Origin of the sequence: Stutzerimonas stutzeri (assembly GCF_051028275.1) — a bacterium.
Lineage (GTDB): Bacteria > Pseudomonadota > Gammaproteobacteria > Pseudomonadales > Pseudomonadaceae > Stutzerimonas > Stutzerimonas stutzeri_AS.
The window spans coordinates 3,240,625-3,353,635 of the sequence record NZ_CP069269.1 but is presented as its reverse complement, the minus strand read 5'-3'; the positions used below and the strand labels follow the sequence as shown (position 1 = coordinate 3,353,635).

General features: G+C 59.2%; 108 protein-coding genes, 2 tRNA genes and 1 riboswitch (2 of these 111 running past the window's edge). Of the genes, 57 read left to right on the top strand and 53 right to left on the bottom strand.

Translation table 11 applies throughout. The annotated features are described in order from the left end of the window. The 6 genes from dnaJ to JQR87_RS15540 all read left to right on the top strand — a co-directional run. Positions 1-634, top strand: partial view of a molecular chaperone DnaJ gene (gene dnaJ, locus JQR87_RS15565; protein ID WP_407295437.1) — the 3' portion only. 494 nt of this gene lie to the left of the window's left edge; 634 of the gene's 1,128 nt are visible here — the last part of the coding sequence; the start codon falls outside the window, past its left edge; its stop codon occupies positions 632-634. 75 nt (positions 635-709) lie between these two features. Next, entirely contained in the window at positions 710-1,516 is an 807-nt protein-coding gene (dapB, locus tag JQR87_RS15560; RefSeq protein ID WP_407295440.1) for a 4-hydroxy-tetrahydrodipicolinate reductase, read from the top strand. A gap of 191 nt (positions 1,517-1,707) precedes the next feature. Then, the gene (gene carA / locus JQR87_RS15555) at positions 1,708-2,844 is read left to right on the top strand and encodes a glutamine-hydrolyzing carbamoyl-phosphate synthase small subunit (protein WP_407295441.1); all 1,137 of its coding nucleotides are present in this window, start codon (positions 1,708-1,710) and stop codon (positions 2,842-2,844) included. A 30-nt stretch (positions 2,845-2,874) separates the two neighbouring features. Beyond that, positions 2,875-6,096: a carbamoyl-phosphate synthase large subunit gene (gene carB / locus JQR87_RS15550; protein WP_407295444.1), complete on the top strand. Its 3,222-nt coding sequence runs from the start codon at positions 2,875-2,877 to the stop codon at positions 6,094-6,096. After that, positions 6,093-6,569 carry a transcription elongation factor GreA gene (gene greA / locus JQR87_RS15545; protein WP_407295447.1) on the top strand — a complete coding sequence of 159 codons (477 nt, stop codon included), beginning with the start codon at positions 6,093-6,095 and terminating at the stop codon, positions 6,567-6,569. Before carB ends, greA begins: the two co-directional genes overlap by 4 nt. 10 nt (positions 6,570-6,579) lie before the next feature. Continuing rightward, positions 6,580-6,978, top strand: coding sequence for a DUF4149 domain-containing protein (locus JQR87_RS15540; RefSeq protein WP_407295450.1), 399 nt, complete (start codon positions 6,580-6,582; stop codon positions 6,976-6,978). A gap of 17 nt (positions 6,979-6,995) precedes the next feature. On the opposite strand, the gene JQR87_RS15535 is transcribed toward JQR87_RS15540, so the two are convergent. Then, on the bottom strand, positions 6,996-7,307 hold the full coding sequence (locus JQR87_RS15535) for a YhbY family RNA-binding protein (RefSeq protein ID WP_407295452.1): 312 nt from the start codon (positions 7,305-7,307) through the stop codon (positions 6,996-6,998). A gap of 82 nt (positions 7,308-7,389) precedes the next feature. Between JQR87_RS15535 and rlmE the strand changes: the two genes are divergently transcribed. From rlmE to JQR87_RS15455, 16 genes are all read left to right on the top strand, one after another. Further along, entirely contained in the window at positions 7,390-8,040 is a 651-nt protein-coding gene (gene rlmE / locus JQR87_RS15530) for a 23S rRNA (uridine(2552)-2'-O)-methyltransferase RlmE (protein WP_407295454.1), read from the top strand. A 188-nt stretch (positions 8,041-8,228) separates the two neighbouring features. Continuing rightward, a complete protein-coding gene (ftsH, locus tag JQR87_RS15525; protein ID WP_407297675.1) occupies positions 8,229-10,139 on the top strand; it encodes an ATP-dependent zinc metalloprotease FtsH in 1,911 nt (636 codons plus the stop codon). 15 nt (positions 10,140-10,154) lie between these two features. Then, positions 10,155-11,006, top strand: coding sequence for a dihydropteroate synthase (gene folP, locus JQR87_RS15520; RefSeq protein WP_407295456.1), 852 nt, complete (start codon positions 10,155-10,157; stop codon positions 11,004-11,006). Between the two features lie 8 nt (positions 11,007-11,014). Continuing rightward, a complete protein-coding gene (gene glmM / locus JQR87_RS15515; RefSeq protein ID WP_407295459.1) occupies positions 11,015-12,352 on the top strand; it encodes a phosphoglucosamine mutase in 1,338 nt (445 codons plus the stop codon). Positions 12,353-12,418: 66 nt separating this feature from the next. Next, positions 12,419-13,174, top strand: coding sequence for a triose-phosphate isomerase (tpiA, locus tag JQR87_RS15510; RefSeq protein WP_407295461.1), 756 nt, complete (start codon positions 12,419-12,421; stop codon positions 13,172-13,174). Positions 13,175-13,178: 4 nt separating this feature from the next. Beyond that, a complete protein-coding gene (gene secG, locus JQR87_RS15505) occupies positions 13,179-13,562 on the top strand; it encodes a preprotein translocase subunit SecG (RefSeq protein ID WP_407295463.1) in 384 nt (127 codons plus the stop codon). Positions 13,563-13,570: 8 nt separating this feature from the next. Beyond that, positions 13,571-13,656: transfer RNA gene (locus JQR87_RS15500), tRNA-Leu, on the top strand. 91 nt (positions 13,657-13,747) lie between these two features. Then, positions 13,748-13,824 (top strand) — tRNA-Met (locus JQR87_RS15495). Positions 13,825-13,952: 128 nt separating this feature from the next. Then, positions 13,953-14,411: a ribosome maturation factor RimP gene (gene rimP / locus JQR87_RS15490; protein ID WP_407295464.1), complete on the top strand. Its 459-nt coding sequence runs from the start codon at positions 13,953-13,955 to the stop codon at positions 14,409-14,411. Positions 14,412-14,459: 48 nt separating this feature from the next. Then, positions 14,460-15,941 (top strand): transcription termination factor NusA, encoded by a 1,482-nt coding sequence (nusA, locus tag JQR87_RS15485; RefSeq protein WP_407295467.1) that lies wholly within the window; start codon positions 14,460-14,462, stop codon positions 15,939-15,941. 27 nt (positions 15,942-15,968) lie between these two features. Then, on the top strand, positions 15,969-18,473 hold the full coding sequence (infB, locus tag JQR87_RS15480; RefSeq protein WP_407295470.1) for a translation initiation factor IF-2: 2,505 nt from the start codon (positions 15,969-15,971) through the stop codon (positions 18,471-18,473). A gap of 120 nt (positions 18,474-18,593) precedes the next feature. Beyond that, positions 18,594-18,983, top strand: coding sequence for a 30S ribosome-binding factor RbfA (rbfA, locus tag JQR87_RS15475; protein ID WP_407295472.1), 390 nt, complete (start codon positions 18,594-18,596; stop codon positions 18,981-18,983). 2 nt (positions 18,984-18,985) lie between these two features. Then, positions 18,986-19,903, top strand: a complete 918-nt coding sequence (gene truB / locus JQR87_RS15470; protein WP_407295475.1) for a tRNA pseudouridine(55) synthase TruB — start codon at positions 18,986-18,988, stop codon at positions 19,901-19,903. 118 nt (positions 19,904-20,021) lie between these two features. After that, entirely contained in the window at positions 20,022-20,291 is a 270-nt protein-coding gene (gene rpsO / locus JQR87_RS15465) for a 30S ribosomal protein S15 (protein ID WP_168423475.1), read from the top strand. A gap of 203 nt (positions 20,292-20,494) precedes the next feature. Further along, entirely contained in the window at positions 20,495-22,600 is a 2,106-nt protein-coding gene (gene pnp / locus JQR87_RS15460) for a polyribonucleotide nucleotidyltransferase (protein WP_407295477.1), read from the top strand. Between the two features lie 269 nt (positions 22,601-22,869). Then, positions 22,870-23,265, top strand: a complete 396-nt coding sequence (locus JQR87_RS15455) for a BON domain-containing protein (RefSeq protein WP_407295478.1) — start codon at positions 22,870-22,872, stop codon at positions 23,263-23,265. Positions 23,266-23,315: 50 nt separating this feature from the next. Here the strand turns inward: JQR87_RS15455 and JQR87_RS15450 are convergent, their stop codons facing one another. The 16 genes from JQR87_RS15450 to dksA all read right to left on the bottom strand — a co-directional run bounded on the left by JQR87_RS15450 (position 23,316) and on the right by dksA (position 42,579). Beyond that, complete coding sequence (locus JQR87_RS15450) at positions 23,316-23,621, bottom strand: DUF2845 domain-containing protein (protein ID WP_407295481.1); 306 nt, start codon at positions 23,619-23,621, stop codon at positions 23,316-23,318. Positions 23,622-23,636: 15 nt separating this feature from the next. Further along, positions 23,637-23,948: a DUF2845 domain-containing protein gene (locus tag JQR87_RS15445; RefSeq protein ID WP_407295484.1), complete on the bottom strand. Its 312-nt coding sequence runs from the start codon at positions 23,946-23,948 to the stop codon at positions 23,637-23,639. Beyond that, entirely contained in the window at positions 23,945-26,890 is a 2,946-nt protein-coding gene (locus JQR87_RS15440) for a DUF748 domain-containing protein (RefSeq protein ID WP_407295486.1), read from the bottom strand. The genes JQR87_RS15445 and JQR87_RS15440 overlap by 4 nt, the downstream gene beginning before the upstream one ends. A gap of 239 nt (positions 26,891-27,129) precedes the next feature. Beyond that, complete coding sequence (locus tag JQR87_RS15435) at positions 27,130-28,308, bottom strand: acetyl-CoA C-acetyltransferase (RefSeq protein ID WP_407295488.1); 1,179 nt, start codon at positions 28,306-28,308, stop codon at positions 27,130-27,132. Positions 28,309-28,401: 93 nt separating this feature from the next. Then, a complete protein-coding gene (locus JQR87_RS15430) occupies positions 28,402-29,277 on the bottom strand; it encodes an oxygenase MpaB family protein (RefSeq protein WP_407295489.1) in 876 nt (291 codons plus the stop codon). Between the two features lie 156 nt (positions 29,278-29,433). Further along, complete coding sequence (gene pgi, locus JQR87_RS15425) at positions 29,434-31,098, bottom strand: glucose-6-phosphate isomerase (protein WP_407295491.1); 1,665 nt, start codon at positions 31,096-31,098, stop codon at positions 29,434-29,436. Positions 31,099-31,431: 333 nt separating this feature from the next. After that, a complete protein-coding gene (gene panD / locus JQR87_RS15420) occupies positions 31,432-31,812 on the bottom strand; it encodes an aspartate 1-decarboxylase (protein ID WP_407295494.1) in 381 nt (126 codons plus the stop codon). A gap of 102 nt (positions 31,813-31,914) precedes the next feature. Further along, complete coding sequence (gene panC, locus JQR87_RS15415) at positions 31,915-32,778, bottom strand: pantoate--beta-alanine ligase (RefSeq protein ID WP_407295496.1); 864 nt, start codon at positions 32,776-32,778, stop codon at positions 31,915-31,917. After that, positions 32,775-33,575 carry a 3-methyl-2-oxobutanoate hydroxymethyltransferase gene (panB, locus tag JQR87_RS15410; RefSeq protein ID WP_407295498.1) on the bottom strand — a complete coding sequence of 267 codons (801 nt, stop codon included), beginning with the start codon at positions 33,573-33,575 and terminating at the stop codon, positions 32,775-32,777. The genes panC and panB overlap by 4 nt, the downstream gene beginning before the upstream one ends. Before the next feature lie 169 nt (positions 33,576-33,744). After that, a complete protein-coding gene (folK, locus tag JQR87_RS15405) occupies positions 33,745-34,239 on the bottom strand; it encodes a 2-amino-4-hydroxy-6-hydroxymethyldihydropteridine diphosphokinase (protein ID WP_407295500.1) in 495 nt (164 codons plus the stop codon). A gap of 1 nt (position 34,240) precedes the next feature. Continuing rightward, positions 34,241-35,638 carry a polynucleotide adenylyltransferase PcnB gene (locus JQR87_RS15400; protein WP_407297677.1) on the bottom strand — a complete coding sequence of 466 codons (1,398 nt, stop codon included), beginning with the start codon at positions 35,636-35,638 and terminating at the stop codon, positions 34,241-34,243. A gap of 646 nt (positions 35,639-36,284) precedes the next feature. Then, entirely contained in the window at positions 36,285-37,712 is a 1,428-nt protein-coding gene (locus JQR87_RS15395) for a sigma-54-dependent transcriptional regulator (RefSeq protein WP_407295503.1), read from the bottom strand. 208 nt (positions 37,713-37,920) lie between these two features. After that, positions 37,921-40,878, bottom strand: a complete 2,958-nt coding sequence (locus tag JQR87_RS15390; RefSeq protein ID WP_407295506.1) for a sensor histidine kinase — start codon at positions 40,876-40,878, stop codon at positions 37,921-37,923. Next, complete coding sequence (locus JQR87_RS15385; RefSeq protein ID WP_003095129.1) at positions 40,862-41,038, bottom strand: hypothetical protein; 177 nt, start codon at positions 41,036-41,038, stop codon at positions 40,862-40,864. The genes JQR87_RS15390 and JQR87_RS15385 overlap by 17 nt, the downstream gene beginning before the upstream one ends. A 120-nt stretch (positions 41,039-41,158) precedes the next feature. Then, a complete protein-coding gene (gluQRS, locus tag JQR87_RS15380) occupies positions 41,159-42,049 on the bottom strand; it encodes a tRNA glutamyl-Q(34) synthetase GluQRS (protein WP_407295509.1) in 891 nt (296 codons plus the stop codon). Positions 42,050-42,135: 86 nt separating this feature from the next. Continuing rightward, the gene (gene dksA / locus JQR87_RS15375; protein WP_407295511.1) at positions 42,136-42,579 is read right to left on the bottom strand and encodes an RNA polymerase-binding protein DksA; all 444 of its coding nucleotides are present in this window, start codon (positions 42,577-42,579) and stop codon (positions 42,136-42,138) included. Between the two features lie 193 nt (positions 42,580-42,772). Between dksA and JQR87_RS15370 the strand changes: the two genes are divergently transcribed. Both JQR87_RS15370 and sfsA read left to right on the top strand, forming a co-directional pair. Beyond that, positions 42,773-43,945 carry a pyridoxal phosphate-dependent aminotransferase gene (locus JQR87_RS15370; RefSeq protein ID WP_407295512.1) on the top strand — a complete coding sequence of 391 codons (1,173 nt, stop codon included), beginning with the start codon at positions 42,773-42,775 and terminating at the stop codon, positions 43,943-43,945. Then, positions 43,945-44,652, top strand: a complete 708-nt coding sequence (sfsA, locus tag JQR87_RS15365; RefSeq protein ID WP_407295514.1) for a DNA/RNA nuclease SfsA — start codon at positions 43,945-43,947, stop codon at positions 44,650-44,652. The genes JQR87_RS15370 and sfsA overlap by 1 nt, the downstream gene beginning before the upstream one ends. Before the next feature lie 108 nt (positions 44,653-44,760). Here the strand turns inward: sfsA and JQR87_RS15360 are convergent, their stop codons facing one another. The 4 genes from JQR87_RS15360 to JQR87_RS15345 all read right to left on the bottom strand — a co-directional run bounded on the left by JQR87_RS15360 (position 44,761) and on the right by JQR87_RS15345 (position 48,426). Beyond that, positions 44,761-46,083 (bottom strand): PQQ-dependent sugar dehydrogenase, encoded by a 1,323-nt coding sequence (locus tag JQR87_RS15360; protein WP_407295517.1) that lies wholly within the window; start codon positions 46,081-46,083, stop codon positions 44,761-44,763. Positions 46,084-46,115: 32 nt separating this feature from the next. Further along, positions 46,116-46,643 carry an MgtC/SapB family protein gene (locus JQR87_RS15355; protein WP_407295520.1) on the bottom strand — a complete coding sequence of 176 codons (528 nt, stop codon included), beginning with the start codon at positions 46,641-46,643 and terminating at the stop codon, positions 46,116-46,118. 65 nt (positions 46,644-46,708) lie between these two features. Continuing rightward, positions 46,709-47,728 (bottom strand): DUF5924 family protein, encoded by a 1,020-nt coding sequence (locus tag JQR87_RS15350; RefSeq protein WP_407295522.1) that lies wholly within the window; start codon positions 47,726-47,728, stop codon positions 46,709-46,711. A gap of 203 nt (positions 47,729-47,931) precedes the next feature. After that, positions 47,932-48,426, bottom strand: coding sequence for a DUF2726 domain-containing protein (locus JQR87_RS15345; protein WP_407297678.1), 495 nt, complete (start codon positions 48,424-48,426; stop codon positions 47,932-47,934). A 69-nt stretch (positions 48,427-48,495) separates the two neighbouring features. On the opposite strand from JQR87_RS15345, the gene JQR87_RS15340 reads away from it, so the two are divergent. Then, positions 48,496-48,645, top strand: coding sequence for a hypothetical protein (locus JQR87_RS15340; protein WP_407295523.1), 150 nt, complete (start codon positions 48,496-48,498; stop codon positions 48,643-48,645). Positions 48,646-48,908: 263 nt separating this feature from the next. Here JQR87_RS15340 and JQR87_RS15335 read toward each other — a convergent pair whose 3' ends face one another. Next, a complete protein-coding gene (locus JQR87_RS15335) occupies positions 48,909-49,496 on the bottom strand; it encodes a TIGR00730 family Rossman fold protein (RefSeq protein WP_407295525.1) in 588 nt (195 codons plus the stop codon). 813 nt (positions 49,497-50,309) lie between these two features. Between JQR87_RS15335 and JQR87_RS15330 the strand changes: the two genes are divergently transcribed. Then, positions 50,310-51,221 (top strand): SDR family oxidoreductase, encoded by a 912-nt coding sequence (locus JQR87_RS15330; protein ID WP_407295527.1) that lies wholly within the window; start codon positions 50,310-50,312, stop codon positions 51,219-51,221. A gap of 43 nt (positions 51,222-51,264) precedes the next feature. Here JQR87_RS15330 and dauA read toward each other — a convergent pair whose 3' ends face one another. Beyond that, complete coding sequence (dauA, locus tag JQR87_RS15325; RefSeq protein ID WP_407295530.1) at positions 51,265-52,998, bottom strand: C4-dicarboxylic acid transporter DauA; 1,734 nt, start codon at positions 52,996-52,998, stop codon at positions 51,265-51,267. Positions 52,999-53,191: 193 nt separating this feature from the next. Here dauA and JQR87_RS15320 point away from each other — a divergent pair, with 193 nt between their 5' ends. Together JQR87_RS15320 and mqo are read left to right on the top strand one after the other, a co-directional pair. Further along, positions 53,192-53,479, top strand: coding sequence for a PA4642 family protein (locus JQR87_RS15320; protein ID WP_407295533.1), 288 nt, complete (start codon positions 53,192-53,194; stop codon positions 53,477-53,479). Between the two features lie 325 nt (positions 53,480-53,804). Then, positions 53,805-55,295 (top strand): malate dehydrogenase (quinone), encoded by a 1,491-nt coding sequence (gene mqo, locus JQR87_RS15315; RefSeq protein ID WP_407295535.1) that lies wholly within the window; start codon positions 53,805-53,807, stop codon positions 55,293-55,295. Positions 55,296-55,349: 54 nt separating this feature from the next. On the opposite strand, the gene JQR87_RS15310 is transcribed toward mqo, so the two are convergent. Continuing rightward, complete coding sequence (locus tag JQR87_RS15310) at positions 55,350-55,559, bottom strand: hypothetical protein (RefSeq protein WP_407295538.1); 210 nt, start codon at positions 55,557-55,559, stop codon at positions 55,350-55,352. Positions 55,560-55,722: 163 nt separating this feature from the next. Here JQR87_RS15310 and JQR87_RS15305 point away from each other — a divergent pair, with 163 nt between their 5' ends. Beyond that, positions 55,723-56,307 (top strand): YajG family lipoprotein, encoded by a 585-nt coding sequence (locus JQR87_RS15305; RefSeq protein ID WP_407295541.1) that lies wholly within the window; start codon positions 55,723-55,725, stop codon positions 56,305-56,307. 175 nt (positions 56,308-56,482) lie between these two features. Here JQR87_RS15305 and JQR87_RS15300 read toward each other — a convergent pair whose 3' ends face one another. Continuing rightward, entirely contained in the window at positions 56,483-57,859 is a 1,377-nt protein-coding gene (locus tag JQR87_RS15300) for a DUF1329 domain-containing protein (RefSeq protein WP_407295544.1), read from the bottom strand. Between the two features lie 432 nt (positions 57,860-58,291). On the opposite strand from JQR87_RS15300, the gene JQR87_RS15295 reads away from it, so the two are divergent. Next, positions 58,292-58,573 (top strand): hypothetical protein, encoded by a 282-nt coding sequence (locus JQR87_RS15295; protein ID WP_407295547.1) that lies wholly within the window; start codon positions 58,292-58,294, stop codon positions 58,571-58,573. A gap of 25 nt (positions 58,574-58,598) precedes the next feature. On the opposite strand, the gene JQR87_RS15290 is transcribed toward JQR87_RS15295, so the two are convergent. Next, positions 58,599-59,765, bottom strand: a complete 1,167-nt coding sequence (locus JQR87_RS15290; protein ID WP_407295548.1) for a 1-acyl-sn-glycerol-3-phosphate acyltransferase — start codon at positions 59,763-59,765, stop codon at positions 58,599-58,601. A gap of 92 nt (positions 59,766-59,857) precedes the next feature. Here JQR87_RS15290 and JQR87_RS15285 point away from each other — a divergent pair, with 92 nt between their 5' ends. From JQR87_RS15285 to JQR87_RS15270, 4 genes are all read left to right on the top strand, one after another. After that, a complete protein-coding gene (locus JQR87_RS15285; protein ID WP_407295551.1) occupies positions 59,858-60,040 on the top strand; it encodes a CPXCG motif-containing cysteine-rich protein in 183 nt (60 codons plus the stop codon). Further along, the gene (locus tag JQR87_RS15280; RefSeq protein ID WP_407295554.1) at positions 60,040-60,300 is read left to right on the top strand and encodes a DUF2007 domain-containing protein; all 261 of its coding nucleotides are present in this window, start codon (positions 60,040-60,042) and stop codon (positions 60,298-60,300) included. The genes JQR87_RS15285 and JQR87_RS15280 overlap by 1 nt, the downstream gene beginning before the upstream one ends. Before the next feature lie 65 nt (positions 60,301-60,365). Next, positions 60,366-60,986, top strand: a complete 621-nt coding sequence (locus tag JQR87_RS15275; RefSeq protein ID WP_407295557.1) for an SOS response-associated peptidase — start codon at positions 60,366-60,368, stop codon at positions 60,984-60,986. Between the two features lie 312 nt (positions 60,987-61,298). Continuing rightward, complete coding sequence (locus JQR87_RS15270) at positions 61,299-62,114, top strand: M48 family metallopeptidase (RefSeq protein WP_407295560.1); 816 nt, start codon at positions 61,299-61,301, stop codon at positions 62,112-62,114. Between the two features lie 25 nt (positions 62,115-62,139). Here the strand turns inward: JQR87_RS15270 and JQR87_RS15265 are convergent, their stop codons facing one another. From JQR87_RS15265 to JQR87_RS15250, 4 genes are all read right to left on the bottom strand, one after another. Beyond that, positions 62,140-62,583 carry an ester cyclase gene (locus JQR87_RS15265; RefSeq protein ID WP_407295563.1) on the bottom strand — a complete coding sequence of 148 codons (444 nt, stop codon included), beginning with the start codon at positions 62,581-62,583 and terminating at the stop codon, positions 62,140-62,142. A gap of 83 nt (positions 62,584-62,666) precedes the next feature. Next, on the bottom strand, positions 62,667-63,254 hold the full coding sequence (locus tag JQR87_RS15260; RefSeq protein ID WP_407297680.1) for a TMEM165/GDT1 family protein: 588 nt from the start codon (positions 63,252-63,254) through the stop codon (positions 62,667-62,669). A 117-nt stretch (positions 63,255-63,371) separates the two neighbouring features. Next, a riboswitch (yybP-ykoY riboswitch) is annotated at positions 63,372-63,472 on the bottom strand. 34 nt (positions 63,473-63,506) lie between these two features. After that, complete coding sequence (locus JQR87_RS15255; RefSeq protein ID WP_407295565.1) at positions 63,507-64,505, bottom strand: methyltransferase; 999 nt, start codon at positions 64,503-64,505, stop codon at positions 63,507-63,509. Positions 64,506-64,562: 57 nt separating this feature from the next. Beyond that, positions 64,563-65,525: a 2-hydroxyacid dehydrogenase gene (locus JQR87_RS15250; protein ID WP_407295568.1), complete on the bottom strand. Its 963-nt coding sequence runs from the start codon at positions 65,523-65,525 to the stop codon at positions 64,563-64,565. A gap of 61 nt (positions 65,526-65,586) precedes the next feature. Between JQR87_RS15250 and JQR87_RS15245 the strand changes: the two genes are divergently transcribed. The 5 genes from JQR87_RS15245 (at position 65,587) to JQR87_RS15225 (ending at position 74,958) form a co-directional block, all read left to right on the top strand. Further along, positions 65,587-66,213 (top strand): LysE family translocator, encoded by a 627-nt coding sequence (locus tag JQR87_RS15245; protein WP_407295571.1) that lies wholly within the window; start codon positions 65,587-65,589, stop codon positions 66,211-66,213. Positions 66,214-66,361: 148 nt separating this feature from the next. Continuing rightward, positions 66,362-68,044 carry a fatty acid--CoA ligase gene (locus tag JQR87_RS15240; RefSeq protein WP_407295574.1) on the top strand — a complete coding sequence of 561 codons (1,683 nt, stop codon included), beginning with the start codon at positions 66,362-66,364 and terminating at the stop codon, positions 68,042-68,044. Between the two features lie 175 nt (positions 68,045-68,219). Then, positions 68,220-68,876: an OmpA family protein gene (locus JQR87_RS15235; protein ID WP_407295577.1), complete on the top strand. Its 657-nt coding sequence runs from the start codon at positions 68,220-68,222 to the stop codon at positions 68,874-68,876. A 151-nt stretch (positions 68,877-69,027) separates the two neighbouring features. After that, positions 69,028-72,735, top strand: coding sequence for a CHASE domain-containing protein (locus JQR87_RS15230; RefSeq protein WP_407295579.1), 3,708 nt, complete (start codon positions 69,028-69,030; stop codon positions 72,733-72,735). An 84-nt stretch (positions 72,736-72,819) separates the two neighbouring features. Then, positions 72,820-74,958, top strand: a complete 2,139-nt coding sequence (locus tag JQR87_RS15225) for a putative bifunctional diguanylate cyclase/phosphodiesterase (RefSeq protein ID WP_407295582.1) — start codon at positions 72,820-72,822, stop codon at positions 74,956-74,958. Between the two features lie 27 nt (positions 74,959-74,985). Here JQR87_RS15225 and JQR87_RS15220 read toward each other — a convergent pair whose 3' ends face one another. The 3 genes from JQR87_RS15220 to JQR87_RS15210 form a co-directional block, all read right to left on the bottom strand. After that, positions 74,986-75,894, bottom strand: a complete 909-nt coding sequence (locus tag JQR87_RS15220; protein WP_407295584.1) for an acyltransferase — start codon at positions 75,892-75,894, stop codon at positions 74,986-74,988. 136 nt (positions 75,895-76,030) lie between these two features. Beyond that, positions 76,031-78,127 (bottom strand): phosphate acetyltransferase, encoded by a 2,097-nt coding sequence (gene pta, locus JQR87_RS15215; protein ID WP_407295586.1) that lies wholly within the window; start codon positions 78,125-78,127, stop codon positions 76,031-76,033. Between the two features lie 100 nt (positions 78,128-78,227). Next, positions 78,228-79,415, bottom strand: a complete 1,188-nt coding sequence (locus tag JQR87_RS15210) for an acetate kinase (protein ID WP_407295589.1) — start codon at positions 79,413-79,415, stop codon at positions 78,228-78,230. Between the two features lie 230 nt (positions 79,416-79,645). Between JQR87_RS15210 and JQR87_RS15205 the strand changes: the two genes are divergently transcribed. The 4 genes from JQR87_RS15205 to JQR87_RS15190 all read left to right on the top strand — a co-directional run bounded on the left by JQR87_RS15205 (position 79,646) and on the right by JQR87_RS15190 (position 82,622). Next, positions 79,646-80,131 (top strand): FKBP-type peptidyl-prolyl cis-trans isomerase, encoded by a 486-nt coding sequence (locus JQR87_RS15205; protein ID WP_407295591.1) that lies wholly within the window; start codon positions 79,646-79,648, stop codon positions 80,129-80,131. A gap of 105 nt (positions 80,132-80,236) precedes the next feature. Beyond that, a complete protein-coding gene (locus JQR87_RS15200; RefSeq protein WP_407295594.1) occupies positions 80,237-80,719 on the top strand; it encodes a glutathione peroxidase in 483 nt (160 codons plus the stop codon). A 135-nt stretch (positions 80,720-80,854) separates the two neighbouring features. Continuing rightward, positions 80,855-81,451 (top strand): TetR/AcrR family transcriptional regulator, encoded by a 597-nt coding sequence (locus JQR87_RS15195; RefSeq protein ID WP_407295597.1) that lies wholly within the window; start codon positions 80,855-80,857, stop codon positions 81,449-81,451. Between the two features lie 61 nt (positions 81,452-81,512). After that, positions 81,513-82,622, top strand: coding sequence for an NADH:flavin oxidoreductase (locus tag JQR87_RS15190; protein WP_407295599.1), 1,110 nt, complete (start codon positions 81,513-81,515; stop codon positions 82,620-82,622). Between the two features lie 61 nt (positions 82,623-82,683). On the opposite strand, the gene JQR87_RS15185 is transcribed toward JQR87_RS15190, so the two are convergent. From JQR87_RS15185 to JQR87_RS15160, 6 genes are all read right to left on the bottom strand, one after another. Then, positions 82,684-83,295 (bottom strand): flavodoxin family protein, encoded by a 612-nt coding sequence (locus JQR87_RS15185; protein WP_407295600.1) that lies wholly within the window; start codon positions 83,293-83,295, stop codon positions 82,684-82,686. Between the two features lie 54 nt (positions 83,296-83,349). Next, positions 83,350-84,108 carry a sulfate transporter CysZ gene (cysZ, locus tag JQR87_RS15180; protein ID WP_407295604.1) on the bottom strand — a complete coding sequence of 253 codons (759 nt, stop codon included), beginning with the start codon at positions 84,106-84,108 and terminating at the stop codon, positions 83,350-83,352. Between the two features lie 212 nt (positions 84,109-84,320). After that, positions 84,321-84,680 (bottom strand): HopJ type III effector protein, encoded by a 360-nt coding sequence (locus JQR87_RS15175; protein WP_407295607.1) that lies wholly within the window; start codon positions 84,678-84,680, stop codon positions 84,321-84,323. Then, the gene (locus JQR87_RS15170; RefSeq protein WP_407295610.1) at positions 84,677-84,970 is read right to left on the bottom strand and encodes a DUF1244 domain-containing protein; all 294 of its coding nucleotides are present in this window, start codon (positions 84,968-84,970) and stop codon (positions 84,677-84,679) included. Before JQR87_RS15170 ends, JQR87_RS15175 begins: the two co-directional genes overlap by 4 nt. A gap of 81 nt (positions 84,971-85,051) precedes the next feature. Beyond that, entirely contained in the window at positions 85,052-85,735 is a 684-nt protein-coding gene (gene folM / locus JQR87_RS15165; protein WP_407295613.1) for a dihydromonapterin reductase, read from the bottom strand. A 177-nt stretch (positions 85,736-85,912) separates the two neighbouring features. Next, complete coding sequence (locus tag JQR87_RS15160) at positions 85,913-86,536, bottom strand: PilZ domain-containing protein (RefSeq protein ID WP_407295616.1); 624 nt, start codon at positions 86,534-86,536, stop codon at positions 85,913-85,915. Positions 86,537-86,765: 229 nt separating this feature from the next. Here JQR87_RS15160 and JQR87_RS15155 point away from each other — a divergent pair, with 229 nt between their 5' ends. After that, a complete protein-coding gene (locus JQR87_RS15155; RefSeq protein ID WP_407295619.1) occupies positions 86,766-87,218 on the top strand; it encodes a flavodoxin in 453 nt (150 codons plus the stop codon). Between the two features lie 23 nt (positions 87,219-87,241). Here the strand turns inward: JQR87_RS15155 and JQR87_RS15150 are convergent, their stop codons facing one another. Genes JQR87_RS15150 through olsB form a run of 3 tightly spaced genes read right to left on the bottom strand, consistent with a single transcriptional unit; the run spans position 87,242 to position 89,392 of the window. Continuing rightward, entirely contained in the window at positions 87,242-87,829 is a 588-nt protein-coding gene (locus tag JQR87_RS15150; RefSeq protein WP_407295622.1) for an ACP phosphodiesterase, read from the bottom strand. Between the two features lie 39 nt (positions 87,830-87,868). Then, positions 87,869-88,645 carry a lysophospholipid acyltransferase family protein gene (locus JQR87_RS15145; protein WP_407295624.1) on the bottom strand — a complete coding sequence of 259 codons (777 nt, stop codon included), beginning with the start codon at positions 88,643-88,645 and terminating at the stop codon, positions 87,869-87,871. Continuing rightward, positions 88,646-89,392 carry an L-ornithine N(alpha)-acyltransferase gene (gene olsB / locus JQR87_RS15140; protein ID WP_407295627.1) on the bottom strand — a complete coding sequence of 249 codons (747 nt, stop codon included), beginning with the start codon at positions 89,390-89,392 and terminating at the stop codon, positions 88,646-88,648. Positions 89,393-89,577: 185 nt separating this feature from the next. Between olsB and JQR87_RS15135 the strand changes: the two genes are divergently transcribed. From JQR87_RS15135 to JQR87_RS15115, 5 genes are all read left to right on the top strand, one after another. Continuing rightward, positions 89,578-90,477: an acyl-CoA dehydrogenase gene (locus JQR87_RS15135; RefSeq protein WP_407295630.1), complete on the top strand. Its 900-nt coding sequence runs from the start codon at positions 89,578-89,580 to the stop codon at positions 90,475-90,477. Between the two features lie 194 nt (positions 90,478-90,671). Beyond that, a complete protein-coding gene (locus JQR87_RS15130; RefSeq protein WP_407297682.1) occupies positions 90,672-91,832 on the top strand; it encodes a phospholipase D-like domain-containing protein in 1,161 nt (386 codons plus the stop codon). 48 nt (positions 91,833-91,880) lie between these two features. Beyond that, entirely contained in the window at positions 91,881-92,462 is a 582-nt protein-coding gene (locus tag JQR87_RS15125) for a DJ-1/PfpI family protein (protein WP_407295632.1), read from the top strand. 71 nt (positions 92,463-92,533) lie between these two features. Continuing rightward, positions 92,534-92,755: a VF530 family DNA-binding protein gene (locus JQR87_RS15120; RefSeq protein ID WP_407295635.1), complete on the top strand. Its 222-nt coding sequence runs from the start codon at positions 92,534-92,536 to the stop codon at positions 92,753-92,755. Between the two features lie 159 nt (positions 92,756-92,914). Further along, a complete protein-coding gene (locus JQR87_RS15115; protein ID WP_407295638.1) occupies positions 92,915-94,480 on the top strand; it encodes a methyl-accepting chemotaxis protein in 1,566 nt (521 codons plus the stop codon). A gap of 57 nt (positions 94,481-94,537) precedes the next feature. On the opposite strand, the gene JQR87_RS15110 is transcribed toward JQR87_RS15115, so the two are convergent. Further along, positions 94,538-96,061: a fumarate hydratase gene (locus JQR87_RS15110; protein WP_407295641.1), complete on the bottom strand. Its 1,524-nt coding sequence runs from the start codon at positions 96,059-96,061 to the stop codon at positions 94,538-94,540. A 359-nt stretch (positions 96,062-96,420) separates the two neighbouring features. On the opposite strand from JQR87_RS15110, the gene JQR87_RS15105 reads away from it, so the two are divergent. Both JQR87_RS15105 and JQR87_RS15100 read left to right on the top strand, forming a co-directional pair. Beyond that, positions 96,421-97,551, top strand: coding sequence for a GGDEF domain-containing protein (locus tag JQR87_RS15105; protein ID WP_407295643.1), 1,131 nt, complete (start codon positions 96,421-96,423; stop codon positions 97,549-97,551). Continuing rightward, entirely contained in the window at positions 97,544-98,482 is a 939-nt protein-coding gene (locus tag JQR87_RS15100) for an iron-sulfur-binding ferredoxin reductase (RefSeq protein WP_407295646.1), read from the top strand. The genes JQR87_RS15105 and JQR87_RS15100 overlap by 8 nt, the downstream gene beginning before the upstream one ends. A gap of 76 nt (positions 98,483-98,558) precedes the next feature. Here the strand turns inward: JQR87_RS15100 and pyk are convergent, their stop codons facing one another. Next, on the bottom strand, positions 98,559-100,010 hold the full coding sequence (pyk, locus tag JQR87_RS15095; RefSeq protein WP_407295647.1) for a pyruvate kinase: 1,452 nt from the start codon (positions 100,008-100,010) through the stop codon (positions 98,559-98,561). 176 nt (positions 100,011-100,186) lie between these two features. Here pyk and JQR87_RS15090 point away from each other — a divergent pair, with 176 nt between their 5' ends. From JQR87_RS15090 to JQR87_RS15080, 3 genes are read left to right on the top strand one after another with little or no spacing between them, the layout of a single operon-like run. Beyond that, a complete protein-coding gene (locus JQR87_RS15090; protein ID WP_407295650.1) occupies positions 100,187-100,564 on the top strand; it encodes a tetratricopeptide repeat protein in 378 nt (125 codons plus the stop codon). A 33-nt stretch (positions 100,565-100,597) separates the two neighbouring features. After that, positions 100,598-101,023, top strand: coding sequence for a DUF4124 domain-containing protein (locus JQR87_RS15085; protein WP_407295653.1), 426 nt, complete (start codon positions 100,598-100,600; stop codon positions 101,021-101,023). A 50-nt stretch (positions 101,024-101,073) separates the two neighbouring features. After that, on the top strand, positions 101,074-101,508 hold the full coding sequence (locus tag JQR87_RS15080) for a PilZ domain-containing protein (RefSeq protein ID WP_407295656.1): 435 nt from the start codon (positions 101,074-101,076) through the stop codon (positions 101,506-101,508). Positions 101,509-101,575: 67 nt separating this feature from the next. On the opposite strand, the gene JQR87_RS15075 is transcribed toward JQR87_RS15080, so the two are convergent. From JQR87_RS15075 to JQR87_RS15050, 6 genes are read right to left on the bottom strand one after another with little or no spacing between them, the layout of a single operon-like run. Then, on the bottom strand, positions 101,576-102,907 hold the full coding sequence (locus tag JQR87_RS15075; RefSeq protein ID WP_407295658.1) for a DUF58 domain-containing protein: 1,332 nt from the start codon (positions 102,905-102,907) through the stop codon (positions 101,576-101,578). A gap of 25 nt (positions 102,908-102,932) precedes the next feature. Then, entirely contained in the window at positions 102,933-103,943 is a 1,011-nt protein-coding gene (locus JQR87_RS15070; RefSeq protein WP_407295660.1) for an AAA family ATPase, read from the bottom strand. Then, positions 103,940-105,109, bottom strand: coding sequence for a DUF4350 domain-containing protein (locus tag JQR87_RS15065; protein ID WP_407295662.1), 1,170 nt, complete (start codon positions 105,107-105,109; stop codon positions 103,940-103,942). The genes JQR87_RS15070 and JQR87_RS15065 overlap by 4 nt, the downstream gene beginning before the upstream one ends. Continuing rightward, entirely contained in the window at positions 105,106-106,674 is a 1,569-nt protein-coding gene (locus JQR87_RS15060) for a DUF4129 domain-containing protein (RefSeq protein ID WP_407295664.1), read from the bottom strand. Before JQR87_RS15060 ends, JQR87_RS15065 begins: the two co-directional genes overlap by 4 nt. After that, positions 106,661-107,644: a stage II sporulation protein M gene (locus JQR87_RS15055; RefSeq protein WP_407295667.1), complete on the bottom strand. Its 984-nt coding sequence runs from the start codon at positions 107,642-107,644 to the stop codon at positions 106,661-106,663. Before JQR87_RS15055 ends, JQR87_RS15060 begins: the two co-directional genes overlap by 14 nt. Further along, the gene (locus JQR87_RS15050; protein ID WP_407295669.1) at positions 107,641-108,348 is read right to left on the bottom strand and encodes an RDD family protein; all 708 of its coding nucleotides are present in this window, start codon (positions 108,346-108,348) and stop codon (positions 107,641-107,643) included. Before JQR87_RS15050 ends, JQR87_RS15055 begins: the two co-directional genes overlap by 4 nt. A gap of 250 nt (positions 108,349-108,598) precedes the next feature. On the opposite strand from JQR87_RS15050, the gene sbcB reads away from it, so the two are divergent. Next, positions 108,599-110,023, top strand: a complete 1,425-nt coding sequence (gene sbcB / locus JQR87_RS15045; RefSeq protein WP_407295672.1) for an exodeoxyribonuclease I — start codon at positions 108,599-108,601, stop codon at positions 110,021-110,023. 78 nt (positions 110,024-110,101) lie between these two features. Here sbcB and mvaT read toward each other — a convergent pair whose 3' ends face one another. Next, positions 110,102-110,479: a histone-like nucleoid-structuring protein MvaT gene (gene mvaT, locus JQR87_RS15040; RefSeq protein WP_407295674.1), complete on the bottom strand. Its 378-nt coding sequence runs from the start codon at positions 110,477-110,479 to the stop codon at positions 110,102-110,104. 456 nt (positions 110,480-110,935) lie between these two features. Here mvaT and purU point away from each other — a divergent pair, with 456 nt between their 5' ends. Together purU and JQR87_RS15030 are read left to right on the top strand one after the other, a co-directional pair. Further along, complete coding sequence (purU, locus tag JQR87_RS15035; RefSeq protein ID WP_407295676.1) at positions 110,936-111,787, top strand: formyltetrahydrofolate deformylase; 852 nt, start codon at positions 110,936-110,938, stop codon at positions 111,785-111,787. A 28-nt stretch (positions 111,788-111,815) separates the two neighbouring features. Then, complete coding sequence (locus JQR87_RS15030) at positions 111,816-112,016, top strand: hypothetical protein (RefSeq protein WP_407295679.1); 201 nt, start codon at positions 111,816-111,818, stop codon at positions 112,014-112,016. A gap of 374 nt (positions 112,017-112,390) precedes the next feature. On the opposite strand, the gene JQR87_RS15025 is transcribed toward JQR87_RS15030, so the two are convergent. Next, positions 112,391-112,600, bottom strand: coding sequence for a hypothetical protein (locus JQR87_RS15025; protein WP_407295680.1), 210 nt, complete (start codon positions 112,598-112,600; stop codon positions 112,391-112,393). A 358-nt stretch (positions 112,601-112,958) separates the two neighbouring features. After that, positions 112,959-113,011 carry the final stretch of a mannose-1-phosphate guanylyltransferase/mannose-6-phosphate isomerase gene (locus tag JQR87_RS15020; RefSeq protein WP_407295683.1) on the bottom strand. The gene runs 1,393 nt beyond the window's last position, so only the last 53 of its 1,446 coding nucleotides appear in the window; the start codon falls outside the window, past its right edge; it ends in the stop codon at positions 112,959-112,961.

Below are 113,011 nucleotides of genomic sequence, written 5' to 3'. Positions count from 1 at the left end.
CACCTGTGGCGGAATTGGCCAGGTGCGCATGCAGCAGGGCTTCTTCTCCGTCCAGCAGACCTGCCCGCGCTGTCATGGCAGCGGCAAGATGATTTCCGACCCCTGTGGCAGCTGTCATGGGCAGGGCCGCGTGGAAGAACAGAAAACGCTTTCGGTCAAAGTACCGCCGGGTGTTGATACGGGCGATCGTATCCGCCTGACAGGTGAAGGCGAGGCGGGTGCTCAAGGCGGCCCGGCTGGCGATCTCTATGTGGTCGTCAATGTCCGAGAGCACCCCATTTTCCAGCGTGACGGGAAGCACCTGTTCTGCGAAGTGCCCATCAGTTTCGCTGATGCGGCACTGGGCGGTGAGCTGGAAGTGCCGACGCTCGACGGGCGCGTCAAGCTGAAGATTCCGGAAGGAACTCAGACCGGAAAGCAGTTCCGTTTGCGAGGCAAGGGTGTCGCCCCGGTTCGTGGTGGTGCGGCTGGTGATCTCTTGTGTCGGGTCGCGGTGGAGACGCCGGTCAACCTGGGCAAGCGGCAGCGCGAACTACTCGATGAGTTCCGTAGAACCCTGCAGAGCGATAGCTCGCATTCGCCCAAAGCCAGTGGCTGGTTCGAAGGCGTGAAGCGTTTCTTCGGCGATCTTTAATCCAACGGCAAGCTGCAGGGCTTAACTGGTTCAGGTGCCCTGTAGCTTGAGGCTTGCAGCTTGGAGCTGTTTTCTATGCGACGTATTGCAGTAATGGGCGCCGCGGGGCGTATGGGCAAGACGCTGGTCGAGGCAGTTCAGCAAACCGCTGGGGCTGCTGGTCTGACCGCAGCAATCGACCGTCCGGACAGCACGCTGGTCGGGGCGGATGCCGGTGAGCTGGCTGCCATCGGGCGACTGGGCGTGCCGCTGATCGGCGAGGTTTCAAAGGTCGTCGACGAGTTCGACGTGCTGATCGATTTCACCCATCCTTCGGTAACACTGAAGAACCTTGAAGTGTGTCGGCGCGCGGGGAAGGCCATGGTGATCGGCACGACCGGTTTCTCAGCTGCAGAAAAAGAGAAGCTGGCTGTCGCTGCCAAGGATATCCCTATCGTATTCGCGGCCAACTTCAGCGTTGGCGTCAATCTATGTCTGAAGTTGCTCGACACGGCCGCCAGGGTGCTGGGTGACGAGGTGGATATCGAGATTATCGAAGCGCACCACAGGCATAAGGTGGACGCGCCCTCCGGCACTGCTTTACGTATGGGTGAGGTTGTGGCTCAGGCGCTCGGTCGTGATCTGCAGAAGGTCGCGGTTTATGGGCGAGAAGGGCAGACGGGTGCTCGCGAGCGCGACACCATTGGCTTCGCCACCGTGCGTGCTGGCGATGTGGTGGGTGATCACACGGTGCTTTTTGCTGCGGAAGGTGAGCGTGTCGAAATAACGCATAAGGCATCCAGCCGGATGACGTTTGCCAAAGGTGCCGTGCGGGCAGCGTTGTGGCTGGAGCAGCAACCGGCGGGGCTGTATGACATGCAGGATGTGCTTGGGCTTCGCTGAACGTGCTTGCCGGCTGGCGCTTTGGCCGATTTCGGCTGGACCCTAAAGGGGGTTTTCTGTAAGCTTCCCGTTTTAGTGTGTCCACTAAAAGTTGCGCAGAATGAATCAAACAAAAAGCGGGATGACCTTCACACGTCATCCCGCTTTTTTACAATCTGCGCTTGCTTCAGCCTTGATCTTTGGGAGGTCTCTTGACTAAGCCAGCCATTCTCGCCCTTGCCGATGGCAGTATTTTTCGCGGCGAATCTATCGGCGCCGACGGCCAGACTATCGGTGAGGTGGTGTTCAATACCGCCATGACCGGCTATCAGGAAATCCTCACCGATCCTTCCTATGCCAAGCAGATCGTCACTTTGACTTATCCGCACGTGGGTAATACCGGCACTACTCCAGAGGACGCCGAGTCCTGGAAGGTCTGGGCTGCCGGCTTGGTGATTCGCGACCTGCCGCTTATCTCGAGCAACTGGCGCGACAAGCAGACTCTGCCGGACTACCTCAAAGCCAACGGGACTGTAGCCATCGCCGGCATCGATACCCGCCGCCTTACACGAATTCTTCGCGAAAAGGGCGCACAGGATGGTTGCATCCTGGCGGGCGACGACGCGACTGAAGAGAAAGCACTAGAGCTGGCGCGCAGCTTTCCAGGCCTCAAGGGCATGGACCTGGCCAAGGAGGTCAGCGTCAAGGAACGCTACGAATGGCGTTCTAGTGTCTGGTGCCTGAGCGATGACGGTCATGCTGAAGTGCCTGCAAGCGAACTGCCATACCACGTGGTCGCTTTCGATTACGGTGTGAAATACAACATCCTGCGCATGCTGGTTGCGCGTGGCTGCCGTGTGACGGTATTGCCGGCCCAGTGCACCGCCAGCGATGCGCTCGCCCTCAATCCGGACGGCGTATTCCTTGCCAATGGCCCGGGTGACCCTGAGCCTTGCGACTACGCGATCAAGGCGATTCAGGAAATACTTGAAACGGACATACCCGTGTTCGGCATCTGCCTCGGCCATCAGCTGCTGGCTCTGGCTTCAGGTGCCAAAACGGTAAAAATGCCGAACGGCCACCACGGGGCCAACCATCCGGTGCAGGACCTCGATACAGGCGTAGTGATGATCACCAGCCAGAACCATGGTTTCGCTGTTGAAGAGTCCAGCCTGCCGAGCAATCTGCGTGCGACGCACAAGTCGCTGTTCGACGGCACGCTTCAAGGGATCGAGCGCACCGACAAGGTCGCCTTCAGCTTCCAGGGCCATCCTGAGGCTAGCCCAGGTCCGCATGATGTTGCGCCGTTGTTTGATCGCTTCATCGACGCCATGGCCAAGCGCCGCTAAGCCCGCCGAGCACAGAATTCGAGAGAGACCATGCCAAAACGTACAGACATTAAAAGCATTTTGATTCTCGGCGCTGGACCGATCGTTATCGGCCAGGCGTGCGAGTTCGACTATTCCGGCGCGCAGGCGTGTAAAGCACTGCGCGAGGAAGGCTTCCGCGTCATTCTGGTCAACTCCAATCCGGCGACCATCATGACCGATCCGGCCATGGCCGATGCGACTTACATCGAGCCGATCAAGTGGGCTACCGTCGCCAAAATCATCGAGAAAGAGCGGCCGGATGCGCTGCTGCCGACGATGGGCGGCCAGACCGCTTTGAACTGCGCGTTGGACCTGGAAAAGCACGGTGTGCTGGAGAAGTTTGGCGTCGAAATGATCGGCGCCAATGCTGACACTATCGACAAGGCTGAAGATCGCTCGCGCTTCGACACGGCGATGAAGAACATTGGTCTGGCCTGCCCGGTGTCGGGTATTGCTCACAACATGGACGAAGCCTACGGCGTCCTTGAGAAGGTCGGTTTTCCATGCATCATCCGCCCGTCGTTCACCATGGGTGGCACGGGTGGCGGCATCGCCTACAACCGTGAAGAGTTTGAAGAAATCTGCGCTCGAGGCCTCGATCTGTCTCCAACCAGCGAACTGTTGATCGACGAATCGTTGATCGGCTGGAAGGAATACGAGATGGAGGTGGTCCGCGATAAGAAGGACAACTGCATCATCGTATGCGCCATCGAAAACTTCGATCCTATGGGTGTGCACACCGGCGACTCCATCACTGTCGCTCCGGCGCAGACGCTGACCGATAAGGAATATCAGATCCTGCGTAACGCCTCCCTGGCAGTGCTGCGCGAGATCGGTGTGGAGACCGGTGGATCTAACGTGCAATTCGGCATCTGCCCGAATACCGGTCGCATGGTCGTTATCGAGATGAACCCGCGTGTATCGCGTTCCTCGGCGCTGGCTTCCAAGGCTACCGGCTTCCCGATCGCCAAGATCGCGGCAAAGCTTGCGGTTGGCTACACCCTGGATGAGCTGCAGAACGACATTACTGGTGGCCGCACTCCGGCGTCCTTCGAGCCGGCGATCGACTACGTCGTGACGAAAATTCCGCGTTTCGCTTTCGAGAAATTTCCGAAAGCCGATGCCCGTCTGACCACTCAGATGAAGTCCGTCGGTGAGGTCATGGCCATAGGTCGTACTTTCCAAGAATCCGTGCAGAAAGCATTGCGCGGTCTGGAGGTCGGCGTCTCCGGTTTCGATCCCAAGCTCGATCTGGCTGACCCTGAAAGCGAGAGCACGCTCAAGCGCGAGCTTACCGTTCCGGGCGCAGACCGCATCTGGTATCTGGCTGATGCTTTCCGCGCCGGCAAGTCGGTCGCTGAAGTCTTCGATCTGACACGCATTGACGAGTGGTTCCTGGTTCAGATCGAAGATCTCATCAAGGACGAGGAGCAGATAAAAACCCTGGGCCTGTCTAGCATCGATCGCGATGTCATGTACAAGCTCAAGCGCAAGGGTTTCTCCGATGCGCGCCTGGCCAAACTGCTCGGGGTGACTGAAAAGAATCTGCGTGCCCACCGCCACAAGCTCAAAGTGCTGCCGGTCTACAAGCGCGTCGACACCTGCGCTGCGGAATTCGCCACTGACACGGCCTACATGTATTCGACCTATGAGGAAGAATGCGAGGCCAACCCGTCGAGCCGGGACAAGATCATGATTCTCGGTGGTGGTCCAAACCGTATCGGGCAGGGCATCGAATTCGACTACTGCTGCGTTCACGCAGCATTGGCGATGCGCGACGACGGTTACGAAACCATCATGGTCAACTGCAACCCGGAAACCGTTTCCACCGATTATGACACCTCTGACCGCCTGTACTTCGAACCTGTGACGCTGGAAGATGTTCTTGAAATCGTCCGCGTCGAGCAGCCCAAGGGTGTCATCGTGCAGTATGGCGGTCAGACACCGCTGAAGCTGGCCCGCGCATTGGAAGAGGCTGGCGTACCGATTATAGGGACCAGCCCGGATTCCATCGACCGCGCCGAAGACCGTGAGCGCTTTCAGCAAATGGTCGAGCGCCTCAATCTGCGTCAGCCGCCGAACGCGACCGCGCGCAGCGAGGAGGAAGCCTTGGCGGCGTCCAAGGTCATCGGATATCCGCTGGTGGTGCGTCCGTCCTACGTCTTGGGCGGTCGAGCGATGGAGATCGTTTACCAAGAAGAGGAATTGCGTCGTTACATGCGTGAGGCGGTCAAGGTTTCAAACGACAGCCCGGTGTTGCTCGACCATTTTCTCAATTGCGCCATCGAAGTCGACATCGATGCGGTGTGTGACGGCGAGCATGTGGTGATTGGTGCGATCATGCAGCACATCGAGCAGGCTGGCGTTCACTCCGGTGACTCCGCTTGCTCCTTACCGCCTTACTCTTTGCCGGCGCATATCCAGGACGAGATCCGGGATCAGGTCAAGAAGATGGCCCTTGAGCTCGGTGTGGTTGGCTTGATGAACGTCCAGATGGCCGTTCAGGGCGAAGACATTTTCGTGATCGAAGTGAACCCGCGGGCCTCACGTACCGTTCCCTTCGTATCGAAGTGCATTGGTGTGTCGCTGGCCATGATTGCCGCGCGCGTCATGGCCGGAAAAACGCTGGCCGAAGTTGGGCTGACCGAAGAGATCATTCCAAACTTCTACAGCGTCAAGGAGGCGGTCTTCCCGTTCGCCAAGTTCCCTGGCGTCGATCCGATCCTTGGCCCAGAAATGAAATCGACCGGCGAAGTAATGGGGGTCGGTGACGACTTTGCGGAAGCTTTTGCCAAGGCTCAGCTCGGTGCGAGCGAAATCCTGCCAAACAGCGGGTGTGCCTTCATCAGCGTGCGGGACGACGACAAGCCGCATGTAGCTCAGGTTGCACGTGACTTGGTTGAGCTTGGCTTCGAGGTGGTCGCAACGGCTGGTACAGCCAAGTTGATCGAGGCAGCCGGACTGCCGGTGCGTCGGGTCAACAAGGTGACCGAGGGCCGTCCGCACGTCGTAGATATGATCAAGAATGACGAAGTCACCCTTATCATCAATACCACCGAGGGTCGTCAGTCTATTGCTGACTCTTACTCGATTCGTCGTAACGCCCTGCAGCATAAGATCTGCTGCACCACCACGCTGGCGGGTGGGCAAGCGATCTGTGAGGCGCTGAAGTTCGGTCCTGAGAAGACCGTGCGTCGTTTGCAGGATCTCCATGCAGGAATCAACGCATGATCAAATACCCTATGACAGTCCAGGGCGCACGCGCCCTGGAGGATGAACTCAAGCATTTGAAAACCGAGTTGCGCCCACAGATTACGCAGGCTATCGCCGAAGCGCGTGAGTTGGGTGATCTCAAGGAAAACGCTGAATATCATGCTGCTCGTGAACAGCAGGGCATGGTCGAAGCGAGGATTCGTGACATCGAGGGGCGTCTGCAAAACGCCCAGGTGATCGATGTGGCGAACATCCCTCATACCGGGAAGGTCATTTTCGGCACGACCGTGGAGATCGCCAACGTCGAGACCGATGAGACCGTCACCTATCAGATCGTTGGCGATGATGAGTCGGATATCAAGCAAGGAAAGCTGTCAGTCAGCTCGCCGATTGCCCGCGCTCTAGTGGGCAAGGAAGAGGGGGATGTGGTGGCAGTGAAAACTCCTAGCGGTGTTGTGGAATACGAGATTGTTGAGGTTCGTCATATCTGATCATCGATCCATGCGCGCAGGTTTAATCAGTTGGCAGCTGGCCCAGACGTTCTGGGTCGGCGGCGTTTGGCTATTGCAATTCGTGATGCTGCCGGCTTTAGGCAAGATTGGCCTGGCCCCGCTGCTGATCGACGATATCGCCGGCACGCTCAGGCCCTTATTGGTGGGCTTTGCTGCGTTCTGCGTAGCGCTACAGGCCATCGTGCTAATTCAGCTCGGCGGTCTGCGCAGCTTATGGACAGATGTGCGGGGGCAGCTGCTGCTGGCGGTCTTGTTGCTGGCTGGAAGCCACTTTATGGTTCGGGCCGGGGTTGTTGAATCGCCGTACTGGCTGGTGTTCAGTTATCTGGCGATAGGGCTTTGCGGATTGATGCTCGTGCTGCAGGTCGCCCCCGGGCGGGAGCGATAGCACGAGGCTGGACAGGCTTAGCCTTGGAAGCGATGTACGTTCGACAGTTGCTTGTTGACCTTTGGGTTCTTTCGGTAGATCAGTGCCATCTTGCCGATGGACTGGACCAGCTCGCAGCTGCCGATGTTGCACAATTCATCCATAACGGCGCGCCGATCGTCGCGCTCGGTGATTCTCAGCTGCACCTTGATCAATTCATGATCGCTCAAGGCGCGCTCCAGTTCTGCCTGCACGCCCTCGGTCAAGCCATTCTCCGACACGATCAACACCGGCTTCAAATGATGGCCGATAGATTTGTACTGTTTCTTCTGCTCGTTAGTGAGCGGCATAATTCGATCCTTGCGTCAGAACCCTGAAAAACGTCGGCTAGTGTAACTGACACGCCTTGAGCCGCACAGATGAGGTATCAGCTTGGCACGCTCCAAGACCAGCCCGCGATGGCTGAAAGAACATTTCGACGACCCCTATGTGAAGATGGCTCAGCGAGACGGCTATCGGTCGCGAGCGAGCTATAAGCTGCTTGAGATCCAGGAGAAAGATCGTATTCTGCGCCCAGGCATGACCGTGGTCGATCTCGGTGCCGCTCCGGGAGGTTGGTCCCAGGTCACCAGTCGAGTGATCGGTGATCGGGGTCGGCTGATAGCTTCCGATATTCTGCCGATGGATAGTATTGCGGACGTAACCTTCGTTCTAGGCGACTTTACGGAGGACGAGGTTTTTGCGGAAATTCTCAAGGCCATCGGTGAAACTCAGGTGGACCTTGTGATTTCCGATATGGCCCCCAATATGAGTGGGGTTAAGGTTGCTGATCAGGCGCGGGCGATGTTTCTCTGCGAGCTTGCGCTGGATCTGGCCATGCGGGTGTTGCGTCCAGGTGGGGACTTTCTGATCAAGGTCTTTCAGGGGGAAGGCTTTGATGCCTACCTGAAAGAGGTGCGACAAAATTTCGACAAAGTCCAAATGCGTAAACCGTTGTCATCTAGAGACCGTTCGCGCGAGCAGTACCTGTTGGCGCGTGGCTTTCGTGGTGAGAGCAACGAGATGCGTGAGCCGCGGTCTTAACAGGCGAGGTTACGAATTTTGACCGAGCACTGGCCCCTGAAATTCGGGCTAGTATGTTTCATATCGGGTTACAGACCGAGCTGCGCGTTCAGCGACGTTGTGTAGTAAGTTAGGCTGAGAGCGAACCATCGGCCGTCATGCAGGCTCTGGACAACACGCCTGCTCTAGAGGGTAGTGAATTGAACGACATGGCAAAAAACCTGATTTTGTGGTTGATCATTGCCGCTGTCCTGGTGACGGTGATGAACAATTTTTCCAGCCCGACCGAGCCGCAAACGCTCAACTATTCGGATTTCATCGAACAGGTGAAAGAAGGTAGGGTCGAGCGCGTGACCGTTGACGGTTTCGTTATTACCGGCAAGCGCAGCGACGGCGAAACCTTCAAAACGATCCGACCAGCAATCCAGGACAATGGCCTGATCGGCGATTTGATCAACAACAACGTGGTGATCGAGGGCAAACAGCCTGAGCAGCAGAGCATCTGGACGCAGCTGCTGGTGGCGAGTTTCCCGATACTGGTGATCATTGCTGTCTTCATGTTCTTCATGCGCCAGATGCAGGGTGGTGCCGGTGGCAAGGGTGGGCCTATGAGCTTCGGGAAGAGCAAGGCGCGCTTGCTTTCCGAAGATCAGGTTAAAACCACGTTTGCTGATGTGGCAGGTTGTGACGAAGCCAAGGAAGAAGTCACTGAGCTGGTCGAGTTTCTGCGCGATCCGGGCAAATTCCAGCGCCTCGGCGGCCGTATCCCCCGTGGCGTGCTGATGGTCGGCTCGCCCGGTACCGGTAAGACCCTTTTGGCCAAAGCAGTAGCTGGCGAGGCCAAGGTACCGTTCTTCACGATCTCTGGCTCGGACTTCGTCGAGATGTTTGTCGGTGTCGGTGCCAGCCGTGTACGCGACATGTTCGAGCAAGCCAAGAAACATGCTCCCTGCATCATTTTCATCGACGAGATTGATGCGGTCGGTCGGCATCGTGGCGCCGGTCTCGGTGGCGGTCACGATGAGCGGGAGCAAACGCTAAACCAATTGCTGGTTGAGATGGATGGTTTCGAGATGAATGACGGAATCATCGTCATTGCAGCAACCAACCGTCCGGATGTTCTCGATCCGGCTCTGCTCCGTCCTGGTCGTTTCGATAGGCAAGTTGTTGTTGGTCTGCCAGATATCCGCGGCCGCGAACAAATTCTGAAAGTGCATATGCGTAAGGTTCCGCTTGGAGACAGTGTTGAGCCAGCATTGATTGCGCGCGGAACGCCTGGTTTCTCGGGTGCGGACCTGGCGAACCTTGTGAACGAGGCGTCTCTGTTTGCTGCTCGGGCAGGTAAGCGCCTTGTGGAAATGAAGGAGTTTGAGCTGGCCAAGGACAAGATCATGATGGGCGCTGAGCGCAAATCGATGGTCATGTCTGAGAAAGAGCGGCTCAATACGGCCTATCACGAGGCTGGACACGCAATTGTCGGTCGTGTCGTTCCTGAGCATGATCCGGTCTACAAGGTATCGATCATCCCGCGTGGTAGAGCGTTGGGTGTGACGATGTTCCTACCAGAAGAGGATCGATACAGCCTTTCCAAGCGCGCCTTGATCAGTCAAATCTGCTCGCTGTTTGGTGGTCGTATCGCCGAGGAAATGACGCTTGGTTTCGAGGGCGTTACTACGGGTGCGTCAAACGACATCATGCGAGCCACGCAGTTGGCTCGTAACATGGTGACGAAGTGGGGCTTGTCCGAGAAGCTGGGGCCTTTGATGTACGCCGAAGAAGAGGGCGAGGTTTTCCTTGGCCGCAGCGCAGGCAGCCAGCACGCGAATGTGTCAGGTGATACGGCTAAGCTGATCGATCTTGAGGTTCGCAGCATCATCGATCAGTGCTATGGCACTGCTAAACAGATCCTGGCGGACAACCGTGACAAGCTGGATCTCATGGCCGAGACGCTGATGAAGTACGAAACTATCGACTCAGATCAGATCGACGACATCATGGCGGGTCGTACCCCGCGCGAACCCCGCGACTGGCAGGGCGGTTCCGGGCCGACCGGAACCTCGATACAGCCTGAAGGTGGTCGTCCGCAGACACCTATCGGTGGTCCCGCCGGCGAGCACTGATCCAAGGCTGGTCAAATGATTCAGACGTTGCCTTCTACCCGGCTGCCTTGTGGCAGCCGGGTTCTTGATTTATCGCGTCCCCATGTCATGGGCATTCTTAATGTCACGCCTGATTCCTTTTCGGATGGAGGCAGGTACGCCGGTGTAGATGCGGCGCTGCGCCACGCCGAAGTCATGGTGGCGGCGGGTGCAACGATCATTGACATTGGTGGCGAGTCGACGCGTCCCGGTGCTAGGGCCGTGTCGCCGACTGAGGAACTGGAGCGTGTTGCGCCGGTTGTCGAGGCGATTGCCTCTGAGCTTGATGTAGTCATCTCGGTCGATACTTCCTCACCTGTCGTGATTCACGAGGCGGCACGTCTCGGTGCTGGCTTGATCAATGACGTCCGCTCCCTTTCTCGAGATGGCGCATTGAAGGCGGCGGCTGACACTGGGCTGCCTGTGTGCCTGATGCATATGCGCGGCGAACCCGAGAACATGCAGGACGAGCCGCATTATGATGACGTCGCGGCGGAGGTCTGCAGCTTTCTGCATGACCGCATGGCGGTGTGCATCGAAGCGGGTATACCCAGCGATCGAATCGTGCTGGACCCAGGTTTCGGTTTCGCGAAAAACCTTTCTCATAATCTCAGTCTGTTCAAGCATCTCGAGCAGCTTCATGCGCTCGGGCGGCCGCTGCTCGTTGGGGTGTCACGCAAGAGCATGATTGGCCAAACGCTGCAGCGCGATGTGTCGGATCGTCTGTATGGAAGTTTGGGGCTCGCAGCGTTGGCCGTTGCGATGGGGGCGCGCATACTCCGTGTACATGATGTCAGCGAGACGGTTGATGTAGTTCGAATGATTGCTGCTGTGCAGGCAGCAGAATAAGGATTTTTATGGCTAGAAAGTACTTCGGCACCGACGGCATTCGGGGTCACGTAGGGCAATTTCCAATAACGCCTGAGTTCATGCTTAAACTTGGCTGGGCTGCCGGCATGGCATTCCGCAAGCATGGGAAGTGCCGCATCCTTATAGGGAAAGACACCCGGATATCGGGCTATATGTTCGAATCAGCGCTGCAAGCTGGGCTTTCAGCGGCTGGAGCTGATGTGTTGCTTTTGGGTCCGATGCCTACCCCGGCGGTGGCCTATTTGACGCGAACCTTTCATGCGGACGCGGGCATCGTGATCAGTGCCTCGCACAACCCTCATCACGACAATGGGATCAAGTTCTTCTCCGGGCGTGGAACAAAGCTGCCTGATGAAATCGAGCTGATGATCGAGGAGCTGCTTGACTCTCCGATGACCGTTGTGGATTCGGCTCAGCTTGGTAAAGCTTCGCGAATCAATGATGCCGCTGGCCGTTATATCGAGTTCTGTAAGAGCAGCGTTCCGACCAGTACCGACTTTTCTGGCATGAAAATCGTGCTCGATTGCGCGCACGGGGCTACCTACAAAGTGGCGCCAAGTGTTTTCCGTGAGCTTGGGGCGGATGTGGCGGTGATTGCTGCCCAGCCAGATGGGCTTAATATCAACGCTGATGTCGGGTCCACTCATGTCGAGCAGTTACAGAGAGCGGTAATCGACCAAGGGGCGGACCTTGGTATCGCTTTTGATGGCGATGGCGACCGTGTGATGATGGTGGACCATACCGGGGCTCAGGTCGACGGTGACGAGCTGCTCTATATTATCGCTACTGACCTGCAAGACCGTGACCGTCTGGTGGGCGGGGTCGTGGGAACGTTGATGAGCAACCTCGGGCTTGAGTTGGCGCTAAAGGCGCGCAACATTCCGTTTGTCCGGGCCAAGGTCGGTGATCGATACGTGATGGCAGAAATGCTTGACCGAGACTGGGTCTTGGGCGGAGAAAACTCAGGGCATATCGTCTGCGCTCAACATGTCACGACTGGGGACGCGATCATCGCTGCGCTTCAGGTGGTGCTCGCGCTTAAGCGTCGGGGCCTCAACCTGGCGCAGGAGCGACTTGCCTGGAGCAAGTGCCCGCAAGTTTTGATTAATGTCCGCTTCAGCGGAGATCGCGATCCTATCGCCGATCCCCAGGTCCAGGCAGTCTGCGACAGTGTCACCGAGCGTATGGCAGGCCGAGGCCGTGTACTGTTGCGCAAGTCTGGGACCGAGCCGTTGGTGCGGGTAATGGTCGAAGGTGACGACGAAAAACAGGTTCGAAGTTACGCCGAAGAGCTGGCTACAGTGGTCACGAAAGTTTGTGCGTGATTGCCGCTTGCCAGAGGTGTTCCGGTTGAGTACCATTTGCGCCCACTTTGACCGACGAGGTAAAGCATGCGTCGCCCACTGGTAGCTGGTAACTGGAAAATGAACGGTACCCGCGCCAGCGTCGCAGAGCTGACCGAAGCACTTGCTCAGCAGCAGCTTCCTTCTTCGGTTGAGGTTGTTGTTTTTCCCTCGAGCTTGCATTTGGCGCAAGTCGTCGGTGAGCTCGGTGATAAGGCTGTTGCCGTCGGGGCTCAGGATTGTGCAGTAGAAGCAGGCTTCGGTGCCCTGACAGGTGAAGAGTCAGCTAGTCAGCTAGCAGATGCTGGGGTTCGCTGGGTGTTGGTTGGTCACTCCGAGCGGCGTCTTCTCCTTGGTGAGAGTGACGAGACGGTAAGTAAGAAATTTTTAGCGGCATTGGAGTGCAACTTGACTCCGGTGCTGTGTCTGGGTGAGACGCTCGAGCAGCGGCAAGCCGGGCAGACTTTGGAAGTGGTCGGGCGTCAGCTGGCTCGCGTAGTTGCTGATGCTGGAATCGCGGCCTTCAAGCAGGCGGTTGTGGCTTACGAGCCAGTCTGGGCGATAGGTACCGGGCTTACGGCTACTCCGCAGCAGGCTCAAGAAGTGCATGCGGCCATACGTGAGCAGCTGGGTCGTGAAGATGGTCGTATCGCTGAAGGCGTACGCCTCTTGTATGGCGGCAGTGTTAAGGCGGAGAATGCCGCCGAGCTTTTCGGAATGCCCGATATTGATGGGGGGCTTGTGGGTGGAGCCTCTCTGAAAGCGAATGATTTCGGTGCGATCTGTCGCGCCGCAGGGAACTGATCAGATGTTGCAGACTGTTGTGATTGTGGTGCATCTGCTGGTTGCCATTGGTGTGGTTGCGCTGGTGTTGCTGCAGCAGGGTAAGGGTGCCGACGCGGGCGCTTCTTTCGGGTCTGGGGCTTCGGCAACCGTATTCGGAAGCCAAGGTTCTGCTACCTTTCTTAGTCGTTTTACTGCTATACTCGCCGGCGTTTTTTTCGTGACGAGTCTGGGGTTGGCGTTCTTTGCGACACGCCAAGCTGATCAGCTGGCAGGGGCGGGTCTTCCGGATCCGGCAGCGCTGGAGGTTCCGGCAGCTAACCCGGTCGTTGAGGATGTACCTGTTCTGGAGAGCGCTCCATCTGCGCCTGAAGCAGATGAAGTGCCCGAGGTTCCAGTGCAAGAGTAAGGGTTTTTGCCGAGGTGGTGGAATTGGTAGACACGCTACCTTGAGGTGGTAGTGGCCATAGGCTGTAGGGGTTCGAGTCCCCTCCTCGGTACCAAACAAGCAGGCCCGCAGATGCGGGCTTTCTTGTTTTTAGTGTTTGGGTTGACCTGATTTAGGTGCGGTCGTATAATTCGTGCCCAGTTTGACGCGGGGTGGAGCAGTCTGGTAGCTCGTCGGGCTCATAACCCGAAGGTCGTTGGTTCAAATCCAGCCCCCGCAACCAGTTGATCAGAAGCCCCTGTCGAGGGGCTTTTTATTAGCTTCGAGCCAGGTCGCCGGCATCTACAGGCGATCATTAGGGATGGGCGTTTCGCCCATTTTTCATTTGTACAGCATGCGCGAGGGACTTCGATGTCGAGCAAGCTAGAACAGTTGCAGGCCTTGTTGGCCCCGGTAGTTGAGGCGCTTGGCTATCAATGTTGGGGGATCGAGTTCATCTCGCAGGGGCGGCACTCCTTGTTAAGAGTCTACATCGATCATCCCAACGGAATACTTGTCGACGACTGTGAAAAAGTCAGTCGTCAGTTAAGCGGTGTGCTCGATGTGGAAGATCCCATCAGCTCCGACTACACCCTTGAAGTGTCTTCACCGGGTATGGATCGGCCTCTGTTCACGCTTGAGCAGTACTCAGCGCACGTGGGTGAGCAGGTCAAAATCAAGCTGCGTTCCCCCTTCGAAGGGCGGCGCAATTTCCAAGGTCTTCTACGCGGGGTCGAGGAGCAGGATGTCGTGGTGCTAGTGGATGATCACGAATACCTGTTGCCGCTCGACATGATCGACAAGACCAACATAATCCCCCGTTTTGAGTGAGTCGCGGATCCCGCGGACCCCAATGGATTGCGATAGGCGAGGCGTACGATGAGCAAAGAAGTACTGCTGGTTGTGGAGTCGGTATCCAATGAAAAAGGCGTACCGGCCGGTGTGATCTTCGAAGCATTGGAGCTGGCTTTGGCCACCGCTACCAAGAAGCGCTTTGAAGATGAAGTTGACCTGCGGGTCGAGATCAATCGGCAGAACGGTAGCTACGAGACCTTCCGCCGCTGGACGGTTGTCGAAGAAGAGGATTTTGACGATCCGGCGCATCAGCTAACCACCGACATGAAGCAGGCTCAAGAAGCCAACGCCAAGATTGGTGATGTGCTGGAGGAGAAAATCGAGTCGATCGAGTTCGGCCGGATCGCCGCCCAGACAGCGAAACAGGTCATCGTGCAGAAAGTTCGCGAGGCCGAGCGTGCTCAAGTGGTCGATGCTTATCGTGATCGCGTAGGCGAGATCATTTCCGGCACAGTCAAGAAAGTGACCCGTGACAGCGTCATAGTCGATCTGGGGAACAACGCTGAGGCGTTGCTGGCTCGTGAAGATATCATCGCTCGGGAAACCTTCCGTGTCGGTGCCCGAGTGCGTGCGCTGCTGAAAGAGATCCGCACTGAGAACCGTGGCCCCCAGCTGATCCTTTCTCGTACTGCACCGCAGATGTTGATCGAGTTGTTCCGCATTGAAGTACCGGAGATTGCCGAAGGTTTGATCGAGGTAATGGCTGCTTCGCGGGATCCAGGTTCGCGCGCCAAAATCGGTGTCCGTTCGAAGGACAAGCGAATCGATCCACAAGGTGCCTGTATCGGCATGCGCGGCTCCCGTGTTCAAGCTGTCTCTGGTGAGATAGGCGGCGAGCGAGTTGATATCGTGTTGTGGGACGAGAATCCGGCACAGTTCGTTATCAATGCAATGGCTCCTGCTGAGGTGGCAGCCATCATCGTTGATGAAGACGCCCACGCGATGGATATCGCAGTGGGTGAAGATAATCTGGCGCAAGCCATCGGTCGGGGCGGCCAAAACGTGCGCCTCGCCAGCCAGCTGACTGGCTGGACGCTTAACGTGATGACCGAGGCGGACATCCAGACCAAGCAGCAGGAAGAAACAGGCGACATCCTGCGCAATTTCATCGAAGAGCTGGATGTCGATGAGGAGCTGGCACAAGTACTAGTCGAGGAAGGTTTCACTTCGCTCGAAGAGATTGCCTACGTCCCTATGGAGGAAATGCTCGGCATCGAAGGCTTCGACGAAGACATCGTCAACGAGCTGAGAACCCGCGCCAAAGATCGCTTGTTAACTAAAGCGATCGCAACGGAAGAGAAACTGGCAGACGCCCAACCGGCCGAGGATTTGCTCGCGCTGGAGGGCATGAACAAGGAGCTGGCGGTCGAGTTGGCAATGCGGGGTGTTATCACCCGCGAAGACCTGGCCGAGCAGTCGATTGACGACCTGCTCGACATAGACGGCATAGATCAAGAACGTGCCGGCAAGCTGATCATGGCCGCCCGAGCCCATTGGTTCGAGTAAGAAATTGCGGCCTGAGGAGAGAGATGCATGACGCAAGTCACGGTGAAAGAACTGGCCCAGGTGGTCGACACACCGGTCGAGCGACTGCTACAGCAGATGCGTGAGGCAGGACTGTCGCACACCAGCGCCGAGCAAGTAGTGACCGATAATGAAAAACAGGCCCTGTTGGCGCACCTTAAAAGCAGCCACGGCGCCAAAGTGGATGAGCCGCGCAAGATCACTTTGCAGCGCAAAACTACGACCAAGCTGAAGGTGGGTGGTAGCAAGACGATTAGCGTCGAAGTGCGCAAGAAGAAGACTTTCGTCAAGCGCAGTCCCGACGAGATCGAAGCTGAGAAGCAGCGTGAGATCGAAGAGCAGCGCGCCGCGGAAGAAGCGGCTCGTCAGAAAGCGGCCGAAGAAGAAAGGCTGCGAGCTGAGGAAGAGGCGCGCCAACAGGCCGAAGCTGCAGCAAAGGCTGAAGCAGAAGCCGAACAGCCGGCCGCCCCTGAGCCGGTTGCTGCTGTTGCAGCAGAGCCCGCCCCGGTTGCTCCTGTCGCTCCGGTCGAGGAGCGCAAGAAGGATGAGCCGCGCCGTGCCGATAAGGCGCGTAGCGACGATGATGAACGTCGTGATCGCAAGCAGGCTCAGCATCGCCCTTCCTTGAAGGCGAAGGCGCCATTGTCACGTACTGCGCGCAGTGGCGAAGACGATGCCGACGGATTCCGTCGCGGCGGACGAGGCAAGTCGAAGCTGAAGAAGCGCAACGCGCATGGCTTCCAGAGCCCGACCGGCCCTATCGTCCGTGAAGTAGCCATTGGCGAGACCATCACGGTTGGTGATCTGGCTCAGCAGATGTCGGTCAAGGCTGCAGAAGTCATCAAGTTCATGTTCAAGATGGGCAGTCCTGTGACCATCAATCAGGTTCTCGATCAGGAAACTGCTCAGCTAATCGCTGAAGAGCTTGGACACAAAGTCAAGCTGGTCAGTGACAACGCGCTTGAAGAGCAGCTGGCCGAGCTGCTGAAGTTCGAGGGTGAAGCCATCACGCGCGCGCCGGTCGTTACCGTTATGGGTCACGTTGACCATGGTAAGACCTCGCTGCTCGACTACATCCGTCGCGCCAAAGTGGCAGCTGGCGAAGCGGGCGGTATCACCCAGCACATCGGCGCCTATCACGTCGAAACCGACCGTGGAATGGTTACCTTCCTCGACACGCCGGGCCACGCCGCGTTTACCGCCATGCGTGCCCGTGGTGCTCAGGCAACTGACATCGTCATTCTCGTCGTTGCGGCGGACGATGGCGTGATGCCCCAGACCATCGAGGCCATTCAGCATGCCAAGGCTGCTGGCGTGCCGCTGGTCGTCGCAGTGAACAAGATCGACAAGCCGGGCGCGGATCTCGACCGCATCCGTAGTGAGCTGTCTGTTCACGAAGTGACTTCGGAAGAGTGGGGTGGTGATACGCCGTTTGTATCGGTATCCGCGAAGATGGGTACTGGTGTTGATGACCTGCTTGAGGCTGTTCTGCTACAAGCCGAGATCTTGGAGCTTACGGCTACTCCTTCGGCACCAGGACGTGGCGTTGTAGTCGAGTCGCGACTGGATAAAGGGCGCGGTCCGGTTGCTACCGTACTGGTTCAGGACGGCACGCTCCGTCAGGGCGACATGGCGTTGGTTGGATCCAACTATGGCCGTATCCGCGCCATGCTCGATGAGAACGGCAAGCCTATCAAGGAAGCCGGTCCGTCCATCCCGGTCGAGATTCTCGGTCTCGACGGCACGCCGGATGCGGGTGACGAGCTCAGCGTGTTGGCCGATGAGAAGAAGGCACGTGAAGTGGCCCTGTTCCGTCAGGGTAAGTTCCGCGAAGTGAAGCTGGCCCGAGCGCATGCCGGGAAGCTGGAAAACATCTTCGAGAACATGGGGCAGGAAGAGAAGAAGACGCTCAACATCGTCCTCAAATCGGATGTCCGTGGCTCGTTGGAAGCGCTGCAGGGTTCGCTCGGTAGCCTGGGTAACGATGAAGTGCAGGTGCGTGTCATTGGTGGCGGTGTCGGTGGTATTACCGAGAGCGACGCCAACCTGGCGCTAGCATCGAACGCGGTACTGTTCGGCTTCAACGTCCGTGCCGACGCGGGTGCGCGCAAAATCGTCGAACAGGAAGGTCTGGATCTGCGTTACTACAACGTGATCTATGACATCATCGAAGATGTCAAGAAAGCCCTCACCGGCATGCTGGGCAGCGATGTTCGCGAGAACATCCTCGGTATCGCAGAGGTTCGTGACGTGTTCCGCTCGCCGAAGTTCGGTGCCGTGGCGGGCTGCATGGTCACCGAAGGCATGGTTCACCGCAATCGTCCTATCCGCGTTCTTCGCGACGACGTGGTCATCTTCGAAGGCGAGCTGGAATCCTTGCGTCGCTTCAAGGATGACGTCGCGGAAGTACGTGCCGGTATGGAATGTGGTATCGCGGTGAAGAGTTACAACGACGTCAAGGCCGGCGACAAGATCGAAGTGTTTGAGAAAGTCGAAGTGGCGCGTTCGCTGTAACAACAGCTGTTGGGCAACAGACGGCAAGCATCCAGGGGCGACCTTGAGTGCTTGCCGTTTGCCTTTGCAGCACAATGTTTTTTCAGGCTAGCAGCTTGCTTGCTGCTCAAGGCAGATTTAATGGCCAAAGAATTCAGCCGTACCCAGCGTATCGGCGATCAGATGCAACGTGAATTGGCGCAGCTGATTCAACGTGAAGTGAAGGACCCGCGTCTGGGTCTGATAACCATAACCGCTGTTGAGGTCAGTCGTGACCTGTCCCATGCCAAGGTGTTCATAACCGTCATGGGCAAGGACGACGACGAAGACGCGGTCAAGGCCAATCTCCGCATCCTCAGCGAAGCCAGTGGTTTCCTGCGGATGCAATTGGGTAAGGCGATGAAGCTTCGTACCGTGCCCCAGTTGCACTTCAGCTATGACGCTAGCGTGCGTCGCGGCGTCGAGCTGACAACGCTTATTGAGCGAGCTGTCGCAGAAGATCGTAAGCACAGCGATGACGTTGGAGACTAGGCGTGGCCCAGGTAAAACGCGTTCGCCGCGCTGTAAGCGGCATCATTCTGCTTGATAAACCCCGTGGATTCACTTCGAACGCTGCTCTGCAGAAGGTTCGCTGGTTGCTCAATGCAGAAAAAGCCGGGCATACCGGTAGCTTGGACCCGCTGGCAACCGGTGTGTTGCCGTTGTGTTTTGGAGAAGCCACCAAGTTCTCCCAGTATTTACTGGACGCCGACAAGGGTTACGAGACTGTTGCCCAGCTCGGCGTGACAACTACGACGGCCGACGCGGAGGGCGAGGTGATTGAGCGCAAGCCCGTCTCCGTCAATCAGGCGCAGCTGGAGGCGCTTTTGCCACAGTTTCGTGGTGATCTGCAGCAAGTCCCGCCGATGTATTCGGCGCTCAAGCGCGATGGTCAGCCGCTGTACAAGCTGGCGCGAGCAGGAGAGGTAGTGGAGCGCGAGCCGCGTTCTGTTACCATTACACGCTTGGATTTGCTCTCGCTTGAGAATGACCGTGCTCGGTTGACGGTGGCATGTACCAAAGGCACCTATATTCGAACGCTGGTCGAAGATATCGGCCATGCCTTGGGTTGTGGTGCGCACGTCGCCGAGCTGCGGAGAACTCAAGCGGGTCCCTTCGAACTGAGCCAGACGGTCAGTCTTGAAGAGCTTGAGCAGGTGCACTCGGAAGGTGGTGCGGAGGCGGTTGACGCCTTCCTCAAGCCAATTGATAGCGGGCTCGAACATTGGCCGCTGCTGCAGCTGTCAGAACACAGCGCGTTTTATTGGCTGCATGGTCAGCCGGTACGAGCACCTGAAGCGCCGAAGTTCGGCATGCTTCGTGTGACAGATCACAACGGTCGCTTCATTGGTATTGGTGAAGTGAGTGAGGACGGGCGTATTGCGCCCCGTCGACTGATTCGGTCCGAGTGACCGATATGCAGCTCACCCCTAGGGTGCGTTGCGTTACGAGGTTGGCTGTTGGCAGGCACGGTCACACCTCTTTTTAAACACGGGTTGAACCCCGGCCTGTTCATAGAAGGAGCCCATCATGGCACTTAGCGTTGAAGAAAAAGCCCAGATCGTTGACGAGTACAAGCAAGCTGAAGGCGATACCGGTTCTCCGGAAGTGCAGGTAGCCCTGCTGACCGCCAACATCAACAAGCTGCAAGGTCACTTCAAGGCCAACGGCAAAGATCACCACTCCCGTCGTGGTCTGATCCGTATGGTTAACCAGCGTCGTAAGCTGCTGGATTACCTGAAGGGCAAAGACACTACTCGTTACAGCACCCTGATCGGTCGTCTGGGTCTGCGTCGCTAAGCGATGCCTGTGCGAAGCTGAACGCCAAAGCTGGAAGTGGGGTTACCCTGCTTCCAGCTTTTGCCTTTCAGAAGAGGTCGTTTCGGACAGGGGAAGGGTCGACTCCCACCACTGCCCAAAGATTTTTGAGCTATGTCCCGCGCGAGGCCATGCCCGTGGGATGTGCGACGATTCCCCCAAGGCAACAAAGAGAAGGAACCACCGTGAACCCGGTAATCAAGAAATTTCAATTCGGTCAATCGACCGTAACCCTCGAGACTGGGCGTATCGCCCGTCAGGCCACTGGTGCGGTATTGGTCTCCGTTGATGACGACGTAACGGTCCTGGTTACCGTCACCGGCGCCAAGACCGCAGACCCGAGTAAAGGCTTTTTCCCGCTTTCCGTTCACTATCAGGAAAAGACCTACGCAGCCGGTAAGATCCCTGGTGGCTTCTTCAAGCGTGAAGCGCGTCCTTCCGAAAAGGAAACGCTGACCTCCCGCCTGATCGACCGCCCGATCCGTCCGCTGTTCCCGGAAGGCTTCCAGAACGAAGTGCAGGTCATCTGTACGGTCGTTTCGACCAGCAAAAAAACCGATCCGGATATCGCGGCGATGATCGGTACTTCGGCCGCGCTGGCAATTTCCGGCATTCCGTTCAATGGTCCCATCGGTGCTGCGCGCGTCGCGTTCCACCCGGAAACTGGCTACCTGCTGAACCCGACCTACGAGCAGCTTAAAGCGTCCAGCCTGGATATGGTCGTAGCCGGAACCAAGGACGCGGTCCTGATGGTCGAGTCCGAGGCCAAAGAGCTCACCGAAGACCAGATGCTGGGCGCTGTCCTCTTCGCTCATGACGAGTTCCAGGCCGTTATTCAGGCCGTTACCGAGCTGGCTGCTGAAGCCGCCAAGCCGACTTGGGATTGGCAGCCAAAAGCTGAAAACACCGAGTTGCTCGCGGCCATCCGTAATGAGTTCGGCGAGGCCATCTCGCAGGCGTACACCATCACCATCAAGCAGGACCGCTATGCGCGTCTTGGTGAGCTCAAAGACCAAGTAGTCGCCAAGTTCGCCGGTGAGGAAGGTCAGCCGTCCGCCAACGAGGTCAAAGAGGCTTTTGGCGAGATCGAATACCGCACCGTTCGCGAAAATATCGTCAACGGCAAGCCGCGTATCGATGGCCGCGATACTCGTACCGTGCGTGGCTTGAACATCGAAGTCGGCGTGCTGGACAAGACTCACGGCTCGGCGCTGTTTACACGCGGTGAGACCCAGGCTTTGGTCGTTGCTACGCTTGGCACTGCGCGTGATGCACAGCTGCTCGACACCCTCGAAGGGGAGAAGAAAGACCCCTTCATGCTTCACTACAACTTCCCTCCCTACTCGGTGGGCGAGTGCGGTCGCATGGGCGCTACCGGTCGCCGCGAAATCGGTCACGGCCGTCTGGCTCGCCGGTCAGTTGCCGCCATGCTGCCGAACGCCGACGAGTTCCCATACACCATTCGTGTAGTTTCGGAAATCACCGAGTCCAACGGTTCGAGCTCCATGGCTTCCGTCTGTGGTGCTTCCTTGGCGTTGATGGATGCCGGTGTGCCGATGAAGGCGCCGGTTGCCGGTATCGCCATGGGTCTGGTCAAGGAAGGCGAGAAGTTTGCCGTTCTGACTGACATTCTGGGTGACGAAGATCACCTGGGTGACATGGACTTCAAGGTGGCCGGTACTGCCAATGGTGTGACCGCGCTGCAGATGGACATCAAGATCCAGGGCATCACCGAAGAGATCATGGAGATCGCGCTGGGTCAGGCACTTGAAGCGCGTCTGAACATCCTCGGTCAGATGAATCAGGTTATCGGTCAGTCGCGTACTGAGCTCTCAGCGAATGCGCCGACTATGATTTCAATGAAGATCGATCAGGACAAGATCCGCGATGTGATTGGAAAGGGTGGAGCGACCATTCGCAGTATCTGCGAAGAGACCAAAGCCTCAATCGACATCGAAGATGACGGCTCGATCAAGATCTTCGGCGAGACCAAAGAAGCTGCAGAAGCGGCCAAGCAGCGGGTGCTTGGTATCACCGCTGAGGCTGAAATCGGCAAGATCTATGTCGGCAAGGTTGAGCGCATCGTTGACTTCGGCGCGTTCGTCAACATCCTTCCTGGCAAGGATGGTTTGGTGCATATCTCGATGCTGAGCGATCAGCGCGTCGAGAAGGTCACCGACGTACTGAAAGAAGGTCAGGAAGTGAAAGTTTTGGTACTGGACGTGGATAACCGCGGCCGCATCAAGCTTTCGATCAAGGATGTCGCTGCCGCAGAAGCATCTGGCGCATAAGCATCTGGTGTTAAGAAAAGAGCCCTTCGGGGCTCTTTTTTTTTTGGCGGGCCGGGCATGTCGCTGCGCAAGTTGTGTGCATTGCACTCTGCACGCTTCGCTTGGTGCAAACATGCAGAGTGCTAGTGGCAGAGTGTTATTGCTCTTTCTTATCTATCTGATTTGTATAGATATTTATAAACAGCCTGGCTTGGCATGCAGCTTGCGATCTCTTATGTGAACCTGCGGTAGGTATTCCGCAGTTACTATGAGAAACAGGAGTGCAACTCATGAACAAGATCCAGACCTCTATTACTGCCGCCACCATCGCGACTGCCCTGGGCTTGCCGCTGGCTGGCGCTGCGTTTGCCGACACCGCGCCTGCATTTGATGAAGCCCAACCCATGATGTTGGCGGCCAGCGACACGATGAATGCAGCCGAGCACACTGCAGACGAAGCGGGCGAGGCGATGTCGGATACCTGGATCACTACGAAGGTCAAGTCTGCTCTGCTGGCTGGTGACTCGACCCCAGGCATGGAGATTGAAGTTGAGACCAACAACGGCGTCGTATCGTTGTCTGGCAACATCGCAACAGAAGCACAGCGTGAGATGGCTATCGAAAAAGCCCGGAATATCGAAGGGGTCAAAGAAGTCTCGGCAGATGGCCTGAAGACCGTCGATTAACTGTTGGGCCCCCATAAAACCCGCTGTAGTTCAGCGGGTTTTATTATCCTTCAGCCTCGCTCGCTGTCTATGTTGCTTAGGCGATTACCTTCGAAGCGGAGGAAGTGATACATGCCGTTTGTCGGCCCGTAGGTCCACTCCTCAAGCTGGACCTCATGCCAGTAGCCGTACTCGTCGACGATCTCCTTATACCCGGTAACCCCACGGCTCGTCGGTTCACCGCACTTGGCTTGGACCTCAGCTGTCGAGTCTTGCAGACTGACCAAGTTGCTTCCGCAACGAAACGTCGAGGACGCCTGCGCATGTAGCGCACTGAGCGTGATGGCGAGCGCGGTCAGCACGGCTCTTTTCCGCATGGGCGACTCCCTTGGTCAATTCGCGCGACTGGTTTCGATCCGTACCAGTCGGTTTCCCTCAAACGTGAGGATGCTGAATATGCCATTTTTGGGGCCGTATACCCACTCCTCACGCATCATTTCGCGACGGTGGTTTGAGCCTAGGGTGTAGCCCACCAGGTCACGTTGAACAGGTTGACCACATTTACGCTCAACCTCGAAGGCACGGTCGCCCGTGTTGATCAGGTTGCTACCGCAGCGAAAGGTATCTGCACCGGCTGCTGAACTCGCCAAGCTGGCTGCAACCAGGGCGATCGTTTTCCAATGACGTCTGCTTGGCCGTTTCATTCTGCCTCCAGATGCAGGACCGTAGGGACCTCACCACCCTGGACAATCTGGGATATGCCGGTATCGAGCAGGTAGACCCTGTCTGCTGCGAGCCCTGCGCTATCCACCAGATAATCCTTGATGCTGGCGGCGCGTGCACGGCTCAGGCGCCGCAGAAGCGCCGTGCTGCTCTCCCGGCTGCTTAGGATCGCCTGACGAAGCTGTTGCGCGCGGGCATCTTCATCGAGATTTTGCCACTCTGCCGGTGGTTGCTGCTGAAGGCGACTGCGATAGATGCCTTCCAGCATGGCCGTTTTCTCCTCTTCGCCAATTTCGAGCATTGATGGATCGGCCGGAACAGTATCACCACGTCGCTGCAAGATCTTATACCAAGTCTGCTGATATTCACGCTCCAGCCATTGTTCGGCGAGAAGCGCACCATCAACTGCCGGGGCACTCATACCTTCGACCTCAAGTCGAAGAACCGGGCGCTCCTTGAGCGCGCCGGCAAGCGCGTCAAGCTTACTGCGCGCTTTGCTGTCGAGTTCGCTGCTACCGGGCGGGAACAGGATCTGGCTAAGATCTGCCTGCTCGCGACCGACGAGCCCGCCAAGGAACTTGAAGGGCGACTTGGCTGCTCGTACTACCAGATTGCGTAACGTTTGCCAGATGATGGGCATCACGTCGAACTGCGGATTCGTCAGATCCCCTTGTATTGGAATCTTGAGCGCAATGGTGCCACTGCTGTCCTTCAACAGCGCCACTGCAAGACGCACCGGCAGGTCGACGGCCTGTTCACTGTCCACTTTTTCACCCAGCTGCAACTCTTCCAGCACCACTTCGTTTTCCGCATTCAGCTGCCCTTGCTGGATGCGGTAATGCAGGTCCAGATTGAGGCGGCCCTTGCGGATGCGGTAGCCCGCGAACTTGGCTGAATAAGGCGAGAGCGTGGTCAGTTCGACCTGCCTGAAGCGGGTGGTGATGTCCAGGCTTTGGAGCGGCTCGAAGGGCGTCAGGCTCCCCTCAATACTCACCGGAGCGTATCGGTCTACCTTGCCTTCTATGTCGACGCTCGCGGCGTTGTGCTGGCGGTTGTCGAGGGCGCCGATGTTACCGTTGAGATCCTGGATGGCTGTGATAAAGGGAGGACGCAAACTCAAATCGGCGAAACTGGCCGAACCGTCGTTTATCTGAATCCCGCCGATCCGGAGGGCGAAGGGTACGTCTGGCTCGTCTGGCGAGACGGGCGCACCGGATGGAGAGGACTCTTGGCCGGGCGTGGCTGCGGGCTTGTCCACCAATAAGTCATTGATGTTAGTCGACAGGTCCGGATTGATGATGAAGCGTGCGTATGGCTGGTTCAGGTCGATCTTGTCGATCTGCAGCGTGTTCGGGTAGCTGTAGTCGAGGCCATTGATCTGTAGCGATTGCCATCTCATCAGGTCCCGGTCTTGAATGGTGTCGAGGGTGTGGAGCTGCGTGATTTCAGCGGAACCGCCTATATGAAATGCCAGCGGCTCGATGCCCTTCAGCTCGACCGCAAGCTGGCTCGCCAGCAGTCCGCTGCGTAACTCCAAGTGAACGAACGGCGACAGGTAGGGCTGTGCCAAGCGCAAGTCGATCCCCGCCAGCGTGACATCGAATCTCCCCTTCAGGGGCGTCAATGTCAGCTGACCTTCGGCAAGTAGCGAACCTTGTTTGCCAACCTCGGTGGTCAGCTTTAGATCCACTGGAGATGTGCCGCGGCTGTCGAAATTACGCACATCCAGGTCCAGCGGGCCTACCTCAAGTTCGACGTTCGGCTCAGGCACTTTGTCAGCGAGGTGCAGATGGTAGTTTCGCAGTTCAGCGTCACGTAGAACGATCTGCCAAGGTCGATCAGAGCCATCATCCTTCTGTGCCGACTGAGGCTCGGCCTGCGCCGGTTTTTCCTCGGTATCAGTTGGCTGCGGTTGCGGCTCTGGTTTGCCGGCAAGCAGGCGCTGCCAGTTGAGCTGGCCGTCAGATTCGCGTATCAACCCGCTCTCCAACGTCTGGCTGCGCACCTGGCCGACGGTCACTTGTTGCTTCTGCAGGTCAAAAGAAGTTTCGGCAATCTGTGCCTCCTTCAGACGAAGCAGCGGTTGCCCGTCCAGGCTGTCGATGCTCAACGATGCCAACGTAGCGTTAGCATCGCTCAGCTGCAGCGAGGTGCCCTCGCTGAGGTCGAGCTGATACTCGGTCTTCAGGCTCACCTTACCCTCGTTGAGGGCGAGCGGTGCCATGTCTCGTACATATGGCCAGAACGTTTTCAGGGCCAGATCGTTGATCTCAATCTGGCCGGTCGACGTAATGGGGGAAAGGTTGAGCTGGCCTTTCCATTCGATACGTGATCCGTCTGGGCCTTTGGCAACCAGAACGGCATCTGCCGTGTCATCCGAACGGGTTGCAAAATTGAGCAGCTCGAAATCCAGCGAGTCGAGTAGGAAGTCGATCGGCTCCTGGGTTCGCTGATCGGCGAAGTGCACCCGTCCGCCGGCCAGTTTCAGGCGATCGATGCGCAGGGCGAGGGGCTCCGCATCTTCTTCGGCCACGTCTTCTTTCGTAGGTAGCTCGAATAGCTCGGACAGGTTCAGTTTGCCGTCCATGTCAAACAGGACTTCGGCATTCGGTCCGATGAGCTCGATGTCCGCGAGGTGCAGAGAGCGAGTCCAGAGGCTGTCCCATTCAAGGTCGACGAACAACCGTTCGAACGCCAGTTGCTCGGCGTCCGGCTCGCCCATGCGCAAGTTGTACAGCCTCACATCCAACGTGAACGGGTTCAACTCGATTCGCTCAAGGCGAGCCGGTACCGTCGCGTATTGCGTGAGCTGCTTGTTGATGAGGCGCTGCGCCACTCCGGGAAGGATTAGAAAACCGAGCAGGCAGTAGACGATCAGGGCGGTCATCAGGCCGATGAGCGCGCGCTTCAATCCGTTGGGCATGCGGACCTTCTTTCCAGGCGATGAACTGCCTTGGAGTATGGCATGACACCCGGGTTCCTCTTGCACGCGGGGCCACGCGCTACTTCACAACTGAAGCATGAACACCTTGAGCGGCGGCTTGCCGCCCGTTGACGGGGAGTGGGCTGTAACGGATCGAACTGCTTGGGTGCCTGTTCGCGAGAGGACGTGCGCGGCGACTCGGCAAGAATGACCGCGCAGTTTGTCGAGAAAACCGTCGGCTAGCGTTCGATTGCCAGTGCGACGCCCTGACCGCCGCCGATGCATAGCGTTGCCAATCCTTTTTGGGCGTCTCGGCGGATCATTTCATGCAACAGGGTCACCAGGATGCGGCAACCCGATGCGCCAATCGGGTGACCGAGCGCGATGGCGCCTCCGTTGACGTTGACCTTCTGCGCGTCCCATCCCAGCTCCTGACCCACCGATAGCGCTTGTGCCGCAAAGGCTTCGTTGGCTTCGATCAGGTCGAGCTCGTCTAGTGTCCAGCCGGCTTTTTCCAGGCACCGACGCGTGGCCGATACGGGGCCGATGCCCATGATGGCGGGGTCAACGCCAGCGTTTGCATAGCTGGCGATGCGAGCCATCACCGGTAATCCAAGCGCTTTCGCCTTCTCGGCGCTCATCAGCAACACGGCGGCGGCACCGTCGTTGAGGCTGGACGCGTTACCGGCCGTTACGCTGCCGTCCTTCTTGAAGGCAGGTTTTAGCTTGGCCAGGCTCTCTGCCGTTGTCCCAGCCCGAGGCTGCTCGTCGATGTCGAACACCAGCGGTTCACCCTTGCGCTGCGCAATCTCGATAGGCGTGATTTCGTCGCGCAGACGCCCGGCTTCGATGGCGGCAACGGCTTTTTGCTGTGAGGACGCAGCAAAGGCGTCCTGAGCTTCGCGCGTAATGCCGTACCGCTCTACGAGGTTTTCGGCTGTGATGCCCATGTGATAGTCGTTGAAGGCGTCCCACAGGCCGTCCTGAATCATGCTGTCGACCAGTTTGCCGTGGCCCATGCGCAAGCCTGTGCGTGCGCTGGGCATCACATAGGGTGCAAGGCTCATGTTTTCCATGCCGCCAGCGATGACCACATCGGCGTCGCCACAACGGATCGCCTGGGCCGCCAGGTGCAGCGCCTTCAGTCCGGAGCCGCAGACCTTGTTCAGGGTCATCGCGGGTACCGCATTGGGCAGCCCCGCGTTCATGGCCGCCTGCCTCGCCGGGTTCTGCCCTGCGCCTGCTGTTAGAACCTGGCCCAGGATGACTTCATCGACTTGGGCCGCATCGATTCCGGTTTGCTGAAGTAGCTGGCGGATAACCGCGGCGCCTAGGTCCACGGCTGGAATATTGGCCAGCGCACCCTGAAAACTGCCGACAGCGGTGCGAGTGGCGGCGACGATGACGACGTTTTGCATGATCTCGGCCTCGAGAAAGGTGCGGGCTCCCGCGGGGCGCTCATGTTGGCACAGGCCAGAAGGAGGCTCCAAATGCGGAACCTGCCAGTCACGCTAGCGTATGGGCAGGCCCATACGGCGTCGTGCGCGGTGAGCTGAGCCGCTGCGCACGGCCCAGCGCAGCACCGGCGCGGTTCGCCTCACGGACATTCGGATCAGTTGCCGTTCGCGGTCCGACTGGCAGAGATCCAGCATGTCACTCGCCCAGTCCGGTAGCAGGTCGACGCCGGCGCGCATCATCAAAGCGCCGAACGGCTTGGCGAGACGACTCGGGGCCGGCGCCTCGAACAGGATGCGTACAACTTCCCGCGAGCGTTCGTCGCAGTGCAGATGTGGGCGCATTGCCTGTAGATACTGTTCCACCTCCTGGTGCGAGCGCGGCACATCGCGTGCGCCGAGCGCTTCGGCGATCCGCGCCACTTCGCTGTAGTAGCGATCCTGCTCGTGCCCTGGTAACGCCGGGTTGAGGTAGCGCAGGTGGGCCTTGAGAAAGCTGCTAACTTCTGCCACGTGCACCCAGGTCAGCAGGTCCGGGTCGTACGCGGCATAGGGCCGGCCGTCGGGTGCATGTCCGGTCACTTTCACGTGAATGGCCCGGACCCGTTCAATCAGCCGCTGTGCATCGGCGTGGCTACCAAACGTGGTCGCGGAGATGAACTGCCCCGTACGACGCAGACGACCGAGCAGATCGTCGCGAAAGTTCGAGTGATCCCAGACGCCCGCCAGCGCCAATGGATGCAGTGCCTGGAGCAGCAGGGCGGAGATGCCTCCCACCAGCATTGAGGTGAAGTCGCCGTGCACACGCCAACAGACCGAGTCCGGGCCGAACAGGCCGGGGTCACCGGGCGGGCTTTCGTAATCGACACCGCCGATGGCCAGTCCTGTGAGGCTGAGCACCTGCGATTCGATATGACGGCGGATCATCTCCAAAGGCGAGATCTGGCTTGGCTGGGAAGTCAGATATTACCCGAAGCGCAGGGGTTACCCAGTGCCAGCCGATCAGCGTAGGCGAGCAGGTGCGTGGGGCAGGCGCAGAGGTAGAGGAGAGCCGGACAGCGGCCAGGCGCTGTCCGGCTTTGGCAGCAATCAGCCGCGATGGCGACCGCGGAAGAAATCGATCAGACCCTGGGTCGAGGCGTCTTCGGCTGGCTGCGCGTCGAAGCTGGTCATCTGACCATAGACCGCTTTGCCCAGGTCCTTGCCGAGCTCTACGCCCCACTGGTCGAACGAGTTGATCCCCCAGATCACGCCCTGGACGAACACTTTGTGCTCGTAAAGCGCGATCAGTGCACCGAGACGGCCGGGGCTGATAGTTTCCATGACCACGGTGTTGCTGGGGCGATTGCCCGGGATCACCTTGTGCGGGGCCAGACGCTGCACTTCGGCTTCATCGAGACCCTTGGCGCGCAGTTCGGCCTCGGCTTCCTCACGGGTTTTGCCCAGCATCAGCGCCTGGCTCTGCGACAGGCAGTTTGCATACAGCCATTCATGGTGATCGGCTACAGGATTGTGGCTGACCACCGGCACGATGAAGTCTGCCGGAATCAACGGCGTGCCCTGATGCAGCAGTTGGTGGTACGCATGCTGGCCGTTGGCACCAACACCGCCCCAGATCACTGGGCCAGTGGTGCAGGAAACAGCAGAACCGTCCTGGCGAACGCTTTTGCCATTGGACTCCATGTCCATCTGCTGCAGGTGTTTGACGAAGTTGCGCAGGTAGTGGTCATAGGGGAGGAAGGCGTAGCTCTGCGCGCCCCAGAAGTTGTGGTACCAGATGCCGAGCATTGCGAGCAGCACCGGCATGTTGCTTTCGAACGGCTCGCTGAGGAAGTGCTGGTCCATGCTGTAGGCACCGGACAGCAGGTCCTTGAAGTTGGACATACCGATCGCCAACGCGATGGGCAGGCCGATCGCCGACCAGAGTGAGTAACGGCCCCCGACCCAATCCCACATTGGGAAGATGTTTTTTTCGCGAATACCGAACTCGACTGCGGCCTTCTTGTTGCTGGTCACTGCAATGAAGTGCCGATAGAGCTTTTCCTCAGTACCGCCTTTGCCCAGGTACCAGTTGCGTGCGGCCTGAGCGTTTTTCAGCGTCTCCAGGGTGCCGAAGGTCTTGCTGGAGATGATGAACAGGGTGGTCTCGACGTTCAGCTTGGCCGTCACTTCGCGGAATTCGCTGCCGTCGATGTTGGCCAGGTAATGGGTCCGTACACCGTGCTGGGTAAAGGGCAGTAGCGCTTCGGAGACCAGCTGTGGGCCGAGGAAGGAACCGCCGATACCGATGTTCACCACGTCGGTGATCGTCTTGTCGCTAAATCCGCGCCACAGGTTGTTATGGATGCGGGTCACGATGTCAGTCATCTGGGCCAGAGCGGCGTGTACATCGCGTATGACGTTGCGTCCATCGACTATCACCGACTCACCCATGGGGCGACGCAAGGCGGTATGCAGTACCGGGCGGTTTTCAGACGCGTTGATCCGCTCACCTTCGATCATGGCGCGCGCGGCCTGCTCAACGCCGGCTTCGCGGGCCAGGTTCACCAGCAAGGTCCTGGTCTCGGGCGTGATCAGGTTCTTCGAATAGTCCAGAAACAAGCCGCAGCAGGAAACCGACAGGTCATCGAAGCGCGTCGGGTCCGCCTTGAAGGCGTCGCGCATGCTGAAGTTCTGCATGGCCAGGCGGTGTTCTTCCAGGGCCTTCCAAGAGGACAGGCCGGTAGCATCGAGAGGGTGCTGGTAGTAACTCATGGTTGTACGGCTTCCTTTGCTTTGGCGAACTGTCCATGGCTATGCGGTTCGTACGGACAGTCATTCGGTCATGCTGGCACGCTGGCATTCGTCCTGAATACAGCTGGCGCGTACCGCTGCGGTTGAACCGCAACGGCGACGGCACTTCCTGCACCGTCGAGACTGGTCTGACTGGCAAAAACGCGCGGCGTTCCGAAGCGTTGCGCCTGTGTAACCAATCGCCGTCAGATCCCGTAGACGTTTACAGATTCGTCTCGTCAGGGGAAACCTTTTGTGCACAAAAAAGCCCGCGACGCCATTGGCATTGCGGGCTTTCCAACCGCCTGTTCGGGATCAGGCAACCTGAACCGGGATTGCGTTGCTGGTGTGGCTAAGTTTGCCGTCTGCGTCCATGTACAACACATGCGGCTTGAAGCTGACCAATTCAGCTTCGCTGTAGTGAGCATACGCACAAATGATGAGTCGATGACCGACCCCGGCCTTGTGTGCGGCTGCGCCGTTGACGGATATGATCCTGGAGCCTTCCTCACCGCGGATCGCATAGGTAGTGAAGCGCTCGCCGTTGTCTACGTTGTAGATCTGAATCTGTTCATATTCGCGGATACCGGCAAGGTCCAGCCAGTCACCGTCGATGGCGCAGGAACCTTCATAATCCAGCACCGAGTGGGTCACCTGGGCGCGGTGCAATTTAGCCTTGAGCATGATGGCGTGCATGGCGGGGTCCTCCGGGTGCGCAAGCGGCGCAGAGTGTGCCCGAAGCCACAGGCCTGTTCAAGACCAAGGGTCGAGCTGGGTTATGCCGATGATCGGTCGTTGTTAGGGTGCTGGCGGCGCAATGTCGACCAGCAGGTTGTCGAGCAGGCGGGTTTTGCCCAGGAACGCGGCCGCGAGAATCACCACTTCGCGACTGCTTGTCGTGACGGGCTGCAGGTCCTCAGCGTTGCGGATCTCGAGATAATCGGGCCTCAAGCCGGCAGCCTGCAGCGCTTGATGGCCGGAGGCGAGCAGGGCGGGGTAGTCACGCTCACCCTTGAGCAGGGCGTCTGCTAGCTGTCGCAGCGTGCGTTGCAACATCGGGGCGATTGCGCGCTCGTCAGCGCAGAGGTAACCGTTGCGCGAGGACAGCGCCAGGCCGTCCTCGGCCCGCACGATGGGCTCGCCAATGATCTGCACAGGCATGTTGAGGTCGCGAACCATGGTGCGAACGACCGCCAGCTGCTGAAAATCTTTCTGGCCGAAGACCGCAAGGTCCGGCAGCACCATATTGAATAGTTTGCTCACCACAGTCGAAACGCCGTCGAAGTGCCCCGGGCGGCTGCCTCCGCAGAGCCCCTCGGTCACGCCCGGTACACGGACGATGGTCTGCATGCTCTGGCCGTGCGGGTACATTTCCTCGACGCTGGGTGCGAACAGCAGGTGACAGCCCGCCTCGACGAGCTTTTCCTGATCGGCTGCCAGCGTTCGGGGGTAGCTGTCCAGATCTTCGTTGGGGCCGAACTGCAGTGGGTTGACGAAGATGCTGGCCACCACGAACTCGGCGCGTTGTCCGGCTGTTTTCACCAGCGCGATATGCCCTGCGTGCAGATTGCCCATCGTGGGCACAAAGCCAATGCGCTTGCCCTCGCCACGGGCGCGGGTGACCGCGGCGCGAAGGTCGGCAACGGTTCTGACCACATTCATGCTGAGAACCCATGTTCGGCTGCAGGGAACTCGACGGCTTTTACTGCCTGGACATACGCAGCGATGGCTGCGGGAATGTCGCCATGCTCCTGCATGAAATTCTTGACGAACTTCGGAGCGCGGCCGCTGAGCGACAGGCCGAGCATGTCGTGCAGGACCAGCACTTGCCCGTCCGTGTCGCTGCCGGCGCCGATACCAATGACCGGTACGCTGACGGCCTCGGTGATCCGCGCAGCCAGTTCGCTGGGTACGCATTCGAGCAACAGCATTGCGGCACCGGCTGCTTCCAGCGCTTTGGCGTCAGCGATCATCTGCTGCGCCTGAGCCTCCTGACGGCCCTGGACCTTGTAGCCACCAAAAATATTCACCGCCTGCGGCGTCAGCCCCATATGCGCGCACACCGGAATGCCACGCTCGGCTAGCAGGCGGATGGATTCGGCCAGCCATGCAGCGCCCTCGACCTTGATCATGTGCGCGCCGGCCTTCATCAGGATGGCCGAATTGTTCAGTGTCTGTTCGATCGTGGCGTTTGCCATGAAAGGCAGATCGGCAATGATCATCGCGCCGCGGTTGCCGCGTTTGACGGACGCCGTGTGGTAAGCCATTTCCTCGACGGAAACCGGCAAGGTGCTGTCGTGGCCTTGAAGGACCATGCCCAGGGAGTCGCCGATCAACAGTATTTCGACCCCGGCTTCGCAGGCGGTCTTGGCAAACGTCGCGTCGTAGCAGGTAAGCATGACGATCTTCTCGCCCTTGCGCTTGAGGCCTTGCAGTGTGGTCAGGGTTACGTCTGGCATGAATGCCGTCCTCCTAAAGCCTCTGAGAGATCATGTGGCGTCGGAGCGCCAGTAGGGGGCAACGCCGCCCCAAATCGATGCGTGCCGGCTGAGGGCGCTTATAGTCCGGATGGCGGCGAGCTAAGTCAATCGCAAGTGTTACCTGCACGTTACGGCTGTTACCGGGCAGTTACATCGGCTTATCGATTCGCTCCAAACCCACGTAGGGACAGGCTGCGATCAGTTCGGCCAGCGTGCGGCCGTCGGCTAGCTTAAGTTCCGCTGGGGCAATCTCGGCCAGCGGGTAGAGTACGAAAGCCCGCGCATGCATGTGGTAATGCGGAACCGTAAGACGGGGTTCGCTGATCAGCCGATCACCAAACAGCAGAATGTCGAGATCCAGCGTGCGAGGTCCCCAGCGTTCGGTTTTTCTTTCGCGGCCCTGAGCGAGTTCGATCGCTTGCAGCGCGTCGAGCAGAGCAAGCGGTGACAGCGACGTGTCCAGCGCCGCCACGGCATTGTTGTAACGCGGCTGATCGGAAGGACCGAGCGGATCGCTGAGGTACAGCGAGGAAATCGCGGTGACCTGGGAGTCGGGAATACGCGCCAGCGCGTCGATTGCGCCACGCAGCTGCTGCCGCGGTTCGGCCAGGTTACTGCCCAGGCCGATGTATACGCGCTCCATATCAGTCTGCGGCTGCCGGGGCGTTTTCGCTGGGGCCGCGCTTGCGTCGATTGCTACGGCGACGCTTGCGGGGAGCGCCGCTGCCTTCATCCTTGTTACTCAGGCCCCGAATCATGTTGCGGCGTTCGCTGTCACTGGCTTCCTGATACCGGGTCCACCAGTCGCCCAGACCATCGGTTTCTTCGCCGGCGCTTTCGCGAAGCAGCAGGAAGTCATAGCCGGCACGGAACCGCGGATTTTCGAGCAACTGGTCCGCTCTGCGGCCCTGCCGACGTGGCAGGCGCTCCTGCATGTCCCAAATCTCTCGCATGGGCATAGTGAACCGTTTAGGAATTGCGGTGCGCTGGCATTGTTCCCATATCAAGTCGTGCGCGGCTTCCTGCATCGCCGGGATCGGCGGTAGGCCGCGCGCCTGTACCTCGGCGACACGCGCCGGCAGGGCAGGCCAGAGCAGGGCGGCGAACAGGAACGCGGGGGTCACTGGTTTACCCTGGGCGATGCGCAGATCCGTGTTGGCCAGAGCATTACGGATCAGCGTTCCGACGTAGTCCGGGTTGTCTTCCAGTGCCTCGGCGCTGGCCGGGAACAATGGCGCGAACAGCTCGTACTCCAGCAGTAGCTCAAACGTCCGCTCGGCTTTGCCGCTGAGAAACAGCTTGATGATTTCATCGAACAGGCGCGCAGAAGGCACATCGTCCAAAAGATCGGCCAGATCAGCGATCGGCTCGGCGCTGTGCTTTTCAATTTCGAAGTTCAGTTTGGCGGCAAAGCGAACGGCTCGCAGCATCCGCACCGGATCTTCCTGATAACGCTGTTCAGGGTCGCCGATCAGGCGAATCAGCTTGTTGCGGATGTCGTGGACGCCATGGGTATGGTCCAGGATGCGCTCCGTCGAGGGGTCGTAATACAAGGCGTTAATAGTGAAATCGCGGCGCTGGGCGTCATCTTCCAGCGATCCGTACACGTTATCGCGCAGGATTCGCCCGCTCTCGTTGCGAGAAGCCAGGTGGCTCGCCTCGTCATCGTCTTCTTCAGGGTGATTGGCGCGGAAGGTAGCGACTTCGATGATCTCGCGGCCGAAATGTACGTGGACCAGCTTGAACCGCCGGCCAATAACCCGCGCGTTGCGAAATTCTGCGCGAACCTGTTCCGGCGTGGCGCTGGTAGCCACGTCGTAGTCCTTCGGGTCTAGGTCCAGCAGCAGATCGCGGACACAGCCGCCAACGACATAGGCCTCATATCCGGCTTGCTGAAGCCGCTCGACGACACTGACCGCATGGCGGCTAAGATCGTCGCGGTGTAGCGAATGCTGCCGGCTGGTCAGTATTTCGGGTGTGCGACGAGGATGCGGGAAACGGCGCAGGGGAGAACGAAAAGACTGGAACAGCTTTTTCAGCATGGGAGGCACTGTGTGGCGAAATGACAAGGTGGCGTAATGAATAGCCACGAAATAGTCGTAGATTCTAGCACCGGGAACCGGGATGGTGAACGAAGCGTAGGGAGGTGTCAAAACACGGCCGAAGCCAGAAAGCACTAGGGGGAGCCGAAGCTCCCCCTTTAATGATGTCGCGTGCTTTGTTGTTATTAGTATTTCGGGCGTGTTGTTTTTGTTTGCCGCCCGTTCCCTTCAGCTATCGCTTCCGGGAATCGCTCCTACATTGGGAGCAAAGAGCAAACGGATTTCTTTGGTCGCTGATATGCCAAGTGTCTCAACCAGTTCAGGTACTGCTTAAGCAGCTTTTGTTGTTCTCGGCCTGGTCATGGGGCAAGCCCCGTATGGCATGTCCTCTCCAAAAGAATCAGTTAGCTACGCCTCTGCCTTATTGTCTTTATTTTGCTAGAGCCGGTACGTCTTGTTCTTATTGTGGGTCTGCTTGTTATTGTTGTTGTGCCAGATATAAAGCATTCGCCGTGCCAGTTTTTGAAAAACCTTATAGATCAGGAGTTTAGGATTTCCAGGGCGGCATTCGGAGGAAAAATGAGCGGCCCTCCGTTACCGATGGACCCGGTTTTTGTTACGGCGAGGTAGTGACGGTAACAAGTCACTACCCAGCCGCACTCGATTTGCGCCGCGGGATGCCCAGGCGCTGCCGGCGTTCCCATAAGCACTTGCGGCTGATGCCTAGCTTTCGGGCCAGCTCGGTCTCGGTCATGTGGTCCTGGTGCTCCAGTACGAAGTGCTGGAAGTAATCTTCCAGCGAAAGGTCCTCGGTCGGCTCGTTGCTGTTCGAGACGACGGCCGCAAGCGGACCGCAGGAATCATCGAAGTCGTCTTCGAGTTCATCGAGCTCTATGTCGATCCCCAGCAGCTCCGCGCTGATCTCGCTGCTTTCGCTGAGGATGGCGGCTCGCTCGATCGCGTTCTCCAGCTCACGTACATTGCCGGGCCAGGCGTACATGCGTACGGCTTGCTCCGCCTCGCGGGAAAAGTGCAGGCCTTCGCTGCCCATACGCTCGCCCTGGCGCGCAAGGAAGGCCTTCGCGATTTCCAGCACGTCACTGCCGCGCTCGCGTAGCGGCGGCAGCTTCAATGCGATGACATGCAGGCGGTAATAAAGGTCTTCTCGGAACTGGCCGTTCTTGGCCAGCGTTTTGAGGTCGCGATGGGTCGCGGCGATCAGGCGCACATCGACCTTTTGCGATTGGGTCGAGCCGACTCGACGAATCTCGCCTTCCTGCAATACCCGTAGCAGTCTGGCCTGGGCTTCGAGTGGCAGCTCGCCGATCTCATCCAGAAACAGGGTACCGCTGTCGGCAGCTTCCACCAGCCCGGCACGTCCGGCGCTGGCGCCAGTAAATGCACCTTTTTCATGTCCGAACAGTTCGGATTCGATCAGGGTTTCCGGGATCGCTGCGCAGTTGACCGAGATCATCGGCGCCTTGGCGCGCCGCGAGAGGTTGTGAAGCGCCCGTGCGACGAGCTCCTTGCCGGTCCCGGACTCGCCCTGGATGAGCACGTTGGAATCGGTTGGCGCCACCTTCCGGATCTTGCCGAACAGATCCTGCATGGGTCCGCAACGCCCAATGATGCCGATCTCGCTGTTACCGGAGTCGCCTGTCGTAACCGTGTCACCGGTCGAAGAGGGTTGGTTACGCTGGCTCGCAGGCGAGGCTGTGGGCTGCTGATGGTCGTTGAGAATTCGGGCTACGGTCTGCAGCATCTCATCGTGGTCGAACGGCTTGGCGATGTAATCGACCGCGCCCAGTTTCATCGAGTCCACTGCTGAGCGCAGGCTGGCATAGCTGGTCATGATCAGAACCGGGGTGCCTTCTGCGAGCCGTATCAGTTCGGTACCCGGAGCGCCAGGCAGGCGCAGGTCGCTGACGATGAGGTCGAATGCCGGAATGCTGAAACGCTCCTGCGCTTCCTGCACCGAGCCGGCTTCGCTGACCTCGTACTGGTTGCGTTCGAGCAGTCGGCGCAGGGCGGAGCGGATGATGGTTTCGTCTTCGACGATCAGAATATGGGGCATCAGTACTCTCTCGACGGTCTGAAAGCAGCTACGGGCCGTTGGAACGCCGCATGTAGCGTCGGTGTTCCATGGGCTCGTGCATGCTGTCGCGATGCGGGGCGAATTCGCCAGTGCGGGGCTGTGCTATTCATCTTGCTGGTCGCCGCAAGACCCGTGGCACGCTGTTATCTTCATGGCAAATAACAGGCGAGTGGCGGGACTCGCGTCGTCACTCCTTGGCATTTGTCGCCTCGACATGCCGCGGCAGGGTAACGCGGAAACGGGTTCCACGCTGGGTAGCCAAGTTTGCAGGGCTGTCTATATTGATCTGGCCATAATGCTCTTCCACGATCGAATAGACCAGCGCAAGGCCCAGGCCGGTTCCTTCGCCGGGATCCTTGGTGGTGAAGAACGGCTCGAAGAGACGGTCCTGGATCGACTGTGGGATTCCGCTTCCTTCGTCCTCGACGATCAGGTAGACGGTCTGCTCGGCTACCTCGCTACGCACACGGATGGCACCGCCCGGCTCGGATGCGTCGCGAGCATTGGCTAATAGGTTGATCAGGACCTGGGCCAGGCGTTGGGGATCGCCCTCGGCCAAATGGCTCGGATCGCACAGATTGAAAAAGCGCACCTCGGTGCCGCGACGGTTGAGAGAAAGCAGTGCAATGGCATCTTGTGTCACTTCGGCAAGACTGACCGGATACATGTCCTGCTGCTGCCGGCCGCCGGCGTGGGCGAAACTCATCAGCGACTGGACGATGCGTGAGACGCGTTTGGTCTGCTCGACAATCTGGTTGCTGATCTCGATGATTTCCCCATCAGCCTCTCGCTCTTCGCGCAGATTCTGCGCCAGACAGGCGATGCCGGTGATCGGGTTGCCGATCTCGTGCGCTACGCCGGCGGCCAGCCGGCCGATGCTGGCCAGGCGTTCAGAGTGGACCAAGCGGTCTTCGAGCTGCTGGGTATCGGTGAGGTCTTCAATCAACAGAACCAGACCGCTGTTACCGGGTGCCAGCGGCTCGGCGATGGCGGCCTTGTGCAGGTTCAGGTAGCGGCTGTGGCCATCGAGCTGCAGTCGTTGTTTATGCAAGTGCTCATCGTTCTGCTTGATGAAGTCCGCCAGCAGGCTTTGCCAAGGCTCGGCAATGGTGGAGAGGCGCGAGCCGACGACCTGCAACGCCGGAATCTCTGTCAGCTCTTCCAGAGCTCGGTTCCACATCAGGATTTCCTGATCCTTGGCCAAGGAGCACACGCCCATCGGTAGTTCCTGCAGGGTCTGTCGGTGGTAGCGGCGCAGCGCATCCAGCTCTGCGGCCAGCCCGGTCAGCCGTGAATGGTATTCCTCCAGCCGATTCTCGATGAAGTGGATGTCTTCAGTGACGTAGCCGTCGGCACCTTTCTTGTAGGAAAGGAAATTCTCGACGATGTCCTGAGCGACGCTAGGCCCCATGAGGCCTGAAAGGTTGGCCTCGATGCGATCACGCAGGCGACGCAGGGCGTAGGGGCGATGCTCGTCGAACGGCAGCTGCAGGTCCTTGAGCGCCTGTTCCACCTCGCGCTGGGCCGTCTTGGCACCCAGCGGCTTGGCCAGCTGCGCAGCAAATTCCTGCGGTGAACCGGCTGTCAGCTCTCGCCGCTGAGGGCGACGTACATTTTCCACGGCGCAGGCTTCGGCTGCTGCCTGTTCCTCGGCGCTGGTTTCCGTGAAGATCGAGATCAGCGAGAACGCCAGTACGTTGACTGCCAGGGATGCAATGGCCGCGAGGTGCCAGCTGGTGTCGTCGAGTACGTAAACGAGGTTCAGCAGTGGAATGTAGAACCCGTCGAGGTTGCCCACGAGCGGCAGCAGCATGGTGACGACCCAGACGGCGATGCCGGCCAGCAGGCCGACGATATAGCCACGACGGTTAGCCGTCGGCCAGTACAGTACCGAGAGCACGCCCGGGAGAAACTGGAGTGTGGCCACAAAAGCGACAATGCCAAGGTTTGACAGGTCCTGCTCGGCGCCGAGCATCAGGTAGAAGCCGTAGCCCGCCATGATGATGGCGAGGATCAGGCTGCGGCGGGTCCACTTCAACCAGCGGTAGATGTTGCCTTCGGTAGGCGGCTGGTAAAGCGGTAGCACCAGATGGTTGAGGGCCATGCCTGATAGCGCCAGGGTGCTGACGATGATCAGTCCGCTGGACGCTGAAAGCCCGCCGACGAATGCGAGCAGCGTCAGTGCCTCGCTCTGCGCCGTAATTCCGAGGCCGAGGGTGAAGTATTCGGGGTTGGTACTGACGCCAAGCTTGAGTCCGGCCCAGAGAATCAGCGGCACGGCCAGGCTCATCAGCAACAGGTACAGCGGCAGGCCCCAGCTGGCGCTGACCAGCGCCCGCGGGTTGAGGTTTTCAGTGAAGGTCATGTGATACATATGCGGCATGACGATCGCCGATGCGAAAAACACCAGTAACAGTGTCCGCCATGGACCTTCCTGCAGCGGGGTGTGCAACGCCTGTAGCGCCGACTGATTCTGTAGAAGCCAGAACTCCAGCTGATGCGGCCCGCCAAAGACGACAAAAAGCGCGTACAAGCCGATAGCGCCGAAGGTCAACAACTTCACCACCGACTCGAAAGCGATGGCGAAGACCAGTCCCTCATGCTTCTCACGCGTGGCGATGTGCCGGGCGCCAAATAGAATGGTGAACAGCATGATCATCACGCAGTAGCCCAGCGCAACCCTTTCCTGCAGGGGTTCGAGGGTAAGAATTCCGATTGCATCGGCGACGGCCTGAATCTGCAGGGCAAGCAGGGGCAGCATTCCGATCAGCATCACCACCGTCGTCAGCGCACCGCTCCAGGTGCTGCGGAAGCGAAAGGCGAACAGATCCGCCAACGAGGCCAACTGATAGGTCCGGGTAATGCGCAGAATCGGATAGAGCAATACGGGTGCGAGCAGAAACGCGCCGCAAACGCCGAGGTAGGTGGCGAGGAACCCGTACCCGTACTGATAGGCGAGGCCCACCGTGCCATAAAACGCCCAGGCACTGGCGTAGACGCCGAGGGACAGGGTGTAAGTGAGCGGATGGCGGATGACCCAGCGTGGGATCAGCCCACGCTCGCTGACCCAGGCGACACTGAATAGCACCAGTAGATAGGCGGCGCTGATCAGGATGAGATGGCTGAGGCTAAAGCTCGTCTGCATCGCGCTGACTCTGAAGGATGAAGGTCACCACGATGAGGATCAGCCACAACAGATAAGGCCGGTACCAGGCGCCGTTGGGGTCGATCCACCAGTCCATGATGGCGGGCGAAAACAGATAAATTCCCACCACCAGGAGCAGCACCAGTCGGTAGATGTACATGCTGGAACTCGTGTCGAAAGTAGGCGGATGGTAAAGGAAGCGGCAACCGGCAAGCCACAGCCTGGCCAAAAAGAGCGGCGCACGTCGATCAGGCCCCTTGCGGAAAAGATAGGTGGACCGTCAGCGAAGCTGTGACTCCGCCAGGGTCCTGCTGTGGGGGATGCGCTCGGCATCCCAGTGTGCGGTTGCCCAGGTCAGCAGCTCGTCGGGCAGGGCATCGCTCAGCTCGCTCGGGGTAGGCTGACCGAGCGCGCGCAGCGCACGCAGCAACAGCGGTGTGGCTTCAGCCGGCTGCAGGGGTGGTGAGCGGTAACGTTTACCCAGCTTATGACCATCCGGCTGAATGATCAGCGGAACGTGCAGATACCGCGGGCGAGGGAGGCCAAGCAGGTCCTGCAGGAACAGCTGCCGTGGGGTCGAGTCGAGCAGGTCGGCGCCGCGCACAATGTCCGTCACGCCCTGCCAGGCGTCGTCCAGCACCACCGCTAGCTGATAGGCGATCAGTCCGTCACGGCGGCGGATAACGAAGTCGCCGACTTCACGGGCCAAGTCCTGGCTGTATTGACCTTGGACGCGGTCGCTGAAACTGTAGATTTGATCAGGCACGCGCAAGCGGATCGCGGCATCTGTGGTGTCTCGTCCGGCTTCGCGGCAGAAGCCAGGGTAGAGCCCGGCGAATGCCTCCAGTTGCTTGCGCGAGCAGGTGCAGGCGTAGGCATGCCCGCCCTGTCTGAGCTGGTCGATCACCTCGTTATAGACTTCAAGCCGTTCGCTTTGACGCACCATATACCCGTCCCACTGAAATCCGTAGGCTTCCAGGGCCTGCAGGATCGCCTCTTGGGCACCTGGCATTTCTCGCGGCGGATCGAGGTCTTCCATGCGCAGCAACCAGCGGCCGCCTACGGCACGGGCATCGAGATAGGATGCGAGGGCGGCTATCAGCGAGCCGAAGTGCAAATAACCACTGGGTGTCGGCGCGAAGCGGCCTATATAGGAGGAGGGTGCGGACATGAGCCGGCTCGGGTTCAGGATCGTCGAGGCGGAACAGCGGCAAGCGTGCTGAAATGAAGCGGGGCGCCGTAGCGCCCCGTTCGGGATCAGGAACCGATCTGCTTTTCCTTGATCTCCGCCAGTGTCTTGCAATCGATGCAGAGCGTGGCGGTAGGGCGGGCTTCCAGGCGACGGATACCAATTTCGACGCCACAGGAATCGCACCAGCCGTACTCGTTGTCTTCGATAAGCTGCAGCGTCTCGTCGATTTTCTTGATCAGCTTGCGCTCGCGGTCGCGGGCACGCAGCTCCAGGCTGAACTCTTCTTCCTGGCTGGCGCGGTCCGCCGGGTCGGGGAAGTTGGCCGCTTCGTCCTGCATGTGATGCACGGTGCGGTCGACTTCCTCCATCAGCTCCAGCTTCCACTTATTGAGGATGTTGCTGAAATGAGCGCGCATTTCGTCGCTCATGTACTCCTCGCCCTTGGACTCCTTGTAGGGAACGAAGGCGCGGATCAGTTGGTTGCTGGGTGTCGTTTTGGTAATGGGCATGGATGAACGCCTCTCGCTATGTCCATTGCGCAGGATAGTGAAATCCCTCTGCCGGCCCGTGCCGGCCCTGCGGCTGCAAGCGGGCGAACTTACCAGATCGTATCGGGGTGCGCTACTCCCGAATATCACGGTGGCTGCGGTGTCAGAGGGACCTTCGGTAGAATTCACATTTTGTACTCGTCAGGAAGGTCAGATGACCTCGTCATATAGCGCGCGTAGCCGTGCAATCGAACCCTTTCACGTTATGGCATTGCTGGCCCGGGCCAACGAATTGCAGGCGTCTGGACATGATGTCATTCACCTGGAAATCGGAGAGCCGGACTTCACCACTGCCGAGCCCATCGTCGCGGCTGGTCAGGCTGCCCTCGCTGCCGGTCATACCCGCTACACCGCTGCCCGTGGGCTTCCACAGCTGCGCGAGGCGATTACCGGTTTCTACAAGCAGCGCTATCAACTGTCTATTGACCCCGAACGCGTGCTGATTACTCCCGGCGGATCCGGTGCGCTTCTGCTTGCAAGCAGTTTGCTGGTTGACCCAGGCAAGCACTGGCTGCTGGCGGACCCTGGCTATCCCTGCAATCGCCACTTCCTGCGCTTGATCGAAGGCGCGGCGCAGCTGGTGCCGGTCGGCCCCGATGTGCGATATCAGCTGACGCCGGACCTGATCAAACGCTATTGGGACAAGGACAGCGTCGGTGCGCTGATCGCTTCGCCGGCCAACCCCACCGGGACCCTGCTCACGCGCGACGAGCTCGGGGGCCTGTCTGCAGCGCTGAAATCGCGTGGCGGTCATCTGGTCGTGGATGAGATCTACCATGGCCTCACCTATGGCACCGATGCGGCGAGCGTGCTCGAAGTCGACGACTCGGCGTTCGTGCTCAACAGCTTCTCCAAATACTTCGGCATGACCGGCTGGCGTCTCGGCTGGCTGGTGGCCCCGCCGGGCGCTGTAGGTGAGCTGGAAAAGCTCGCCCAGAATCTTTACATCAGTGCACCAACCATGGCTCAGCATGCTGCGCTGGCGTGTTTCGAACCGGCTACGCTGGCGATCCTCGAGGCGCGTCGCCAGGAGTTCGCCAAGCGCCGCGATTTCCTGCTGCCGGCGTTGCGAGAGCTGGGCTTCGTCATCGCGGTGGAGCCGGAGGGGGCCTTTTACCTGTACGCCGATATCAGCGCCATCGGCGGTGACGCCTACGCCTTCTGTCAACACATGCTGGAATCCCAATTCGTTGCGATCACGCCGGGACTCGATTTCGGGCGGCACCAGGCTGGCCACCATGTGCGTTTCGCCTATACCCAGAATCTGCCCCGATTGGAGCAGGCCGTCGAGCGTATCGCTTGCGGGCTTAGGAGCTGGCAAGGCTGATGCAGTTCTTGACGCCTCTGGAGTCGGGCCGGCTGGTGCGGCGATATAAGCGTTTTCTCGCCGATATCGTTACCGATGCTGGCGAAGAGCTTTGCATCCATTGCCCGAATACCGGCTCGATGCTCAATTGCATGGGCGAGGGCGCGCGCGTCTGGTTTCAGCGCAGCCGCGACCCCAAGCGCAAACTGCCGGGCACCTGGGAACTGGTGGAAACGCCGCAGGGGCGCCTGGCCTGCGTCAACACCGCGAGAGCCAACCGGTTGGTAGAAGAAGCCCTGCTGGCAGGCGTGATTGCCGAATTGAAGGGTTTCACTGGGCTCAAGCGTGAGGTGGCCTACGGCATCGAGAACAGTCGAGTGGATTTTCGCCTGGACCATGCGGCGGGGCCGGCATATGTCGAAGTCAAGAGCGTCACGTTGGGGTTCGATGATACGGCTGTAGCGGCCTTTCCTGATGCTGTGACGAGCCGAGGTGCCCGCCACTTGAGAGAACTGACTGCATTGGCGCGTGATGGGGTGCGGGCTGTGCAGCTGTATTGCATAAATCTCACGGGCATCGAAGCTGTACGCCCGGCGAGTGAGATCGATCTGGTTTACAGCAACGCATTACGGGAGGCGGTCGCGGCGGGTGTAGAGGTGCTCGCCTACGGCGCCGAAATATCAGAAAAAGAAATCCGTCTGGCCCATCCGCTGCCCGTGATCATCTAAGCACCAAGGCTGCAGACTAAGCGGAACCGGTAGGCCCAGGATCGCGAGCAAGCTCGCTCCTACATGAGCACGATCAAGGAGTACGAAAGCTTGCCTGCGCTCGATTCGCTATTGATCGTCACCGGGTGTCACGCGCCAGATCACGTCGCCGACGTCATCTGCTACCAGGAGCGCGCCTGACTTATCTACCGCGACGCCCACGGGCCGCCCCATAGCCTGCTCGTCCTCATTGACGAAACCCGTCAGTACGTCTTCCGCCGCGCCGCTGGGCGATCCATCCTTGAACGGCACGAAGACAACCTTGTACCCACTGCGTGGCTTTCGGTTCCACGAGCCGTGCTGGCCAACAAACGCGCCGTGCCGGAAACGGTCGGGAAATAGCGAGCCTTCATAAAAGGCCAGGCCGAGCGAGGCTGTATGTGCGCCGAGCGCGTAGTCAGGCACGATGGCTTTTTCTACCAGCTCCGGCCGCGGCGGCTGGACTCGCTCGTCGATATGCTGGCCGAAGTAACTGTAGGGCCAGCCGTAGAAGGCGCCTTCCCGCACGGATGTCATGTAGTCCGGTACGAGGTCGCTGCCTATCTCGTCGCGCTCATTCACTGTCGTCCACAGGTCGCCACTGTCTGGTTGCCATGCCAAACCGTTGGGGTTACGCAGACCCGTAGCAAAGCGTCGCAGTGTTCGCTCGCGCGGGTTTACTTCGAGAATGGCTGCGCGATTTTCTTCCGCGTCCATGCCATTTTCTCCAACGTTGCTGTTGGAGCCGCTGGTGACATACAACCGTGATCCATCGGGGCTGGCGATTACGTTTTTGGTCCAATGGTGATTGATCGGCTTGGCTGGCAGGTCGACTACCTTTTCGCCCACCGTGTCGATGCGTGTCGCCCCTTCCTTATAGGGAAAACGCACCAGCGCATCGGTATTGGCCACATACAGTTGATTGCCAACGAGCGCCATCCCGAATGGTGAGTTCAGCCCTTCCAGAATGACGCTCCGGTGTTCCGCGGTGCCGTCTCCGTCTCTGTCACGCAGTAAGGTGATGCGGTTGGCGCTGGTGCCGCCGGAGCCGGCACGCGACATGATCTTCTTCGCGATCCAGTCCCGAAAACCCTGGCTTTCCTCCGGTTTCGCCGGAGCATCGCTCTCGGCTACCAGCACATCGCCGTTGGGTAACACATACAGCCAACGAGGATGGTCGAGGTCGCGGGCAAACGCCTGGACATCCAGGCCGGCTGCCGCCTTCGGTTTACGTCCTTCAGGCCACCCGATGGCTTCGGCAACATTGACGGTCGGGATCAGCGATGTGTTTGGCTCGGGTAACGCTGGGTTCGGTCCGTATCCGGATTCGACAGGCAGCTTCGCGATATCACCGCAGCCCGCAAGGCTGAGCATGACGCTTGCGGTCGTCAGGAAGAGGTATCGGCTGTGCATCGGCTGCTCCAGATGAGTCGATGAGTCGCGAGTCAGGGCGCATCGTCTCGGTCGCGGCCCTTTTTTCTCTTTCGGTTCGCCTGATGCTCCGCATGCTGCTCGAGGGCGGGCATTAACAGGAAGATAATCAGCGCCAGCGCGGTGGTCATCACGGCTGTGGATTCGTGGCCGAGCCCCGTTGCGACCCCTATGGCAGCGGTCAGCCAGATGCCTGCCGCTGTTGTGAGGCCTTTTACATCCTGCACTGAGCTGCCTTTGAGGATGGTGCCGGCACCCAGAAAACCGATACCGGTAACGATACCCTGCATAACCCGTGAGATGTCCTCAATCGGCATTCCCGCTTCCTGCGGTACCAGGACGAAAAGGGCGGCACCCAGTGACACCAGCATATGCGTGCGCAGTCCGGCAGCCTTGCCCTTGTACTCGCGTTCGTAACCGAGCATACCGCCTAGCAGAGCGGCCAGCAGTAACCGCACGGACACGCGAGCTGCGTGCTCCAGGTCAGGGATGTCGGAGAACTCCGAGGCGACGGTTCGGCTCAGTATGTCCCACCATTCCATGCAATCCTCCCTGGTCGGTAGCGAATGTGCTTATTGGATTTCGAGTACCGTTCGGCTCCAGCGGTTCATTCGACCTCGAAGCGCAGCATGCCAATCATCTGTCCTGCTTCGGTCATCACCCGGACCCGCCACTTGCCCTCGGCGTGCTTGGGAAAGTTGCGTTTGTGGGTCCAGGCTCTGTAGCCCGCGTCACGTCCGCCGTTGATGTCCAGCGGAATGCGATCGACCCGCTTACCGTTGTGCATCCATTCATGGTAGATGCGTTCTTTCAGGCCGCGCGGCGCATTGATGGCTGTAAAGGCGTAGAGACCATTGCCGTGCAGTTGCTGGCTTGTCAGCCTGCGCAGGCGGTTACCGGGCTTGCGTGAGGCATCGTCTAGGGTTGTGGTCACGGCCACGTCAGTCAGCCAGAGCGTCGCCGGGGGCACCCAGGTGCGTCCCATCCAGCCTGCGAAGCCAACGGCCGCGGCGAGCGCGAACACCCCCAGTACGCTTTTCCAGTTCCATGTAGTGAACAGTCCGCTAAGGCTTGGCAGTGCAAGTACCACGGCGATGCCCAGCGCCCAGAGATAGCTCTGGGGTGTCGACAGGTGAAAAATGATAGGCAGCGCTGTGAGCAGGACGGCAAACAGCGTCAGCGCGTGAAAGGCCAGATAGATCCAGCGCCGTGGTGCCAGCCAATTGTAGTAGAGCGGGTCGACCAGAGAGACCAGCGCGGCGATGCCGAGCATCACCGTGAACACTGACTGGCCGCTGTTCCAAGTGGTGGTGATGAAAAAAAACGGAATGATGAAGAACAGGCTTTCCTGATGGACCATCTGCGTGACGTAGCGCAGCAGGGGCGGCGGAACCTTCCAGCCGAATCTCCTTTCCAGGCCGTTACGCAGTGTTTTTTCAAGCATCAGCCACAACCAGCTGACCAGCATCAAGGCCGCAATGACCTTGGCCAGACCTGCCTGGCGATCGACCAAGACAAAACTGGCCACGCCCGAACAGAAACCGAACAGCGCAACGGTGCCGGGGTAGCGGCGGATCAGCCGAGAGGCAAGGTCGATTGCGCTAGAAGCGCGGCTCTTCAACGACATGTCGACGTCACAGTAAGGATAGCTCCGAGAGCGGCGGATTTAAGATCGAATGATGAGTAGCGCATCCGGCGAGCAGGGGCGTGACCGGCGTTTCGTCAAGCCGGCAGATGGCCGCTGTACGGACGCTTGCTGAGGCACATCGTCTTACGGTTGTTGGGTTCAGAAAAGGTCGGCCCGTTTGGCCGCTGTTTTCGCCGTGCTGATTATGCCGGGCTCTGGGGCGGGGATGTGACTGCCCCATCGATGGCGGCATGCAAACGGTCATAGGCGCGAGCGATCTCGGGCGTCAGCCGGACCAGCGGAAGCCCCACCGTCTGGCAGAGTTCGTCGATGAATGCATTGGCCTCGTCGCGCTGCTCCATTTCGATAGCACAGCGGGGCGTTAAGGTCTGCGGATCGCAGAGCAGGAAATCAAAACGTGCCGCGGAGATTCGATTGACTGCTTGATACCAGGGCGCGCGACGTGGCACAGCGGTCACGTCAACCACATCAGCAACCCGCACCTTGCACAGGATCTGGAAGCGCTCGCCTACAGCCTCCTGCAACAGAGCCAGCAGCTCCCGCTCGCTCGGCTGGAAGAAGGGCTGTTTCAACGCGTAAGGCATGCGCAACGCAGGATGGTTGTACTGGCGCTGCTTGATGAAAAAGACCAGCGCAAAGCAGACAAACGCCACAAGCACCAGTGCCAGAAAGCTCATCATTGCGAGCGCTCTTGCTCAGCTGAGCAGACAGGTGCGGTGCGCCTTGTGAGGGCAGGGGAGGGCGACATGATGGACTCCAACGGCGTAAACGTAGCCATTGGAGGCGTCGCGCTAAACGAAGTTCGCAGCCGCTCGACCTTCAATCCGGCGCATCGGGATAGCTTTGACAGTTATCCCGATTATCTGTGGGAGGTGTTGTGGATAACCCTTGGGTGAACCTCTGGAATGCCCGAAAACCGAGGGATTGAGGCAAGTGGTTACGTTTTGATCAAGAAGTGCAGTGTTATGCAAAGTGCATAATCGGCACGCCCTCGCAACGCGAATTTCGCCATGAGCCCCCCCCCAACCTTCAAATCCTTCTGACACACCCACAGTTATCCCCGTCTGCTGTGGAGCGTGTTGTGGATAACCGATGATTAACGCTATGCAGCCCTCAAACGGTGGGGCTTCGGCAGATGTGCGCATTTTTTGTACAGCGATTACGCACCCGTCTGCTCAGCCCACCTTGCTTTCCCTATCGGCTTCCACTCTTTTAGCAATTGCAACAATGCGTGGGGTGATTCGCTACGCTGAAGCATGTCGCGATGCGGTGTGCGTACGAAGCCCTCATCCACAACGTGGTCAAGGAAGTGGCTTAGCTTGCTGTAGAACTGATCTACATCGAGTAGACCAAGCGGCTTTTGATGATAGCCCAGCTGAGCCCAGGTCCAGACCTCGAAAAGCTCTTCGAGCGTCCCGAGACCTCCGGGCAGGGCGATAAAGGCATCGGATAGCTCTGCCATTCGCGCCTTACGCGCATGCATGCCATCGACCACTTCCAGTTGCGTTAGCCCCTGATGGCCCACTTCAGCGTCCTTCAGACTCTGCGGGATGATTCCGATAACCTCGCCGCCGGCTTCCATCGCTGCGTCGGCTACCACACCCATCAGGCCTACCGCGCCGCCCCCGTAAACCAGGCGAATCCCATTTGCGGCCAGCGCGTTGCCCAGCGCAAACGCAGCGGCGCGGTAAATTGGTTTGTTACCCGTGCTGGCGCCACAAAACACACATATTGAACGCAGGGTCATCAGCTACTCCGTCAGTTGGAAACGGTTGGCAGAGTAGCGCCGGCGTCAGCACCCTCCAAGCATTAATATGCCTCTGAGTAAGCACCGCTGATCCCTAAGGCGTAATGTGCAAAAAGCGTCTGGATCAATTCGAGGCTGGGCATGGCGTTCTCCTAAGTTGGTACGCGCAAGGCTATGCGCTTCGGGAGCGTTTGCCTTATGGCTTTCCGTTATTGTTCCAATAGCTATTTGATTCCTAACAGTTATCCCCGGTCGCTGTGTGCGTTTCTGTGGATAACCGTTTCATAGCTTTGCCAAACCAGCGCCCTGGTTGACGTTGCGGTTGTTGATTAATTAATGATCAAGTGTTCGGGTGCAAGCTAAGCTGCTGTTTGGAAAGCCGTATCCGCCATCTACCGAGGTCCGCAGATGGAGAAAAATCAGTTTTGAGTTTTCCAAGATTGCTGTGGGGCGCTCTGTGGATAACATGGGGGGAAGCATCGCGAAGTCGCTGGTGGCGTAGCCTGTAGCGCATCGGTTAAAGCTTGATCAGTCTGGGCTTCCCTCGCCGTGATTGCCGCCCTGGCACCGTTAAGGACCAGAATTCTGCCGCATCGGCTGATCGAGCCCGCACACGCAACGTCTGCGGACCCGTCGCGCGTTGCCGAGGCGATCCGCAGGTTTCTGTCGCACCCCTGAAGCTGCGTCATCATCCTGCAGCCTTATGCCTGGGCATTCATTCACGTCCGTTTGATTGTGAGTAAAGGTGGCCTCGCCGACACTCGCTGCAGTTTTCTGGCTGCGTTCAATAACAATCCCACTGGAGGAATTACCATGAGTGAGGCCATTCGCTTCGAAGACAAGGTGGTCATCGTGACCGGTGCTGGCGGTGGTCTGGGTCGCGCCCATGCGCTGCTGTTTGCCCGTCATGGCGCCAAGGTCGTGGTCAACGACTTGGGTGGTAGTGCTCAAGGCGAAGGAGCCAACGCCTCGGCTGCTGATCGGGTCGTCGAGGAAATTCGACAGGCAGGCGGCACTGCGGTAGCCAACCATGACTCGGTCACTGATGGTGAAAAGATCGTCCAGCACGCGCTAGACAGCTTCGGCCGCATCGACGTGGTAGTGAACAACGCAGGGATCCTGCGCGACAAGACCTTCCACAAGATGGAAGACGCGGACTGGGATCTGGTCTACCGGGTCCACGTCGAGGGCGCCTACAAGGTGACCCGTGCGGCGTGGCCACACATGCGCGAGCAGGGCTACGGCCGGGTAATCTTCACGGCTTCGACATCCGGCATCTACGGCAACTTCGGTCAGTCAAACTACGGCATGGCGAAGCTGGGTCTGTATGGCCTGACCCGCACGTTGGCGCTGGAAGGGCGCAAAAACAATATTCTGGTCAACGCCATTGCACCAACCGGCGGTACGCGTATGACCGAGGGGCTCATCCCTCCGCAGGTGTTCGAGCAGCTCAAGCCGGAGCTGGTTAGCCCCTTGGTGGTCTATCTCGCCAGCGAGCAGTGCCAGGAAACCTCAGGTCTGTTCGAAGTCGGCGGCGGCTGGATGGGGAAGGTGCGTTGGGAGCGTAGCCTGGGAGTCGGCTTCGATCCGAAGTCTGGCTTCGATGCCGAGGACGTTGCGGCCAATTGGCAGCAGATCTGCAATTTCGACAACGCGGCGCACCCGGCTGACAACATGGAGGCGCTGAAGGAAATGATGGCGAACCTGCAGAAGCACGCCGGCTAAGTGCGCTAGCCGGTGCGATCAGTTCGCATCGGCTTCCGTGGTTTCAGGCCGTAGATCGGGTCGCGGTCGGCTCCGGCAATAGTTGAAGTGCCTTAGCTCGAGCTTGCGCAAGGCTGCGCACATGGTACAGCGGCCCTCTGGGCGATTGGATCCCGGCGCGGCGGAGTTTGAGCCGCAACCGGAGGTTGCTGCCGGACAGAATCAGCACAATGTTCTGCTTTCGGTAGTCCAGCAGCACGTTTTCCAGTGCCGCAAGGGCGGTCATGTCCATCATCGGCACGGCGCTGATGTCGACAATCACGATCTTTACGTCTGGGTTGAAACGTCGCAAAACGCTCATTGCCTTTTCAGCAGCGCCAAAAAACAGCGGGCCGCGGATGGCGTAGGCAGCGACTTGATCGGGCAGATCCTGCAGCAACTGATGCTGACCGGGACGCAAGCTGGTGGTGTCGGTAAGTTCGCTCATGCGCTTGACGAACAGACCCGCTGCAAGCAGCAGGCCTACGCCAACGGCCAACACCATGTCGAACAGAACGGTCAAGATCAGGCAGGTCAACAACACCAGCACATCGCTGCGTGGTGCTATGCGCAGCGTTTTGACCACGTGCGGTGCCTCGCTCATGTTCCAGGCCACTATCAGCAACAGCGCCGCCAGAGCGGCCATCGGCAGATAACTGAACAGCGGAGCCAGCCAGAGAATCGCTATCAGCACGACGCCCGCATGAATGATCGCAGCCAGTGGCGAAAAGGCGCCTGCTCGCACGTTGGTTGCCGTGCGAGCAATGGCGGCAGTCGCCGTGATTCCGCCGAACAGCGGGGCGAACAGGTTGCCAATGCCTTGTCCTATCAGCTCGGCGTTCGGATCGTGGTTGGTGCCCGCCATGCCATCAGCAACGACAGCGCAGAGCAGGGATTCGATGGCGCCGAGCATGGCTATGGCGAAGGCCGGGGCCATCAATTGATGGAACAGCTCGAAACTCAACTCCAGGGGTTGGCCATCAGCGCCCGGCAACAGCCATGGCCAGGTAAAATCAGGAAGAAACGGGGGGATGCCAGGATGCGCCACACCATCAACGAGATAGCTGAAGCGTTCGCCAAGTGTGGCGACACTGAGCCCGGCCGATTCCATCCCTATTGCTGCAACGGCGCCCACAACGAGCGCAACCAGATGGCCCGGCACCTTTGGCACCAGGCGTGGCCAGACGATCAGCACGCCCAGACAAAGCAGGCCAACCAGCGCGTCACCCAGCTGCGCGCCTGGCAGGGCGCGTGTCAGCAAGCTCAGTTGCTCCGCGTAGTGTTGCGGCTGGCTGGCAAGCGTCAGGCCGAGCATGTCCTTGAGCTGGAGTGTCGCGATGACGATGCCGATGCCTGCGGTGAAACCAAGCGTGACCGGGTAGGGCACAAAGGCGATCAGCCTGCCGGCACGCAACAGCCCGAGCGCAATCAGGATCATCCCGGCAAGCATGGTGCAGAGCAGCAGCCCACCGAGGCCGAACTGCTGGGTAATGGGCAGCAGAATGACCACAAAAGCTGCTGTCGGCCCGGATACGTTGAACCGGGAGCCGCCAGTCAGAGCGATCAATGGCGCTGCGACGAGCACGGTGTACAGACCATGCTGTGGCGCCACGCCTACTGCTATCGCGAGCGCCATGGCCAGCGGTATGGCGATGATCCCGACCGTCAAGCCTGCGGTGATGTCGCCGCGCAATGCTGGGAATCCGTAGCCCGACTTCAAGGTATGGCGCCACGCGGCAAACAGCGGCGGAAGGTGCATGCGAAACACTCCTTGTGCGCAAAGCGTCAGTATAAGCACGTGCCTGAGCGCAGTGCCCAGCAGGGGGCAACATCGCGGTCAAATCGAGGATTTTCGTGTACGACCTTGGTCTTATCGGGCTCTGGCGCGTTGAGTGAGTTCGTCGCGCGGAGTAAACTGCCGCCCCCGAAAGGCCCGTCGAACCGGAGTAATCATGCGTAAAGACAAGAAGAAGGTCATCGGCGAGGAAATCAGCGATGACTCGATCAAGCTGTTTCTCGAGCCCGAGCCGGCAGACGATACGCCTCCTTCGTTGCACAAACTGATCAAAGCCTATCGCGGCTTACGGGTCGACGACTTCGAGCGGTTCCTGAGATTTTTTGTCGAAGCTGGCATGGACCTGAACGCGACGGACAGCGAAGGGCGTGACTTCGTTGCGCTGATTGCCGATCAGCGCCAGGCCGAACCCTATATTGAGTTGATAAAAGAAGCGCGCGGTTGACGTCTTCCGCCTCGGTAAGCATGACGGAGCGCAAGACACCGCATGACCTGGCTGAGTGACCGGCAGCCATAAACGATTTTCTCGCTGCATGAGTCCCGTTGAGCCCAGGCCTGTCGCCCCGCTCCGGGAAGCTGGTCAGCGAGAGGGAGAGGGCCAAAAGCCGCTCTCCCGACAGCGGGCCGGCGCTCTGAAGTGCTGGTCTTCGGGCACAAGCCCGAGCAGCGGTATAGAAACCCCTCCGTTTCTAGCCGCCTGGCTGGTGGTTCTACATGATCGCGTACTGCGGTCATGACAGTTTAATGCTGTGATTCTGGAGAACGCGTTAATGACGCAACACGATAGCGAAGCCGTGGATATGGTGCTGGTGGGAGCCGGCATCATGAGTGCGACTCTGGCAGTACTGCTCAAGGAACTCGATCCCGGTATCCGGCTTGAGATTGTCGAACTGCAGGAATCCGGGGCCGTCGAAAGTTCGAACCCCTGGAACAATGCAGGCACCGGCCACGCCGGTCTCTGTGAGCTGAATTACACACCGGACAGCAAAGATGGCTCCATCGACATCAAGAAAGCCGTCACCATCAACACACAGTTCGAGGTCTCCAAGCAGTTCTGGGCCTACCTGACTGGGCGTGAAGGCTTCGGCAGTCCTCGCGATTTCATCAATGCAGTGCCGCATCTGAGCTTCGTTCGGGGCCCCAAGAACATCGATTACCTCAAGCGCCGCTTCAACGCGCTAAAGGCGCATCACGCTTTCGAGGACATGGTTTACAGCGAAGATCGCGCAACCATGGAAGAGTGGATGCCACTGATGATGCCGGGGCGCCCTGTGGACGAGCCAATCGCCGCGACCCGCGCCATGAATGGCACGGACGTGAACTTCGGCGAAGTCACCCGGCAGATGCTGCAATATCTGGCAGCCAAGCCCGGCGTCAAGATGTCTTATTTTCAAAAGGTCACCGGCCTGGCGCGCGACGGCAAAGCCTGGCGTGTAGAGATCAAGAACACCCGTGACGGCGGCAGCCGTGAAATCAAAGCCGGTTTCGTGTTCCTCGGCGCTGGTGGCGCGGCGCTTCCGTTGTTGCAAATGTCCGATATCAAGGAAGGCAAAGGCTACGGCGGCTTTCCGGTCAGCGGTCAGTGGCTGCGTTGCGATAACCCGGAGATCGTCAAGCAGCACCAGGCCAAGGTGTACAGCCTGGCTGCGGTAGGTGCGCCACCTATGTCGGTTCCGCATCTCGATACCCGTGTTGTGGACGGTAAGAAATCGCTGCTGTTCGGACCTTACGCCGGCTTCACCACCAAGTTCCTCAAACACGGATCGCCGCTCGATCTTCCGATGTCGATCCGTCCGGCCAACCTTAAGCCGATGCTTGCTGTGGCACGGGACAACATGGACCTGACGCGCTACCTGATCAAGGAAGTCCGGCAGTCGATGGAGGACCGTCTGGAGGCCCTGCGCGGCTTCTACCCGGAAGCCAAGGCTGAAGATTGGCGTTTGGAAGTGGCCGGTCAGCGGGTGCAGATCATCAAGAAGGATCCGAAGAAGGGTGGCATTCTGCAGTTCGGGACTGAGCTGGTGTCAGCGAAGGACGGCTCGATTGCCGCGCTGTTGGGCGCATCGCCGGGCGCGTCGGTCACCGTATCGATCATGCTTGACCTGATCGAGCGCTGCTTCCCAGAGCAGGCGAAGAGTGAAGCCTGGAGCCGCAAGCTTGCCGAGATCTTCCCGGCTCGTGAAAAAGTGCTTGAGACTGACGCAGTGGCTTATCGTGAAGTCGTCTCGATGGTCGACAAGCGTCTGGGGTTGGCAGACTAAGCCACGCCAACGCAATGCCTGAAGCCGCGCTGCCTTCCAGGTCGCGCGGCTTTTTTACGCCTGCACTTTGGGTTCGTGGTGTTGGAGGTTGAACTGATGCATTGGCTTGCCGAGCCAGCCGAGACGTATCTCTGCAATCTCTACCCAGCGTTCACCTTGAGGGCGCTCCTCGGCAGTAAGCATCATGGAGCAGCGCTGCTGATCATCCAGAAGCGCGTAGTGACGCAGTGCGCGCCGTCCGAACAGGGTTGCGAGAATGGACATTGACCAGTACGTCGTAAGGTTTCGCGCTGTTATCGCAGCCTGATGTTACGGTTGCATGACGGGAACGCAGCCAGCTTACAGGCGGTCTCTAGCGCATCACTGTAAGGCGGTTGCGGTGCTGGTTATACTGCGCGCCACCCATCCCTAACCTGGAGTAAACAGCATGCTGAAACGCCTGTTGTTCAGCCTCGCCGCTGCGTCTGTACTGGCTATTGGCGGTTGTGCCCACAGCCCGCAACAGCTTGACCCGAATCCAAAACTCACCGATACCATCAATCCTGTTGGCCAGGGGCAGCCGGTCGTGGTGCGTGTGGTAGACGGTCGACCCTCTGCCACCCTGGGCACCCGTGGCGGCCTGTATCCGGAGACCAGCGCCGTGATCGTGCCGAAAGAAAAGGTCGTTCCCAAACTACAGGCACAGGCTGAGGCAGCGGTCCGTCTCTTGGGGTTCACGCCTTCGGCCAACGCCTACAACGCACCGCAGTTGACCCTGACTCTGGCTGAGCTGAAATATCAGTCGCCCAAGGAAGGGCTGTATGTCACCGAGGCCACCATCGGCGCGACTTTCCGCGTAGAGGTACAGAACGGTGGTCGTCGCTATACCGGTCGCTACGGCGCTTCGCTAAACCAGCGCTTTGGCATGGCACCCAATGAGCAGACCAACACCAAGCTGGTCACCGATGTGTTGAGCGATGCGCTGACCCGCACGTTCCGCGATCAGAACATTGGCCAGGTGCTGGCGCAGTGAGTCGCAACTAGCGCAGACAATCGACAGTGATTGATCCGCACCCCGCCTTATGGCGGGGTGCTTGTTTTAGGGGTCGATAAAGCTAACCGGGCAGCGCGCTGGCGCCCCCACGCCTTTCGGTGGCGGAAAAACAAACGCCCCGATCATGTCGGGGCGTTGTGTTAAGCGCTAAGGCTCAGCGAACGCCGGAGTTACGCAGCGCCGCAGGGGTGTACTGGTTGGAGTTGGCCTTGTAGTTGTAGGTATAAGGATTCTTCTCCTCGTTTTTCATGCCCATGACGAGGTAACGACCAGATACCAGGTCATACAGGGTTTCCATGGCATACAGCGGTACCTGATCGTTGTAGATGTACTCGGCGTGTGCCTCTGCAACGCGCCAAAGCGTGTTGCGCCCGTCGTAATGGTCAATCACCGCAGCCTGCCAGGTATCTTCGTCGATGAAGAATGTACGCTTGGCATAAATGTGGCGCTCGCCCGGCTTCAGGGTCGCTTCGACTTCCCAGACGCGGTGCAGCTCGTAGCGGGTCAGATCCTGGTTGATATGCCCGGCCTCAATGATGTCATCGTATTTGAGCTGCGGTGAATCCAGGCGATAGGCGTTGTAGGGGATGTACATCTCCTTCTTGCCCACCAGTTTCCAGTCGTAGCGGTCCGGTGCGCCATTGAACATGTCCAGATTGTCCGAGGTGCGCAGACCATCGGCTGCGGTGCCTGGGCCGTCGTACGCGACCTGGGGCGCACGGCGAACGCGGCGCTGACCGGCGTTATAGATCCAGGCCATGCGTGGTTCTTTCACCTGGTCGAGGGTTTCGTGCACCAGCAGCACGTTGCCTGCCAGACGGGAAGGCTCGGTCACCTGTTGCTTGAAGTAGAAGAGAATATTGCCGTGCTTTTCCGGGCTGTAGTCGGTGAGCGTGTCGGTATATACGACTTCGTCGACAAACTTGACCAGGCTGTAGCTGCCGTTAACTTGTGGAGTCGCCTGCGCCACCGTACGGCGGGCCGAGCCCCCGCGATAGCGAGTGATGTGGTTCCAAATCACCTCCAGCCCATCTTTCGGTATCGGGAACGCAACCGCCGTATCGAAGTTTTCCAGGCCGTTGCCGCCGCGCACCAGCTGGGTCTGGGCCGCATTTTTCCGGGCTGCGTCATAGATATGCTGCGGCACGGCTGCGCTGCGGCGGGTCTCGAATACCGGCAGGCGATAGGTGTCAGGGTAACGCTTGAGCATGGCGATCTGGCCGGGGCTCAGGTTGTCCTTGTACTGCTCGAAATTCTGCGCGGTGATGGTGAACTTGGGCTTGTCGTTCGGATAGGGGTCGCCGACGAAGCCATCCGCACCCACTGGCGCCGCGTCGGTCGCCAGGCCCCCAGTCCAGGCGGGAATGGTGCCGGCTGCGTTGCCCGCTTTCTCGGCACCCATCGGTGTCAGGCTGTCACCCAGCTTGGCGGCTTCGGCTTCGGATACCGCAGCCATGGCTCCGTTTGCCAGCAGTGCGCTTGCCAGCAAAGAGAGAGTGAGGGCCCCCATCTTAAACCTATTCTTATTCATTGTTCGGTCCTGTTGATTCTTGGTAGCTGTTTTTCCTGCACACGGTGCCGTAAGCGCGGCGCATACAGGTGGCGACTTCCGCCGGAAGGCGGCAGGGCAAATACCCGGTAAACCACATCTGTGGCTCAGCGATCCCAAGTTGCCGTTCGCTCGATTCCGCGGCAGTCCCGTCTGGTTGCTCAAGCCAGGCGCACGCTCTAGTTCGGTTGTTCGAGACAAGGTGAGGTTGAAGCTGCGCGGGACTATATGTCAACAAACGAGACGGCGCCTATCTGCATAAATGGCGTAAATACCCGGCAAATTGCCATCGCCTGGTTGCGTTCCGCTTGGTCGGAAAATGGCTGAGCTGGTGCGTGCGCTTCGGTAGACTTCGCTGCCGCGCTTTGCTCGATGCTGGCCCGCTTGAATCCGACTGTTCTGGAGTTTTTTCGATTGCTGTTTGATATCGACTATGCGGGGTGGTCCAGCGTCGCATTGCTGCTCAATTCAATGGCGCTGCTTATCGCGCTTGGTGGCGCCTGGCTGTTGATAGCGACGCGTTGGCGTCGGCAGCTGGCCAATGCCAAGGCTTCGCTGGCCACTGCTCATCCATTGCTGGTCGCGCAAGCAGGGACGGCAGCAGCTACCGAGCGCCTTGATCGGTTTTTTTATGCATTCGGATTCAGCAGTCTGGGGCTGGCCTGTCTGCTCTCTTCGCTTACCCGGCTGACCTGATCGCCAGCCGGGTCCGGCCTGGCGTTCAGAGACTTAAGCCAGCCTTCAAACGGTACTGGTTGCGTACCGGTGTAGCGTACTGCTGGATGAGATAAGGCTGTTGGACGCTTGGGCATGCAGCCAGGCGTTTACCCCATTCCGCCTCGGCGCGCGCAATTTCCGCAGCGCTAAATAGACCGTCTGGGTCGGGCACGGTCAGTTCAGGGTCGCGACCGTCCCAGACTCTGTACGCCAGATAATTCACCGGAAACAGCCGGTAATCACAAAGAATCTGCTGATCGATATCCATGGCCAGTTGTTTGGCGTCGTCCGGTATGTCGGTTATCGGCGTACCGAAGCTGACATGTACGCGGCCTTTATGCCCTGTAATCCCTAGTGCAATGCTGGTGTCGTCCTCGCCCGGTGTCTTGACGTAGGTCCCAGTTGTGGCGCGGATGTAGAGCTCTCGCGCTTTGGCCTGATCACAGGGGTCGTACTCGTAGCTGATCGATACCGGCGTTGGCCGCAGCGCTTCCAGAGCCTGAGCGAAAGGCTCGTCTTTGCGGCTCATGTGAAGCATCTTCAAAATCGCCGAGTCTGTGCGATCGTCACCGTCCTTGGCACGGCCTTCGGCCTGGGCGATCCAGATCGACTCGCCATCGTTACGGATCGAATGGTTGATGTACGCCGACAGTACTTGATAGGCAGCGAGCTTTTCCCGGCGGGCAGTGACTGAACGACGCACAATGAAACTTTTGTTGAGGCGCATCAGATCGCTGACGAAGGGCCTCTGCAGCAAGTTGTCACCGATGGCTATTCGAGGGGTGCGCATCTTCGCTTGATACAGCGCATAGTTGACGAAGGCCGGGTCCATGACGATGTCGCGGTGATTGGCCATGAACAGGTATGCGCGCCCCGGTTGCAACTTTTCCAGCCCGGAGTACGTGATGCCATCGGTGGCCCGCTCGATGGTACGGTCCAGATACATTTCGATCCGTGCCTGCAGCGTGTCGACCGAGTCGATGCCGGAGAATTCACGCCGCAGTCGCTGCGCTATCAGCGGTTTCAAAGCCCAGCCCATGGGGCCGGCGAGCCGCGGGAAGCGGAAACGCGTGAGAATGTCGAGGAAATCGCGGTCGGCAAACAGTCGCGCCATCACGGCAGGGACTTCGGCGTCGGCATAGGGTCGGATGGCTTCGAATTCGTCCATCATGCTCTCTGTAAGGGAAACAACTGAATAACCCCAACTCTTTTGAGGTCGAAACTGACTGGCGATTATAGCGATAAGTCACGCAGGAGACGCTGATGCTCGAAACACAGGATTACCAATGCCCGTACTGTGGCGAGGTGGTGGAAGCGTTGCTCGACCTGAGTGGCGGCGATCAGCGCTACATCGAAGACTGCTCGGTCTGTTGCCGGCCAATTGTCTTTGACCTTCGCACCGATGGCAGTGACAGGCAGCTAGACGTGCTGCGGGAGGATGAGTGATGTTGCGCATCTATGAACCCCGCGATCTGCTCGAAGCTGAAATGCTCAGCGGGATGCTGGCAGCCGAAGGGATCGAGGCGTTTCTTACGGGGCGGCACCTCATTGGTGGTATGGGCGAGTTGCCTGCGGCGGGGCTGCTTGGGTTGATGGTGCAGGATGACGAGGCTGATCGCGCACGGCACCTTATCGCTGAGTACAATGGCGCCGAGCCGGTGGCCGGCGATGAGCCCGAAAGCTATCCCGGTGAGCTCATCTGCTGATGCCGGTTCGTTTAACGGTGCACACCGTCTTCCGTATCTGTATTTCCCTTCAATGAGTGCTGTTCATGTGTGGCCGCTACGCCCTGTTTCGATGGAGTCCGGCCTTCGCCGCGCTACCCGGTTTCCCGGCTGACCAGAAACCGCACTGGAGCCTGGCGCCGGGTGCGTCGGTGTTGCTGTTGCGGCAGGAGAACGACGAGCTGCGGTTCAGCAGCGTTCGCTGGGGTCTCACGCCTGCGTGGTTGACCGACTTTACCCGTACCCCGGCGCAGGCACGTGCAGAAACCCTGGCCGAGCAACCCATGTTCCGTGAGGCGTTCCGCCTTCGCCGTGGCGCGCTGCCGGCGAACGGTTTCTACGAATGGCGCGGCACCGCGCGCAAGCGGCCGTTCTGGATGACAGCGGAAGACTCGCTGATGTATTTCGCCGCGATCTGGGAGGCTTATCCCATACAGGGGCATACCTACCTCAGTGCTGCAGTCGTGACCTTGCCGGCCGCCAATCAGCGTCGGCCGCTGATGTTGGATAAGGTGGGAATGACGGCCTGGCTGGATCCCGCGACCCCCGTGGAAGTGCTTCAGGCTCTGTTGACGGCCCCTCAGCCGACATTGCGCGAGCGTCCCTTGGCCACCTTCGTCAACGATCCGAAGCTCGATGCCCCGGAATGCCTGACGCCGGTCAACTAGACCCTTGGCTGCCAAGCCATATACAGAGGCTGCGAGCTGTGGGCTGAGTATCGCGCGCCAGGTTGATTGGTTTCGTACGCGCAATGTTGGCGACTCGCAGCGCAGACCGAGCAGTCTCTGTTGCGATCAGTAGCGGCGCATCTAGGCGAGCGGCGTGATGTGATACTCAAGCCTTGATGAGGGCAAGGGTGGATGACTAATCAGCTGCTGCTTTGCTGAACATTGATGACTGTCGCGCTCGGAGGCTGAGGTTGGTTGCCCGTTGCGCAGGCTCCCACTAGCATACGGGCCAGGATCCTAGGGAGACGCGACATGTTCAAGCCGCATCCAATCACACTTTTTTGCGCAGCGTCTGTGCTGGCCGGCTGTCAGGCTGTCAACACCACCAGTAGCGGTGCTGTTGGCGTCGATCGCAAACAATACATGTTCAGCATGCTGTCGGCCGAAGAGGTCAATCGGATGTATGCGCAGTCGTATCAACAGACTGTGTCTGAAGCGAAAAGCAAAGGTGTGCTCGAGAACAACTCGCCAGTGGCACAGCGGGTCAAACGAATTGCCAATCGCCTAATCCCCGAAGTGAAGGCCTTCCGACCCGACGCGGCCGAGTGGGACTGGGACGTCAATGTGATCGACAGCCCAGAGCTGAATGCTAACGCCGGCCCGGGCGGAAAGATCATCTTCTACACCGGTCTGATCGAAAAGCTGAATCTGACCGATGATGAGATTGCGGCGGTCATGGGGCACGAGATTGCGCATGCGTTGCGAGAGCATGGACGTGAAGCCATGTCCAAAGCCTATGGCGTGCAGATGGCCACGCAAATCGGATCGGCAGTCGGTATTGGTGACGGAAGTCTGCAGCTGGCCAATATGGGCGTTCAGTACCTGATGACCCTGCCGAACAGCCGCAGCAATGAGAACGAGGCTGATCTGATTGGTTTGGAATTGGCTGCACGTGCGGGATACAACCCCAATGCAGCGGTCAGTCTGTGGCGGAAGATGGCGGCGGCTGGCGGCTCGGCGCCGCCGGAATTCCTCAGTACGCATCCCTCACCGAGCAACCGCACGCAAACGCTGCAATCGACCATTCCGAAGGTAATGCCGCTGTACGAGCAGAATCAGAAGCGCTAAGCGCGTCGCTGCGCCACCGTCCTTATCAGGTCGGTGGCAGCGTAATCGGGATCGGGCTTTCCAGCCCCAGCTGGTTCCGGGCGCTTTCCAGGTCGAACAGCGTGTTGATTTCCTCGATGTCGCCGTTCGGATTGAGCGTCCAGATCGACATGGCGGCTACCGTCAGGATCTTACCGCTCGGGGCGACGCCAAACGCGGCGTTTTCCAGGGTGCCGAAGAGCGTGCTAGAAGTGACGACGCGGTTGCCCTCGCTGAGGCATTCATCCACTACCACTTCGAGATCCGGCATTGCCTGGCGGACTTCCCGGACGATCAGTCCGAAGCCGGCACTGTTGATCGGCTGAGTGATGAATGAGCTTTTGTAGCTGAAGTAACGGCTCTGCAGCTGTTCGGCCAGAGCCAATCGACCTTTGCTCCAGCTCAGATCGATGTGCTGGCGAACCCGCCGTTTTCGTTCCTCCGGTGACATGCCGCCTGCTCCTCCGAGTGCCGCCAGAATGCGGTGGAAATGCACTCTAACAGCACAGGCGTCGCGGCAATTTGCGCTATGTATCAGACTGGAAGCGTGCCGCTCAAGCTCAAGGCCTGATAGGTGGCGTACAGCGCCAAAGCGGCGAAACCGATTGCGGCGATTCGGCGGATGAGCGTGAGCGGCATCCGATCGGCGGCAAAATTGCCGGCCAGGACGACAGGCACGTTGGCAATCAGCATACCCAGGGTAGACCCGACTATTACCATGATGAAGTCGGGATACTGGGCGGCGAGCATGACGGTGGCGACCTGCGTCTTGTCGCCCATCTCCGCGAGGAAAAAGGCGATCAGCGTCGCTACGAAGGGGCCGAAGCGCCGGCCACGTGAGGCTTCTTCCTCTTCGAGCTTGTCGGGGACAAGCGACCACAGCGCGACGGCGGCAAAGGATGCGGCCAGGATCCAGTTGAGAGTTGCCGGAGACACCAGCGACGAAACCCAGTTGCCGATGGCACCTGCCGCTGCATGATTAGCCAGCGTGGCCACGACGATACCCCAGATTATCGGCATCGGTCGCCGATAGCGGGCGGCCAGTAATAGCGCCAACAGCTGCGTCTTGTCGCCGATCTCGGCCAGCGCAACGATCAAGGTGGGGATGTAGAACGACTCCAAACAGACTTCCTTGCGGGGGCGGGTCGACGAAATCACCATGACACGCATAGCCTGCCCGCCCCGGGTCAGGTATACGTGTCATGGGTCTTGTCAAACCTTGCGAGGCTGCGTGAGCAGGCCGCGCGGGTCGCGTGCGCCATGGTCTGTGGACCAAGTATGTTGACGCATGCCGGGCAAGCGGAAGGCTCGCCGGAGACTACTCCCCCAGGACGGGCCGGAGTTTGCCCAAGCTTGGCGCGTTGCGCAAGCCGCTCAGGTGCGCTGCGCGCGATAGATGCGGAAGCCGTCTTTACTGACCAGCGTTTCGCAGCGACCCAGGTGCGCTTCGATCAGCGGGGGATACCTAAGAAACGAATTGGCCACAAGCCTTAGCTCTCCGCCGTGCCGCAGGTGGGTGACGGCACGTTGCAGTAACGCCTCGCTGGCTTCGTAATGGGTGTGAACACCCTGATGAAAAGGTGGGTTACTGATGATTGCTGAGCAGCTTTCAGGAGCGGCATCGATGCCGTCGCCGGCAATCACCTCAGCCTGCAAACCATTGGCTGCAAGGGTCATTCGGCTGCTTTCTACAGCGAACGCATCGACATCCAGCAACACTACCTCGCTGTCTGGATAGCGCTTCTTCAACGATGCGCCAACGATGCCGGCGCCGCAGCCAAAATCAAGCAGCCTACCGGTTGGCAGATCACCAAGTTGCTCTAACAGAAGCGCAGTGCCGCGATCGACGCGACCGTGACTGAACACGCCAGGCAAGCTGATGATCTGCAGGGGGCCGTCGGCAAGCGGAAGCTCGAACTGCTGAGCCAGGGACTGCAACTGTGGCAAAGCCGGGGTGTTCGCGACCCGGACCTGCCAGAGCTGACAATGCCGGGCATTGTCGAGTTTTCGCGCTTGCCCGAATGCAGCCAGTTGTTTTGCGGCTCGTTCGACGCCGGCACGCTTCTCTCCGATCAGATACAGCTGGCGACCCGGCAATTTCGAGGCCAGTGCGCTCAGCAGGTAATCGGTCAGCTCTCGTGACTTGGGCACAAACAGAACGGCGCTTTCGAACGCGGCCGTAGGCGGCTCGACGCCGAATACGCAGCGTCCGGTGAAGCGCGCCTCGAGCTGTTGATGTGCGCCGGCATGCCAACTCCAGCCGATCGCCTCAGGCAATTGGCCGAGCAGGTCATCAGGCGGCAGTCCGGCCAGCAGCAGGTCACCGCTGAACAGTTCGGCCTGGCGCAGCAATACTTCGCTTCGCGGGTCCATGATGCCTCCGCACAAAAGCTGGCGAGCTTACCAGTCTTGTCGCTGGCTGCAGAAGCGTCAGGCCACCTGACGCTTCGCTGTGCCGGCAAGAAACGCCTCAGCGTTTTCACAGAGCTGGCCGACGATGCGCTGTCTGGCTTCGCGGCTCCCCCAGGCGCTGTGCGGCGTCACGATCAGGCGCGGTACGTCTGCAGCCAGCAGCGGGTTATCGTTGCTTGGCGGTTCGCTGATAAGCACATCGGTGGCGGCACCGCCCAGGTGGCCGCTGCGCAGCGTGTCGGCCAGCGCTTGCTCGTCGATCAGACCGCCGCGGGCGGTATTGATGACGAAGGCCGCGGGTTTCATCAGACGCAGTTCGCGCGCCCCAATAAGGTTGCGTGTCTGCTCGGTGAGCGGGCAGTGCAGTGTCAGCGCGTCTACCTGAGGTAACAACTCGTCCAGCTCCAAGCGGTCCGGTCGGGGCGGGCGCCCGGGCAGGTTGCCTGTCAGTACGCGCATGCCTAGCGCTTCAGCGAGCCTGGCCACTGCACCCCCCAGTTCGCCGTGGCCGAGAACGCCAAGGGTCTTGCCGGCCAGCTCGACTATAGGGAAATCCAGCAGGCAAAACTGGCCGCTCTCCTGCCAACGACCGCGTGCCACGGCACCCTGATAATCGGGTAGTCGGGTTGCCAGCGCGAGCAGCAGCATCAGCGTATGCTGCGCTACGGTGGCCGTGCCGTAAGCCTGGCAGTTGCAGACGGCAATACCTTGCTGTTTGGCGGCCGCCAGATCGATATTATTGACGCCGGTCGCCGCAACCAGGATCAGTTTGAGATCGGGGCACGCGGCGAAGGTGTCGGCGCTCAATGCGACCTTGTTGACGATAGCGACTTCCGCACCTTGCAGCCGTTCGATGACTTGGTTTTCGCTGGTTTGCGTGTGGCAAGTCAGCTCACCAAAGGCGGACTGCAATGGGGCCAGGTCCAGGTCCCCCTGGTCGAGCGGCGATAGGTCGAGGAATACGGCGCGGAGTTTGTTCATGGACTTTACTCATATGAAGCGGCGGGCGAATGTCCCGCCCCGGAAAAAACGGAGTCGCTAGATGTACTGGATGGAGTTTCTCACCGTGGCGCTGGTTCACGTGCTTGCGGTTGCCAGCCCCGGGCCCGATTTTGCAGTGGTGGTGCGTGAAAGCGTGACCCGCGGACAGCGCAGCGGCAGCTGGACGGCGCTCGGCGTAGGGGGCGGAATTCTGCTTCACGTGGGGTATTCACTGCTTGGCATTGGTTTGATCGTCTCGCAGTCGATCGTGCTGTTCAACCTGTTCAAGTGGCTGGCGGCTGGATATCTCTTCTACCTTGGCTTTCAGGCATTACGCGCCAAGCCCGCTGCGGTCGGCGAGGTTGGGCCTTCTGCAGGTGGAACGATCTCGGCGCAACGAGCGTTCACCATTGGTTTTGTCACTAACGGTTTGAATCCGAAAGCGACGCTCTTCTTTCTATCCCTATTCACAGTGGTTATCGACCCCCATACCCCGCTCGCCGTTCAGGCAGCCTATGGGGTATATCTGGCGTGTGCTACCGGAGCGTGGTTCTGTCTGGTGGCCTGGTTGTTCAGCCGTGAGCGCGTGCGGGCCGGGTTCAGCCGTATGGGGCATTGGTTCGATCGCGTGACGGGTGCGGTTCTGATTGGTCTCGGTGTTCGACTGGCGGCAAGTGAGATCGCCTGATCGGGTACGGCCGGTCACTGCATTCGTGGCGACTGCGCCCGTTGAACAACAGCAATACAGATTGTCCGAGATGGAGAATAGCCCGGTCGCCTCAGCGGCCGGCACAAACAGCTAGCGAGCGCCCATAACATCAATAACAGGAAGCCGTATGTTGCAGACACGAGTGATCCAACCCGCCGCCAACGCTTACCAGTACCCCTTGCTGATCAAGAGCCTGCTGTTATCAGGCCAACGTTACGAGCGCACCCGCGAAATCGTCTATCGGGATCAGGTGCGTTTCGACTATCGCACCCTGGGTGAGCGCATCGCCCGGCTAGCCAACGTGCTGACCAACGCCGGGGTCAAGGCGGGCGACACCGTGGCGGTGATGGACTGGGACAGCCATCGCTACCTGGAATGCATGTTTGCGATCCCGATGATCGGTGCGGTGGTGCATACGATTAACGTTCGGCTGTCGCCCGAGCAGATCCTTTACACCATGAATCATGCCGAAGACCGCTTCGTGCTCGTCAATAGTGAGTTCGCGCCTTTGTACCATGCCATCGCCGGGCAGCTGACCACAGTCGACAAGACGTTGCTGATCACCGATGCCGATGACAAACAGTGTGATCTGCCGAACTGCATCGGAGAGTACGAAAGCCTGCTGGCGACCGCAGCGGCGACGTACGACTTTCCTGACTTCGACGAAAATTCGGTGGCGACCACGTTCTATACAACCGGGACTACCGGTGACCCCAAGGGCGTCTATTTCACCCACCGGCAGCTGGTGCTGCACACCCTGGCCGGTGCGGTAACGGTTGGGTGTCGCGAAAACCCACAGCTGATGGCGGCAGGGGACGTGTATATGCCGATCACGCCTATGTTTCACGTCCATGCCTGGGGATTGCCCTATGTGGCAACGATGTTGGGCCTGAAACAGGTTTATCCGGGGCGTTACGATCCGGAGCTGCTGATCGAGCTGTGGCGTCGTGAGAAGGTTACCTTTTCTCACTGCGTGCCGACCATTGTGCAAATGCTGCTCAACGCCCGGGCTGCGAAGGGCACGGATTTCAAAGGCTGGAAGATCACGATCGGGGGCAGCGCACTGACTCGTGGCCTTTATGAGTCGGCTCGCGCATGCGGCATGCAATTGGTCGCGGCCTATGGCATGTCGGAAACCTGTCCACTGATTTCCGGTGCGCACATCAACGATGAACTGCGCGATGCCAGCGAGGATGAACAGACCAACTATCGGCTGAAGGCTGGTATTCCAGTGGTTCTGGTCGACGCTGCGATCCAGGCACCGGATGGCAGTTTTCTTCCCGCCGACGGTGTGACCCAGGGGGAACTGGTGCTTCGCGCACCCTGGCTGACCCAGGGCTACGCCGGAAATCCGGAGAAAAGCGAAGAGCTGTGGGCTGGTGGTTGGCTGCATACAGGAGACGTGGCCACCCTCGACGAAATGGGCAATATCGAGATCCGTGACCGCATCAAGGATGTCATCAAGACGGGCGGCGAGTGGATTTCGTCCCTGGCGTTAGAAGGGCTGATCAGCCGGCACGATGCTGTAAGGGACGTTGCGGTGGTCGGCGTGCCAGATGAGCGCTGGGGGGAGCGACCGTTCGCTCTGCTGGTGCTCTGTGAGGGCCAGCAGCTGGATGCACGGGCGCTGCAGGCGTTTCTGGAACCGGCGGTGGAGCAGGGGCAGATAAACAAGTGGGCTGTCCCCCAGCAGATCGCCGTGGTTGAGGACATCCCCAAGACCAGCGTCGGCAAGCTGGACAAAAAACGTATCCGACAAGATATCGCACGCTGGTTGGAAGAAGGCAGCGGCGCCATTTCGTCGTTGTAGGTCTGACTGGTCTGCAGTCGCCTTGTCCGAGATACGGTCGAGCTCGGTTTCCTGTGCACGGGCTCACGGCTTCGTCGGCCGGTTCAGGTTCTGCGTTCGACCGAGTGTTACGCTAGCGGTGAATTTCCAACCTGTGTCTCTAGCAGGTTGGCGTCCCGCAGATGAGGAAGTAGAAATGAAATCGATCTGTAACCTGACCGCACTTGCCGCCACTCTTGCGCTGCTGGTTGGCTGTACCAACAACCCCTACACTGGCGAGCGAGAAGCCGGCAAAGCAGGCATCTATGGCGGCATCGGTGCAGTCAGCGGCGCTGTGATTGGGGCCGCGACCTCCAGCAAGAAGGACCGAGCGAAGGGCGCCTTGATCGGCGCGACGGTCGGCGGAGCAGCTGGCGGCGGCTATGGTTACTACGTCGATACTCAGGAAGCCAAGCTGCGCCAGACGCTGCAGGGCACCGGCGTACAGGTTCAGCGTGAGGGTGATAACCTCACATTGATCATGCCGGGCAACATCACCTTTGCAAGCAACTCCGCCGATATCTCCAGCAGCTTCTACCCGACGCTCAACTCGCTGGTTCAAGTGTTCAAAGAATTCAACAAGAACGGTATCGACATCACAGGCCACACTGATAGCACAGGCTCGCAACAGCTCAATCAGGACCTGTCCAATCGCCGAGCTCGTAGTGTTGCTGCGTACCTGGAAGGCAACGGCGTGCCCGCTTCGCGCATTTCGGCCTATGGTGCGGCTTCAAGCCAGCCGATTGCCAGCAACAATACCGCTGCGGGTCGTGCCCAGAACCGTCGCGTAGAAATCAACCTGCGTCCGCTCTAATCGGCAGCGCGGGCGAGGCTGCCAAGACCCGCCCGCGCCATTTGGATGGCGTCAGCTTTATAGCTTTTTGATTGCTATGATTGAACCTCTGAACGATCTACGACTCTGAAGCTCGTGACAGCGAGCCATGTAGTGGCACTGAGGAGGTCGAATGGATGATCGTTCCGCTCTCCATTCTCGTAAGCCTTGGCTGCCATTGGTAGTGACGCTGGCCCTCATGTTCGGGCTCGGAGGATGGGTCGGCTGGCAATGGCATGTTCAGGAAACGCGAGTACGCGCAGAGCAGGCCCAGCGATTCAATTTAGCGGTCAACGATGTCGAGAGCACTCTGCGCGAGCGCATGCGCGCGTATGAGATGGTCTTACGAGGACTTGCCGGTCTTTTCGTCGGAAGCGACACCGTCGGCCCGCAGGATTGGAACCGCGCTTCCGATCAGCTCCAGCTGCAGGATTTCTACCCAGGCATACAAGCGCTCGGCATGGCTCGTTATGCGCGACAGGAAAATCTTGCGGCCCTGCTTGCGCAGATACGCGACTCTGGCCGAAGCGATTTTCGCGCCTACCCCAAGGGCGAGCGTAGCGAATACCTGATCGTCGATTACATCCATCCGCTTGATTGGCGTAATCGACGGGTGCTTGGCTACGACATGATGAGCGAGGAAACGCGACGGCAAGCGGTGATAGCTGCGCGTAACATCGGGACACCGATGCTCACCGGGCCGGTGCGACTCAAGCAGGAAACAGAACAGGACGCGCAGGTGGGCATCCTGCTCTACCTCCCGCTTTACCGTGCCGGTGCACCAACCACCACCTTGGAGGATCGGCAGGAAGCGTTTGCCGGGGCCCTGCACGGCGCATTTCGACTTACCGACCTGATGGAAGGGGTGCTGGGCTCACGCAGCAAGCTTTTCCAGCTGCAGCTGTTCGACGCCGCGGCTCCAGATGAGCCTTTGCTCGTGGGGCGAGGCCCGGTAAGCAGCGATGCCAGCTTCCATCGCACCCGCAATATCTACATGTACGGCCGCAGCTGGCAATTGGTGGTGGCCAGCACGCCCGAATACGAAGCCATCCTTAACCGGGTTGGTCGCGCCTTTAATCTGGCGGCGGCGCTCGCTGCGGCCGTGCTGTTCTCGCTGCTGATTGGCGGCTACCTCTACCTTCGTGAGCGGGCCCTGCGTAACAGTCAGGCGCTTGGTTCGCAACTGCAAGAACGTGAAGCATGGTTCCGTCAGCTTATCGAGCAGTTACCTGTAGCGACGGTGTTGTGCAGCACCCAGGGTCGCATCGAATTGGCCAACCAGAGTGCCGCGGCATTGCTCGGCAGCAGTGCAGGCCTGTTGGCCGGCGAGCGCCTCAGCCGTTACATCCCAGGCGTTCTGGAAAGTAATGCAGCCGGGCCGCAACTGGATGCCAATCAGCAGGAAAGCCAGGCATTACGAGAGGACGGCACACCTGTGCCAGTTTCCCTGAGCCTGACGAGTTTCAAGCGAGACAAGGATGTTCACTATCTGCTCAACCTGGTCGACCTGCAGCAGCGTAAACGTGACGAAGAGCGTTTTCGCAACGTGGTCGAAGCCTCGCCGAACGCCTTTCTTTTGTTCGATCAGGACGGCCTAATCGTCATGGTCAACCGCCAGACTGAGCTGCTGTTCGGCTACAGCCGGCAAGAGTTGTTGGGCCAGCCAGTCGAGATGCTGATTCCCGAGTCGATGCGCAAGATCTATGTAGAAGAGCGTCAGCGTTTCGGCCAGGCACCCGGGTCGCGTCGGCTGGGCGAAAACCGCGAATTGTTTGGGCGCCACCGCGATGGCCATTTACTGCCTGTGGAGGTGGGGCTATCACCCTTGCGCAGCGGCGAAGAACAACTGGTCCAGGCTGTTGTGATCGACATTGGCCACCGTAAGGCAGCCGAGAGGCGGCTGCGCGATCAGGCCAACGAGTTGGTAGTCGCCAACCGCTACAAGTCCGAATTTCTCGCCAACATGTCCCATGAGCTGCGTACGCCGCTCAACAGCATCCTTATCTTGAGTGACCAGCTAAGGCTGAATGCGGCGAGCAACCTGACGGAAAAGCAGGTTCGGCACGCCGATATCATCCATCGCGCCGGCCATGATCTGCTGCAGCTGATCAACGATGTGCTCGATCTGGCCAAGATCGAGGCTGGCCACATGCAGATCAAATCAGAGCCACTCGACCTGGGCGAGCTGTTGACCGAGCTGGTCGCGAGCCTCGAACCCATGGCTGAGCAGAACGGCCTGACCCTCAAGGCTCGAATCGCCGCTGGCGTGCCGGCCTCTCTCGTCAGTGATCGGGCTCGGTTGCAACAGATACTGCGCAATTTGATTACCAACGCACTGAAGTTCACCGAGCACGGCTCCGTCGATATCCACGTGACGACTCGTCTGGCCGAAGGGCGTACCGAGCAAGACATGCTGCAGATTTGCGTAACCGACACCGGTATCGGCATCGCTGAGGATCAGCACGAGCGCATCTTCCAGGCATTTCAGCAGATCGACGGTTCAATCAGCCGTCAATACGGGGGCACCGGTCTGGGACTCGCAATCGCGCGACAGCTCGCTGAAGTACTGGGGGGCGGCATCAGCCTTAAAAGCGCGCCGGGGAAGGGGTCGTCGTTTACCGTCGAGCTGCCCTTGAAGGTTGCCGCGACGCCGGAGATTCGAACATTGCGGCCGTTGCAGCGGCGCGGGCAGGGCGGCGGGTTGCTGATCGTCGAGGACGATGCCGATTTCGCCTCGGTAGTCGCTGAAGTAGCGCAGTCTCACGGCTTTTCCAGCTTGGTATGCGGTACCGGGCAGGAGGGGCTGGATGCGCTCGCCCAGGAACGTTTTGCCGCGGTGATCCTTGATGTCCTATTACCTGATATCAGCGGCTGGCAGGTTCACCGAGTGCTGCGAGCCGATCCGAGGCATCAGGACACGCCGGTATACGTAATTTCATGTGTTCCACAGCCTCAGGGCTGGTCGGACGACGGCTCACGTTATTTACTCAAGCCCGTGGCTCAGTCGGAGTTGGAGCGGCTCTTCGTTGATCTTTCACGACAGGAGGACAACTCGACTCGGCTGCTGCTGGTCGAGACTGATCCGTCGCGACGGCGGCAGCTGCGCGAACACTTCGAGCGGCTTGGGTATCGGGTCACCGAGTGCCAGCGCAGCGAAGAGGCAAGGATGGCCTATGCGGAGCACAGCTATACCGTACTGATCATAGACTTCGATCTGCCCGGTGAGGACGGTCTCGATTTGCTCGATGCGTTGGACCGTCTCCGTTCACTGAGCGGTGTACGAGTGATTCTCACCAGCCAAGAGGCGCTGTCGGAAAAGAATCTGCAGCGGCTTCGGCGTTACTCATCAGTTGCGTTGTTGAAAACAGAAGGAATGGAGCATATGGAAGATGCGTTAAGGCCCGCCGGGGCTGATGTCGCGGCGTTCGGGATGAGTGAAACAGAACATCCTCTGTTGGGGCAGCGGGTGCTGTTGGTAGACTCGGATGTAAGGGCGATTTATGCCATCAGTGCGATGCTCGATGAACAGGGACTGCAAGTGGTGCCGGTCACGACGGGGCCCGAAGCCCTGGAACGCTTCGATGAAGATGCGTTTGATTTCGCATTGATCGACATGGCCATTCCGAACAATGGCGGTCCTACCCTGATACGTCAGCTGAGAAACGACTATGGTTGTCAGGTGCCTATTGTTGCCATGGCTGTCGGCGGTGACTCCGATGCGCCTGATCAGGGCATCGCTGCAGGTGCGGACGATGTCTTGCTGAAGCCTGTCGATAGCGAGAAGCTGGCTGACTTGCTGCGGCGCCTGGAGCGTACCGATGGCCATCACGCAAGTCCGTAAGGAGAAGTATGTGACGCATCGTTCAACCCGACTTGTAGTTCTCGCCTACGTTGGCCGATACATGCTGCGCTGGGGGATCGGCTAATGGCTTGGACGCAATCCAGACCCGAGCCCCGGACCCGGACATTGCTGGTGGTTGATGATCGCGAGGCGAATCTGGTGGCCATGGAGGCTTTGCTCGGTGACGGTGATTGGCAAGTCCACACCGTTAATTCAGGCGAGGCTGCGCTACAGGCGCTGCTCGATTTGGATGTCGAACTGGTCCTGCTGGACGTGCAGATGCCGGGAATGGACGGATTCGAAGTTGCCCGCCTGATGCGCGGCAGCCCGCATGCGCGCTACACCCCGATCATTTTCGTCTCGGCTATCGCGCATACGCGTGAGTCCGTGTTGCGTGGTTACGCAACGGGTGCGGTTGATTTCATTCTCAAGCCGTTCGACCCCCAGGTGCTCAAGCACAAGATCAATACACTGTTGAGCCACGAGCACAATCGGCGCGATCTGCAGCTACTGAGCCAGCAACTGGACAGCGCGCGGGCGTTCAACGCCTCGGTGCTCAACAATGCTGCCGAGGGTATTCTGGTAGTGGGTGAGGATGGCTTCATCAACTTCGCCAATCCCGCAATCGCCAAAATGATGCATACCAGCGTCGATGATCTGCAAGGCACGGCCCTGCTCAAGCATCTTGCCTCGCCTCATATGCCCGAGGTGTGGAGAGACACTGAGTTCTACCAGCAATGGCGCAGCGGTAATACCTATCGACTGCATGAAGCGCAGCTGTTCACCGCCAATGGGGGCACGCTGCCAGTCGCTCTGTCATCGTCTCCGCTACCGCGCCAGCAGCGCTCGATGGTGGTCATTGCGCTGGACATGTCTGTAGTGCGAAGCCTGCACGTACAGCTCGAGACCCAGGCGGTAACCGACTCCCTGACCGGGCTGCTCAACCGAAGAGGCTTTCACCAAGCTCTGGACTCGGCTTTGGCTCGGGTGGACCGGAACGGCAAGCGCATGGCCATCCTGTACATCGATCTCGATGGATTCAAACGCATCAACGATTCGCTCGGGCACGATGCTGGCGACGAGATCCTGTGTCGCGTAGCGCGGGTGCTGGAGGCGTGTATGCGTCCTTACGACATCATCGCGCGGATGGGGGGCGACGAGTTCACCGCCTTGCTGGACTCCCTTGATCACCCTGAAGACGCGGCCAAAGTGGCAGAGAAGCTCATCGAGCTCATTTCGGTTCGGCATACCATTGAAGGAACCGACGTCACGCTTGGCGCCAGCATCGGCATCGCGCATTTTCCCGATTCCGGCCAGAGCGTCGATGAGCTCTTGCGATCCGCCGACATGGCAATGTACGAGGCAAAACGCAACGGCCGGCAGCAGTATCGATTCTTCTCCAGCGAAATGAACGGGCGCGCCCATGCGCGTTTGATGATGGAGGAGAATCTGCGGAGCACCATCGAACGCAATGGTTTCGCGCTTGCCTATCAGCCACAGATCATTCTCGAGACGGGCGAACTGCGCGGTTTCGAGGCCTTGCTGCGCTGGGATTACGCAGGCCGTGGCGAGGTTGAGCCGAACGTATTCATCCCCTTGCTGGAAGAAACCCGTTTGATCGATCGGGTCGGGGAGTGGGCGCTGCGGGAAGGCCTTGCGCAATGCCGCGACTGGCGTGAGCGCTTCGGAGACAAACTGGTCCTGAGTTTCAACGTTAGCCCGGTGCAGTTCGGTCGAGTCGGCCTGATCGACGAACTGCGTCGCCTGCTCGACGAGTATCAGCTCGATCCTCGCCAACTGGAGCTGGAGGTGACTGAGGGCGCGCTGATGCAAGATTTGGATCAGAGCTGTGACAAGCTTCGGCAGCTGCGCGAATTGGGCGTAAGGGTGGCGGTGGATGACTTTGGCACAGGCTATTCATCACTGGCCTATCTGCGCCATTTCGATCTCGATACGCTGAAGGTCGATCGGCTGTTTATCGCCAATATGCTCGACTCACCGCGCGATGCTGCGGTGGTCAGCACCATCATCGACCTGGGACGAAACCTCGAGTTGGAGGTGATCGCTGAAGGCGTAGAGACGCTGGGTCAACGCGACTGGCTGATCGAGCATGGGTGCCAGGTCATGCAAGGCTTTTTGGTGGCGCCGGGACTAGCGGTGGAGGATGCCTTGGCATTCCCTCGGACGATCGACTGGCTTCAGCTGGACCAGCCAGCCGGCTGAAGTCGGCTGAGGTGATTAGTTGATGCGTCAGCTGCGCGGCGGGTATTGCCGGTGCAGCTCTGCAAGTTGAGCATCTTTGGCGCTCCATAGCTCGTTGACCCATTCCTGAAAACTCAACCGGTACGCTTCGTCCTGATCGTAACTATGGTGCAAAAACTCGGCAGGGATCGGCTGCGAGTCGATGCGCATGACGACTCGGCTGACTCGGCCACAAAGCAGGTCCCAGAAGCTGGGATTGCCGTTCGGGTAGTGGATGGTCACGTTGATCAGTGAAGTCAGCTGTTCGCCCATGGCGTCGATCACGAAGGCAATGCCGCCGGCCCTTGGCTTCAGCAGGTAGCGATAGGGCGATGCCTGCTCGGTGTGCTTGTCCTCGGTGAAGCGTGTCCCTTCGAGAAAATTGAAGACAGAGACCGGGTTGGTCCGGTAGCGCTCGCAGGCCTTGCGTGTCGTTGCCAAATCCTCGCCACGCTTTTCAGGATGCTTGGCCAGGTACTCCTTGCTGAAACGCTTCATGAAAGGAAACTCCAGTGCCCACCAGCACAGGCCGATCACTGGCACCCAGATGAGCTCCTGCTTGAGGAAAAACTTCAGAATCGGCATCCGTCGGTTCAGCTGATATTGCAGCATCAGGATGTCGGCCCAACTCTGGTGGTTGCTGGTAACCAGGTAGGAGTGCTGCATGTCCACCTTGTCCAGGCCCTGAACATCCCACTCGGTACGCCGAACCATGTCCATCCAGAGACCGTTTACCGACATCCATGATTCGGCGATCCAATGCATGCCGAAGCGCAAGACTCGTTGGATTCGCGGGACCGGCACCGCCAGTTTTAGCAGGGAAAGCGCAAACAGCGGCCAGCACCAGAACAATGTGTTCAGTGCCAAGGCCAGGCCTGCAAGAAATCCACGAAGGGGCGCGGGAAGAAAACTCAGCATCGATTGGCTCGTGTACCTGTCAACTAAGGCGGCAAGCGTACCGATTGCGCGGCGAACTGCAAGTAACTACATGAGTTCCCGAAGAAAAAGCCGGTATGTTCCCGGCCGGTCAAGGTCGGGAATATACCGGTTCGGATCAAGCTTTCTGGTTGTCAGCCTGCAGGGCGGTGAGCGCGATGGTGAAGACGATGTCGTCCACCAGTGCGCCACGGGACAGGTCGTTGACCGGCTTGCGCAGGCCTTGGAGCATCGGCCCGACACTGATCACATTGGCGCTGCGCTGGACTGCTTTGTAGGTCGTGTTGCCGGTGTTCAGATCGGGGAAGATGAACACTGTGGCCTGGCCGGCAACGAGGCTGTTAGGCGCTTTTTGCTTGCCAACGCTGGCGACCGAGGCGGCGTCGTACTGGAGCGGGCCGTCAATCGGCAGGCTTGGCGCGCGCTCCTGAGCGATGCGCGTGGCTTCGGCCACTTTTTCGACTTCCGCGCCGCTTCCCGAGGTGCCCGTCGAGTAGCTGATCATGGCAACGCGCGGGGTTACACCGAGCGCCACGGCCGACTCCGCGCTCTGCAGGGCGATTTCCGCCAGTTCGGTGGCGTTCGGATTCGGGTTTACCGCACAGTCGCCATAAACCAGGACCTGATCAGGCAGCAACATGAAGAATACCGACGACACCAGGCTGTAGCCTGGTGCAGTCTTGATCAGCTGCAGTGCGGGGCGAATGGTATTGGCGGTGGTATGCACAGCGCCGGAGACCAGGCCGTCCACTTCGTCGAGCGCAAGCATCATGGTGCCAAGCACCACAGTGTCCTTCAGCTGCCCGCGGGCATCGTCCGGTGTCAGCCCTTTAGCCTTGCGCATCTCGCACATCGGCTCGACGTACTGGTTGATGATCAGGTCGGGGTCGAGAATCTCCAGACTCGCTGGCAGGTTAATACCTTGTTCACGAGCGACTGCCTGGACTTCTTCCGGTTTGGCCAGTAGAACACAGCGGGCAATGCCCCTTTCCTGGCATATGGCTGCGGCGCGGATGGTGCGAGGCTCGCTGCCTTCCGGCAGGACAATGCGCTTGTTCGCCTGCTGGGCGCGCTTGACCAGCTGATAACGGAATGCAGGAGGTGACAGGCGCAATTCGCTGCGCGGTACGCTGAGGCGGGTATGCAGCAACTCGGGCTGCAGGTGCTGTGCAATGAAGTCGGTCACCTGGCTGGCGCGCTCGATGTCGTCAGCCGGGGTTTCCTTGTTCAGCCCGAAGAGGTTGGTTGCGGTGTCGTAAGAGCCGGTCTGTACGGTCATCACCGGCAGGCCGCCATCGAGCGCAGCCTTGCATAGCTCGAGGATTCGTGGATCGGGCGCAAAGTCCGTGCAGAGCAGCAGGCCAGCCAACTTGACCCCATTGAGCGAGGCCAGGCTGGCGGCAAGAATGATGTCGTCGCGATCGCCCGGGGTGACTACCAGCACGCCTGGCTTGAGCAGTTGGACCGTATTGGGAACGGCCCGGGCACATAGAACGATCTTCTCGACGCGACGCTGCTCCGCTTCGCCCGCGTGCAGGACCTTGGCGTCGAGCAATTCCGCTATGTCTCGGGTTCGCAGGGCGTTGAGCTTGTCCGCGAAGGGAATAGCCCCGAGCAGCTGGAAATCCGCTGTGCCCAGCAGAGGCAGTTGCGCCTTGAGGCGCTCGACGAAGGCTGGCACGCCATCGTCACTCTTGACCTTGTTGAGGATGGTGCCGAGCACTTTGGGGTCTTTGGCGCCACCGAACAGCTGTGCCTGAATCTCGATTCGCTCAGCTAGACGTTTGAGCGTGTCGGTTCCTTGCGCGGCAATCAGGATAACTTCCGCGTCCAGGCTTTTGGCCAGATGGGTGTTGATTCGCGACGTGTGATTGAATTCGCGCGTCGGCACCATGCCTTCCACGATCACCACGTCCTTGCCTTCGGCAACTTCCTGATACCGGCTGACCACGTCTTCAAGCAGAAGATCGAGCTCACCATTGGCCAGTTGCCGCTCGACTTGCTCCAGCGGCAGCGGTTCGGGCGAGGTGACGTTCAAGGTGCGTTCCACCAGTACGCAGGAGCGCTCGCGGCCCTGATCGTGCGGGAAGGGCTGGGCAATGGGCTTGAAGAAGCCGACCTTCAACCCAGCACGCTCGAGCGCGCGGATCAGGCCGAGACTGATGGAGTTGAGGCCGCCGCCAAAACCGCAGGGGGCAAGGAAAAGCGTATGCATGATGATCTCCTATCGAGCGAAGGGCGATGCCAGGTAGACGAAACCCGACGCCAAGGCTGGTCGTCGGGTTCGTGTAGTACGCATGAGTCTCGGTGCGCTATCAGGCGTCGAGTAGCGCTAGCGTGTCCAGCGCGATCTGGCGTTCTTCATTGGTCGGTACTACCAGCACTCGGGGGCTGCCGCCAGCCTGGATCTCACCACCGACTCCGCGAATACAGCGGGCGTTGGCTTCTTCATCCAGTTTGAAGTTGAACAGCTTGAGGTGGTCCAGGGTGCGGCTGCGCACGGCTGCAGCATTTTCCCCAATACCGCCCGTGAAGATCAGGCCATCAAGCTTGGGCAGAGCGCATGCCATGCTTGCCAACGATTTGGCCAGGCGATAGCAGAACACTTCGAACGCCAGAGCGGCACCTGAGTGGCCGGCAATCTTGGCTTCGTACAGGGTGCGCATGTCGTTGGACAGGCCGGACAGGCCTTTGAGCCCGCTGTCGTGATTGAGCGCGCGATCGACCTGTTCGAGGCTCCAGCCCAGGGTGCGGTTAAGGTAGCTATGCAGGTTGGGGTCGACGTCACCACTACGAGTCCCCATTACCAGGCCTTCGAGCGGGGTCAGGCCCATGCTGGTGTCGCGGCTCTCACCGTTGACGATCGCGCAGGTCGAGCAGCCGTTACCCAAGTGAGCGGTCAGCCAACAGCTGTCCTCGACGGCAAGATTGGTCATCTCCGCGGCGCGCTTGCTGACGTAGTTGTGGCTGGTGCCGTGGAAGCCATAGCGGCGTACGCTGTGTTCCTTGTAGAGAAACTCCGGCACCGCATAACGGTAGGCATGCTCGGGCATGGTCTGGTGGAACGCAGTGTCGAACACGCTGACCTGCGGCAGGCCTGGGAAAAGCGCCATTGCAGCGTCGATTCCTACCAGGTTGGCCGGGTTATGCAGGGGGGCGAGTTGCGCACTGTCTCGAATCGCATTGAGCACCTGCTCGTCGATCAGACTGGAGCCCGTGAAGTGCTCGCCACCATGGACGACACGATGACCGATCCCGTCCAGCTTGCCGCCTGCGGCTTCCTGCGCCACGGGCAGAAGCTTTTCGAGAGCGGCACGGTGATCGGCATTTGGGATGTTCAGGCTCTGCTTGGTCTCTCCCAATTGCCAGTGCACAACAGCTTCCGGGCTGCCAAGACGCTCGGCCAGACCCTGCAGGGGAAACGTTGCTTGGGCTTCGTTGACTAGCGCGAACTTGATCGACGAGCTGCCGCAGTTAATCACCAGGATGTTTCGAGCGGACATCGGTGCTCCTTGGATGCGAAATTAATTGTTTGAATAGTCGCGTACATCTACAGGCGTGGATTCTTGCACAACCGTGAACGACGCGATGCTCTCCAAAGGTTGTATTTGAAACGCCACTTCCGACGGGGAAGTTCGTCTGCCGATGGTCCCCTAAATCGTGCGGCGGTTCGCAATCGATTCATGTCGCGGTTAGACTTTGACCTTACATTCCCCAACAAAGGTTTTGCCTCATGCAGATTGCCGCTAACAAGGCTGTGTCAATCGACTACACACTCACCAACGATGCGGGTGAAGTGATCGACAGCTCGGCCGGCGGCGCGCCGCTGGTCTACCTCCACGGTTCGGGCAACATCATCTCCGGTCTGGAAAAGGCGCTGGAAGGCAAGCAGGGCGGGGATCAGGTTCAGGTCTCAATCGAGCCGCAGGACGCTTACGGCGAGTACAGCCCTGAACTGGTTGCAACGCTCAATCGCGCGATGTTCGAAGGTGTGGATGAGCTGGAAGTTGGCATGCAGTTTCATGCGTCCGGTCCCGACGGTGGCATGCAGATCGTGACTGTTCGCGATGTTGAAGGTGACGACGTGGTGGTCGATGGCAATCACCCGCTGGCCGGACAGCGTCTTAACTTCGACGTCAAGATCGTCGACGTGCGTGAGGCCAGCGAAGAAGAAATCGCTCATGGTCACGTGCATGGCGAAGGTGGGCACCACCACTAATCGCTACCAAGCGGTAGTGGTCAGCGATAAGCCCGGTTGTTCGAACGGGCGACAGAAGCGCTTCGGTTCCCACCGGAGCGCTTTTTTACCCTCTGGAGAAGAGAGATGAGCGCGTTCCACGAGTTGGTTCTGCCCGGTTCTGGGGGCCAGGAGCTTCCCCTTGCGCCGTTGAAATCCCAGGTAACACTGGTGGTCAATGTGGCTTCGGAGTGCGGCCTGACACCGCAATATGCAGGCTTGCAGGCGCTTCATGAGCGTTATAAGGATCGCGGTTTCGGAGTGCTCGGCATTCCCTGTAACCAATTCGCTGCGCAGGAGCCGGGCAGCGACGCGGAAATCCTCCAGTTCTGCAATGAAAACTACGGCATCACGTTTCCAATCAGCAGCAAACTTGAGGTCAACGGCTCGCAGCGTCATCCTTTGTACCGGCTGTTAGCCGGAGAAGGCGCTGATTTCCCAGGCGATATCAGCTGGAACTTCGAAAAGTTTCTGGTGGGCAAGGACGGCCGCGTCCTGGCGCGCTTCTCCCCTCGCACTGCACCGGACGATCCGGCGCTGATTCAGGCCATCGAGAGCGCGCTCGGCTGAGCGCGCAATACGCCGAACGGGGCGTTTGCTACCGCCTAGCCTCTCCAAAGCGCGCCATCGCGAAGGAAACGGTACTGCAATAAGCAGCTTGGATGATGGTGTTCGTTCGAGACGACCGGTCATATGCTGGTCGACATGAACAACCAAGCTCGCAATGACAAGCGTGATCTGATCCTGGCCAAAGGCGCGCAGGTCATGATCCGTCGTGGCTATCACGGCACCGGTGTGCTGGAAATTGTCCAAGCTGCCGGCGTTCCCAAAGGCTCCTTCTATCACTACTTTGCCAGCAAGGAAGACTTTGCCTTGCAGGTATTGGAGCATCTTTATCAACCGCGGCTAGAACGCTATCAGGCGGCGCTGCTTGAGTCTCCAGTAAGCCCGCGCATGCGGATTCTTGGCTATTACCAGGACGTCGTGGCTCATTTTGCCCGGCAAGCGAGCCCGGAATATCACTGCTTCATTGGGAGTTTGAGCTTTGAAATGGCTGAGCTCTCGCAACCCATCGGCCAGCGGGTCGAGGCAATACTGTTGCGTTCGGTCCGGCTGCTGGCGAACTGCCTTGAGCAAGCGCGTGCGGTGGGTGAGGTCGATGCCGATACCAACTGCATGGCGTTGGCTGGATTTATCGGCAATGCCTGGGAAGGCGCTTTGTTGCGCATGAAGGTTGGCCGCAGCGTTGAGCCGCTGAGCATATTTCTGACCCAGCTGGAGCGTCTGCTGACGCCCCGCTGACTTTTATGGCGATCGGCGAGACGACCGGTCGCGTTTTCGATTGAAGCCAAAGGAGACAGCAATGACCGCAGCCGTGAACGCCCTGTTCCAGCCTTTCCAACTCGGTAGCCTTGAGCTGCCGACCCGCGTCGTGATGGCGCCGATGACTCGTTCCTTCTCTCCTAATGGAGTGCCGACTGCAGACGTCGTCGAGTATTACCGCCGTCGTGCCGCCTCGGGTGTTGGGCTGATTATCACCGAAGGCACGACGGTCGGTCACAAGGCCTCCAATGGGTATCCGCAGGTCCCGCGCTTCTACGGCGAAGCACCACTGGCTGGCTGGAAGGCGGTGGTTGAAGCGGTGCACGCGGCTGGCGGCAAGATCGTTCCTCAGCTGTGGCACGTGGGAAATGTCCGTCACAAGGGAACCGAGCCGGAGCCGGACGTACCGGGTTATGGCCCGATGGAGAAGCTGAAGGAGGGTCAGGTCGTCGTGCATGGCATGACCAAACAGGACATTCAGGATGTGATCGCAGCGTTCGCCCAGGCCGCTAAAGATGCCCAGGCCATAGGCATGGATGGTGTCGAGATTCACGGTGCGCACGGGTACTTGGTAGACCAGTTCTTCTGGGAGGGCAGCAACCAGCGCACCGACGAATACGGTGGAAGTCTTGCCAATCGCTCACGCTTTGCCATCGAGCTGATCGAGGCGGTACGCGCTGCTGTAGGCCCCGACTTCCCGATCATCTTCCGTTTTTCCCAGTGGAAACAGCAGGACTACACGGCGCGCCTGGTCACCACGCCTGAAGCGCTTGGCGAATTCCTCGCGCCCCTTTCTGCGGCGGGTGTGGACATCTTTCATTGCTCGACTCGCCGGTTCTGGGAGCCGGAGTTCGAGGGGTCTGATCTCAATCTTGCCGGCTGGACCCGCCAGCTCACGGGCAAACCCACCATTACCGTTGGCAGTGTTGGGCTCGATGGTGAGTTTTTGCAGTTCATGGTCAAGACTGACAAGGTGGCACAGCCGGCCAATATCGAGGGTCTGCTGGAGCGGCTGAACAAGCAGGAGTTCGATCTGGTTGCGGTGGGGCGCGCACTGATTTGCGACCCGGACTGGGCGCTGAAGGTAAAGGAGGGGCGCATGCAGGACATCCTGCCCTTTAGCCGCGAAGCGTTGAAGACCCTGGCCTAACGTGCAACGCAACGTCTAGCTGAAAGAAGCCATCCTCGCGATGGCTTCTTTTTGGGCATTGTTATTGTGAGGCCCCCGGATACCCTGACTGCTTGAGCAGCTTGGCCAGATGCACGGCGTTGCGCGCCAGCATGGCATTGGTCTTGCCTATTTTCTCGCCAGGGTCTTCTACGTCCTTGTAATCCGTCGAGCCCATCGCCTGTCCGACCCAATAGGTGCAGCCGTTGGCGGGGATGGTGAAGCCAACGTCGCTAAGCCCCTGATAGAGGCTCGCTACCACGTGATGGGCACCGTCTTCGTTGCCTACCACCGCGACGCATGCGACGCGCCCATAGGAGACCATCCGCTGCTCGTCGTCGACTTCCCCGATGAACGCGTCCAGTCGCTCCAGTACGCGCTGACATACGCTGGCTGGATGGCCAAGCCAGATCGGCGTGCCGAGAATCAGGATATCCGCAGCGAGAACCTTTTCCCGAATCATCGGCCAATCGTCACCTTCGCCTTCGTCCGAAGTCACGCCAGGCTTGATGTTGAAGTCGACAGCGCGGACCTGCTCGCAGCTAACGCCGAGCTTTTCCAGCTCGCGCTGAGCCTGACTCAGCAGTAGGCCACAGGATGATTCTTCGGGTGATGCCTTCAGTGTGCAGTTGATTGCGAGGGCGGTAAGCGCCATTGCGAGTCTCCCGGTGTGAAGTGTCCAAATCTAGACACCACAAGCGCTCGCAGTTCACGAATTAACAACCGAGGGCATCGTTGATTTACCACCCTCGCGGACCCAGAAAAGCGTCGCGGCTGCTACCGCTGCCGGCATGATCAGAAGATTAACGAAGGGGATCAGCAACGCTGCGTACGTCACCGCGCCGAGGCTCAGGCTTTTCCAGCGGCGCTGGCGCAGCCAGACCATCATTTCACCCCAGCTCAGCTTGTTGTTGTCAGCAGGATAGTCGATGTATTGCACGGCCATCATCCAGACGCCGAACAGCAGCCACAGTGGCGCCGCAACCAGGTTGACCACCGGGATAAACGACAGGATCAGCAGCGCCAGCGCACGGGGTGCGAAATACGCCAGCTTGCGTGCCTCGCGTCCGATGGTTCTTGGCAGCATGGCTAGCAGTTCGCCCCAGCTGAACGGTGGAGCGCTATCGACTCCGCGCGCCACGGTTTCCACCTTTTCAGCAAGGAAGCCATTGAATGGGGCGGCAATGATATTGGCGAGCATGGTGAAGGTGAAAAATACGATCAGCACCACCAGCACCACGAACAGTGGCCAGATCAGATATTCGAGGAACATCAGCCACTCGGGGAGGTTGGGCATGAACGCGTCGACCCAACCGCCGAACTGGCGAATGGCGAGATAGATCAGACCGCAAAACAGCAACAGGTTTACGGTCAGCGGCAAGATGACGAACAGCCTGAGGCCTGGACTAAGAATCAGCTTCAGGCCTTCGCTCAAGTACTTGGGGCCGGATAGGGCAGTTACGGGCATTGGCGATACTCCGAAAAGACGGTCCGGACCTTACCGGCTTTGCCGGAGCGGGAACAGCGACTGGCGCAATCAATAGGGTGACGCTATTGGAACGATCCGCTTTGTGCAATAGCCAGCGTTGCGCTTGCCTTTTAGGCTAACCCCCGAATCTCCTTTTTGGTTTTCAGGGCCGTCCGCTAAAGCCTTCCCCAAGTGCATGGCCGGCCCTTTTTTTAATTCTCTTCGAAATTCACCGGTTTACGCCTTAGTGGCTGCTGATCGAAGCGCACGCCCGGCAGCCCGGTATCCATTAGCGCGCGTATGTTGAGGTGGTCGGTTCCACTGGGGTTCTCCAGTACCGACTGATAGTGCTCCCCGAACGCCAGCAGCGCCTCTTCTGTGGTGAAGCCTTCCAGCACCGCGAGCCCCAGCGTCTTGCAAGAACCCTCGTTTTGTCCTGCAGCGTTCTCAACGTTGCCATTGAAAAAACGGGTTGGCTGGTAGTCGTAAGCGTTAGCGATGAAGGCTAACGTCTCGCTGAAAGGGTGGTTTCGGTTGCGCAGACTTACGCGAAAGTCTCTTAGGCTGTTCATGGCTTCTGACCCTTGTCGAAAGCGGCTTGCTGCTCAGGCGTCGCTTCCTTCTGGTATCGCTTCTTCCATTCGGCGTACGGCATCCCGTAGACCTCTTCGCGGGCCTCGTCGATGCTGACGTCGATTTCCAGATCATCCGCAGCGGCCTTGTACCACTTGGAAAGGCAGTTGCGGCAGAAGCCGGCCAGGTTCATCAAATCGATGTTCTGCGCGTCGGGTCGGCTGCGCAGATGCTGGACCAGGCGGCGGAAGGCGGCTGCTTCGAGTTCGGTGCGTTCTTGATCGTTCATCTTCTTGGATCTCGGCGTTTCAGGCGGAGGGGATCATAAACGGGCTTTGATACCTGACCAATCGTGATAGCGCTCGCGAGGCTAACTTCTTTTCAGATGCCGGCCTCCATTGACCACGATATTGCTACCGGTGGTGTAGGTGGAGGCCAGAAGAAACTGCACGGCGTCCAGCAAGGGCTGGAAGCCGGGTTCATAGGGCAACACCGCCTTGGCCAGCGTCTCTTGCTTGTAAAGCTCGTCACCATCTTCCTTGAAAATCAACAAGCCTGGAGAGACGGAGTTGACCCGGATGTTTGGCGCCAGGGTGGCTGCGAAAGACAGCGTCATGTTTTGCAACGCGGCTTTGGTTGCGGCATAGGCGATATGGCTCTTGCTACCCCGTGAAGCGCTTTCATCACATATATGGATGATGTCGCCACGTGGTGCCTGGGACAGCAGGCCAGCCAGCTCGGTATTCAGATGAAAAGGCGCTTCAACGTGGATTCTGAACAGGTAGTCCAGGTTCTCGAGGCTATCGTCCAACCATAACGATGCGTTGTGAATGACGCCACGTAGGGAGGAAACGGTAGTCCTCAGCTTTTCGATCAGCTCAATCCGGTCCTCGCGGCTCGCGAGATCCGCCTGAAAATTGAGGGCACCGTTGTGATGGCCATCAGCGATGCTTCGATTGACGGTGATGACTTCATGACCGGCATCGACAAGGCTACGCACCAATGCGTGACCGACTCTTTTGCTGGTCCCGGTAATGAGAATGGGGCTGTTCATAATGAATTCGCTAGTGCTACAGCGACTGTTTGATTCGCCATGGGTATCCGTAAATGGGCTCTTGCGTGACGGATGCTACCGATAAACACCTTAATTCTCTAGAAGCGTGGCGGATGGCCTGCTTGCTCAGTGAACATATCAATCGATGGGGTTGCGCGCACTACAGCAGGCGTCGCGTTATGACGCCTCGCTGTCGGCAGCCAGAGAGTCCGGGTGCAGCCGTTGGTGCTGCTCGTACAGGTAGGAGCGGATGCGTTCGGCATCCTTGTCCTGTGGATACTCGACTTCATAAGCGGTCATTCCATCGTCGGTATCGCGGATTCGGTGCGCATCGATCTCGAGCGAGCCCTCGCCAGGGATGGGCAGGCGCAGATGCAGATGCTTGGGCGCATCGTTCTCTGGGCCAGCATCTACCAACAGCCCATTGGGTGACAATTCATGGACACTGAGTGCGGTCTCGTTGCCGTCTTCGGAGAGCAGCGGTAAAGGCTTGTCCAGATGGAGGCGCCAGGCGCGAAGGACCGGCCCTCGTTCGTAGATGGTTGGCGATCCGAGCTGCAACTGGATCGCGCCGAACTCGCCCTGATCCACCTTCAGGGGAAACGACATGCAATAGTCCTTGAGCTCGGCTTCAAGCGTCATATTGGCTTTCGCGGCCAGCTGCAACAGCAGGCCGTTGGCCTTTTCTCCGCCGTCGATGCGAAAACCGGTATGTGGTTCGCCCGGTTCGACGGGCGAGCCACTGATGAGCTCGTTTATGTAATCCAGCTCAGCGCTGGTCAGATCGTTCTTGTTTGGCATTCCGATTTCCCTCTCCAAGGCAGCTGAACAGGCTGCCCATGCCGTTGTTGCTCCAAAGCACAGCGTCAGCTCTGTGAGATCTTCTGCCCGGACCGTCCTGCGACAGTTTAATCGGGTACAAATTCCCTGGGCCGCTGCGCTGCACACAGTTCAGATGTAAAGCTGCCCTGTCGGGAACGTGTGACGAATGGGGCATAATGTCCAGCTTTAGTTCGCAACGGAGCTCAACATGAAAGTGGCAATCCTATCCGGTACGGTTTATGGAACCTCAGAAGACGTTGCGCGCCATGCCGCTGCGATGCTCCAGTCGGCAGGCTTCGATGCCTGGCACGATCCGCGCGCGCGGCTTGCACAGGTGCTCGACTTCGAACCGCAAGCACTGCTGGTCGTAACCGCTACGACCGGTATGGGCGAGTTGCCGGACAGTTTCGTCCCGCTGTATACGGAAATTCGTGATCGACTACCGGCCTGGCAGGGCTTGCCAGGCGGTGTGATTGCACTCGGTGACGCCAGCTACGGCGACACCTTCTGCGGTGCAGGGGAACTCGTCCGGGAGCTTTACGCCGAGCTGGGTGTACGTGAAGTGCAGGAAATGCTTCGTCTCGATGCCAGCGAAACGGTTACGCCCGAGTCTGACGCAGAGCCCTGGTTGGAAAGCTTCGCCGCAGCGCTGCGCGGCTGAAGGACAGGCAGCGGCCTGCGGAGTCACTGGGCATCAGCCTGGGTGCTGCGTCGCGCGAAGGCCTGAAGCTGCGGGTAGAACGCTCGGAAATCCTGCAGCAGCGGTGTATACAGCAGTTCCAGTTCCTCCACGCCGCCGATCAGGCCTTCAGGGCGTGACAAGCGACGGCTCATGCCCGCCACAACCTGCTCCATTACGGCAAATTCACGATAACTGCCGAGCCAGTCGTGGGCAGCCATACGAGGTGCGATCAGTGCCAGCTTGCCGGGTAGCTCTGCTTCATCAAGCAGCAGCCGATAGACCCGAGCGGTGAAGTCCTGGAGAGGCTCGTTAGCGTACTGGTGCCAGTGTGCGGCCAGGCAGTGATCGAAAAACAGGTCGACCAGTATGCCCGCGTAGCGTCTGCGCTCCTGAGGGAATCGCTGCTTGGCCTGGAGCACGATTGGGTGGCTGTCGGTAAAGGCATCAATCTGGCGGTGCAGGCGGATGCCCGCTTCGATGTCGGCAGGCCAGCGGTTCTGCAATGGTCCTTTGACAAAGTCGCCGTAGAGGCTGCCGAGCAGCTGCCCGGGCCGCTCGCCGCCTAGATGAAGGTGCGCAAGATAATTCATGGGGCAAGTCTAGCAGCGCTCGCTTGCACTGAGCTTGCGTCAGGCTGCGCTGGCGACCGGCATGACGTGCGAAGGGCCATACAGCGCTTCGGCGATTGCAGTTTGGCAGCGTCGGGCAAGTGGGTTGCGTTGCATGTCGTGGCTGGATATCGGGGGCAGCAGCGTGATTTCCACGACGGCAGTGTCCTGTGCCAGTAGCCGAAACAGGTGGGAAAGCAGATCATCGTCCCCAATGAAGGGGGCTATCGGATCGATGGCACCGTTGCGCACGTATCGAATCGCGACGGGCTGGACCGGCACGCCGGTTTCGATCGCACAGGCAAGCAATCTTGAGTGAAAGGTGCGCAGTGATACGCCATCGGTAGTGGTGCCTTCAGGGAAGATCAGCAGGCTGCGACCTTGCTCCAATTCTTGGCCCAGCTGCTGGCTAAGCGACTTGCTGTCGCCATCGCCGCGCTGGATGAAGCGGGTACCGGCCTCGGTTGTCAGCCAGCCAATGACAGGCCAGTGCCGAATCTCCGCTTTGGCGAGGAAGGTCATCGGCTGCAGCATCCCCAGGAAAGGAATGTCACTCCAGGACAGGTGGTTGGCCACCCACAACATTGGCTTGTCTGGCAATTCGCCTGCCACTCGTATTTCGAATGGCAGTGCTGCTGCGAGTCGCCCGAGAAACCAACGGCACAGCCGTTGGCGCAAGTCGGAAGACGGCTTGAACCCCAGCACCGTCCGCAGTTTCAGCCCGCACGCCAGGACCAGGCCATACAGGATGACTGCGGACAGTCTGAGCAGGCGTAGATATAGCCTGATCCGGCGCATTCAGACCGCTGCCTTGAAATGCCGGGCGTAACGCGGGCAGAGCTCATCGCGCTTGAGCAGGATAAATAGATCAGCCACCTGGAAATCCGGGTCCCAGCACGGCTCACCGCAGATCTTCGCCCCCAGCCGCATGTAAGCCTTGAGCAATGCCGGTGTTTCGGCGATGACGTTGTCGGGCAGCGCAAGTGTTGGCAGTGGGTTCTTTGGGCATGCGTGCAGCAGTTCGGTCGAGAGATGACGCTCGCGCAGTCGCTGCATGATGGCCAGCGCCTGGATTCCACCATCGCGCATGGGAATGCTGGCGCAACCCATCAGGTATCGATAGCCGCCTTGATTCAATACCTCGGCCAGTTCGGCCCAGAGCACGGCGATGGTCGCGCCGTTACGGTAGGCCGGGTGTACACAGGTTCGGCCGATTTCCAGTATCGGTCCCTCAAGTTCGGCCAGACCCTGCAAGTGGAATTCATTCTCGCTGTAGAACCGTCCCAGCCGACGCGCTGTCTGGTTATCGAGCAAGCGCGTGGTTGCGACAAGCTCTCCACTACCTAAGTCGCGTACCCCAATATGACCACAGTAGGCGTCGAAGTCATCGCAATCCAGCCCAGCCTCGGTCCCTTGCATCTGGGCGCCGTATTCCCCGCTGAATACCTGATAGCGTAGCGCCTGTGCCTCACGCAAGGCATCGTCACCGAGCAGGCGTACGGCCTGCAGTTGTCGCGTTACGCGGGGGAAAGCAATGGTGGTCATGCTCGATCTCCTGGTCAGCCTGGCAGTGGCAATGCATCCGGAGCGGATGGTTGTTATGGTTGGCGTTCCGTCAGTCCGTGCTGCCTGAAGGTAGGCAGGTGCAATGTCACGGATGTTACGGATGCGTGATGCTTGGATGACGGCGGCTTAAGCCGGTGTAAATTTCGCAATTCATGGAGAGCGCGATGTCCTGGGACTCCCTGCTCGGCCCGATGCAACGCCTGCCGCAGCCTGAGGCGCTGGGTGAGTGGTTCGGCGCGGTACTGTCGTGTGGGCGGAGTGAACCATTCGAATTGGCCGTGCGCGGCGGGCGGCTCGCTGCCACGCCCGGTCTAGCCTTTCTTGCTGGCTATCAGGCGGCTCTGCGCCAGCTTGTGCCGTCTGCACCGGTGGGTATCGGTGCGCTGTGCGCAACCGAACAGCGCAGGCTGCGTCCGGCCGATATGCAGACCCGGCTGGACGCGTTGACGCTCACCGGGGGCAAGGACTTCGTCATTGCCGGGTCGGCTGCGGCCTGGTTGTTGATTCCGGCAAGGGACGAGGCGCCGGGCGAGGCGCCCAGGCTCAGCCTATGCATCGTCGGGTGCGATGCGCGGGGCGTTACGGTCGAAAACATGCCGGCTCTGCCTTTGGTGCCGGATATCGTGCATGGCCGCTTGCGCCTGGAACGGGCGCCCTGTCAGCGGCTGGCCGGCGATGGTTGGCACGATTACGTTAAGCCGTTTCGCACGCTCGAAGATCTGTATGTGCTCGTCGCGCTAGTCAGTTGGCTGTATGGAGTCGCGTCGGAATGTGCATGGCCGCAAGCGCTTCAGCTCAGGTTGATCGGCCTGCTGGCCGGCGCTGCTGAGATATCCCGGCTACCCGCAACGGAGGTTTCGACCCACCTGCTGCTGGCTGCGCTTGATGCACAATGGACCGCGACGGCACCCGCACTGGACGCATCGCTCAATGATGGCCCGGCGCACTGGGCCGAGTTGTGGCAGCGCGACCGTTCGATATTGCAACTGGCCCGACAAGCCCAGACCAAGCGGTTGGACAAGGCCGCAGCGGCCTTTGCACTGACGCCGCGAGCGATGCGATAAAGCCACCTGGACGGGAACTCTGCGCGACGGTGCGAACCTATAACAGGCGTGCCGTTGCGGCGTACGACAAGGGCCGTCGATCATGGGGAGGCGCATCCCCGTGCCTGAGTGCTTACCCAGACAAGGATTTCAATGTCTTCCAGCTGTATCCCATGTGCCTTCCCTGTGGCGTCAATACGAGGCGCGCCAGCGTGATGCTCGCAGGCGAGGTGTTTCCGTGGCGCGACGGTAATCGTTTTCGGCTGCTGCTCGACGGTCCCCAGTTCTTTCCGGAAATCTTGCAGCGTATCGATGCAGCACAGCGGCGTGTGGATATCGAACTTTATCTAGTAGAAAACGGGCTATGTGCCGACCGGCTCGTCGACTCACTGACTGCCGCATCCGCACGTGGTGTGCGGGTGCGCTGCCTGTTCGACGGTTTTGGTTGCTTGAAACTGGGGCAGAAGACGCGCGAGCGACTCCTTCATGCAGGTGTCGATCTTCGCCAGTACAACCCGCTCAAGCTGCGGCTCAAGTTTCGCAACCTTCACCGGGACCACCGCAAGCTGATCCTGATTGATGATCTGTGGTGTTTTGTTGGCGGCGCCGGTGCGACAGATGAATTCTGGAACCCGGACAAGCCGGATGAGCATTGGCACGAGGCCATGGTCGAAATCAGCGGGCCGGTAATGGAGGATTGGCGGCGTCTGTTCGAGGCACAGTGGACCCTCTGCCTCAAGCGTCGAATCTGGCAGCTGCCTCTGCCTCAACAAATGCCGAAAATTCCCGTCGCGCCTGATTCGCCCGATGGGGTAGGGCGCGTCGCTTATTCCGCAGCCCGCCAGCATCGCGACATTCTCTACAGCCTGTTGCGTAACTTGCGTCGGGCTGAGCGACGTATCTGGCTGGCCACGCCGTACTTCCTGCCAACCGGCAAGGTGCGGCGAGAGCTGATGCGTGCGGCTCGTCGCGGCGTCGAGGTGAGATTGTTGCTGACCAGCCGCAACACGGACCATCCGTCCGTGCGCTATGCCGGGCAGCGGTTCTATCCAAGGTTGCTCCGTGCAGGCGTGCGAATTCATGAATATCAGCCACACTTTCTGCACCTGAAACTGGTGCTCGTCGATGACTGGGTGAGCGTCGGCTCATGCAATTTTGACCACTGGAATCTGCGCTGGAACCTTGAAGCGAACCTTGAAGCGGTTGATTCGCAGCTTAGCGCAGACGTGGTCAAGAGTTTCGAGCATGACTTCAAGCAGAGTTTCGAGATCGACCTGCGCCAGTGGCACGCAAGGCCGCTGTATTTGCGCATGTATCAGCGAATGTGGGGCCTGCTCGACCGGCTGGTGATCAACATATTCAACCGAAGCGGTTAGTCGACGACCGGCTGGCTGCTGACCAACCACCTAACTGGGAGCGTTTCGATGGCTGCTAAGAAAATTCTCATGCTGGTCGGCGATTATGTCGAAGATTACGAAACCATGGTGCCGTTTCAGGCGCTGCAGATGGTTGGACACACCGTTCATGCGGTCTGCCCTGACAAGAAAGCCGGCGATACGGTGCGCACCGCTATTCACGACTTCGAAGGCGATCAGACCTACAGTGAGAAGCCGGGCCACAATTTCGCGCTGAACTTCGATTTCAATCAGGTGCGCGCGGAGCACTATGACGCACTGGTGGTGCCGGGTGGGCGGTCGCCTGAATATCTGCGCCTCAATCAGCAGGTAATAAGCCTGGTCAAAGCGTTTGCGGACGCGAAAAAGCCTATCGCAGCAGTCTGCCATGGCGCCCAGTTGCTGGCTGCGGCGGATGTACTCCAGGGGCGTGCGTGCAGCGCTTACCCGGCTTGTGCGCCGGAGGTCAGACTGGCAGGAGGCGAGTTCGTCGAAATAGGTGTGGATGAGGCGCACACCGAGGGTAATCTGGTCACCGCGCCTGCTTGGCCTGCTCATCCGGCCTGGCTGGCGGCATTTCTCGAGCTGCTCGGTACACGCATCAGCCTGTAAGATGCGCCGGTTGAAGAGCCCGCCGCTGGCGGGCTCTTCAGTCAATTTCAGCCCTGTCCGTGAGAACACCGATGACACAGGTAAACAATCCTCTCCACGGCGTTACGCTCGAAGCGATTCTGATCGAGCTGCACGCGCACTTTGGCTGGGACGGGTTGGCTGAGCGCGTCGATATCCGCTGTTTCAAGAGCGACCCCAGCATCAAGTCCAGTCTGACGTTTTTGCGCAGAACACCCTGGGCCAGGGAGAAGGTCGAGGCGTTGTTCGTCGAACGGCGTCGAGCAGTTAGCTAATCCGTGTCGCCAGTCACTATCACCGTTTGTCGACCTTCGTCTAATTCAGCACGTAGCGTCTCAAGTTCGTTGAGCTCCGTCCGATTCTTGTAACAGTTCGATTCGTTATGAATGACGAGTCCGAAAAGGCATTGAATCGCCACCCCTGGAGTCATGACGATGAGAAATAATGGACCGGTAAGCAACACCGAGCGGAGCTTTCCGGCGCAGCAGCGATTGATCTCTGCAACGGACACCCAGGGCAAAATCCTTTACTGCAACGACGAGTTTGTCGCTATCAGCGGTTATTCAAGAGCAGAGCTGATCGGCAGCGACCATAATCTGGTCCGCCACCCAGACATGCCGCCTGCCGTCTTCCAGGCGATGTGGGGTTATCTCAAAGCTGGCAAGAGCTGGATGGGTGTCGTCAAGAACCGTTGCAAGAATGGCGACTTCTATTGGGTTAGCGCCTATGTCACCCCAATTCTCGACGAAGGCAGGCTGACCGGTTTCGAATCGGTACGCGTCAAGCCGACAGCTGATCAGGTGGCGCGCGCCACAGCGCTTTATGAGCGCCTGCGAACTGGCAGGCCAGCGGTTTCCTTGGGCCGCCGATTCCAGGGTTGGGCGCGCATCCTGGCACTGCCTATCGGCGCTGCGATTCTGGCGTCCGCAGGTATTTTCTGGCTACCGCCTGCGATTGAAGTTGTTGTTGTGCTGGGGCTCTTTTTCGCACTGGGGCTTAGCTACCATGCGGCCACTGAACGGCAGTTGGAACGAATCATACAAAGTGTCCCGCAGGCTTTCGCTGACCCGATCGTTGCGCTGACCTACACAGACCAGCACGGCAACGCAGCACGTTTGGAGCTGGCGTTGATCAGCGAGGATGCGCGTTTGCGGACCGCTCTGACGCGTCTATCGGACCTTGCCGGACAGGTGGAGCGTGCTTCGGCGGAAGCGTCACTACTGGCCAGCCAGACCGAGAACGAGCTTCGCCAACAACGCGGCGAGACTGACATGACCGCCACCGCAGTAACAGAAATGACAGCTTCTATCACCGAGGTCGCTGGCCACGTTCAGCAGACGGCGGAAGAAGCCACTACTGCGAATTCGCTGGCCACTGACGGGGATCGGGTCGCTGCCAACTCGCGCAGAGCGATGGAAATGCTGGCCAATACCGTTACCAATATCGGCAATGCGGTAAACGAGCTGGCCGGTGAAACGCAGCAAATCATGTCCGCTGCCGGGATGATCCAGAGCATTGCGGAACAGACCAACTTGTTGGCACTCAACGCTGCCATCGAAGCCGCGCGCGCGGGGGAGCAAGGGAGGGGCTTCGCTGTCGTCGCGGATGAGGTGCGTGCGCTGGCCAGCAAGACCCGGGATTCGACTCAGCAGATACAATCCATCATTCAGTCGTTGACCAGCAAGGCTGACGAAGCGGTTGCCATCGCTCAGGTCGGCGACAAGGAAGCGGGGCAAGGGTTGGCTCAGGTGATCGAGACGCAGCAGGCGCTACTGGGCATTCGGGACGCGGTGAGCCGCATCACTGGAATGAGTCAGCAAATGGCCGCAGCTGCAGAGGAACAGGCGCATGTGGCTGAGGATATTGCCCGACAGGTCACCAGCATCGCAGTGACGACAGACCGAAACGTCAACAAAGCGGACCTCACGATGCAGCGTGGTCGTGAGCTGGAGGGCGCTGCCCGCGGATTGCGCGCGCTGGTCGAGCGCTTCAACCGCTGATAGCGCGCTGATAACAAAAAGCCCGGCATCATGCCGGGCTTTTTGCTGGTCTATCGGTTACTGCACTTCGACAGCCAGATTTTCCGCGATCTTCTGCTGCCAGATCGCCGGGCCGGTGATGTGCACCGACTCGCCATTGGTATCGACCGCAACGGTGACTGGCATGTCCTTCACCTCGAACTCATAGATGGCTTCCATGCCCAGTTCGGCGAAGGCCAGCACCTTTGACTTCTTGATTGCCTGAGCCACCAGATAGGCAGCGCCACCAACAGCCATCAGGTAGACAGCCTTGTTATCCTTGATCGCGTCGATGGCGATCGGGCCGCGCTCGGACTTCCCGATCATGCCCAGCAGGCCGGTGCTTTCCAGAATCTGGCGGGTGAACTTGTCCATTCGCGTCGCAGTGGTTGGGCCTGCAGGACCAACCACTTCGTCACCGACGGGATCGACCGGGCCGACGTAGTAGATGAAGCGACCCTTCAGGTCCACTGGCAGCTCTTCGCCTTTGTTCAGCATGTCGACCATGCGCTTGTGCGCAGCGTCGCGGCCCGTGAGCATCTTGCCGTTGAGCAGCACGGTTTCGCCCGGCTTCCAGCTCTGCACCTCTTCCGGGGTGATGGCGTCAAGATTGACGCGACGTGCGCTTGGGCCAGCTTCCCAGACGATCTCGGGGTAAGCATCCAGCGGTGGCGGGGTCAGTTCCGCGGGCCCGGAGCCGTCCAGCACAAAGTGTGCGTGGCGCGTGGCGGCGCAGTTCGGGATCATGCAGACCGGTAGCGAGGCAGCGTGGGTCGGGTAGTCCATGATCTTGACATCGAGCACGGTAGTCAGCCCGCCCAGGCCCTGAGCACCGATACCCAGCTGGTTGACCTTCTCGAACAGCTCCAGACGCAGCTCTTCGATGCGGTTCTGCGGGCCGCGGGCTTTCAGTTCATGGATGTCGATGGACTCCATCAGAACTTCCTTGGCCATCACCGCAGCCTTCTCGGCCGTACCGCCAATGCCAATGCCGAGCATGCCCGGTGGGCACCAACCTGCGCCCATGGTCGGAACGGTCTTCAGTACCCAGTCGACGATCGAGTCGGATGGGTTGAGCATGGCCATCTTCGACTTGTTTTCCGAACCGCCGCCCTTGGCCGCGACGTCCACTTCAACCTTGTCACCGGGAACGATGGAGTAGTGGATAACGGCCGGGGTGTTGTCTTTGGTGTTTTTGCGGGAGCCTGCCGGGTCGGCCAGAATCGACGCGCGCAGGACGTTCTCCGGCAGGTTGTAGGCGCGACGAACACCTTCGTTGATCATGTCGTCGAGGCTCATGGTTGCGCCGTCCCAGCGTACATCCATGCCCACGCGTACGAACACGGTGACGATGCCGGTGTCCTGGCAGATCGGCCGATGACCTGTCGCGCACATCCGCGAATTGATCAGTATCTGTGCCATGGAGTCGCGAGCTGCTGGCGACTCTTCGCGCAGGTAGGCCTCGTGCATCGCCTGGATAAAGTCGACGGGGTGGTAATAGGAAATGAACTGCAAAGCGTCTGCAACGCTTTGTATCAGGTCGTCTTGCTTGATCACGGTCATGCAGCGCGTCCTCTTGGCGGGGCGGAGACAAGGCATGTCGTAATAATCAACCGACACGCTCAGGTAAAAAAAAGCGCGGCAGTATAACCTGCTGTTGCAATGGGTACACAGACGGACTAAAGGTGAAGGGATGCACAGTGGAAACAGCAGAGGACGGGCTTTTGTCAGGTGCCGTCCGGCAGCGTTGGACGGCCCGTCAGACGTGCGGCTCTTGCCCAAGGTCAAGAGGGAAAAGCGCCACGAAGGTTGGGTGCAATTCATACCGCTCGTCGCGCACGTCCGCGTATTGCTAGGGTTTGATAGTTTTTGTGAACTGCTCCGCGTAAAGTGTGTCGGATTGCCACTATGGGACGGATTCCATGCGCGCTGGCCGTGACGAAAGCGAACAACAAGGATTGCAGGCATTGGTCATCAAGCGCTTCGGCATGGCTGCGGCCACCTATGGCCTGGCGCTTGTGCTCACCTGGGTGACTGTAGCTGCAGGGTTCTACGAAGCGCCGGTCGAGACCGCTTTGGCTGGGTCCGTGCTGATTGCTGCCAGCCAGTTGATTTTCTTCTGGGTGTTCTACCGGGGCTATAACCTACGCTTTCGCGACCCTAGTCTGACTGAGCCACAAGTGCTGGTTGCTCTGCTGTGGTTGACGTACTTCTTATTCAATCTCGGTGATAACCGCGGATCGATGTTGGTGCTGTACGTGCTGGTGCTCATGTTCGCCGTGTTTCTGCCCCCCAAGAACTTCCTTCGCTACGCCGTGCTGGCGTTGTTGAGCTTCGTCGGCATGTTTGCCTTCGACGCGCACATGGGGCAATTGGAGGATCCGCAGACGGCGATGCTGCAGGCAGGTGTGCTGCTGGTCACCCTGGTCTGGATGTGCTTGTTCGTTGGCTATGTATACCGGTTGCGCCAACGCATGCGTCAGCGTCGCTTTGCGCTACAGGCGCATCAGGAAACGCTGCGGGGCATGATGCGGCAGCTCGAAGATCTGGCTTCGACTGATGAGCTGACCGGCCTGTACAACCGGCGCCACTTTCTACGCAAGGCGGAAGCTGAGCTCGGTCGGCTTCGGCCGGGGCATCAGTCCGGCCTTGCCTTGATCGACCTCGACTATTTCAAGCGAATCAATGATCAGCATGGTCACGCCGTGGGTGATCGCGTGCTCCAGAGCTTTGCCTGCGTAGCACGTTCCTGCCTGCGGGACGATGACATTCTGGCCCGCTATGGTGGCGAGGAGTTCGTTCTGTTGTTGCCGAACACAGACGCCGAGCAGTTCCGGGCATGTTGCGAGCGTCTGCGCGAAGCATTTGCCAACACTCGACCACCGGAAGGAAATGCTCCGGCTGGGCGGCTCAGTCTATCGGTCGGCCTGACGCTTCTTCGCGAAGGTGACAGCCTAGACGACGCTTTGCAACGTGCTGATGATGCGCTCTATCGAGCCAAGGGCAACGGGCGCAATCGCTGTGAGGCAAGCTGGACGGCGGTTAATGCCTGAGATCACGCACGGCGATCGAACCTGGCTTGTAGCCGAGGGCAGCAATTTGCTGGATGCGCTCAACGGTGCCGGTGTGAGGGTGCCGTTCAGCTGTCGAGCGGGGAGCTGCCAGGCTTGTCTGGTGCGCTGTGTTCGAGGCGAACCGCAGGATGACCGCCCGCATGCGCTCGATCCGGCCCGTCGAGCGGAGGGGTGGAGACTCGCTTGCCAATGCAGTGTGGTGAGGGATCTCGCTATTGAAATCTTCGATCCAGAGCGCCAGGGCCTTAAAGCATATGTGGAAGGTCTAGATTGGCTGGACGAACACATTCTTCGATTGCGGTTGATTCCCGAGCGTCCTGTGCGCTACGAGGCAGGTCAGCACGTGCTGTTGTGGAATGATCAAGGCGTAGCCCGGCCTTACTCGGTGGCAAGCTTACCGGGAGAAGAGCCCTGGCTGGAGTTTCATCTCGATTGCCGCCATAGCGGTGCATTCTGCGACTCGGCCCGCGATCTGGTTCTCCATGACACCCTGCGCATTGGCCAGCCGCGCACAGGTGCACTGCGCTATGAGCCTGATTGGCAGATGAGGCCGCTATTGCTGCTGGCTGCCGGTACGGGTCTTGCCCCGCTCTGGAGCTTGGTGCGCGAAGCGCTTCGCGCTGGCCACCTCGGCCCGATTCGGCTGCTGCATTTTTGCCGGGGCGAGTCCTATCTGCGAACCTCGCTTGATGACCTTGCCGAGCGACAGGGCAACCTGAGTATCGAGCAGGTCGATGGGGTAGAGGCAGCAGGCCGGCTTCGATCGTTGCGCGTAGCGTCGCGTCAGGAAGTTGCGCTCATCTGCGGAGGGCGCGAGTTTGTAGATGAGTGCGCGAGGCGCATGTTTCTGGCGGGGTTGCCACGGGGACAGGTCCTGAGCGACACCTTTCTGACCCGCAGTCAGGGGTGACAACCCCTAGCAAGCATCAACGTCCGATATGAACCACGCGCCAGGCACTACACCGGTACCTGGCGCGCCGCGCCCATCAGGTCAGGGAGTCGCCCACACGAAGGATTTTCATGGTGTTGGTGCCACCGGTACCGTGATAGGTGTCGCCCTTGGTCAGGATCACCCAGTCGCCAATGCTGACGATATTGCGTTGCAGCAACTCGTCCACCGCAGCCTGGCTGACCTTGTCCGCAGGCAGCGCTGCCGGGTCGAACGGGATCGTCTGCACGCCGCGGAACATCGCAACGCGCGCTTGAGTGTCGCGATGAGGCGAAAAGGCAAAGATGGGTACAGACGAACGAATCCGCGACATGATCAGCGGCGTGTAGCCGCTTTCGGTCAGGCTGATGATGGCCTTGACGCCCGGGAAGTGGTTCGCCGTGTACATCGCCGCCAGTGCGGTGCTTTCGTCGCTGCGCTCGAAGCGCTGCCCAAGGCGGTGGCCGGACTTGATGCTCGTGGGATGCTTTTCGGCACCGACGCAAACGCGTGCCATGGCCTTGATCGCTTCGACGGGATACTCACCGGCAGCGCTTTCGGCCGAGAGCATCACCGCGTCGGTGTAGTCGAGCACCGCGTTGGCTACATCGGATACCTCGGCACGAGTCGGCATCGGGTTTTGAATCATCGACTCCATCATCTGAGTCGCGGTGATCACCACTTTGTTGTTGCGGCGTGCGTGCAGAATGATTTTCTTCTGTATGCCAACCAATTCTGCGTCACCAATCTCAACGCCAAGGTCCCCTCGGGCGACCATCACCCCATCGCTCGCGCGGATCAGGCCGTCAAGCGCTTCGTCATCGGCCACGGCTTCGGCGCGTTCGATCTTGGCGATCAACCAGGCGCTGGAACCTGCTTCGTCTCGCAAGCGGCGGGCCAGTTCCATATCAGCGGCATCTCGGGGGAAGGACACGGCCAGGTAATCCAGATTCATGTCCGCGGCCAGCTTGATGTCGGCCTTGTCCTTGGCGGTGAGCGCTGGCGCGGTCAGGCCGCCGCCGCGGCGGTTGATGCCCTTGTTGTCAGAAAGTGGGCCGCCGATGAGTACGGTGCAGTGGAGTTCGTCGGCAGTGGCGTTGTCTACGCGCATCACCACGCGACCATCGTCGAGCAGCAGCTCGTCGCCGACGCCGCAATCCTTGATCAGGTCAGGGTAGTCGATCCCGACCACTTCCTGGGTGCCGGCGTCGCGCGGGTGGGTGACGGAGAAACGGAAGCTATCGCCTTCTGACAGTTCGATGCGCTTATTGCTGAACTTGGCGATGCGGATCTTCGGGCCTTGCAGGTCGCCCAGCAACGCAACGAAGCGACCATGCTTTGCGGCGATATCCCGTACCAGTTGCGCCCGGGCGCGGTGTTCGTCCGGCGCACCGTGTGAAAAATTCAGGCGGGCAACATCCAGCCCTGCAACGATCATTTTTTCCAGCACCTCAGGCGAGCTGCTGGCCGGCCCTAGGGTGGCGACGATTTTGGTACGGCGCGAGATCATTCACTGCTCCTTTTTCAGAATGGTCGCGAGGCTACTATGCCTGGCGGCTGTAGTCATTGTTGGGCTGCACTACTCTTTCAGAAGCGCAGGAAAGGTCGGCATAGAGCAATGCCGGCTGCCGAGTGGACTGCAGTTTTCTGGCAGCTGGTCGATAACCGGCATCGGAGGAACCACCCATGCGCACCCTGTTCATATTTGCTCTACTGACCCTCAGCGTAGGCTGCAGCAGCAGAAACGCCCTCGATCGTCACCTCGATACCGCTTATAAGCACTACGAGCTGGGCGATTGCGCCAAGGTCATGCTCGAACTTTCGCAGGCCGAGCGCCGTGCTCGACCCCGCGACAACCTGCAGCCTGAGATATCGCTATTACGCGGCCAGTGCCTGGAACGGCAGGGCCTGTTTGTCGACGCGGCACAGACCTATCAGTTCATCCAGTCGCGTTATCCCGCCAGCGAATATGCGTTTCGCAGCCGCGCCCGCTTGGAGACGCTTCGTCAGTTAGGGCACTATCAGCCTGAGGTGCAGGTGACCACTCACCCCACCAAACCATAAGCGACCCCAGTTGGGCGGCTGGAAGGAAATCCAATGCGTACGGCATTGATGATCATGAGTGTTCTGGCGTCTCCTGTTGCCAGCGCAGACATTTATCGTTGGGTCGATCCCAACGGTAATGTGCATTTCAGCGAGAGGCGGCAGCCAGGCGCCGAACAAGTCGAGGTGCGGCCGCAGGTGATCGATCGGGATGATGCGGCCCGAGCGCGCGAGGCTCGAGCGGAGCGGTTCTTCGGTGCGCGCCGGGACGAGCAACAGGCCGCAAGCGCGGCGGCAAGTGCGCGTCGCGCCCAGCAAAAGCAGGAATGCCAGCAATTGCGCAACCGTCTGTCGGGTCTGTCGAAAGGGGGACGCTACTTTCGTGCCGATGCAAAGGGAGAGCGTGTCTACTACAGTGATGAGGAAATAGGGGCGGCGCAGCGGCAGTTGGCCAGTCTTATCAGTAAGAACTGCAGCTGAGTGGCCGGAAACGGCGGCAGCGGAAAAACTTGGCGGCAGGCCCGCATCAAATGGATATGCACAACCAACGCAGTATTCAACGGCACCAGCTGCCGTATTACCTCAACGTATTCAACCGTTTCACGGACAAACCCTTGGGGTTCATTGGCAACCTGTCCGAGTCCGGGCTGATGCTCATCAGCCCTTACCCGATGATGACTGAGGTACGGTTCGATATGCGCCTGAAGATTCCAGGACAGCATAGCCAGCTGCGCTACGTTGATTTCAGCGCGACTTGTCGTTGGTCACGCGAGGACGTTACGCCCGGAAGCTTCGATTCGGGTTTCGTGTTCGTCTCACCGCCTCGCGAAATACGCGAAATGATCGACGCGTTGCACCACTATTTCAGCTTTCGTCCCATGCAGCACATTCCGCCGGCGCGCCTGCCGCGGGTCGAGTCAGCCGGTAACAGGGCGGCCGATCAGGACTGTTGCCAGGGCACCTGAGTCCCTTCTCCGTGAAGCTCCGTTGACCAGCGTATCCGTGCGGCTCGCTTAGTGCCGACGACTCTGGTCACAGCATCCCACCTTTTTTCCAGGCCAGGTAGCGACTGATGAGCGCCGGCCCAAGCTCGTACGGGCGTGCATCGATAACTGGCACGCCGTGGGCAAGCAGCTGCTCATGGAGCTTGGCTCGGGCGTTCAGGTACTCGAGCGTACCGCAATAATCCAGCGCGTCCCGAAAGTTACTGACGGGGCGCTGACGCAGGCTGTCGAGAACCGGCTCGCGCAAGCTCACGACCAGTACGCGATGGCGGCGGGAAAGCAGGCGTACGGCGCCGAGCAGGGCCTCGTCATCTTCATCGCGCAGGTTGCTCACGATAATCAACAGCGCGCGCCGTTTCTGAAGGGTCAGCACATCGCTGGCAGCAGAGAGGAAGTCCGCCGGCTGCTGGGTGTTGTTCAGGTCGTAAACGCCGTTGAGCAGTGTGTTGAGGTGGCTCTGGCCTTTGGCAGGCGCAAGAAAGCGACGCTGGTCTGTAGCAAAGGTATAGAGCCCCAGGGCATCGCCTTGGCGAAGGACTACGTAAGCCAGCAGCAAGCTGGCGTTGAGCGCATGATCGAAGTGCGACAGTGCCCCGTCCTGGCTGCGCATACGCCTGCCGCAGTCGAGCATCAAAACTATTTGCTGGTCTCGGTCATCCTGATACTCCCGAACGATGGGCGCACGTTTGCGGGCTGTGGCCTTCCAGTCGATTTGCCGCACGGTGTCGCCTTCACGAAACTCGCGCAGCTGGTTGAATTCCATGCCAGGGCCTCGCCTGGGCTGTTGCCGCACGCCCAAGCGGCTAAGCCAGTGCTCGACAGCCAACAGCGGTGCACCCTGCAGGCGAGTAAAGTCGGGATAGACTCGGGTCTGTGAGTCCAGCGGCAGTAGCCGTCGCTCTCGCCATAGCCCCAGCGGGCTCAACAAGCGGATCTCACAATGCTGGAAGTGAAAGAGGCCGCGGCGCAGCGGTTGCAGGCGATAGGTAAGCTGACAGTGTTGACCGGGCGCAAGTGTCAACTGCTGTGGCAGTTGCTCCTGCTCTAGCCCGGCAGGCACATAGTCGAAGATGTCGATACGCATCGGCTTCTGCCAGGCATGTCCTACACCAAACTGTACGTTGTGCCAGCGACCCAAGGCGAGATGGCCCGCCATAACGCGCTGCAACGCTGGCGAAGGCAGGCGGTGCAGGCGAAAGGCGTCTGATACCGCGACCAGACCCAGGCACAGTAACAGCCCCCACCAGGCACTATGAAAAGCGCCAGGGAGACCGCTATCAAGTGCCGCAGCGACACCCATCAGAATCCCCACGCAGAGCAGCGCGGCGAGGATGTAGATCAGCAGCCGGGATGGATTCATCGAGGAGCTCGCTTACCGGCTAGCGTCACAGTCGCGGCGCCGCGACCTGGTCAAGCAACTGCTGCAGCAGCTGATCGACCGAGGTACCTTCGATATCGAGTTCGGGTGAGAGCCTGACGCGATGCCGCAGGACGGCCAGGGCGCAGCCCTTGATGTCGTCCGGGATGACGAAATCCCCTCCGCGCAGCAGGGCCCGCGCCCGCCCACAACGCACCAGCGCAATGGAAGCCCGCGGCCCGGCGCCCAGTGTCAGGCCTGGCCAGCTGCGGGTCGCTCGGACCAGGCGCACCGCGTAATCGAGAACCTGATCGTCCAGCGGCAGGTCACTGGCAATCTTTTGCAGAGCCTGGACATCCTTTGCCTGTAGCAGTACTCGCAGGCCGCTGACGTCAAGGATATCGGTGCGAACCGAGCGGGTGACCTGGCGAACCAGCGTCACCTCTTCATCGGCATCGGGGTAGTCCATGCGCAGCATCAGCATGAAACGGTCAAGCTCGGCTTCCGGTAACGGATAGGTACCTTCCTGCTCGATCGGGTTTTGCGTGGCCATCACCATGAAAGGCTGCGGTGCCGGGAGCGCGCGTCCCTCGAGGGTTACCTGGCGCTCCTGCATGACTTCCAGCAAGGCTGCCTGGGTTTTGGCAGGTGCGCGGTTGATCTCATCAGCAAGCAACAGATGGGTAAAAACCGGCCCCTTGCGCAGTTTGAACTGCTCGCTGGCCAGGTCGTAGACCGCATGGCCGGTGATGTCGCTTGGCATCAGGTCTGGAGTGAACTGGATACGCGCGAAGTCGCCGCCAAAGCAGCGCGACAGTGCCCGCACCAGCAGCGTCTTGCCCAGGCCGGGTACGCCTTCGACCAGCACATGGCCGCCGGCAATCAACGCGGTGAGCGCGCCGTCCACAATATCCTGCTGGCCGATAATGGCTTTGTGCAGCTCCTGACGCAGTGCCTGCGCGAGCTGGCTGGCGCGTTGGCGCTGTGTATTCGGTGCAGCTGTAGTCGGGGCGTTCGGTTCCGGTGTCGTTTCGCTCATAACGCATTCCTGAGACTTTGCAGGCGGGCAACCTGGCGGGTGAAATCGGCAGCACTCATGTTTTTACCCAGCGGGGACTGCATGGCATGGGTAACGGCATCAATGGAAGTTCGGGTTATCCGCGCCAGCACCTCGCATTTGGCGGCATGATCAAGCGCGTTCAAATGTCGGCAATGACGCTGTGCTTGGCGAACGATGTCGTTTTGCAGGGCGATGATCAGCCGGCGTTGTCCAGCCCGCCGGTAGAGGAAATCGGCGCTGCCTCGCAAATGCTCTCGAAGCTGCCGTCGACCGCGGTCTGGGGATTCAATCAACGGACCGTGACGCTGGGCTGCGTGCCAGCAGCCCAGCAGCAGCACCAATAGCGCAGCGGCCAGGGCTTCTGGGAAATAACGAAGCAGCAGACGCAGCAACCCGTCATGCTCGGTGCGATAGATCATCGTCACGTTCCGGTCCTGGGTCAGGTACCACAGCAACCAGGCATGGTCGTAGTTGGCGATCGCGTCGTTCTGCCAGATCCAGCTATCGGTAAGCGCGGTGATCAGGCCGCTCCCGCGCTGCAGTTGCAACATGTGCGTCGCACCAGCGCTGTTGGCCCAAGCATGGGCGCTGCTGCCCGCGTCGTACAGGTGGTAGTTCGGATCGAAGGCGAAGTAGGCGGGGGCCTCTTCGTTCTCAAGATACAGGCGCGTCAGCCTTGGGCGTTTTTCGGAACTCGTGGCGTCTCCGACGCTGTCAGTGTCTTTTGTCTCGGTGGTTTCGTACTGTTGCAGGTTTAGCGAGTCGAGCAACAGGTCCCCGCTGCGGCCGGTTTGTTCATCCCATAACTGCTCAGCGACGAATACCAGGTGCCCGCCATCCTCAACCCAGGCCAGTAGCTGTTCGGTTTGTTGCGGTGCCATCTCGCTGCGACTGCCAAGCAGCAGCAGGATCTGTCGATCGGCCGAGAGATCGTCGAGCCTGCTGAAGGTCTCGGCATGGCCAACCGTCCGGCCTTGATCGAGGAGAAACCGCTCAGCGGCGAGATAGGGATTGCTACTCACCTCTGGCGCTGGGCCATGCTCGACAGTTTCTTCGTACCGGGTCGCCCCGTTCAAGCTGAACAGCAGCACCAGGCCAGCCAGCAACGCGGCCGCTACAAGCAGATAGAAGCGGCGCCTGCTCATGCCAGGCGCTCGTTGCCGAATAGCTTCTGCCAACCCTGGCATAGCTCGTCCAGGGCCTCGTCGGACGGTAACTGGTGCCCGTAAGCCACGCTCAGCCAGTGTTGCGTCAAGTCGCGTGCATACTCCATCAGGTGCGGCTGTGCGGTCTTACGCAGCAGTTCCAGTATTTCTCCTTCTGTATGTGCGCTTTTTAGCGGTAGCTGCCGTTCGTGTAGCAGTCGGCTGAGAAAAGCGCGGTAGAGAAGACTTAGCGCTTCGCGCGGCTGCGCGCTCCAATGCCGACGCACTTCCGCCAAGACATCCGTGGGGTGACTTTCGGGTTGAAGGTCCAAGCCGAGTATCTGGCTGGGTGGCGTTCGCCGCTGCTTCATTCGCGGCACCCGGAGCGGGATCACGTACAGCCTGATCCAGTCGCGGTAATGCCATAACAGCAAACCGATCAGGCCGAACAGTGCGGCCCAGAGGATGGCTTCGGTCACGGTTGTGATGATTTCGGAACGGTGCGGGTGCAGATTGTTACTCAGCAGTCGTTCCAGCCAACGTCCCAGCCAACCTGGCTCGTCGTCGGCGTCTTCCCCGAAGCGCCAGCGGGTGACCGTTTCACGGTATTTGAATGGTGGTTGGTCGAGCAGCTCGTTGATTCGGTCACTGGCGGCCTTGCTGGTCAATGGTTGATTGAGCAGGCGTTCACCCTGTGGAACAGACCTGGCGGTATCGCTCGCCTGCACTAGATCTGCCGTGGCGGCAGCAGCGAGCGCCGGGGAATGCGGCAAAACGAGCCACAGGCTCAAACCAAGCAACAGTACAGGCAGTATGGCGCTGATGCGGGCCTGCATTCTGCGAAAGGCCAGCTCGATGTCCCAGGCTTCGAGGGTCGTACGGCGGTTGAGATATAGGCTGAAGCCGCAGGCCACATAGATAGGCTCCCAGACGATCAGCACGATCACGTAGAGGAGGTTAGACAGGTGTTCGAGCCATAACCAATCAGTGGTCATGCCTAGCAGGTCCTGCCAATGCCAGTCGGCCAGCAACTGTGGCGGGATCAGCATGTACATCAACGCCAGAGCGCCTAGCCAGAGGCCCATCTCCAGGTGAACGCCAACCAGTGTCAGCCCGGTTGCGGCTTTGCGGTCACGCTGATGGAGTATCCGAAGGCGCTGTGCTCGAGCGGGGCCGGCCAGCTCCTCAAGTTGCAGCACAGGTAGATCGAAACTGCGAGTCAGGCTGAAGCGCCGCGAGGTCAGGCTGGTGAACCACTGCCGTCGTAACAGTTGCGGCAGTGCCTTCATGCTGCAGCGCAGGGTGGGCGTGTCGCCAAACAACGCCCGTGACAGGATAAATAGCGGCAACCGCTCATACAGAGGCTTGAGCCACCAGAACAGCAGGAGCGATAGCGTCGGGCTCTGCCACAACAGCAAGCTGAAAAGGGCGAAGAGTGGCAAGGTCACAAGTGCCCAACTGGCCATCAACAGACCGGCATGACGGCGCGCCAGGAGCACACCGAGGTCAAGCGACTCCCAGGCATCGCGGGGGCGTATCTCCATGCTGGCATCATTCAGTTGCATGGACGCTCCTGCCGCTTATCGCCAGGTACGCGCCGACCAGCAGCCATAACAGAGCCCCCACGGCATATTTGACATAAGCCGATGGGTAAGTCATCGAGGACCAGTACGCCTCGATGAACGCAGCGATCAGCAGGAACAGAATGGCGCCAGCGATCAGTCGTATTGCTATGGCGGCAGCCTGGCGCAGTGCCTCGCTGCGTGATCTGCGGCCAGGCGCAACAAGAGCAACGCCCAGTTTCAACCCGGCCGCGCCTGCCAGGGGGATAGCCGTCAGTTCGAAAGCGCCATGTCCGATGACGAATGACCAGAACGGCTGGTCGTAGCCTATCCCGGTCAGGTGGCCCGCAATCGCTCCGATCATCAAACCGTTGAACAACAGATAGAACAGGCTGCCGAGGCCGAACAGCAGTCCACCAGCAAAGGTCTGGAAGGCGATTCCGATGTTATGCATGACGTAGTAACCGAACATCACCCAGTCGTCTCCGGAACCACGCTCGCCGAAGCGACCAAGACGATTCGCGTCGGGGTCGTACATCGCTTCCATTTCGGCAAGCTGCTCCGGGTTGATGAGGCTATAGACCAGTTCGGGAACTGCCAGAACCAGAGCGGCCATGCCCAGCAGGCTGACGTAAAAAATCAGACTCGCTGCCGCTAGATAGGGCCACTGTTCGCGGACCAGCCTGGCAAAACCACCGAGGAAAAAGCCGAGCAGCCGTCCGGCCAGGGGGCTGCGATGGCGATACAGTTGATTATGTCCCCGCTGAGCCAGTACCTGCAGGCGTTCAACGAAACTGATGCTGTAACCCCGCGCCTGAGCCAATGCGAGCTGCTGGCAGAGGCGACGGTAGGCTGCAGGAAACTCAGCAATGCTGGCCGATTCGAGCGTTTTGCCGCGCTCCAGCGCCTCGAGCGTATCGTTGAATAACCGCCACTCGGTCTCGTGGCGGCTTTCGAACTGGCTCTGTTTCACGCTGGGCCCACCAGGCCGCGGGCAATGCCGTGAATCAGGCCTTCCGCTTGGGTTGGGGCAACTTGCAGCGGCTCGGCCAGGATGCTGGCCAGCTCAAGGCGCCTTTCTGCAGAGAGCGTGGCGTGTCGCTCGGCAAATGCAATCAAGGCGTGTTGCTCTGCCAGCGTCAGCGGTATCGGCGACACTGTCGCGTCGGCTGAGGGAAGAGTCGGCCTGGCGGGGGCTCGCTCGCGGTAAACCACTAAGGTTCCGGCTGCCAGATCGCCCAAGCGTTTGAAAGAAGGATGCCAAAGGCAGGAAAGTGCGCCGAGGAAGTAGCCGAATGGCAGCATGTCGACGAAACGCAGCAAATTGCGGGTCAGGGCTGAGGCCCAGCCAACAGGGGTGCCATCATCATGAACGACTTTCAGTCCGAGCCATTGCTTGCCAGGCGTCCGTCCCTCGTTCAGCACTTCGAACAGCACCATGTACCACCACTGCACCAGAAACAGCAGCAGCGCTCCCACGCCCAGGCCGAATTTGCCCAACAAGCTGGAACCGAATCCCAGGATTGCCACGATTGCGCCTCGTATCAGCAGATCGAGGGCAAACGCCAGTGCCCGGGGGACGAGGCCGGCCGGATGGAGCAGAAGGTCGATACCCTCAGGTGTTTCGACACGGTGCGTGTTATCCAGCAAGGCGGTGGTTGAAAACGCGGACGGCACGGTGTTGGCTCGGAGAAAGAAACCGGATGCTATGCGCAGATTGCCGTCTCGATCAATCGTCCGACGATGTGAATGTACGGCAATGAAGCCATCGATTTCGCATTTTGGCAGTCACCGTGTCGGCACTTCCAGACGCCCAGCGCTTCCTCAGGCGCTGCGGCGGCGAAATCGGGGCGAGCCGAACCGTAACGGTTCGTCTGGGGCTGGGGTGCGCGCTAGACTGGCGACAACAATCGAGAAGGACGCTCCCTTGACCTCCAGCATCTTCTGGTACGACTTCGAAACGACCGGCATCTCTCCTCGCTGCGACCGACCCGTGCAAGTGGCCGGAATTCGCACTAACGAGTTGCTGGAAGAGATAGGCGAGCCATTGAACCTCTACTGCCGCCTCAGTGATGACATTCTGCCGCACCCCGCCGCGTGCCTGGTAACGGGCATCACGCCCGACACCTTGGCCGAAAAGGGCCTTTGCGAAGCAGAATTCATTGCCCGGCTGCACCATGAACTGGCATTGCCCGGCACCTGTGGCGCTGGCTATAACAGCCTGCGTTTCGATGATGAAGTGCTGCGTTATAGCCTGTACCGAAATTTCTTCGATCCCTATGCCCGCGAGTGGCAGGGCGGCAACAGTCGTTGGGACCTGATCGATCTGGTTCGTACTGCTTATGCACTGCGACCCGAGGGCATCGTCTGGCCGGAGGAGGACGGACGTGTCACGCTCAAACTGGAGCGCTTGAGCGCCGCCAATGGTCTTGAACATGCAAACGCCCACGATGCCTTGTCGGATGTGCGAGCCACCATTGCGTTGGCTCGGTTGATTCGTGACCGACAGCCTCGTCTATATGACTACCTTTACAAGCTTCGCCGTAAACATGCTGTGGTTGAGCAAGTACAACTGCTCAGGCCAATGGTGCATATATCCGGGCGTTTTTCTGCGGCACGTCATTTTCTGTCTGCGGTGCTGCCGCTGGCTTGGCATCCGCGCAATCGCAATGCGCTAATCGTCTGTGACCTGAGCGCCGAATGCTCGCCACTTTGGGAGGAGCAGGCGCAAAGCATCCGTGAGCGGCTCTATACACGGCGGGAAGATATGGGCGACAAACTTCCGGTCCCACTGAAACTTGTCCACATGAATCGCTGCCCGGTGCTCGCGCCAATGAACGTGCTGCGCCAGTCCGATATCGAACGGCTCGGGCTGGATATGGAATGTTGTGATTCGAGAGCAGCAGAGTTACGCGAACGCGAACCGGAATGGCGATGGAAACTAGCAGATATCTATCAGGATGAGCCGTTTGCCGGGTCCTCAGATCCCGAGCAGCAGTTGTATGACGGATTCTTCAACGATCGAGATCGGCGACTGTGCGAGCAGGTGCGCAACACATCACCTCGACTGACTGACGCAGCCTTACCTTTTGATGACGTGCGCTTGTCCGAACTGCATTTCCGGTACCGGGCACGTAACTTTCCTGAGTGTTTATCAGCAACCGAAATCCAGCAGTGGCAAGAGTTTTGTCGCCAACGGTTGATGACACCTGAGCTCGGTGCCCCTAACACCCTGCAACAGTTCGAAGAAAGTCTCGACGTGTTGTTGCGCTCAGCGACCCCTGAGCAAAAACCTTTACTGCAGCAATGGTCGCTGCATGCTCGCGGCTTGCGTGCACGCTACGCGCTTTGAATATGCTTTTCGTCCGCGCATAAAAAAGCCATCTGGCACCACGAGACTGTGCCAGATGGCTTCGGGTCCGCCTGAAAGTTAGCCCAGCAAAGTGGCCCAGCTTTCAACCTCGTCGGAACCCCATTGTGCTTTCCACTCTTTCAGCGTTTTGTGATTGCCACCTTTAGTTTCAATCACTTCGCCGTTATGGGGGTTCTTGTACTGCTTGACGCGACGGGCACGCTTGGCGGCGGCCGGCGCTTTGGAAGCGCGCTGCGGTTTGTTGCTGCGTGCATCCGGATCAAGCAGGGCGATAATATCGCGAAGCGACTTCTGGTATTCGCCCATCAGCTCCCGCAGTTTACCTTCAAACTCAAGTTCCTTTTGGAGCTTGTCGTCTTCGGACAGGGACTTCAGGCGCTCCTGTAGTTCCTTGATTGCTTCTTCAGTGGCGCGGTATTCGTTGATCAGCGACATGTCACTTCCTTGGTATAGGTTGGAACGCGAGTGACAGCAATCATAGACAGCTACCGAGGACAAGTAAATCTTCGCTTGAGTAAAGTTTTGGTTAGTTTGTTCAGTTGGTATCAGGCTTAGAGTCCTTAGTTGTAAGGCAGGCATCAAGAAACGCTGCACATAACTGCACCACGATCAGATATGTCCCGCTTATTTGCGCTTTCGATGCCTGAACTACAGGTCGTTCACGAGCACTGCATTGCTACGTTTTCCTTACCGCTTCGTTGCTCTCGAGCTAAAACTCGTAAATTTTTGTGGCCTTTATAGGTGTGTTTGTTTGCCGTCGGCTGGTTCGACCCAAATCCCCGGCCGCGGCAATTCTGGCTGCGGTGGCGGGGCGGTTGATTGGTATGGTGGCAGTTTTCGTCGCTGCGCTAGAATGCCGCCTCTTCTTGAGTAAGCCGGAGTCAATTTAAAATGCGCACATTCAGGCTGGTTATTGCCTGTCCAGACGGCGTCGGCATTGTGGCCAAGGTCAGTAACTTCCTTGCGACCTACAATGGTTGGATAACCGAAGCCAATCACCATTCTGATCGTCAGAGTGGCTGGTTCTTCATGCGGCATGAGATCCGTGCCGACTCCCTGCCTTTCGATCTCGATGGGTTCCGTCAAGCATTCGGGCCGATAGCGCGGGAATTCTCGATGGAGTGGCGCATTACTGACTCGGAGCAGCGCAAACGAGTGGTCTTGATGGCCAGTCGTGAATCGCATTGCCTGGCCGACCTACTGCATCGTTGGCACAGTGGTGAGCTGGATTGCGACATACCTTGCGTAATCTCCAACCATGATGATCTGCGCAGCATGGTCGAGTGGCATGGCATTCCCTATATTCATGTTCCTGTTGAGCCCGGGCGCAAGGAGGAAGCGTTTGCCGAAGTGTCACGCCTGGTGCGCGAGCAACGAGCCGATGTGATCGTCCTGGCGCGCTACATGCAAATCTTGCCGGCCGAGCTCTGTCAGGAATTCGCGCAACGCGTCATCAACATTCACCACAGCTTCCTGCCATCGTTCGTGGGCGCCAAGCCCTACCACCAGGCATCCCTGCGAGGCGTCAAGTTGATAGGTGCGACGTGTCACTACGTGACGGAAGAACTAGACGCTGGACCTATCATCGAACAAGACGTCGTACGAATCAGTCATCGCGACAGCATTGAAGACATGGTTCGGTTGGGCAAAGATGTCGAAAAAATGGTGCTATCGCGCGGCTTGCGTTATCACCTTGAAGAGCGAGTGCTGGTGCACAGCAACAAGACCCTGGTATTCAACTAACCCGTCGTTTTTCGCTGCGGGGAGAATAATGAGCGATCCATTGGAAAAGGCCGGCGCGAGGGCGCCGGACATTATTGGAAGTGGTTGTACCCAGCGCTACGATCCCGACCAAATGGGAGCGGAGACAGGGACTGACTTCCCAGATGCCGAAGCCCTATGGAAGCAGTATCTGAGCGAACGTCAGCGACTTGCTGATGACCGGCTTGATGAACGTAGTGACATGACGTAGCCGCCAGCGCCTAGTTGGTTGGCAAACTGCGCCACTTAAAAGAGGCTTAGTTTGAGGCGTGACGGTAAAGCCATCACCTTGCAAAGGCGCGCCGAACAGTTCAGCGATCTGGACATTTTTCGCTGCTGATACTCAAGGTCGATATGTTTCGCCTTGAGCGGGTCAAACAGGCCGCTTATGCCAGGCCGGCTGAAACATCGCTGATGCGCTAGGTAACGCAGGTAAGCTGAGTATCCTGGAGCACCATCGGCAGCCTGCAACGTAGCATGGTATTGGACGGTGCCCTTTAGTCTATTGGAAACTAAGCTTGAGGGGAGGGCGCTGCTTCAATGATTGCTGTTGTTCACAGTTGTTGGATCACAGCAGTGAACAATTCATTCGGCCTGGGATTCTTGCTCGGATAACTCTTTTTCGATCTTCTTTATCTCGGCCTTGAACACCTGGTCGTGTACGGTAGGCCTTTTACGCCAAGGCCGTCGTTCTGGGTCGGGCTGTGCGGCGTAGGTTGTTATTTCTCCACCGTAAACGGCCTGAAAGCGGTTGGCTTGCTTTTCAAGCTCGGCGCGTAATTGTTCTTTTGTCACGTCTGTTTTTGCCTCTTACTACGTCTATCGATTTTGAGCGCGGCGCGCTCAGGGGTGCGAGCTTCCGGGCTCTGGCGAGGCCCGCTCGTTTTGGATGGTATAGGATTGAGTAAACAGTACTTCAAGCGGCTTGGGCTAACAAGTCTGCCGTCGGCAAATAGCTGATAATTAGCGAAGTGCGATATCTGTTACTTGGCACGGCCGTGCAACTTGATGCGCAGTGCGGTGACAGGCTTGAGCTAACTTGGCTAAGCAAAACCTTGTAATAAAGGCCAATGGCTTGTGCTGACGGATTGCAAGCCCACCAACAAAAACCGCGCCTGGTTCGGCGCGGTTATCTTGGTTTGAGGCTTGCGATTTAGCGAGCTGGCTGACTGGCCACGTCGTTGGGCGCTCGACCATAGACGTCAT

What these genes read in the sequence shown, in the direction of transcription:
- dapB (WP_407295440.1), top strand. Translation starts at nt 710, where the DNA reads ATGCGACGTATTGCAGTAATGGGCGCCGCGGGGCGTATGGGCAAGACG.
- carB (WP_407295444.1), top strand. Translation starts at nt 2,875, where the DNA reads ATGCCAAAACGTACAGACATTAAAAGCATTTTGATTCTCGGCGCTGGA.
- greA (WP_407295447.1), top strand. Translation starts at nt 6,093, where the DNA reads ATGATCAAATACCCTATGACAGTCCAGGGCGCACGCGCCCTGGAGGAT.
- JQR87_RS15540 (WP_407295450.1), top strand. Translation starts at nt 6,580, where the DNA reads ATGCGCGCAGGTTTAATCAGTTGGCAGCTGGCCCAGACGTTCTGGGTC.
- JQR87_RS15535 (WP_407295452.1), bottom strand. Translation starts at nt 7,307, where the DNA reads ATGCCGCTCACTAACGAGCAGAAGAAACAGTACAAATCTATCGGCCAT.
- ftsH (WP_407297675.1), top strand. Translation starts at nt 8,229, where the DNA reads ATGGCAAAAAACCTGATTTTGTGGTTGATCATTGCCGCTGTCCTGGTG.
- folP (WP_407295456.1), top strand. Translation starts at nt 10,155, where the DNA reads ATGATTCAGACGTTGCCTTCTACCCGGCTGCCTTGTGGCAGCCGGGTT.
- glmM (WP_407295459.1), top strand. Translation starts at nt 11,015, where the DNA reads ATGGCTAGAAAGTACTTCGGCACCGACGGCATTCGGGGTCACGTAGGG.
- tpiA (WP_407295461.1), top strand. Translation starts at nt 12,419, where the DNA reads ATGCGTCGCCCACTGGTAGCTGGTAACTGGAAAATGAACGGTACCCGC.
- secG (WP_407295463.1), top strand. Translation starts at nt 13,179, where the DNA reads ATGTTGCAGACTGTTGTGATTGTGGTGCATCTGCTGGTTGCCATTGGT.
- rimP (WP_407295464.1), top strand. Translation starts at nt 13,953, where the DNA reads ATGTCGAGCAAGCTAGAACAGTTGCAGGCCTTGTTGGCCCCGGTAGTT.
- nusA (WP_407295467.1), top strand. Translation starts at nt 14,460, where the DNA reads ATGAGCAAAGAAGTACTGCTGGTTGTGGAGTCGGTATCCAATGAAAAA.
- infB (WP_407295470.1), top strand. Translation starts at nt 15,969, where the DNA reads ATGACGCAAGTCACGGTGAAAGAACTGGCCCAGGTGGTCGACACACCG.
- rbfA (WP_407295472.1), top strand. Translation starts at nt 18,594, where the DNA reads ATGGCCAAAGAATTCAGCCGTACCCAGCGTATCGGCGATCAGATGCAA.
- rpsO (WP_168423475.1), top strand. Translation starts at nt 20,022, where the DNA reads ATGGCACTTAGCGTTGAAGAAAAAGCCCAGATCGTTGACGAGTACAAG.
- JQR87_RS15455 (WP_407295478.1), top strand. Translation starts at nt 22,870, where the DNA reads ATGAACAAGATCCAGACCTCTATTACTGCCGCCACCATCGCGACTGCC.
- JQR87_RS15450 (WP_407295481.1), bottom strand. Translation starts at nt 23,621, where the DNA reads ATGCGGAAAAGAGCCGTGCTGACCGCGCTCGCCATCACGCTCAGTGCG.
- JQR87_RS15445 (WP_407295484.1), bottom strand. Translation starts at nt 23,948, where the DNA reads ATGAAACGGCCAAGCAGACGTCATTGGAAAACGATCGCCCTGGTTGCA.
- JQR87_RS15440 (WP_407295486.1), bottom strand. Translation starts at nt 26,890, where the DNA reads ATGCCCAACGGATTGAAGCGCGCGCTCATCGGCCTGATGACCGCCCTG.
- JQR87_RS15435 (WP_407295488.1), bottom strand. Translation starts at nt 28,308, where the DNA reads ATGCAAAACGTCGTCATCGTCGCCGCCACTCGCACCGCTGTCGGCAGT.
- pgi (WP_407295491.1), bottom strand. Translation starts at nt 31,098, where the DNA reads ATGAGTTACTACCAGCACCCTCTCGATGCTACCGGCCTGTCCTCTTGG.
- panD (WP_407295494.1), bottom strand. Translation starts at nt 31,812, where the DNA reads ATGCACGCCATCATGCTCAAGGCTAAATTGCACCGCGCCCAGGTGACC.
- panC (WP_407295496.1), bottom strand. Translation starts at nt 32,778, where the DNA reads ATGAATGTGGTCAGAACCGTTGCCGACCTTCGCGCCGCGGTCACCCGC.
- panB (WP_407295498.1), bottom strand. Translation starts at nt 33,575, where the DNA reads ATGCCAGACGTAACCCTGACCACACTGCAAGGCCTCAAGCGCAAGGGC.
- folK (WP_407295500.1), bottom strand. Translation starts at nt 34,239, where the DNA reads ATGGAGCGCGTATACATCGGCCTGGGCAGTAACCTGGCCGAACCGCGG.
- JQR87_RS15400 (WP_407297677.1), bottom strand. Translation starts at nt 35,638, where the DNA reads ATGCTGAAAAAGCTGTTCCAGTCTTTTCGTTCTCCCCTGCGCCGTTTC.
- JQR87_RS15395 (WP_407295503.1), bottom strand. Translation starts at nt 37,712, where the DNA reads ATGCCCCATATTCTGATCGTCGAAGACGAAACCATCATCCGCTCCGCC.
- JQR87_RS15390 (WP_407295506.1), bottom strand. Translation starts at nt 40,878, where the DNA reads ATGCAGACGAGCTTTAGCCTCAGCCATCTCATCCTGATCAGCGCCGCC.
- JQR87_RS15385 (WP_003095129.1), bottom strand. Translation starts at nt 41,038, where the DNA reads ATGTACATCTACCGACTGGTGCTGCTCCTGGTGGTGGGAATTTATCTG.
- gluQRS (WP_407295509.1), bottom strand. Translation starts at nt 42,049, where the DNA reads ATGTCCGCACCCTCCTCCTATATAGGCCGCTTCGCGCCGACACCCAGT.
- dksA (WP_407295511.1), bottom strand. Translation starts at nt 42,579, where the DNA reads ATGCCCATTACCAAAACGACACCCAGCAACCAACTGATCCGCGCCTTC.
- JQR87_RS15370 (WP_407295512.1), top strand. Translation starts at nt 42,773, where the DNA reads ATGACCTCGTCATATAGCGCGCGTAGCCGTGCAATCGAACCCTTTCAC.
- sfsA (WP_407295514.1), top strand. Translation starts at nt 43,945, where the DNA reads ATGCAGTTCTTGACGCCTCTGGAGTCGGGCCGGCTGGTGCGGCGATAT.
- JQR87_RS15360 (WP_407295517.1), bottom strand. Translation starts at nt 46,083, where the DNA reads ATGCACAGCCGATACCTCTTCCTGACGACCGCAAGCGTCATGCTCAGC.
- JQR87_RS15355 (WP_407295520.1), bottom strand. Translation starts at nt 46,643, where the DNA reads ATGGAATGGTGGGACATACTGAGCCGAACCGTCGCCTCGGAGTTCTCC.
- JQR87_RS15350 (WP_407295522.1), bottom strand. Translation starts at nt 47,728, where the DNA reads ATGTCGTTGAAGAGCCGCGCTTCTAGCGCAATCGACCTTGCCTCTCGG.
- JQR87_RS15345 (WP_407297678.1), bottom strand. Translation starts at nt 48,426, where the DNA reads ATGAGCTTTCTGGCACTGGTGCTTGTGGCGTTTGTCTGCTTTGCGCTG.
- JQR87_RS15340 (WP_407295523.1), top strand. Translation starts at nt 48,496, where the DNA reads ATGATGGACTCCAACGGCGTAAACGTAGCCATTGGAGGCGTCGCGCTA.
- JQR87_RS15335 (WP_407295525.1), bottom strand. Translation starts at nt 49,496, where the DNA reads ATGACCCTGCGTTCAATATGTGTGTTTTGTGGCGCCAGCACGGGTAAC.
- JQR87_RS15330 (WP_407295527.1), top strand. Translation starts at nt 50,310, where the DNA reads ATGAGTGAGGCCATTCGCTTCGAAGACAAGGTGGTCATCGTGACCGGT.
- dauA (WP_407295530.1), bottom strand. Translation starts at nt 52,998, where the DNA reads ATGCACCTTCCGCCGCTGTTTGCCGCGTGGCGCCATACCTTGAAGTCG.
- JQR87_RS15320 (WP_407295533.1), top strand. Translation starts at nt 53,192, where the DNA reads ATGCGTAAAGACAAGAAGAAGGTCATCGGCGAGGAAATCAGCGATGAC.
- mqo (WP_407295535.1), top strand. Translation starts at nt 53,805, where the DNA reads ATGACGCAACACGATAGCGAAGCCGTGGATATGGTGCTGGTGGGAGCC.
- JQR87_RS15310 (WP_407295538.1), bottom strand. Translation starts at nt 55,559, where the DNA reads ATGTCCATTCTCGCAACCCTGTTCGGACGGCGCGCACTGCGTCACTAC.
- JQR87_RS15305 (WP_407295541.1), top strand. Translation starts at nt 55,723, where the DNA reads ATGCTGAAACGCCTGTTGTTCAGCCTCGCCGCTGCGTCTGTACTGGCT.
- JQR87_RS15300 (WP_407295544.1), bottom strand. Translation starts at nt 57,859, where the DNA reads ATGAATAAGAATAGGTTTAAGATGGGGGCCCTCACTCTCTCTTTGCTG.
- JQR87_RS15290 (WP_407295548.1), bottom strand. Translation starts at nt 59,765, where the DNA reads ATGATGGACGAATTCGAAGCCATCCGACCCTATGCCGACGCCGAAGTC.
- JQR87_RS15285 (WP_407295551.1), top strand. Translation starts at nt 59,858, where the DNA reads ATGCTCGAAACACAGGATTACCAATGCCCGTACTGTGGCGAGGTGGTG.
- JQR87_RS15280 (WP_407295554.1), top strand. Translation starts at nt 60,040, where the DNA reads ATGTTGCGCATCTATGAACCCCGCGATCTGCTCGAAGCTGAAATGCTC.
- JQR87_RS15275 (WP_407295557.1), top strand. Translation starts at nt 60,366, where the DNA reads ATGTGTGGCCGCTACGCCCTGTTTCGATGGAGTCCGGCCTTCGCCGCG.
- JQR87_RS15270 (WP_407295560.1), top strand. Translation starts at nt 61,299, where the DNA reads ATGTTCAAGCCGCATCCAATCACACTTTTTTGCGCAGCGTCTGTGCTG.
- JQR87_RS15265 (WP_407295563.1), bottom strand. Translation starts at nt 62,583, where the DNA reads ATGTCACCGGAGGAACGAAAACGGCGGGTTCGCCAGCACATCGATCTG.
- JQR87_RS15255 (WP_407295565.1), bottom strand. Translation starts at nt 64,505, where the DNA reads ATGGACCCGCGAAGCGAAGTATTGCTGCGCCAGGCCGAACTGTTCAGC.
- JQR87_RS15250 (WP_407295568.1), bottom strand. Translation starts at nt 65,525, where the DNA reads ATGAACAAACTCCGCGCCGTATTCCTCGACCTATCGCCGCTCGACCAG.
- JQR87_RS15245 (WP_407295571.1), top strand. Translation starts at nt 65,587, where the DNA reads ATGTACTGGATGGAGTTTCTCACCGTGGCGCTGGTTCACGTGCTTGCG.
- JQR87_RS15240 (WP_407295574.1), top strand. Translation starts at nt 66,362, where the DNA reads ATGTTGCAGACACGAGTGATCCAACCCGCCGCCAACGCTTACCAGTAC.
- JQR87_RS15235 (WP_407295577.1), top strand. Translation starts at nt 68,220, where the DNA reads ATGAAATCGATCTGTAACCTGACCGCACTTGCCGCCACTCTTGCGCTG.
- JQR87_RS15230 (WP_407295579.1), top strand. Translation starts at nt 69,028, where the DNA reads ATGGATGATCGTTCCGCTCTCCATTCTCGTAAGCCTTGGCTGCCATTG.
- JQR87_RS15225 (WP_407295582.1), top strand. Translation starts at nt 72,820, where the DNA reads ATGGCTTGGACGCAATCCAGACCCGAGCCCCGGACCCGGACATTGCTG.
- JQR87_RS15220 (WP_407295584.1), bottom strand. Translation starts at nt 75,894, where the DNA reads ATGCTGAGTTTTCTTCCCGCGCCCCTTCGTGGATTTCTTGCAGGCCTG.
- pta (WP_407295586.1), bottom strand. Translation starts at nt 78,127, where the DNA reads ATGCATACGCTTTTCCTTGCCCCCTGCGGTTTTGGCGGCGGCCTCAAC.
- JQR87_RS15210 (WP_407295589.1), bottom strand. Translation starts at nt 79,415, where the DNA reads ATGTCCGCTCGAAACATCCTGGTGATTAACTGCGGCAGCTCGTCGATC.
- JQR87_RS15205 (WP_407295591.1), top strand. Translation starts at nt 79,646, where the DNA reads ATGCAGATTGCCGCTAACAAGGCTGTGTCAATCGACTACACACTCACC.
- JQR87_RS15200 (WP_407295594.1), top strand. Translation starts at nt 80,237, where the DNA reads ATGAGCGCGTTCCACGAGTTGGTTCTGCCCGGTTCTGGGGGCCAGGAG.
- JQR87_RS15195 (WP_407295597.1), top strand. Translation starts at nt 80,855, where the DNA reads ATGAACAACCAAGCTCGCAATGACAAGCGTGATCTGATCCTGGCCAAA.
- JQR87_RS15190 (WP_407295599.1), top strand. Translation starts at nt 81,513, where the DNA reads ATGACCGCAGCCGTGAACGCCCTGTTCCAGCCTTTCCAACTCGGTAGC.
- JQR87_RS15185 (WP_407295600.1), bottom strand. Translation starts at nt 83,295, where the DNA reads ATGGCGCTTACCGCCCTCGCAATCAACTGCACACTGAAGGCATCACCC.
- cysZ (WP_407295604.1), bottom strand. Translation starts at nt 84,108, where the DNA reads ATGCCCGTAACTGCCCTATCCGGCCCCAAGTACTTGAGCGAAGGCCTG.
- JQR87_RS15175 (WP_407295607.1), bottom strand. Translation starts at nt 84,680, where the DNA reads ATGAACAGCCTAAGAGACTTTCGCGTAAGTCTGCGCAACCGAAACCAC.
- JQR87_RS15170 (WP_407295610.1), bottom strand. Translation starts at nt 84,970, where the DNA reads ATGAACGATCAAGAACGCACCGAACTCGAAGCAGCCGCCTTCCGCCGC.
- folM (WP_407295613.1), bottom strand. Translation starts at nt 85,735, where the DNA reads ATGAACAGCCCCATTCTCATTACCGGGACCAGCAAAAGAGTCGGTCAC.
- JQR87_RS15160 (WP_407295616.1), bottom strand. Translation starts at nt 86,536, where the DNA reads ATGCCAAACAAGAACGATCTGACCAGCGCTGAGCTGGATTACATAAAC.
- JQR87_RS15155 (WP_407295619.1), top strand. Translation starts at nt 86,766, where the DNA reads ATGAAAGTGGCAATCCTATCCGGTACGGTTTATGGAACCTCAGAAGAC.
- JQR87_RS15150 (WP_407295622.1), bottom strand. Translation starts at nt 87,829, where the DNA reads ATGAATTATCTTGCGCACCTTCATCTAGGCGGCGAGCGGCCCGGGCAG.
- JQR87_RS15145 (WP_407295624.1), bottom strand. Translation starts at nt 88,645, where the DNA reads ATGCGCCGGATCAGGCTATATCTACGCCTGCTCAGACTGTCCGCAGTC.
- olsB (WP_407295627.1), bottom strand. Translation starts at nt 89,392, where the DNA reads ATGACCACCATTGCTTTCCCCCGCGTAACGCGACAACTGCAGGCCGTA.
- JQR87_RS15135 (WP_407295630.1), top strand. Translation starts at nt 89,578, where the DNA reads ATGTCCTGGGACTCCCTGCTCGGCCCGATGCAACGCCTGCCGCAGCCT.
- JQR87_RS15130 (WP_407297682.1), top strand. Translation starts at nt 90,672, where the DNA reads ATGCTCGCAGGCGAGGTGTTTCCGTGGCGCGACGGTAATCGTTTTCGG.
- JQR87_RS15125 (WP_407295632.1), top strand. Translation starts at nt 91,881, where the DNA reads ATGGCTGCTAAGAAAATTCTCATGCTGGTCGGCGATTATGTCGAAGAT.
- JQR87_RS15120 (WP_407295635.1), top strand. Translation starts at nt 92,534, where the DNA reads ATGACACAGGTAAACAATCCTCTCCACGGCGTTACGCTCGAAGCGATT.
- JQR87_RS15115 (WP_407295638.1), top strand. Translation starts at nt 92,915, where the DNA reads ATGAGAAATAATGGACCGGTAAGCAACACCGAGCGGAGCTTTCCGGCG.
- JQR87_RS15110 (WP_407295641.1), bottom strand. Translation starts at nt 96,061, where the DNA reads ATGACCGTGATCAAGCAAGACGACCTGATACAAAGCGTTGCAGACGCT.
- JQR87_RS15105 (WP_407295643.1), top strand. Translation starts at nt 96,421, where the DNA reads ATGCGCGCTGGCCGTGACGAAAGCGAACAACAAGGATTGCAGGCATTG.
- JQR87_RS15100 (WP_407295646.1), top strand. Translation starts at nt 97,544, where the DNA reads ATGCCTGAGATCACGCACGGCGATCGAACCTGGCTTGTAGCCGAGGGC.
- pyk (WP_407295647.1), bottom strand. Translation starts at nt 100,010, where the DNA reads ATGATCTCGCGCCGTACCAAAATCGTCGCCACCCTAGGGCCGGCCAGC.
- JQR87_RS15090 (WP_407295650.1), top strand. Translation starts at nt 100,187, where the DNA reads ATGCGCACCCTGTTCATATTTGCTCTACTGACCCTCAGCGTAGGCTGC.
- JQR87_RS15085 (WP_407295653.1), top strand. Translation starts at nt 100,598, where the DNA reads ATGCGTACGGCATTGATGATCATGAGTGTTCTGGCGTCTCCTGTTGCC.
- JQR87_RS15080 (WP_407295656.1), top strand. Translation starts at nt 101,074, where the DNA reads ATGGATATGCACAACCAACGCAGTATTCAACGGCACCAGCTGCCGTAT.
- JQR87_RS15075 (WP_407295658.1), bottom strand. Translation starts at nt 102,907, where the DNA reads ATGAATCCATCCCGGCTGCTGATCTACATCCTCGCCGCGCTGCTCTGC.
- JQR87_RS15070 (WP_407295660.1), bottom strand. Translation starts at nt 103,943, where the DNA reads ATGAGCGAAACGACACCGGAACCGAACGCCCCGACTACAGCTGCACCG.
- JQR87_RS15065 (WP_407295662.1), bottom strand. Translation starts at nt 105,109, where the DNA reads ATGAGCAGGCGCCGCTTCTATCTGCTTGTAGCGGCCGCGTTGCTGGCT.
- JQR87_RS15060 (WP_407295664.1), bottom strand. Translation starts at nt 106,674, where the DNA reads ATGCAACTGAATGATGCCAGCATGGAGATACGCCCCCGCGATGCCTGG.
- mvaT (WP_407295674.1), bottom strand. Translation starts at nt 110,479, where the DNA reads ATGTCGCTGATCAACGAATACCGCGCCACTGAAGAAGCAATCAAGGAA.
- purU (WP_407295676.1), top strand. Translation starts at nt 110,936, where the DNA reads ATGCGCACATTCAGGCTGGTTATTGCCTGTCCAGACGGCGTCGGCATT.
- JQR87_RS15030 (WP_407295679.1), top strand. Translation starts at nt 111,816, where the DNA reads ATGAGCGATCCATTGGAAAAGGCCGGCGCGAGGGCGCCGGACATTATT.